Genomic DNA, 110,779 nt, shown 5'->3' on the forward strand with positions numbered 1-110,779 from the left:
GTCGCCGACGCGTGCGCCGGCGCTGGCCGTCAGCACGGCGTCGACGTTGTCGGCGTCGACGACCAGGAAGTCGGCGTCCTCCGGCGTGGCGACCTGCACGTAGCCCGGCTGTCGCGAGCCCGCCAGGCGCACGCAGCTGGCCAGCGTGCTGCGCTCGAAGGCGCTGAAGCCGAGCAGATGGAGGCGGTGCAGCATGGCGGCGGCAGGGGTCTGCGGCGATGCTGCGCGGCGGCGGTTCGCGCTGTCAACGCCGGTCGTGGGATGGGGGCTTACGATGCACGTTTCGTCACGATCGGAGCGCTCATGGCCGCGACCCTGTCCGATTTCGACGCCGTCACGATCGACGGCCGCCCCGCACCGTTGTCCGCCCACGCCGGCCAGGTGGTGCTCGTCGTCAACACCGCCAGCCGCTGCGGCTTCACGCCGCAGTTCGCCGGGCTCGAGGAGCTGTGGCAGCGCTACCGCGAGCGCGGTCTCGTGATCCTCGGCTTCCCGAGCAACGAGTTCGGCGGCCAGGACCCGGGCAGCAACGACGAGATCGCCTCGTTCTGCCAGCTCAACTACGGCGTCAGCTTCCCGATGATGGCCAAGGTGAAGGTCAACGGCGGCGATGCGCATCCGTTGTGGCAATGGCTCACCGTCGAGGCGCGCGGCGTGCTCGGCACCCAGGCGGTGAAGTGGAACTTCACCAAATTCCTCGTCGGCCGCGACGGACGCGTGCTCAAGCGTTACGCGCCGACCGACTCCCCGGCCTCGCTGGCCGCCGACATCGAGAAAGCGCTTTCGGCATGACCGTCTTCTCCCACCTCGAGCCCTACGCGGGCGACCCGATCCTGTCGCTGAACGAGGCCTTCGGCCGAGATCCGCGCCCGGCCAAGGTCAACCTGTCGATCGGCATCTACTTCGACGACGCCGGCCGCATCCCGGTGCTGGACTGCGTGCGCCAGGCCGAAGCGCAGCTGCTGGCCGAAGCCGGCCCCAAGCCCTACCTGCCGATGGAGGGTTCGGCTCCGATGCGCGCCGCAGTGCAGGCGCTGCTGTTCGGCGCCGGCAGCGCTGCGGTCGCCGAAGGCCGCGTCGCGACGCTGCAGACCATCGGCTCCAGCGGCGGCCTGAAGGTCGGCGCCGACTTCCTGCGGCGCTGGTTCCCGCAGTCCACCGTCTGGGTCAGCGACCCGACCTGGGACAACCACCGCTCGATCTTCGAGGGCGCCGGCATGGCCGTGAAGGCCTATCCGTACTACGACGCGGCGACCGGCGGCGTGGCCTTCGAGCGCCTGTGCGAGACGCTGCGCGGCCTGCCCGCTGGCGACGTCGTGCTGCTGCACGCCTGCTGCCACAACCCGACCGGCGTCGACCTGTCGCGCTTGCAGTGGGGCGAGATCGTCACCCTCGTGCGCGAGCGCGGGCTGATCCCGTTCCTGGACATCGCCTACCAGGGCTACGGCGACGGCATCGAAGAGGATGCGCACGCGATCCGCGCGCTGGCCGACGCCGGGCTGTCGTTCTTCGTCTCGAACTCGTTCAGCAAGAGCATGAGCCTGTACGGCGAACGCGCCGGGGCGCTGTCGGTGGTCTGCGCCGACCGCGCCGAAGCCGAACTCGTGCTCGGCCAGATGAAGGCCACGGTGCGCCGCAACTACTCCAGCCCGGGGCTGCACGCCGCCGGCGTCGTCGCGCGCGTGCTCGGCGATCCGGGTCTGCGTGCGTCCTGGGAGGCCGACGTCGCGGCGATGCGCGAGCGCATCCTGGCGATGCGCCGCGCGCTGCACGAGGTGCTCTGCGCGCGCAAGCCGGGGCGCGACTTCGGCTACTTCCTCAGCCAGCGCGGCATGTTCAGCTACACCGGGCTGCTGCCCGAGCAGGTCGACCGGCTGCGCGAGGAGTTCGGCGTCTACCTCGTGCGCTCGGGCCGCATCTGCGTGGCCGGGCTCAACAGCGGCAACGTCGAGCGCACCGCCGAGGCGATCGCCGCGGTCGTCTGAGGCTCACTCGGCCGGCACCTCCCGGCCGACCGCCTGCTGCACCAGCTGGCGCAGCCAGCGGTGTGCCGGGTCGGCGTCCTGGCGCACCGGCCAGACCATCTGCACGCCCACCGGCGGCAGCGTCACCGGCCCCGGCAGCGGCCGCGTGACCAGCCGGTGCGAGGTGCCGGTGGCGGCGACGAAGGACAGCGGCAGCACCGTGAGCAGGTCCGACTGCGTGACGACGCGGCCGGCGGTGAAGTACTGGTTGACGGTCAGCACGATGCGCCGCCGCCGGCCGAGCGCCGCCAGCGCCTCGTCGATCATGCCGTGCGGCCGGCCCGAGAAGCTGACCAGCAGGTGGTGCGCCTCGCAGAAGGCGTCCAGCGTCAGCGTGTCGGCCAGCGGGTGGCCGCGGCGCATCACGCAGACGTAGTGGCTGCGGTGCAGCTGGCGGTGCAGCAGGCCGGTCTGCGCGCCGCCGGCGACGAGCGCGGCGATCGCCTCCGGGAAGTGGCCGACGGCGAGATCGGCCTCGCCGTCGCGCAGCATCGCGCGCGGGTCGCGGCTGGTCAGCGGCACGATGCGCAGGTTGACCCGGGCCTGCCGCGACTCGATCGCGCGCACGAACATCGGCGTCAGCACGGCGGCCGGTGCATCCGGCATCGTGATGCGGAAGTTCGCCTCCTGGGTGCGCGGGTCGAACTCCTCCGGCGCCAGCGCCCGCTGCAGCTCGCCCAGCCCCTCGCGCACCACCGGCCACAGCGCCTGCGCGCGCGGAGTCGGCTTCATGCCGTGCGCACCACGCACGAACAGCGGCTCGCCGACGGCCTCGTGCAGGCGCTTGAGCGAATGGCTGGCGGCCGGCTGTGTCACCGAGAGCACCTGCGCCGCCCGCGTCAGGCTGCCTTCGGTCATCACCGCGTCGAAGACACGAAGCAGGTTCAGGTCCAGCGTGCGGAAGTTCATGAACCGATTCTGATATGAACGCTGCTTATGTGCCAGATGCAGAACATTCAGTAGATCGTGATCGGGTAAACCCTGAAAATGCCTTCATCGCAGCCCCACGAGGGCTGTGCCGACAGGAAACAAGATGGGCATGTACGTTGAAGTTCAATCGGTCGCACCGGCGCAGGACACCCCTCGCGGCGCCTTGATCGCGGCCGAGCTGTTCTCCCGCCTGATGAAGCGGCTGGCGCATCACCCGGAGACCCCGGCGCGTGTGCACGACATCGCGTCGGTCCGTGAGCTGGCGCACCAGGTCGAGAACACCGACCCCGGCTTCGCCGCCGACCTGTACGCCGCTGCCGCCCGCCACGAAGGCCTGGGCGACTGATCACCCCCCCCCCGGCGGCCCGCGCGGCCGCCACCCCCGGCCCCGCCGCCTCGTGCGCCGGGGCCGTTCTTTCGCCGGGCCGCCCGGACGCATCGGGCATCATTGCCCGCGATGTCCGTGTTCCTGCTGCGCCGCTTCGCGACCTTCGTGCTGACGCTCGTCGCGGCGTCGATGATCGTTTTCGTGGTGCTGGAATGGCTGCCCGGCAGTGCCGCCGAGGTGGTGCTCGGCGAGACCGCGACGCCCGAGGCCGTGGCCGCCCTCGAGGCCCGGCTGGGCCTGGACCGGCCGGCGCCGCAGCGTTATGCCGAGTGGGTCGGCGCCCTGCTGCAGGGCCGCACCGCCGACAGCATCGCCTATGACACGCCGACCGCCGAGCTGATCGCCGAGCGCCTGCGCGTGTCGCTGCCGCTGGCGGCGCTGGCGATGGTGCTGACCGCCGTGGTCGCGCTGGCCGCGGGCGTCTACGCCGCGGCGCGCCGCGGCCGCGCCGGTGACGTCGGCGTGATGATCGCCACCCAGCTCGGGCTGGCGGTGCCCGGCTTCTGGCTGGCGATGCTGCTGATCCTGCTGTTCGCGGTGCAGCTGCAGTGGGTCGGTGCCGGCGGTTTCCCGGGCTGGAGCGCAGACGAAGGCGGCGGCCTGCTCGAAGGACTGAAAGCGCTGGCGCTGCCGGCGCTGGCGCTGGCGGCGGTGCAGGCGGCGATCCTGGCGCGCGTCACGCGCTCGGCGGTGCTCGACACGATGGGCGAGGACTACGTGCGCACCGCGCGCGCCAAGGGCCTGTCGCGGCGCCAGACGCTGCACCGCCACGTGCTGCGCAACGCCGCGATCCCGGTGCTGACCGTCGCCGGCCTGCAGTTCGCCAACCTCGTCGCCGGCACCATCGTCGTCGAGAACGTGTTCGTGCTCCCCGGGCTGGGCCGGCTGGTGTTCCAGGCGGTGGCCAACCGCGACCTCGTCGTCGTGCGCGACGTCGTGCTGCTGCTGGCGGCGCTGGTCGTCGCCGTCAACTTCGTCGTCGACGTGCTGTACGCGCTCGTCGACCCGCGGCTGCGGCACGCATGAGCCCCGGGGCTCACTCCCGCCTGGCGGGGCCGGCCGGCGTCTCCTTCGCCGCGCGAGCGCGGCGCAGTCCGGGCTTCGTGCTCGGCGCGCTCCTGGTCGGCAGCGTGCTGCTGCTGGCGCTGGTCTCGCTGGTCTGGACGCCGTGGGCGCCGGACGAGCTGGACATCGGCGCGCGGCTGCAGCCGCCGTCCGCGGCGCACTGGCTGGGCACCGACAGCCTCGGGCGCGACATCGTCTCGCTGCTGATGGCCGGCGCGCAGACCAGCCTGCTCGTCGGCGTCGTCGCGGTGGCCATCGGGCTCGTCCTGGGCGTCACGCTCGGCTGCGTGGCCGCCGCGCGCCGCGGCTGGCTCGACGAACTGCTGATGCGTGCCGCGGACTTCACCTTCGCGTTTCCGGCGCTGCTGTCGGCGATCCTGCTCGCCGCGGTCTACGGTCCGGGCCTGGCGACCAGCGTCGTCGCCATCGGGCTGTACAACGTGCCGGTGTTCGCCCGCGTGACGCGCGGCGCCGCGCTCGGCATCTGGGTGCGCGAGTACGTGCTCGCCGCGCGCGCCGCCGGCAAGGGCGGCTGGCGCATCACGCTCGACCACGTGCTGCCCAACATCGCCGCGGCGCTGGTCGTGCAGGCGACGATCGCCTTCGCCACCGCGATCCTCGCCGAGGCCGCGCTCAGCTACCTGGGCCTGGGCACGCAGCCGCCGCGGCCGAGCTGGGGACGCATGCTCAACGAGGCGCAGACGCAGTGGTTCCAGGCACCGATGCAGGCCGTCTACCCGGGCCTGGCGATCATGACCACGGTGCTCGGCCTGAACCTGCTGGGCGACGCCTTGCGCGACCTGCTCGATCCGAGGCTGGCGCGTGGCGGCGCCGTGGCGCGATGATCGTGTCCGGGCAGGCAGCGCATGGCACGCAACATCGAGATCAAGGTCCGGGTCGGCTCGATCGACCCGCTGCGCGAGCGGGCACGGGCGCTGGCCGGCGGCGTGCTGACCCGCCTCGAGCAGGACGACGTGTTCTACGCCGTGCCCACCGGGCGGCTCAAGCTGCGCCGCCTCGGTGACGGCACGGCCGAGCTGATCCACTACGAACGCCCCGACACCGACGCGGCCCGCGCCTCGGACTACGAGCGTGTGGGCGTCGGCGGCACGGCCGACGCGCTGCACCGGGTGCTCGGCCGCGGCCTGGGCGTGCGCGCCCGCGTGCGCAAGCAGCGCTGGCTGGCGCTCGTGGCTGGCGCCCGGCTGCATCTCGACCGCGTCGAGGGTCTGGGCGACTTCGTCGAGGTCGAGGTCGTGCTCGCCGAAGACCAGTCCGATGCCGACGGGCAGCGCATCGCCGAGGCCCTGCTGGAGGCGCTCGGTTTGGCCGCGGCGCCCCGTGTGGCGCCGTCCTACGCCGATCTTCTGGCCTCGCAAGGCCCGCGCTGAGCGTGGAACCGGTCTTCGGCGTTGCGCTGCAGCAACGTCCTGGGCTGTTGCGTGAACGCAGCAGCCGCCGTCTGCAGCCGGTGTCGAACTGGCGCGCGGGTGCTTGCCCAGGCGCGCGCAAACTGTCATATGGGCCCGTTACGCGGGGGCGCGCGCCGCGCAAGCGCGAGTAAGCGCTTGTCATGACGAATTGGCGAAGGCAATCGGGGTTTATTATTTCTCCTGGCGTAGCGCACTATTGCAATAGAAGAGCTAGTTGAGCCTCCGGACGGTTCGTAGCCTCTCGTTCGCTGAGGTGCCGCCTCGCTGCGGCCTGTGTGTCTGAATCTCCATCCCCCAACGAGGAATCCATATGAAGAAGTCCCTCATCGCTCTGGCCGTCCTGGCCGCTGCCGCCGGCAGCGCGTCGGCCCAGTCGTCGGTCACCGTGTTCGGTGTCCTGGACGTCGCCTACCGTCATCTGGACAACGACACCGCCGGCACGCGTGACGTGCTCGGCAGCAGCGGCCTGAGCACCGGCCGCCTCGGCTTCCGCGGCGTCGAAGACCTGGGCGGCGGCCTGAAGGCCGGCTTCTGGCTCGAGTCCGAAGTCAAGCCGGACGAAGGTTCGCAGCCGAACGCCCGCTTCTGGCACCGCCGTGCGACGGTCAGCCTGATCTCCGACTCGCTGGGCGAAGTGCGCCTGGGCCGTGACTTCGCGCCGACCTACTCGGCGCTGGCCGACTTCGACGCCTTCGGCACGACCGGCATCGGCGACACCACCCGCATCTACAAGGTCTGGGGCAGCGTCGACTCCAAGGTCCGCAACGACAACCAGGTCACCTACTTCCTGCCGGCCAACCTCGGCGGCGTGTACGGCCAGCTGTCGGTCGCCGCTGGCGAAGGCACCGCGGGCAAGAAGTACTACGGTGGTCGCCTCGGCTACGCCGCCGGCCCGCTGAACGTCAACGTCGGCTACGGCCAGACCGAAGTCACCAACAGCGACGTCAAGCTGACGGTCATCGGCGGTTCGTACGACCTCGGCGTCGCCAAGCTGATGGCCGCCTACCAGCAAGGCAAGTACCAAGGCAACAAGGACAAGCATTACACCGTCGGCGCGACCGTGCCGGTCGGTGCCTTCGTGCTGCGCGCCGCGTACTCGAAGAGCAAGTCCAACGACGCCACCGATCGCGATGCCGACCGCATCGCCCTGGGCGCCGTCTACAACCTGAGCAAGCGCACCGCGCTGTACGGCACCTATGCGGTGATCGACAACGACGACGCCGCCAAGTTCACGGTGTCCAACGACTACTCGACGATCGACGCCGGCGACAAGTCGCAAGGCCTGGAAATCGGCATCCGCCACTCGTTCTGATCGAACGGTCGCCGGCGGCCACGGCCGCCGGTCGATCCGGAGTGGCGACACTCCCCGAAGCCCCCGCGCCCCGGCGCCGGGGCTTTTTTCATGCCGTCCCGACGACGGCGCTATCGTTGCCGCCCGTGTCCGCTCCCCTGCTTGCCGTCAACGACCTGCGTGTCCGGTTGCCCACGCCCGATGGCGCCCATGCCGCCGCGATCGACGGCATCTCGTTCACGCTCGGCCGAGGCGGCACGCTGGGCCTGATCGGCGAGTCCGGCTGCGGCAAGTCGCTGACCGCGCTGGCGCTGATGGGCCTGCTGCCCGTGGCCGCGCGCACGAGCGGCTCGATCGTCCTCGACGGCCGCGAGCTGACGACGCTCGCCGAACGCGACTGGTGCGCGCTTCGCGGCGACCGCCTGGCAATGGTGTTCCAGGAGCCGATGACGGCGCTGAACCCGCTGCACACCGTCGGCCGCCAGATCGCCGAGCCGCTGCGCCTGCACCGCGGGCTGTCGGCGGCGGCTGCGCGCGCCGAGGCGCTGCGGCTGCTCGAACGGGTGCACCTGCCCGACGCGGCGCGCCGGCTCGACGCCTACCCGCACCAGCTCTCCGGCGGCCAGCGCCAGCGTGTCGTCATCGCGATCGCGCTGGCCTGCGCGCCCGACCTGCTGATTGCCGACGAGCCGACGACCGCGCTCGACGCCACCGTGCGCCGCGAGGTGCTGGACCTGATCGCCGAACTGCGTGCCGCCACCGGCATGGCGCTGCTGCTGATCAGCCACGACCTCGGCGTGATGGCGCAGTCGGTCGAGCGCCTGCTCGTGATGTACGCCGGCGTCGTCGTCGAGAGCGGCCCGACGGCCGCCGTCTTCGAGCGCCTGGCGCATCCGTACACGCGCGCGCTGTTCGCCGCCCAGCCGCGCCTGGGCCTGCCGCGCGGCACCCGCCTGGCGACGATCCCCGGCCGCGTGCCGGCGCTGGGCCGTCGCCCCGCCGGCTGTCCCTTCGCCGAGCGCTGCCCGCAGGCCGTTGCCGACTGCCGTGCCGCGCTGCCGGCGCCAGTGGCCGTCGGCCCGGGCCACGAGGCGCGCTGCATCCGCGTGCACGCATGACGGCGCCGCTGCTGCAGGTCCACGGGCTCGGCAAGCGCTACCGCCTGCCGCGCGAACAGCTCTTCGCGCCGGCGACCGAACTGCAGGCGCTGGCCGACGTGGACTTCACGCTTGAAGCCGGGCGCACGCTGGGCATCGTCGGCGAATCGGGCTCGGGCAAGAGCACGCTGGCGCGCCTGGTGATGGCGCTCGAGGCGCCGAGCGCCGGCCGCGTGCGGCTCGACGGCGAGGACCTGCACACGCTGGCGCCCGAGGCGCTGCGGCGCGCACGCGCCAAGTTCCAGATGGTCTTCCAGGACCCGTACGGCTCGCTGGACCCGCGGCGCAGCGTGCTGCAGACCGTCACCGAGCCGCTGGCCGTGCTGCACGGCGCCGGGCGTGACGAGCAGCTCGCACGCGCCGTCGAGGTGCTGGAAGCCGTCGGCCTGGGCCCGGCCGATCTGCCGAAGTACCCGCACGAGTTCAGCGGCGGCCAGCGCCAGCGCATCGCGATCGCACGCGCCCTCGTCACGCGGCCGAAACTGATCGTCGCCGACGAGCCGGTCAGCGCGCTCGACGTCTCGGTGCAGGCGCAGGTGCTGAACCTGATGCAGGACCTGCAGCAGCGCTACGGCGTCGCCTATCTGTTCATCAGCCACGACCTGGCCGTCGTCGACCTCGTCAGCGACGAGGTGCTGGTGCTGTACCGGGGCCGGGTCGTCGAGCGCGGCACGCCGGAGCGCCTGTTCCGCGCCCCCGAGCACCCGTACACGCGCCGGCTGCTGGCCGCGGCCCTTGGCGCAGAATCGCGCGGCCATGAATCCCACCCGTAGAACCGTCAACACGCTGCTGGCCGGCCTGCCGCTGGCCGCGGCGCAGCCTCTTGCGCAGGCCCAGGCGGCGAAGAAGCGCCTGGTGCTCGGCATGGTGCTCGAGCCGCCCGGCCTGGACCCGACCGTCGCGCCGGCCGCGGCGATCGGCGAGATCGTGCACTACAACGTGCTCGAAGGGCTGACGAAGATCGGCATGGACGGCCGCGTGTCGCCGCTGCTGGCCGAGTCCTGGACCGTCTCGCCCGACGGCAAGAGCTACGTCTTCCGGCTGCGCCGCGGGGTCGCCTTCTCCGACGGCGCGGCCTTCGACGCCGAAGCCGTGCGCTGGAGCTTCGAGCGCGCGCGCGCCGAGGGCAGCACGAACAAGGCGAAGAAGGCGGTGTTCGACAACATCGCCCGCATCACCGTCGAGAACCCGCAGACCGTCATCCTGACGCTGACCCACGCCGATGCGGCGCTGCCGTTTCGCCTCGGCGAGAGCAGCGCCGTCATCCTGCACCCGGCCAGCGCCGCGAATGCCGCGACGCGGCCGGTCGGCACCGGGCCGTACCGCGTCGACGACTGGAAACGCGGCGTCAGCGTGACGCTGGCCAAGTGGGCCGGCCACCGCGACGCCGCGCGCGTGGCGCTGGAGCGTGTCGTCTTCCGCTTCATCAACGACCCGGCGGCCCAGGTCGCGGCGCTGCTGGCCGGCGACGTCGACGCGATGCCGCGTTTCGCCGCGCTGCAGGCGCTGCCGCAGTTGCGCGCCGACCGGCGTTTCGTCGTCGAGGTCGGCGCCACTGCCGGCAAGGGCATCCTGGCGGTCAACCACCGCCGCAAGCCGTTCGACGACGTGCGCGTGCGCCGCGCGCTGACGCACGCCATCGACCGCCGCGCCTTCATCGCCGGCGCCCAGGAAGGCCTGGGCACGCCGATCGGCAGCCATTTCGCGCCCACCGACAGCGGCTACGTCGACCTGTCGGGCCTCGTCGCCTACGACCCCGACAAGGCGCGTGCGCTGCTGAAGGACGCCGGCGTGACGACGCCGCTGCAGGTCACGCTGACGCTGCCGCCGCCGCCGTACGCGCGCAAGGGCGGCGAGATCGTCGCCGCGATGCTGGCCAAGGTCGGCGTCGTCGCGAAGATCGAGAACGTCGAGTGGGCGCAGTGGCTGTCGGGCGCGTTCAAGGGCCAGTTCGACCTCACGCTGATCAACCACGTCGAGCCGCTGGACTACGCCACCGCCTACGCCGACCCGAAGTACTACTTCGGCTACGACAGCGCCGACTTCCGCCGCCTCGTGACGACCCACGCCGCGAGCAACGACGCACGCGAGAAGGCGCGGCTGTGGCGCGAGATCCAGCGCAAGCTGGCCGACGACGCGGCCAGCGTCTTCCTCTGGAACCCGGCGCAGGTGGCGGTCTGGCGCAAGGGCCTGCGCGGGCTGTGGACACGCTCGCCGATCTTCGCCAACGACCTCGCCGCCGTCTCCTGGGGCGGCTGATGGCGGCGCTGCACACGCTCGACGCCGCGACGCTGGCCACGCTGTACCGGCGCGGCGAGCTGTCGCCGGTGGAGGCCACGCGGGCCGTCATCGAGCGTGTCGAACAGCTCGAACCCACGCTGCACGCGACCTGGGGCTTCGACCCCGACGGCGCGCTCGCCGCGGCGGCCGAGTCGGAACAACGCCACCGCCGCGGCCGGCCGCTGTCGGCGCTGGACGGCGTGCCGGCGATGCTCAAGGAGAACGTCGGCACACGCGGCTTGCCCAAGCCGCTGGGCTGCGCCGCCGTCGAGGCCGCACCCGAAGCCGAGGACTCGCCGCCCGCGGCGCGCCTGCGCGAGGCCGGCTGTGTCTTCGTCGCGCGCACGACGATGCCCGACTACGGCATGCTGTCCTCGGGGCTGTCGAGCCTGCACGCGGCGGCGCGCAACCCGTGGAACCCGGCGCTGACGCCCGGCGGCAGCAGCGCCGGCGCGGGCGCCGGGGCCGCCGCCGGCTACGGCCCGCTGCACGTCGGCACCGACATCGGCGGCTCGATCCGCCTGCCCGCCGGCTGGTGCGGCGTCGTCGGCTTCAAGCCCAGCCTGGGCCGCGTGCCGATCGTGCCGCCGTACGCCGGCCGCTGCGCCGGGCCGATCACACGCACCGTGGCCGACGCGGCGCTGCTGATGGCCGAGCTGTCGCGCGCCGATGCGCGCGACGCGACCAGCCTGCCGCCGCAGGCCATCGCCTGGGACCGGCTCGACGATCTGGACCTGCGCGGCCTGCGCCTGGGCCTGCTGCTCGACGCCGGCTGGGGGCTGGCGCCGCAGCCGTGCCACGTCGAGGTCGTCACCGCCGCGGCACGCGCCTTCGAGGCCGCCGGCTGCATCGTCGAGCCGCTGGCGCCGTTCACGACGCCCGAGATGGCCGAGGGCATCGACCTGTTCTGGCGCATGCGCTCGTGGCTGGACCTGCAGGCGCTGCCGCCCGAGCGGCGCGAGCGTGTGCTGCCGTTCATCCGCGACTGGGCCGGCCGCGGGGCCGGCTACAGCGCCGCCCAGGTCTTCCACGGCCACGCGCAGATGGCCGCGCTGCGCGACGCCGCGGTCGCCGCCTGCGCGCGGTTCGACTTCGTGCTCTCGCCGGTGGCGCCGGTGCCGGCCTTCCCGGCGCTGCACGCCAGCCCGACGAACGACCCGGCGCGGGCGATGGCGCACATCGGCTTCACGCTGCCGTTCAACATGAGCGAGCAGCCGGCCGTCGCGGTGCCGGCCGGCATGACCGCCGACGGCCTGCCGGTCGGGCTGCAGATCGCCGGCCGGCGCCACGACGACCTCGGCGTGCTGCAACTGGCGCGCGCCTGGGAACGGCTGCGGCCGCCGCTGCCGGCCGGGCCGCCGATCTGAGGCCGGACGCAGGACGCCGGAAGGCGTTCTGCGCCTGCCGAAGGCCCGAGCGCGATGGCACGCGCGAGGACTGAGCCCCGCCGGGGCGTGTTACAGGCTCGCGCTACAGTCCCGCCATGGCGTTTTTCGATCTGCGAGGCAACCCCGTCGGCTGCGGTGTCGCCGCGGCGCGTGATGCCGCGGAGTCGGCGCTGTGGCGGCTGATGTCGTTCTACGACTCGCCGCTGGCCGATCTCGACGCGGCGATCGCGGCCGATCCCGGCTGGGCGATGCCGCACCTGATGAAGGCTGGCTGGCTGCTCGCCGCCACCGACCCCGGCGAGCTCGGCGCGGTGGCCCGACACCTGGACGCGGCGCGCGAGCGTCTGGGCGGTGCCGGTGTGCGCGAGCGGGCCCACCTCGAGGCGCTGCAACTGGTGTTCGAAGGCCGCTGGCACAACGCCTGCCGCCGCTGGGACGACCTGCTGCTCGAGTACCCGCGCGACGCGCTGGCGCTGCAGTGGACGCACCAGTGGGACCTGCACCGCGGCGACAGCGCCGGCATGCGCATGCGCCCGGCGCGTTCGCTGCCCGACTGGGACGCCGACGACCCGCTGTACCCCTTCGTGCTCGGCCTCTACGCCTTCGGGCTGGAGGAGTGCAACCTGTACCCGCAGGCCGAGGAGGCCGCGCGCCAGGCGCTGCAGGCCGACCGCCGCGTCACCTGGGCGGTGCACGCCGTGGCCCACGTGCTGGAGATGCAGGGCCGGCACGACGAAGGCTCGGCCTGGCTGCGTCTGCACCAGCACGACTGGGCCGACGGCAACGCCTTCGCGTCGCATCTGTGGTGGCACAAGGCGCTGTTCCGCGTCGAGGCGATGGACTGCGCCGGTGTGCTGCGCCTGGTCGACGGCCACCTGACGGCCGAGACGCTGACGACGACGCCGCAGCGTGTCGACGCCGCGGCGATGCTGTGGCGGCTGCACCTCGTCGGCGAGGACGTCTCGGCGCGTGCGCTGGCGCTGGCCGACGCCTGGGCCGAGGCCGACGACGAGCCCGGCCACTATGCCTTCAACGACCTGCACCGTGTCATCGCGCTGCTCGCCGCCGGCCAGGTCGGCCGCGCCGAACGCTGGGTGGCGCGCTGCGCCGAACGTGCGCTCGCCCTCGACGACGCGCGCCGCGTCAACCACACGATGGCACGCGAGGTCGGCCTGCCGTTGATGCGCGCCTTGCTGGCCTTCGCGCGCGGCGACTTCGACACTGCCGCCGACAGCCTCTACCCGGCGCGCATGTCGGCGCCTGCGCTCGGCGGCAGCCATGCGCAGCGCGACCTGATCGACCAGACCCTGCTCGCCGCGGCGGTGCAGGGCCGGCGGCGCGACCTCGGCCGCGCGCTGCTCAACGAACGCCTGATGGCCAAGCCGGCGACGGCGCTGACGCGCCACTGGGCCTCGCGCCTGGGCCTGGCGCGCGAGGCGCGCGCCTGAGGACGCGGGCATGGCGACGCGGCGTGAAGACGAGCGCCTCGAGCGCCTGCGCACGCTGGACGAGCAGATCGCCGACGCGCTGCGCGAGAGCCAGGACAACGGCGAGCTGAAGTCCGCGCCCAGCTGGGGCCGGCCGCTGGCGCTGGACGACGGCTACGACCAGACGCCCGACGGCCTGAAGATGCCGTTCAAGATCCTGAAGGACGCCGGCCACGTGCCGGCCGAGGTCGAGCTGATGCGCGAGATCGCCGCGCTGCAGGCCGAGCTCGACGCCGCGCCGGCGGCCGAGGCCGACACGCCGGCCTGGCGCGCCAAGCGCCAGCGTGTCGCCGAGAAGCGCCAGCTGCTGGCGTTGCGTCTCGAACACCTGCGCCGCAGCGGCAGCCTCTGATCGCCGTCCGGGCGGCGTGTGCAGGCGCACAATGCCGTGGTCCAGTCGTCCGCGAGGGGCCATGTCCGAACACCACGCCCAGGTCGAATGGCGGCGCCAGCCCGCCGAGGCCTTCACCGACCAGCGCTACAGCCGCTTGCATGCGCTGCGTTTCGACGGCGGAGCCGAGATCGCCGCCTCGGCTTCGCCCGGTGTCGTGCCGTTGCCGTACTCCAACGCCAGCGCCGTCGACCCCGAGGAGCTGTTCGTCGCCTCGCTGGCCAGCTGCCACATGCTCTGGTTCCTGTCGCTGGCGGCCAGCGCCGGCTGGCGCGTCGACTCCTATGTCGACGATGCCGTCGGCACGATGGGGCGCGACGAGCAGGGCCGGCCCTTCCTGACCACCGTGACGCTGCGCCCGCGTGTGCGTCTGGCCGGCGACGCCGTGCCCGAAGCGGCCCGCCTGGCGGTGCTGCACCACCGTGCGCACGAGGCGTGTTTCATCGCCAACTCGGTGAAGACCGAGGTGCGCCTGGAGCCGCAGCCATGACGCGGCTGCGCACCGCGCGCCTCGTGCTGCGCAGTTTCGGCCCGGCCGACGTCGAGCCCTATGCCGAGATGTGCGCCGACGCCGAGGTCATGCGCCACATCGGCGCCGGCGGCCCGGTCGGGCGCGACGTCGCCTGGCGCCAGGTGGCGATGTTCGTCGGCCACTGGACGCTGCGCGGCCACGGCATGTGGGCCGTCGAGCGCCAGAGCGACGGCCGCATGCTCGGCCGCGTCGGCTTCATGCACCCCGAGGGCTGGCCCGGCTGCGAGCTCGGCTGGCTGCTCGCGCGCGACGCCTGGGGCCAGGGCTACGCCGAGGAGGCGGCGCGTGCCGCGCTCGCCTGGGGCCGCGACGTGCGCGGCATCGTCTCGCCGATCAGCCTGATCCGGCCTGCCAACGAGCGCTCGATCCGCCTCGCCGAACGCCTGGGTGCGGTGGCCGACACCGAGATCGACTTCCTCGGCGACCGTGCCGTCGTCTGGCGCCACGTCGCGCCGTAACGGGCCGGCCGCACGGCGCATTGCATTTCATCTGCCGGACGAACGCTGGCCCATAAGCGCCGATCACACGGCCTCGTCAATGGCCGGTGCGCCCGTCAATTCAGCGAAATTGCGGTCGCGATTCGAGCGTTTCATGGGGCCCGCTGACGAATTGCATTGGCGATGGCCGGCGCCACGGCATTCGGATCGCCGTCGTGGTAAGTTCCGCGCTGCGCGGGCCGCCGGCCCGCGCGAATCACCCGCCGTCGTCGGCAGGCGGGCGGGCCGGTCAACGTAACCGGCCCGTGGGGAGGACGTTGGCGGCTGCGTCCAGCACGGAATGAAAATGACGAAAACATACAGCCAGGTTCTCCAGCAGATCGAATCGCTGAAGGCCGAAGCCGAGAAGATCCGGCGTCGTGAACTCGACGCCGTCATCACCACCATCCGCGAGCAGATCGCCCAATACGGCCTCACCGCCGCCGATCTCGGCCTCGTGGCCGCCAAGCCGCGTGCGCGCAAACGCAAGCTGGTCGTCGCCAAATACCGCGACGAAGCCGGCAATACCTGGGTCGGCCGCGGCAAGCGCCCGCAATGGGTTCGCGACGCATTGGCCGCCGGCAAGACGCTGCGCGACCTAGAGTCCAAGGCCTGAGGCGGCGCGCCGCCGGCGCTCATTCGGCGACGGTCTGGCGCACGGCGCGTTCCCAGCGGGCCATCAGCTCGGCGGCGCGGTCGCGCGCCATCGTCGGCAGGAAGCGGCGCTCGGCCTGCCACAGCGCCGCCAGCTCCGCGCGGTCGCGCCAGATGCCGACGCCCAGCCCGGCGAGGTAGGCCGCGCCCAGCGCGGTCGTCTCCGTGACCTGCGGGCGCAGCACCGGGATGCCCAGCAGGTCGGCCTGGAACTGCATCAGCAGATCGTTGACGCAGGCGCCGCCGTCCACGCGCAGTTCGGTCAGCGGCCGGCCGCCCGGCTGCGCCGCGGCGTCGCGTGCCATCGCCTGCAGCAGTGCCGCGCTCTGGAAGGCGATGCTCTCCAGCGCCGCACGCGCGATGTGCGCCACCGTGCTGCCGCGTGTCAGGCCGACGATGGTGCCGCGCGCGTCGGCGTTCCAGTACGGCGCGCCCAGGCCGGTGAAAGCCGGCACGAACATCACGCCGCCGGCGTCGGGCACGCTCTCGGCCAGCGCCTGCACCTCGCCGCTGGCGCGGATCGCCTGCAGGCCGTCGCGCAGCCACTGCACGACGGCGCCGCCGATGAAGACGCTGCCTTCCATCGCGTACTCGCGTGCCGTGCCGGTGCGCGCCGCGGCGGTCGACACCAGGCCGTTGGCCGAACGCTCGAAACGCTCGCCGGTGTGCATCAGCATGAAGCAGCCGGTGCCGTAGGTGTTCTTCGCCAGGCCGGGCTCGAAGCACGCCTGGCCGAACAGCGCCGCCTGCTGGTCGCCGGCGACGCCGGCGATCGGGATCGGTGCGCCGAACAGCCCGGCGTCGGTCTCGCCGAAGGCATGGCTGGACGGCAGCACCTGCGGCAGCACGCTGTCGGGCACGTGCAGCGCGGCCAGCAACTCGTGGTCCCAGGTGTCGTGGCGGATGTCGTAGAGCATCGTGCGCGACGCGTTGCTGACGTCGGTGGCGTGCACGCGCCCGCCGGTCAGATTCCAGATCAGCCAGCTGTCGACGGTGCCGAAGGCCAGCTCGCCCTGGGCCGCGGCGAGGTGCGCGCCGTTCACGTGGTCCAGGATCCAGCGGATCTTGGTCGCCGAGAAATACGGGTCGATGACCAGGCCGGTGCTGCGCCGCACCGTCTCCTCGAGCCCGTCGGCGCGCAGCCGCGCGCACAGCGGCTCGCCGCGGCGGTCCTGCCAGACGATGGCGTTGCACACCGGCTGGCCGGTGCGGCGGTTCCAGACGACGGTGGTCTCGCGCTGGTTGGTGATGCCGATCGCGGCGATGTCGTGTGCCGTCAGGCCGGCGCGGGCGATGGCCTCGCGTGCGGTGGCGAGCTGGCTCTGCCAGATTTCCTCGGGGTCGTGCTCGACCCAGCCGGGCTGCGGGTAGTGCTGGCGGAACTCGCGCTGCGCCAGCGCGACGATGCGCCCGGTCTCGTCGAAGACGATGCTGCGCGAGCTGGACGTGCCCTGGTCGAGCGCGAGGACGTGGCGGGACATGCGGTGCTCCTGTTCGGTGCCGGCGAGCATAGGAGCGGCGCGCCGCCGGCGGAAGCCATCGCCCGCGGGCCGCGGTAGATTGCGGCACCCGCCATGACGATCACGCCCGCCGCGTCCATGCCCGGTGTCCCGCAGGCTTTCGAGGCCCGCGAGGATGCCGCCGAGTTCCGCCGCCCGGCGCACCGCCCGGGCGTGGAGCTGTACCGCGCGGCGATCGTGCGCCATGCCTTCGAGCCGCACGCGCACGACGGCTTCGGCGTCGGTGCGATCGAGGCCGGTGCCGAACGTTTCCGCTACCGCGGCAGCGAGCTGCTGGCGCCGGCCGATTCGCTGGTGCTGATGAACCCCGGCGAGCTGCACACCGGCCGCGCCGAGACCGAGGCCGGCTGGCGCTACCGCATGGCCTATGTCGACGAGGCGCTGGTCCAGGCGCTGACCGGCGAGCGCTGGTGTTTCGCCGACGCGGTGGCGGCCGACGCGCCGCGTGCGCGACGTGTCGGCCGGCTGCTGGCCGCGCTGTGGCAGGCCGCCGACGAGCCGCTGGCCTTCGACGGCCTGCTCGCCGAGCTGCTGGACGTGCTGCGCCCGCACGCCCGTGCCGACCGCGCCGCGGCACGCGAGGCGGCACCGCGTTTCGGCGTGGTGCTGGACTGCATGCAGGCGCGCCTGGCCGAACGCCTGACGCTGGAGGAGCTGGCCGCCGTGGCGGGGCTGAGCCCCTTCCACTTCCTGCGCCGCTTCCGCGAGGCGCAGGGTGCGACGCCGCAGCAGGTGCTGATGTCGCTGCGCCTGCAGGCCGCGCAGCGCCAGCTCGCCGCCGGCGTCGCGCCGGCCGAGGTCGCCGCAGCCACCGGGCTGGCCGACCAGGCGCACCTGACACGCGCCTTCGCGGCGCGTTACGGCGTCACGCCCGCGCGTTACCAGCGGCAGGTGCGCGCGCGCTAGGAGTCTGCGCGGCTTCTGCCGCGCAGACTCCTAGCTTGCGGCTGTCACGCACAGCTCCCCCGAGCCCCCTCCGGGAGGGTGCTCCAGCTCGTTCCACCACACCCTCCAGCCTCCCTCCGCGAGGGAGGCTCCAGTCAGCTTGACGAGCCGCTTTGCCGTGCCGCGTTGCAGGAGGCGGCGGGGCTCGCCCTCAGCGCCGCGCCTCGCGCCCTCGGGAGTCGATGGCGTCGCTTTCAGCGTCGCCGCGCCTCGCGCGCGATCCACTCGTCGACCAGCGTTTCCAGCGTCGACAGCGGCAGCTCGCCCTGGTCGATCAGCGCGTTGTGGAAGCGGCGCAGGTCGAACTTCGGCCCCAGCCGGGCCTGGGCGCGCGCGCGCAGCTCGTCGAGCTTCAGCCGGCCGACCATGTAGCCCAGCGCCTGGCCGGGGTCGGAGGTGTAGCGGTCGACCTCGGCCTCGACGAAGGGGCGGTCGACGCCGGTGCGCTCGACCATGAAGTCGATCGCCTGCTGGCGGCTCCAGCCCCGGGCGTGGAGGCCGGTGTCGACGACCAGGCGCGCGGCGCGGAAGGCCTGCCACTGCAGGTGGCCGAACAGGCTGTACGGGTCGTCGTAGGCGCCAAGCTCGCGCATCAGCGTCTCGGCGTACAGCGCCCAGCCTTCGACGTAGGCGGTGTAGCCGCCGCCTTCGCGGCGGAAGTCGGGCAGGTCGCTGAGCTCCAGCGCGCGTGCGCCCTGCAGGTGGTGGCCCGGCACGGCCTCGTGCGCCACCAGCGTGGCCATGCCCCAGGTCGTCTGCTGGCGCCAGCCGACGAGGTTGGCGTTGAACCAGCCCGGCCGGCTGCCGTCGGCGGCGCCGCCTTCGTAGAACTCGGCGGCATCGGGGCCCAGGTGCTCGGGCATGGCGCGCACGCCGTAGGTGCCGCGCGGCAGCTCGGCGAACAGCCGCGGCATCTCGGCGTCGAAACGCTTGGCGATCGCGCGGTAGCGCTGCAGCAGCTCGTCGGGGCCGGAGACGAAGAAACGCGGGTCGGTGTTGAGCCACTTCACGAAGGCCGCGAAGTCGCCGCTGAAGCCGGTCGAGCGTTTCACGTCCTCCATCTCGGCACGCAGCTGGGCCAGCTCGCGCAGGCCGAGCGCGTGGATGGCGTCGGCGCCGAGGGCGGTCGTCGTGCGCTGGCGCACCAGCATCTCGTAGACGCGTGCGCCGTCCGGGTAACGCGCCAGCGAGCCGTCGGCCGGCGCCTTCGCGCGGTACTCGCCGGCGACGAACTCGCGCAGCCGGCGCATCGCCGGCACGACGTCGCGCTCGATCGCCCCCCGGGCCTGGGCCTCCAGCGCCGCACGCTCGGCCGCGGGCAGTGTCGGCGGCAGGCGGCGCCAGGGCTCGAAGAACGGGCCGGCGGTCGGGTCGGCCGGGAGCTGGGCGTCGATCTGCGCCAGCGCGCGGTCGAGCACCGGCGCCGCCGGCACCCAGCCCAGCGCCAGGCCGCGGCGCATCAGCGCGATCTCCTGGTCGATGCGCCGCGGCAGCGCCGCCATGCGGGCCAGCACCTTGGCGGCGTCGGCGCGGCCGGTCATCGGCATCATGCGCAGCAGGCTGGAGAACTCGGACTGCACGCCGCCCATCGCGGCGATGCGCAGGCTGCGCCAGCCTTCGAAGGGCTGCTCGGCGAGGTGGCGTTCGCGCTGCTCGATGAACAGGTCCAGCGAGACGCGGTCGGCCGGCGACAGCCGCGCGCGCGGGATCGCCCGCGCCTCGGCCAGCCAGCGGCGTTCCTGGGCCAGGGCCGCCTGTTCGGCCTCGGGCGACACCTCGCCGAGCCGGTCGTCGTAGCGGTGGTCGCCGCGCCAGGTGGCCCACTCGGGGTAACGGCGCGCGCTGTCCTCCCACTGGCGCGCGAACAGCGCGTGCAGCGTGCGGGTCGCGCCGGCGTCGGCCTTGGTGGTGGCCTTGGCGGTGGTGGCCGCCGGGGCGGCGAGGGCGGTCGGGGTGGTGGCGGCGCTGCCCAGCGTCAGGGCGGCGGCGACGGCCAGCAGGCGAAGCGGCATCGGGAGGTCTCGTGGACGGCGAAGCCGTCAATTCTGGCGGCGGCCGGGCCGGCGCGCCGCCGGTGCGACGAAGCGCGGCGGGCGCCGACGAAGCTGGCGCAATCCGGTACAAGACCGCCGCCGGCCGCTGCGGCACGATCGCCCCATGTCCCACCGTGCCGCGCTCGTCTCCGGAACCCTGTTCGCCCTCGCCGCCGGGCTGATGTGGGGGCTGATCTTCGTCGCCCCGCTGCTGCTCGCGGCCTACCCGCCGGCGATGCTGTCGGTCGGGCGCTACCTGGCCTTCGGCCTGATCGCGCTGCCGCTGGCCTGGCTGGACCGCGCGCGCATCCGCGAGCTGACCCGCGCCGACTGGGCCGATGCGCTGCGCCTGGCCCTGGTCGGCAACCTGCTCTATTACCTGCTGCTGTCCTCGGCGATCCAGCGCGCCGGCGGGCCGCTGCCGACGATGATCATCGGCACGCTGCCGCTGGTCATCGCGGTGGCCTCCAACCGCCGCAACCGGCACCGCGACGGGCTGCTGTCGTGGCGCCAGCTGGCGCCCTCGCTGCTGCTGATCGGCGCCGGGCTGGCGCTGGTCAACCGCGCCGAGCTGGCGCAGCTCGCGCCCGATGCCGACCGCGGCCGTTATGCCCTGGGCGCGCTGCTGGCCGTCGGCGCGATGGCCTGCTGGACCTGGTACCCGATCCGCAACGCCGACTGGCTGCGCGCCCACCCCGACCGATCGCCGTCGACCTGGGCCACCGCGCAGGGGCTGGCGACGCTGCCGCTGGCGCTGGCCGGGGCGCTGATGCTGGCCGTGGCGTCGGCGGCGGGCTGGATCGAGCTCGGCGGGCCGCTGGGGCCGACGCCGTGGCGTTTCGTCGGCCTGATGCTGGTCGTCGCGCTGCTGTGCTCCTGGCTGGGCACGCTGTGCTGGAACGAAGCCAGCCAGCGCCTGCCGACGACGCTGGCCGGCCAGCTGATCGTCTTCGAGTCGCTGGCCGGCCTGGCCTACGCCTTCATGCTGCGCGGCCAGTGGCCGCCGGCCGACACGCTGGCCGGCATCGTGCTGCTGATCGCCGGCGTCGCCTGGGCGCTGCGTGCGAAGCCGCAGCCGGTGCCGGCCGCCGCCTGAATCACGCGATCAGCTCGTCCAGCAGCTCGATCCAGTGCCGCACCGGCGTTTTCGTGCCGCCCTGCAGGTGCTGGATGCAGCCGAAGTTGGCCGAGACGATGACGCCGGCTTCCAGCGGCTCCAGCTGCGCCAGCTTGCGCCGGCGCAGCGCCTGCGACAGCTCGGGCTGCAGCACGCTGTAGGTGCCGGCCGAGCCGCAGCACAGGTGGCTCTCGCTGCCCGCCAGGCGCACGTCGAAACCCAGCTCGCGCAGCCCGTCCTCGACGCCGCCACGCAGCTTCTGGCCGTGCTGCAGCGAGCACGGCGGGTGGTAGGCGACCCGCGTGCCGGGCGCGATCTTCAGCCGCGGTTTGAGCGCCGCGACGATGTCGGGCAGCAGCTCGCCGACGTCGCGCGCCATCTCGGCGACGCGGCGCGCCTTGTCGGCATAGGCCGGGTCGTGGGCCAGCGCCCGGCCGTACTCCTTGACCGTCGTGCCGCAGGCCGAGGCGTTGAGCACCAGCGCCTCGACACGCCCCTGCGAGGTCAGGCCCTCGATCAGCGGCCACCAGGCGTCGATGTTGCGGCGCATGTCGGCCAGCGCGCCTTCGGTGTCGCCGAGGTGGCCGCGGATCGCGCCGCAGCAGCCGGCTTCGTCGGCGACCAGGGTCTGGATGCCGGCGGCGTCGAGCACACGCGCGGTCGCCGAGTTGATGTTCGGCGCCAGCGAGGGCTGCACGCAGCCCAGCAGCATCAGCACCTTGCGCTTGTGCTCGCGCTGCGGCCAGAGCCTGGCGCGTGCGCCGGGCGCGGCGGTGACCTTGTCCTTGATCCGCGCCGGCAGCAGCGGCCGCAGCGCGCGCCCGGCGGCGACCGCCGCGCCGAAGGCCGGCGAGGTCATGCCTTCCTTGAGCAGCCAGCGCGCGGTGCGTTCGCCGCGCGGGCGCTCGACCCGCTGCTCGACGAGGTGGCGGCCGATGTCGACCAGGCGGCCGTACTGCACGCCGCTGGGGCAGGTGCTCTCGCAGTTGCGGCAGGTCAGGCAGCGGTCCAGGTGCAGCTGCGTGCTGCGCGTGACCGGCGCGCCTTCGAGCAGCTGCTTGATCAGGTAGATGCGGCCGCGCGGGCCGTCGAGCTCGTCGCCGAGCAGCTGGTAGGTCGGGCAGGTGGCGGTGCAGAAGCCGCAGTGCACGCACTGGCGCAGGATGGCCTCGGCCTCCTCGCCTTCGGGCGTGCCGCGGAACTCCGCCGACAGATGGGTCTGCATCAGGCGAGGGTGTAGGTCAGGACCCAGAAGTGCTCGCGCGCGGTCCAGCGGACGTCGCGGGCGCGCGGGCCGGCGGCGGCGACGGCCTCTTCGCGGGTCGGGTAGTTCTTGAGGATCTCGTGCTCCGAGCCGTCGTCCAGGCGGCGGCGCTGCCAGGTGTCGCCCTGGGCGTCGGTGCGGGCGATCGGCGTGCTGCGCCCGGGCACGAACACGTTGTCCAGCAGCACGACGCGGGCACCGGGCACGAGGCGTGTGTGCAGCGCCTGCAGCCAGGGCGCCCAGCGTGCGCGTTCCAGGTGGCTCCACCAGCAGCCGGCGAAAGCGCCGTCGAAGCGCTCGTCGCCGAGGTGGGCGAGGTCGCTCGCGTCGCCGAGGCGCCACTCGACGCTGGGCGGCACCGGCTTGGCGCGGGCGACGGCCAGCGGGCCGGGGTTCAGGTCGGTGGCCAGCCAGCGCCGCGCATCGCGTGCGCCGTGCGGTGTCCACCAGCCGGTGCCGCAGGCCAGCTCGAGCACCGAACGCCCGGCGAAGGCGGTGGCGAGTTCGGCTTCCAGCACGCGCAGCTCGTCCTGGCGCTCGGGGCGGCGGTAGATGCGTTCGTACTCGGCAGCGCGGCGTTCGTAGTAGTCGAGCATGCTCAGAGGTCCGGGAACAGCCGGCCGGGGTTGAACACCCGCGCCGGGTCGAAGGCGTCCTTCAGCTGGCGGTGCAGCCGGTCCAGCGGCGGCTTGGGCGGCGTGAACACCGGGCCCTCGCCGGCGCCGCGCCAGCGCGTTGCGTGGCCGCCGGCGGCCGCGGCGGCGGCACGCACCGCGGCGCCCGGCAGCGGCGTGCACAGCCAGCGCTGGCCGCCGCCCCATTCGATCAGCTGCTCGCCGGCCAGGCCCAGCGGCGGCGCGGTCGGCGGCAGCGACAGCCGCCACAGCGCGGCGCCCCGGTCGACCGCGGCCCGCGCGCCGGCGAAGAATTCGTCCTGCTGGTCGCGCAGCCCGGTCCAGAAGGCGTCGGCCAGTGTCGGCTCGATCGGCTCGCCGCCCAGCTTCTCGTAGGCCGACTGCACCGCGGCGGCGGCGCCGGCCAGGCGCAGCACCAGCGTGCCGTCCCACCAGGCGCTGGCCGAGATCGGCAGCGGCTGCGCCGACCACGCGGCCAGGCGCTGCAGCGCCTCGGCTTCGCCGAACTCGTAGCGCAGCGTGGCCACCGCCGGCGGCCGCGGCAGCACCTTCAGCGAGACCTCGCAGATCAGGCCCAGCACGCCCAGCGAGCCGGCGAGCAGCCGCGGCACGTCGTAGCCGGCGACGTTCTTCATCACCTGGCCGCCGAAGGTCAGCACCTCGGCGCGGCCGCTCAACATCGTCGCGCCGAGCACGAAGTCGCGCACGCTGCCCGAGGCCGCGCGGCCGGGGCCGGCCAGGCCCGAGGCGACCATGCCGCCGACGGTGCCACCGGCGGCGAAGCGCGGCGGCTCGAAAGCCAGCCACTGGCCCCGTTCGGCCAGCGCCGCCTCCAGCTCGGCCAGCGGCGTGCCGGCGCGAGCGGTGACGACGAGCTCGCTCGGTTCGTAAGAGCTGATGCCGGCCAGCTCCGCCGTCTCCAGCGGCTCGCCGGCGGGCGTCTCGCCGTGCCAGCGCTTGGTGCCGCCGCCGACGATCTCGAGCTTCGTGCCGTCGGCCGCCGCGGCCCGCACGCGTTCGACCAGGCGGCCCAGCGCCGCGTCCTCGTGTGCCGTCATCGTCAGAAACGCTCCAGTTCGGCGAAGGCCAGCAAGCCGCGCCGCACGTGCTGCTTGCCGCCTTCGACGCAGCGCACCAGCGTCGGGATCACCTTGCCGGGGTTCAGCAGCCCGGCCGGGTCGAAGGCGGTCTTCAGCGCCGCCATCTGGGCGCGTTCCTCGGGGCTGAACTGCACGCACATGCTGGCCAGCTTCTCGACGCCGACGCCGTGCTCGCCGGTGATCGTGCCGCCCAGGCGCACGCTGGTCTCCAGAATGTCGGCGCCGAAGGCCTCGCAGCGGCGCAGCTGGTCGGGGTCGTTGGCGTCGTAGAGGATCAGCGGGTGCAGGTTGCCGTCGCCGGCGTGGAAGACGTTGGCGCAGCGCAGGCCGTAGGTCTGCTCCATCTGCTGGATGGCGAGCAGGATGTCGGCGAGCCGCTTGCGCGGGATCGTCGAGTCCATGCAGAGGTAGTCCGGGCTGATGCGGCCCGAGGCCGGGAAGGCGTTCTTGCGCCCGCTCCAGAAGCGCAGCCGCTGGGCCTCGTCGCGGCTGACCTCCAGCCGCGTCGCGCCGCAGCCGGTCAGCACGTCCAGCATGCGCTGGATCTCCTCGGCCACCTCCTCGGGCGTGCCGTCGCTCTCGCACAGCAGGATGGCCTCGGCCGTCAGGTCGTAGCCGGCGTGCACGAAGTCCTCGACCGCGGCGGTCATCGGCTTGTCCATCATCTCCAGCCCGGCGGGGATGATGCCGGCGGCGATGATCGCCGCCACCGCGTCGCCGGCGCGGCGCACGTCGTCGAAGCTGGCCATGATGCAGCGCGCCAGCTGCGGCTTGGGCACCAGGCGCACCGTGACCTCGGTGGCGACGGCCAGCATGCCCTCGCTGCCGATGACCGCCGCCAGCAGGTCCAGCCCCGGCGCGTCCAGCGCCAGGCCGCCGAACTCGACCGGCTCGCCCTCGGCGGTGAAGCCGCGCACGCGCAGCACGTTGTGGATCGTCAGCCCGTACTTCAGGCAGTGCACGCCGCCGGAGTTCTCGGCGACGTTGCCGCCGATCGTGCAGGCGATCTGGCTCGACGGGTCGGGCGCGTAGTACAGGCCGTGCGGCGCCGCGGCCTCGCTGATCGCGAGGTTGCGCACGCCGCACTGCACGGTGGCTGTGCGTGCCAGCGGGTCGACGGCGAGGATGCGGTTGAACTTGGCCAGCGACAGCGTGACGCCCAGCGCGTGCGGCATCGCGCCGCCCGACAGCCCCGTGCCGGCGCCGCGTGCGACCACCGGCACGCCCAGTGCGTGGCAGGCGCGGAGCACGCCCGAGACCTGGGCCTCGGTCTCGGGCAGCGCCACGGCCAGCGGCAGTTGCCGGTAGGCGGTGAGGCCGTCGCACTCGTAGGGCGTGGTGTCCTCGCGCTGCCAGAGCAGCGCGTGCGCCGGCAGCACCTTGCCGAGCGCGGCGACGACCTCGGCCTGGCGGCGGGCGCGCGTGGCGGCGTCGGGCGGGGCCTCGGCGGCGGGCATCGCGGCGTCGGCGGGCAGGGGAGCGTTCATGCGCGGCGGGGGCTGGCGGCGGGCTGCGGGGGACTGTAGCAAGCGCGGCACGCCCCGCGCCGCCCCGGGGTCAGGGCTTGCAGGGGCGGCGTGCGGCGCTCAGGCCGGCTCCTGCGACGGGGCGGGCGGGTTGTCGGCCGGTGGCGGCGCCGTCTCGGTCGCCGCGGGCGGCGGGGCGACGATGGCGGGTGCGGTGGCGGCCGGGGCCGGCGGCAGCGGCCGAGCGGCCTCGTGCATCTCCTTCCACCACACCCCCAGCCCCAGCGCCGCGGCGAGCGCGAAGGCCGCAAACATCCAGCCGGCGACGCCGTCGCGTGGTGGCGGCTCCAGCGAAGGCGCGGCCCGCTCGTGCATCGCCGCCGGCTCGCGCCGGGGCGTCGCCGGCGGGAGGGTGTCGATGACCCGCTGGATCAGGTCGACGGTGGCCGCGTCGGGTGCCCGCGCGGGCGGGACGTCGGCGGCGGAGAAGGAGAACGGCGCCAGCGTCGGCGCCGAGCGCGCTGCCGGCCGCCGCGGCGGCCCGTGGGCCAGCCAGGCGGCGAAGTCGACGATGCTCTGCGGCCGCGCGCCGATGTCGGGAGACACCGCAGCGTCCAGCGTCGCCAGCAGCGCGGCGCCGTAGCGTGCCGACGGGTGGTCGAAGAACAGGCGCTCGACGACGCCGGCCAGCGGCTCGGGCGTGCGGCCGGCCGGCGGCGGCAGCAGGCCGGTGATCGCGAAGCGCGCGAGCTGGGCCAGCGCGTAGACGTCGGTCCAGGCGCCGACGCGGGTCGCGTCGCTGTCGAGTTCGGGCGCGCTGAACCCGGGTTCCAGCGCCGTCAGCCCGCCGCGTGCGATGGCGCGCTCGGCGTACCCGGGCCCGAGCAGCAGCGGCCGGTCGTCGTCGAGCAGCAGCACGCCGGCCGGGTGCAGGCCGCCGTGCACGCCGTTGACGCGGTGCCACTCGTGCAGCGCGGCCAGCAGCGCGTCGAGCAGCGCACGCAGCGCCGGCTCGTCGGGCGGGCCGCTCATCTCGCGGCGCAGCTCGGCCAGCGGCCGGCCGGCATACCAGGGCATCACCAGGCAGGCGCTGCCGTGCGCCGGCAGCAGGTGCAGCACGCGCGCGATCGACGGGTGGTCGCAGCGCGCCAGCCGCCGCCCCTCGTCGATGAAGGCGCGCAGCCCGCGCTCGAAGGCCTCGGCCTGCGCCGGCTCGGCCGGCCCGATGTCGCCATCGGGCCCGCGCCGCGCGATCGCCGCCGGCAGGTACTCCTTCAGCGCCACCGGCACCTCCAGGCCGTGGTCCCAGCCGCGGTAGACGATGGCCGTGGCGCGCAGCGCGACGACGCCGCGGAACTCGAAGCCGTCGATGCGGTGGCCCGGCGGCCAGGCGCTGACGCCGGGGGGCTGGGGCTGGGCGGCCTGGGCGAGGCGTTCGGGGGTGGTCGGCTGGTCGTTCATCGCGCGCGTTCCGGCCCGTGAAGGTAGCCGTGCCGGCGCGGCGACGCTGTAAGCCCTTGTTCCGGCGCCCGGGCCGCCGCCGCGCCGGGCGGCTGAGCTCCGCCTTCAGGCGCGGCCGGTGAAGACCGTCAGCACCCCGGTGTAGCCGTAGACGTGGCGGTGGGCGATCTCGCCGCCGGCGAAGAAGCCGACGAGCGGCACGTCGCCGAGCGCGTGGCGCACGATCTGCAGCTCGGCCGAGGGGCCGCCGAAGTGCGGCCCGCCGCGGCCGGCGCAGCTGACGTAGATCGCGCCTTCGATGCGCCGCGCCGGGGCGGCTTCGGCGCCGTCGGCCGCCGGGTGCAGCTCCTCGCGGATCTCGCTGCACACGCGCACCAGGTCGCGCCGCGCGGCGTCGACGTCGCGGGTGCAGAACGCGAGCCGCATGCCGGGCTCGACGATGTCGGCGACCGCCACCGCGCGCCGGCCCGGGTCCAGGCCGACGAGGTGGCGCACCCGCACGTCGGCCCCGAACTGGCCGCCGCGGCCGACGGCCTGCTGGTCGCCGTCGGTCAGGCCGGCGAGCGTGGCCCGCAGCCGCGGCAGCGCCTGGCGCGGGTCGTGGTCCGCGTCCAGGCCCAGGTCGTGCAGCAGGCAGGGCAGGGCGGGCGCGCCGTCGAGCTCGGCGACGATGTTGCGCTCGGCGCGCGTGATCGTGCGCACCGGGCCCACCGGCTGGCAGCCCTGCGTGACGCGCGACAGCAGCGCCACGTCCTCGCTGAAGGCGACGCCCGACAGCCCGCCCTGCCAGACGCCGTCGGCCAGCTGCACGGCGTTGCCGCGCGAGGCCGCCAGGCCGCCGAACAGGTAGCCGCTGTCGACGCGGTCGCTCAGCTCGGCGATCAGCTCGGCCAGGTCGGGTGTCGCGGCGTCGGCGTGCACCAGCGCGCTGTAGGCGGCGATGCGGTGCAGCGGGCGCACGCCGGAGAAGACCTCGAAGCAGCCCGCCGGCAGGTCGCACAGCATCAGCGCCAGCGCCGGCTCGTCGAAGTACTCGACGCCGCTGGCGGCGACGCCGACACCGACGCTGCCGACCCAGGCGACGCCGGGCCAGCGCTGGCGCAGGTCTTCCAGCAGCGCCTCGGCCTGCGCCGCGTAGGCGTCGGTGAAGTAGGCGAAGCCCAGCGTCGGCGGCCCGCTGGGGCCGGCCTCGAGCGCGGCTCGCTGCGCGTCGATCTGGGCCGCGGCCAGCGCCAGCGCCATGCGCCAGTCGGGGTGGGTGGCGTGTCCGGTGACGAAGCTCGGCATCGGGGCGCGGCTCAGGTCGAGCGTTGGCGTCGTGGCGCGGCCGCGCGTGGGGCGGCCGGGCGCGCCGCCGCCTTCCTGGCGGCCTTCTTCGCCGGAGCGGGCGCGGGTGCCGGGGCCGGTGTCGCGGCGCTGCGCACGTCCTGCATCGCGGCGCTGGCGATCTCGCCGAACTGCTGGGTGAGCGCGCCCCACCACTGCATCGGGTCGATGCCCGGCGGCGGCGGGGGCGGCGTTTTGGCGGAGGGTTCCGGCGCCGCCGCCGCCGGGCGCGGCTTCAGCGCCTCGCGCAGGTCGGGCATCGGCACGTTCATCGAGCGCAGCGTCGACAGCGTCATGCGCTGCACCTCCAGCGCCTGGATCGTCGTGCCCAGCAGGCGCGCGTTCTGCTCGAGCCAGAACTGCACCGTGCGCAGCTCGCCGATGCGTTTTTCCAGCTCGTCGGGGTTCAGCGTCGGCGCGATCCACTGGCCGATGTTCGGCATCCCGGCCCCGGCGTTCTGCAGCAGGCCCTGCAGGAAGTCGTAACCCGGCAGCATCTTCGCGAAGTCGGTCGGTCCCGTCATCCCTGTCTCCTGGCGGCGTGGTCGGGCGATTGTGCGCTGCGGCCGTTCAGTGTGCCGGCACCGGCCGCACGGCGAAGCCGCGTTCGGCGAGCAGCCGCGGCAGCCCCTGCTCGCCGACCATGTGCAGCGCGCCTACGGCGGCGAACACGCGCGCGCCGCGTGCATGCAGCGCGGCGATGCCGTCGGCCAGGCCGGGGTTGCGCGCGTCGACCATCTCGCGCATCGCGGCGCGGTCGCTGTCGTCGGCGATGCAGTCGCACCAGCGTTCGTAGTTGGCCAGCGTGGCCACGTCGGCCTCTTCCCAGGCCCGGGCCAGGCGCGCCAGCGAGGCCGTGCCGCGGCCCGACTCCAGCGGCGCCAGCGTGCGTTCGACCAGCCCGGCGATCGCTGCGGCGTCACGCGGCAGCAGCACCGCGAGCTGCTGCTCGACGCGCTCCAGCGCCACCAGCGGCCGGCCGCGGTCGCGCGCGCTGCGCGCCAGCGCGCCTTCCTGGCCCCAGGCCGGGTCCAGCCCGGCGCGGCGCGCCTCGGCCAGCGTCAGCACGATGGCCTGCATCGCCGGGTGCAGCGGCGCCAGCGCCCGCGTGTCGAGGCAGGCGGCACGCAGCGCGTCGGTCAGCCGCCGGGCCAGCGCCGGCGGCAGCGGCGGCGTCGGGCGCAGCGCCTCGGCCATCAGCTGGCGCTGCACGCCGGGGTCTTCGGGGTCGAGCTCGAGCGCGACGAGGTCGCTGGCCTCCAGCGCCGCGGCCACGCGCGGCCCCGGCGTCGTCCACCCGGCCTTGCCGACGTGCAGCGTGCCGTACAGCCAGGAGCGGCGGCCGTCGCGTTCGATCTCCCACAGCGGCCCGCGGTCGGCCAGCGCCGCGGGCTGCGGGTCCGGCGGTGGCGGGCAGTCCTGGGCCAGCGCCGGCGGCAGCAGCCACAGCGCGGCCAGCGTGGCGGCGATGCGGCGGCGCCAGCGCGCCAGCGGGCTCATTCGTCGCGCTCCGAGACACGCTGCTCGAGCGCGCCGAAGACGCTGGCGCCGTCGGCGCCGAAGGCCTCGACGCGCACCGTGTCGCCGAAGGCCAGCCAGGGCGTGGCCGGCTCGCCGCCCGCCGCGGCCTCGACGGCGCGGCGCTCGGCGATGCAGCCGGCGCCGTCGGCGGCGTCGCGGGCCCCGACCGGGCCGGTGCCGACGATGGCCCCGGCGCCCAGCGTGCGTGTCGTCGCCGCACGCGCGATCAGGCGGCCGAAGTGCCAGCGCATGCCGGCGGCGGCGTCCAGGCGCGAGAAGCGCCGGCCGTTCAGTCGGGTCTCGATGGCCAGCTGCAGCTTGCCGCCGCGCCAGGCCTCGCCCAGTTCCTCGGGCGTCACGGCCACCGGCGCGAACGCCGCCGGCGGCGCGGCCGCGGCCTCCTCGCCGCTGCGCCAGGCGTTGGCCAGCAGCACCAGCCGCACGCCGTCGAGCGCGCGGTCGGCCGGTGTGCCGGCCTCGACGTCGCCGGTGACGACGGCCAGCTGCGGCCCGAAGTCCGGCGCCGGCGCGGTGGCGGCGAAGCGGGCCTCGTCGTGGGCGCCGAGCAGGCCGTCGCCGGCCGCGGCGCGCACCGCGGGCGTCTCGCGCAGCGCCGCCGGCGGCTCGACGCCCAGCGCGCGCAGCATGCGTTCGGCGGCGTCGGGGTAGGCGTCGACCTGCACCCAGTGGAAGGCGCGCGGCAGCGGCGCCATGCACTGGCGCGCGTCGAAGGCGAAAGCGTGGCGCGCCTTGCCGTGGTTCAGCGTCGTGTACAGGTCCTCGAGCTGCGGGCTGACGAAGTTCCAGTCGTCCAGCACCTGCTGCATGCGGGTGGCGATGCCGGTGGCGAAATGGGCTTGCGCCAGATCGCGCGAGACGACGGCGAGCTGGCCGTCGCGCGACCCGTCCTTCAGGGTGACAAGTTTCATGGGCGAGGGGGATCGGCGGGCGTTCCGCGGGTGGGCAGCATTGTCCGATGGCTTCGTGTCCCGGTCGTGCGCCGCGCCGCGCCCGGCCTGCCGTGCTGCCGGCGGGCGCCGCGGTGCTGGCGCTGCACCTGCTGCTGCTCGACGCGCTGCAGCCGCCGCCGCCGTCACCGCCGTCACCGCCTCTGCGGCCCGACGCGGCGCGTGCCGCGATGCACGTGCGCCGGGTGCCGGCCGAGGTGCCGGCCGAGGCGCCGGCCGTGCGGCCGGCCGCACGGCGACCGTTGCGCCCTGCCGCCGCGGGGGCCTTGCCGTCGGCCGCCGCCGGCCCGGCGCCGCCGCTGTACGCCGCCCGCCTGCCGCCGGCGCTGCAGCTGCGCTGGCAGCGCCGTGGCGGCCGGGCCGACGGCGAGCTGCGGCTGGACTGGCAGCCCGGCGCCGACGGCTACCACCTCGTGCTGGCCGACGACGGCGGCGACGGCTGGAGCAGCCGCGGCCGCATCGGCCCGCACGGGCTCGAACCCGAGCGCCTGGTCGAGCGCCGCCGCACGCGCGAGGTGCGGGCGGCCAACTTCCGCCGTGACGTCGGCGTCGTCAGCGCCTCCGGCGGCGGCGCCGAGCATGCACTGCTGCCGGGCGCGCAGGACCGCGCCGGCTGGCTGCTGCAGCTGGCGGCCGTGGTCGCCGCGGCACCCGAGCGTTTTGCCCCCGGCGCGGTGGTCGAGCTCTTCGTCGTCGGCACCCGTGGCGACGCCGCGTGGCGGCGTTTCGAGGTCGAGGCCGTCGAGCCGCTGGACCTGCCGGCCGGCCCGGCCACGGCGCTGCGGCTGGCCAGCGCCGCGCCGGGGCCTTACCAGCCGCGCTGGGAGGTCTGGCTGGACCCGGCGCGCGGCTGGCTGCCGGTGCGCTGGACGAGCCGCGTCGCCGAGACCGGCGCCGAGGCCGACCACCGCCTCGTCGCGGCCGGCTCTTGAAATGGCCGTTGCCGGGGCCAACTGCGGCCCATGCAGATGCTGTACCAGTCCGACACCTTCGTCGTCGTCCAGGTCGAGTTGCCGGCCGAAGCCGGCGCGCCGGCACGCGGCGGCTACGAGATCGTCGACAAGCTCGCGCGCACCGACATCTGGATCGAAGGGGCGGTGGCCGAGAGCTTTCGCCGCGGCGTCGAGGCGCTGGTCGAGCGCGACCCGGGCCCGGAGGCCTTCGACGACTTCATCGCCGGCTACGCCCGGCTCGCCCAGCAGCCGCTGACCCTGCACTGAACGGGCGGGCACAATGGCGCGATGAACGCCCGCACGCCCGCCTACACCCGCGGCCAGGCCCTGGCCGACCTGCTGCCCCGGCGCATCGTCGTCATCGACGGTGCGATGGGCACGATGATCCAGCGCTGGAAGCTCGGCGAAGCCGACTTCCGCAACGACGCGCTGCGCGAGCACCCGAAAGACCTGAAGGGCAACAACGACCTGCTGTCGATCACGCGCCCCGACGTGATCCGCGAGATCCACGCCCAGTACCTGGCGGCCGGCGCCGACATCATCGAGACCAACACCTTCGGCGCGACGACCGTCGCCCAGGAGGACTACGACCTGGCGCCCATGGCGCGCGAGATGAACCTCGCGTCGGCGCGTGTCGCGCGCGAAGCCGCCGACGCCGCGGCCACGCCGGACAAGCCGCGTTTCGTCGCCGGCGCGCTGGGCCCGACGCCGCGCACCGCCAGCATCAGCCCCGACGTCAACGACCCCGGCGCGCGCAACATCACGTTCGACCAGCTGCGCGAGGCCTACCGCGAGCAGGCCGAGGCGCTGCTCGACGGCGGCGTCGACCTGTTCCTCGTCGAGACGATCTTCGACACGCTGAACGCCAAGGCCGCGATCTTCGCGCTCGACGAGCTGATGGAAGCGCGCGGCGAGCGCCTGCCGGTCATCGTCTCGGGCACCGTCACCGACGCCTCGGGCCGCATCCTGTCGGGGCAGACGGTGGGCGCGTTCTGGCACTCGGTGCGCCATGCGCGGCCGCTGGCCATCGGCCTGAACTGTGCGCTCGGCGCGGCGCTGATGCGGCCGTACATCGAGGAGCTGTCGCGCATCGCCGACGACACCTACGTCAGCTGCTATCCGAACGCCGGCCTGCCCAACCCGATGAGCGAGACCGGCTTCGACGAGACGCCGCCGGTCACCGGCGCGCTGATGGCCGACTTCGCCAAGGCCGGTTTCCTGAACATCGTCGGCGGCTGCTGCGGCACGACGCCGGACCACATCGCCGAGATCGCGCGCCGCGTCTCGGCCTACCGGCCGCGCTCGCGCCGCGACCCGCTGTTCACCGGGCTGGTCGCGGCGGCCTGATCGCCGCCGTGTCCGCATCCCAGAGGGCGCCTTTGGCGCCCTCTGGCGAGAGGCGCCGGCATACGGGCCGGATCCGATCCGGGTCTCCCGGTCGGATCCGGAGCCCCCTCGGGGGCGGCCGGGGGCTCAAGGTGCAGCGCACTCGCAGTGCGCCATCGCCGCCGGGCGGCGGCCGTCGCTGGCCTGGATCAGCCAGGCTGCCTGCTGCCGCAGTTCGGCCAGCGGCGCCGGCAGCGGCGGCGGCAGCGCCGCCTGCAGGGCCGGCTGCAGCGCCGTGACGCCGAGGTCGCCGAACCAGGCCATCAGGCGTTCGGCGCGGCCGGGCATCTCCTCCATGTACTGCACGCGGTAGCCCGGCGCCAGCTTGGCGCGCGCCGCGGCCACGGCCAGCGCGTCGCGCAGGCCACCGGTGCGGTCGACCAGGCCGCGCACGCGGGCCTGCGCGCCGCTCCAGACGCGGCCCTGGCCGATCTCGTCGATGCGCTCCGGCGTCGTCTTGCGCGCCGTGGCGACACGTTCGAGGAACTGGCCGTAGACGTGGCCGATGCTCGACTGCAGCACCTGCTCGGTGCGTGCGTCCAGCGGCGCGCGCGGGTCGTAGGCGTCGACCGCCCAGCTCGTGCGGTAGCCCTCGGTGTGCAGGCCCAGGCGTTCGAGCGCACGTTCGGCGGTCGGCAGCACGGCGATGACGCCGATCGAGCCGGTGATCGTCGCCGGGTCGGCGACGATCTCGTCGGCCGAGGTCGAGATCCAGAAGCCGCCCGAGGCCGCGACGTCGCCCATCGACACCACCACCGGCTTGCCGGCGGCGCGGGCCAGCTCCAGCTCGCGGCGGATCAGCTCCGAGCCGAAGGCGCTGCCGCCGGGCGAGTTGACGCGCAGCACGATGGCGCGCACCGCGTCGTCGTCGCGGGCGCGCCGCACCAGCGCCGCGGTCGACAGTCCGCCCACCGTGCCCGGGGCGGCCTCGCCGTCGACGATCATGCCCTCGGCGACGACCACCGCCACCGCGGGGCCGGCGGCCGGCGGCGTGAAACGCGCCGCGTAGGCGGCGAAGCCGATCTGGCGGAAGCTCTCGCCGTCGCGTTCGCCGCGGGCGATCAGCGCCGCGCGCATCTGGTCGCGGGTCTTCATCGCGTCGATCAGGCCTTCACGCGCGGCCAGCTTGGCGGCGTCGCCGCCGGCGGCGGCCAGGCGCTCGGGCAGCTCGGCGATGGCCCGCGACAGGCTGCCGGCGGGCAGGCGGCGCGCATGCTCGATGGTCGCCGCGTAGTCGGCCCACAGGCCGTCGTAGAGCTCGCGGTCGGCCTGCTCGGTCTCGGGCGACGGCCCGCTGGCGGCCAGCGTCTCGGCGGCGTTCTTGAAGCGCCCGGCGCGCACCACGTGCGCGGTGACGCCGAGCTGGTCCAGCGCGTCCTTGAAGTAGGTGCGCCGGCCGCCGTAGCCGCTGATCTCGATGCCGCCCATCGGGTGCAGCCAGACCTCGTCGGCGTGGGCCGCCAGGTAGTACTGGCGCTGGTCGTAGCTGGAGCCCCAGGCGACGACCTTCTTGCCGCCGGCGCGGAAGCGGTCGACGGCGGCGGCCACCTCGCGCAGCGTCGGCAGGCCGGCGCCGGCGAAGTCGTCGAGCACCAGCAGCGCGCTGGTGATGCGGGCGTCGGTGGCACCGGCGTCCAGCGCGGTCAGCAGGTCGCGCAGCCGGGTCTGTTCAAGGTCCGAGCCGCGCACCTTCTGCAGCGCGTTGTCGCGCAGGCTGCCGCTGAACTGCTCCCGGATCGGCCCCTGCGGGTTGAGCACCAGCACCGTCTTGTCGGCCAGCGGCGGCGGGCCGCGGTGCAGCAGTGCCCAGGCCACGGCGGCGAGCACCGCCAGCAGCAGCAGGTTCAGGATCGCCCGCCGTCCGGTGTCCACGAGCCACCACAGGCCGTGCAGCACGCGCATCGTCCGGGAACGGGGTTTCGTCTCGTCGGCCATCGAATCCTCCTCTGACGGGTGCGAGGCTAGCAGGACGTCGTGCGACTGTTCGCGTCAACGGTGGTGCGGGGACATCGGCGGCTCAGACCCGGCGTGTCATGGCGACACGCTGATCGCGACGGCATAGGGCTTGTCGAAGCGCTCGATCAGACGGTCGAGGACCCGCAGGTTGGCCTGGTTCCCGGGATGCGTCGCGGCTGCAACGGCCACGCGGTCGCGGTGGCGCAGCAGCGCGGGCATGTCGCGCTCCAGGAATCCGATCGTTCCCAGCACATAGTCGTTCCAGCGGAAGCTGGCGTGCTCCTGTTTCAGCAGCGCCAGCCTGGCCTTGTCGACCGCTGCGTCGTAGCGCCCCGCTTTCGCCAGCATCTGCGCCGCATGCCACTGCAGTATCTCGGTGTGCCCGTCGTGCTGGGCGGCATACGCCTCGATCAGCGCCGCTGCCTCGACGAAGCACCCGGCGCGAGCCAGGAACCGGAAGCCGGCGTCTTCCGCCTGGTCGAACTGCTCATAGGTCTGGCTGACGGCGAGCCGCTGCGACTGCTCGAGCATCGTGGCGCAGTCCGGCGCTGCGGCCGGTGTCTGCGCGAACGCCGCACTGCTCATCGCGGCGAATGGCAGCGCCAGCGCTGCGAGCGTCAACCGGGCCTGGATCTGCATCGATCGATTGCGGGTTCGAGTTGGAGCGGTCGGCAGGGCGTTCATTCGTCGGCGACGTCGAGCAGTCGTTGTTCGTAGGCGCCGTCTTCCGCCGGATAGCGCAGGCCTGACACGCCGGCCTGTCGGGCCAAGGCCCAGACGGTGCTTTCGCCGGCCGGCAGGCTGCGGGTCGCGGTGCTGTAGAGCGGGTCGCGATAGGCCACTGCGGGCGGCACGATCGTCCAGCCTTTGCTGCGGAACATGCGGACGACGTCGCCGATGAACTCGGCGTTGAGGCGGTTGGTGTGCAGCAGCATCACATGGGCAGGGCTGCGGCCCAGCACCCGGCGGGCCAGCTCGTCGTAATAGAGCGCGCGCTGTTCGAGGTGGTGCAGGTACAGGCGCCGGAAGCGCTCGACCGACTCGGCCGACCTCGGCCCGCGGGCGGCATAACGTTGGTCGTAGTACCAGTCGCTGGTGTCGATGCTGACCGCTGCCGGCCGATAGCCGTGGTCCACCATCCAGGCCCGCAGTGCGTCGCGTTTTTCCGCGGTCTCGCCTTCCTTCAGGTACGGGAAGCGCAGCCGCCGTTGCCATCGCGGCGTGCGGGACAGCAGTTCGTCGGCGCGCATCAGGTCTTCGGTGAAGGCCTCGACCGTCATGCGCGGCGAGCCGAAGCTGCGATGCGAGTAGGTGTGGTTGCCGACGTCGTGGCCGGCGCGGCTCCAGGCGTCCACCTGCTGCAGTCCTAGCGGCGAGTCGACGATCCGGCCCGCGGGGAAGAACATCGCCTGCACCTTCGCGGCCTTCAGTCCGTCCAGAAGGGCTTGCGTCCAGGCCATCGCCATCGGCTGCGATCGTGGGTCCAGGCCGTCGTCGAAGCTGAAGCTGAGGACTTGCGCGCAGGCCGTGTGCACGAACCCGAACAGGGCGACGGATAACAGGCTGCGACGGATTCTGGGCGGCACGTTCGTCGCGCTCGCCGCAAGCGTGCACAGGGTGTCGGTCGTGATGGCCTCGCAGCAGTCCGTTGTGTGGCCCGCGAGCATGGGCCCTGCACGACACTCCGGCGCACGGTTCCGAGCGGCTCCATCGGCTTTCGAGTCGATTGCGATACTCGCAGCGATGTTGTCGATTCTCGCCGTGACGGCGCCCTTCTTCGCGCTGGTGGCGGCGGGTTACGCGGCCGGGCGGCTGCGCCTGCTGCCCGAGAGCGCGATTCCCGGGCTCAACGTCTTCGTCCAGTGCTTCGCGCTGCCGGCGATGCTGCTGCGCCTGGCGATGGCGACGCCGATCTCGCAGTTGCTCGACCCGGCGGTGCTGCTGTGCTGGCTGGGCGCGGCGGCCCTCGTCGTCGGCGCGGTGCTCGCGGCCACCTGGCGGCGCGCCGGGCTCAAGGACGCGGCCTTCGGCGCGCTCGTCGCCACCTTCCCGAACTCGGGCTTCATGGGCGTGCCGTTGCTCGTCGCGCTGCTCGGGCCGCAAGCCGCCGGGCCGACGATCGCGGTGCTGCTGATCGACGTCTTCGTGACCAGCTCGCTGTGCATCGCGCTGGCCCAGGCCGGCGACGCCGCCGGCCACGGCACGCGGCGCGCGCTGGCGCTGGCGCTGCGCGGCGCCGTCGGCAACCCGCTGCCCTGGGCGACGGCGCTGGGCGCCGTGTTCTCGGTGGCCGGCGTCGGCCTGCCGGGCCCGGTGGACACCGTCGTGCGCCTGCTGGCCGACGCGGCGACGCCGGTGGCGCTGTTCACCGTCGGCGCCGTGCTCTGGCGCGCCGGCCAGCGCGCCGGCCACGGTGAGCGCTGGGGCGACGTGGCGGCGATCACCGCCGTCAAGCTGTTCGTGCACCCGGCGCTGGTGGCCGGGCTGGGCCTGGTGCTGGTCGCCGCCGGCGTGCCGCTGACGCCGGCGCAGCTGACGGTGCTGACGCTGGCCGCGGCGCTGCCGAGCGCCAGCAACGTGCCGCTGCTGGCCGAGCGCTACCGCGCCGACGCCGGGCGCATCGCGCGCATCGTGATGCTGTCGACGGCGCTGGCCTTCGGCAGCTTCAGCGCGCTGGTCGGCTGGCTGGGACCGGGCTGAGCGGCAGCGTCGTGCACCGGGCCGGTGTGTGTCAGCGCCGGCCGGCGCGCCACTCGGGCAGGCGGATGCCGCGCCACAGCGTCCAGCCGCGCAGGCCGCACGCGAGCGCGGCCCCGGCGAACAGGCCCGGGCCCGGCGGCCAGCCGAGGTGCTCGCCGAGCACGACGAGCCAGCCGCCGGCGAAGGCGCAGACGGCGTAGGGCTGGTGGTCGTTGAAAGCGGCCGGCACCTCGGCGCAGGCGATGTCGCGCAGCACGCCGCCGCAGGCCGCGGTCATCGTGCCCATCAGCACCGCGATCAGCGCCGGCATGCCGGCGGCGAGCGCGATCTGCGTGCCGCTGGCGGCGAACAGGCCCAGGCCCAGCGCGTCGGGCCACTGGATCGCGCGCTGCGTCGTCGCGACGTGGCGCCGGTCGAGGTAGCGCATCGCCAGCAGCGTCAGCAGCAGCAGGCCCCAGAGCCAGTCGGCGTTGTGCACCCAGAAGAAGGGCCGGCGGTCGAGCAGCAGGTCGCGCATCGTGCCGCCGCCGAAGGCCGACAGGCAGGCCACCGAGAACGAGCCGACGGCGTCCAGCCGCTTGCGCGCTGCGGTCAGCAGCCCGGCGATGAAGAAGGCCAGCGTTCCGGCGACCTCGATGGTCAGGTGCAGCAGATCCAGAGGCATCGTCAGATCGCCAGCGGGTCGACGTCGACGGCCCAGCGGATCAGGCCCTTGTGATGCGGCCGAAGCGCGTGCAGCTGCGGCAGCCAGCCGGAGAGGAAACGCTGCAGCGCCGGCCGCGACGTCGACTCGACGAGCATCTGCACGCGTTCGACATCGGCCACGCGGGACACCGCCGGCGGCACCGCCGGGTACAGGCCGATGCTGTCGATGCCCTCGGCCAGCGTCGCGGCTTCGTCGAGGAAGGCGGTGGCGACCTCGGCGCTCCTGGCTTCCGCCCGCAGCAGCGCCAGGTGGCTGAATGGCGGCAGCCCGGCGCTGCGGCGCTCGTCGAGCTGGCTGGCGGCAAACGCCGCGTAGTCGTGGCGCTTGAGCGCGTCGAACAGCGCGTGCTGCGGGTTCCAGGTCTGGATCCACATCTCGCTGCGTGCCGCCTGCTCGGCGTCGCGCCCGGCGCGGCCGGCGGCCTGCATCAGCAGCGCGAACAGGCGTTCGGGGGCGCGGAAGTCGCTGGCGAACAGCGCCGAGTCGGGGTTCACCGCGACGACCAGCGTGATGCGGCGGAAGTCGTGGCCCTTGGCCACCATCTGCGTGCCGACCAGCACATCGACCTCGCCGGCGTGCACGGCGCCGAGCTGCTGCTCCAGCGCGCCGGCGCCGCGTGTGCTGTCGGCGTCGATGCGCGCGACACGCGCTTCGGGCAGCAGCTCGGCGAGCTGCTCGGCGAGCTTCTCGGTGCCACGCCCGATCGGCGCGATGTCCTGGTTGCCGCAGTCCGGGCAGGCGCGTGGCACACGCTCGGTGAAGCCGCAGTGGTGGCAGCGCAGCGTGCGGTCGGCCTTGTGGAACACGCGCCAGGCGCTGCAGTGCGGGCAGCCGCTCTTCCAGCCGCATTCGCCGCAGTGCAGCACCGGCGCGTAGCCGCGGCGGTTGAGCAGCAGCAGGCTTTGCTCGCCGCGCTCCAGCCGCTGGCGCAGCGCGTCCAGCACCGGCGGCGCCAGCGGCGGCCCGTCGACACCGCGCTGGCGCGGCAGCCGGCTCATGTCGAAGACACGCACCCGCGGCATCGCGCCGCCGCCGATGCGCGCGTCCAGCGCCAGGCGGCGGTAGCGGCCTTCTTGCACACGCTGCCAGGTCTCCAGCGACGGTGTCGCCGAGCCCAGCAGCACCGGCACGCCGGCGTCGTGGGCGCGCCAGACGGCGAGGTCGCGCGCCGAGTAGCGTGCGCCTTCCTGCTGCTTGAACGAGGGGTCGTGCTCCTCGTCGACGACGACCAGCCCCAGCCGCGGCAGCGACGCGAACACCGCCAGCCGCGTGCCGAGCACCAGGTCGGCGGTGCCCAGATGGGCCTGCAGCCAGTTCTTCAGCCGCTGCGCCGGCGTCAGCGCGCTGTGCAGGCTGACCAGACGCCGGCCGGGGAACCGCGCGGCGAACCGCGCTTCGAGCTGCGGCGTCAGGTTGATCTCGGGCACCAGCACCAGCACCTGGCGGCCGGCGTCCAGCGCCTGCTCGGCGGCACGCAGATAGACCTCGGTCTTGCCGCTGCCGGTGACGCCGTGCAGCAGCGCCGGCGCCGTGCCCTCGGCCAAGGCGGCGAGCGCCGCCTGCTGCTCGGCGCTGGGTTCGGGCCGCGGCGGCGGCTCGGCGGCCGGCGGCGGCGCGAGTTTGGCCAGCTTGGCGACGCGGCGTGCGAGCTGCACGTCGTCGAGCTTGCGCAGCTCGGGCGGCAGCACCGACAGCGCCAGCTCGCCGACACCCCGCTGGTAATAGCCGGCGGCGAACTCGACGAGGCGGCGCCAGGCTTCGCCCAGCGGCGGCAGCGCCTCGAGCGCCGCGCCAGCCGGGCGCAGCGCGTCGTCGGCGAGCTCGGTGTCGCCTTCGCGGTGCCAGACGATGCCCGGCACCTCGCGCCGCCCCAGCGGCACACGCAGCAGCGTGCCGGGCGGCCAGGCCTGGTCGGCGAGGTAGTCGAGCACGCCGACCCCCGTGTGCTGGGGTGTCTCGACGGCGACGGCGATGCGCTGGGTCATCGGCTCGTCACTTGCGTGCGAAAGCTCGGTGGCTTCTCAAGGATCGTCCCCAAGTCCTTGTGTTGGAAGGCTTTTCGGACCTGCCCACAGCTTCTGTGGATAACTTTGTGCAGAAGCTGCGTCCAGCGCCTCCAAGTTGTTGATTCTCCAAGCCCCGAGGTTCTTTGCGCGATTTCGTGGCAGCGGAGTGATCGTATATGAATCAACAACTTAGCGAAGACAAACGGCCCCAGTGGGGCCGTTGCGGGGAAGCTGCTGCGGGCCGGTGCCGCAGCACGTTTACTGGGGATAAGTCAAGCCTTCAGGCAGGGCAAACGCTGCCCTGAGCACTCACTTACCGGCCGAGCGAAGCAAACGGCCGTGGTTGTGCACCGCTTCGACAAGCGCGGTGACGTTGTCCGGCGGCGTGTGCTGGCTGATGCCGTGGCCGAGGTTGAAGACGTGGCCGCCCCAGCCGCCGTCGGCACGCTGCGGCGCGCCGAAGCTGTCGAGCACCTTGACCGCTTCCTTGGCGATGACCTCGGGGTTGGAGAACAGCACCGCCGGGTCCAGGTTGCCCTGCAGCGCGACGCGGTCGCCGGTGCGGCGGCGGGCGTCGCCCAGGTTGGCCGTCCAGTCCAGGCCGACGACGTCGGCGCCGATCGCGGCGATCTGTTCCAGCCAGATGCCGCCGCCCTTGGTGAAGACGATGACCGGGATCTGCTGGCCGTCGTGCTGGCGCTTCAGGCCGGCGACGACGCGGCGCGTGTATTCGAGGCTGAATTCCTGGAACACGCCGTCGGCGAGCACGCCGCCCCAGCTGTCGAAGATCATCGCGGCCTGCGCGCCGCACTCGATCTGCTGGTTCAGGTAGGCGGTGACGGCCTGCGCGTTGACGTCGAGGATGCGGTGCAGCAGGTCGGGGCGCGCGTACAGCATCTGCTTGACGACGCGGTAGTCGTCCGAGCCGGCGCCTTCGACCATGTAGCTGGCCAGCGTCCAGGGGCTGCCGGAGAAGCCGATCAGCGGCACGCGGCCGTTGAGCGCCTTGCGCAGCATCGTCACGGTGTCGAAGACGTAGCGCAGCTTGTCCAGGTCGGGCACCTGCAGCGCGGCGACCGAGGCTTCGTCACGCAGCGGGTGGGCGAAACGCGGGCCTTCGCCGGCGCCGAAGGACAGGCCCAGGCCCATCGCGTCGGGCACGACCAGGATGTCGGAGAACAGGATCGCCGCGTCCAGCGCGTAACGGTCCAGCGGCTGCAGCGTCACCTCGGTGGCGTACTGCGGGTTGGTGGCCAGACCCATGAAGCTGTTGCCCGCCTTCTCGCGCGTCGCGCGGTACTCCGGCAGGTAACGACCGGCCTGGCGCATCAGCCAGAGCGGCGTGTGGGTCGTGGGCTGGCGCAGGCACGCGCGCAGGAACTGGTCGTTTTGGAGGGGGGCGAACATCGGAGGATTATCGCCGGCCGGCCTGCGGCCGATTTGATCTCGGCTTGGTTCTCGTCAGCCTCGTCGGCCGCGGGCGCGCCACCGCGTGGCCACCGGCCGGCGTAGCATCGGGCGCCAACCAAGGAGGACACGATGGGTTTGACGAGGTGGATCGCCGCGATCGGTGTCGTGCTGGCCCTGTCGGGCTGCGGCTACAACGACTTCCAGCGCCTGGACGAGCAGGCCAAGTCGCGCTGGGCCGAGGTGCTCAACCAGTACCAGCGCCGCGCCGACCTGGTGCCCAACCTGGTGGCCACCGTCAAGGGCGAAGCGAACTTCGAGCAGGAGACGCTGACCCGTGTCGTCGAGGCGCGCGCGCGTGCGACCTCGATCCAGGCCACGCCCGAGCTGGTCGACAACCCCGAGGCCTTCCGCAAGTTCCAGGCGGCGCAGGGCGAGCTGTCGGGCGCGCTGTCGCGGCTGCTGATGGTCAGCGAGAACTACCCCAGCCTGCGCGCCAACCAGGGCTTCCAGGACCTGCGGGTGCAGCTCGAAGGCACCGAGAACCGCATCACCGTCGCGCGCAACCAGTACATCCAGGCGGTGCAGGAATACAACGTGCTGGCGCGCAGCTTCCCGAGCAACCTGACGGCGATGGTCTTCGGCTACGAGGTCAAGCCCAGCCTGCAGGTGCAGGACGAGGCGGCGATCAGCCGGCCGCCGGCGGTGAACTTCGAGAGCCCGGCCTCCCGGTGAGCGCCTGAGCATGCCGCGCCTGCTGCGCGCGCTGGCCCTGCTGCTGGCGCTGTTCGTGCCGGTGGTCTTCGCCCAGGGCGGGTTGAAGCCCGTGCCGGCGCTGACGGCGCGTGTCATCGACCAGACCGCGACGCTGGCGCCGGCGGCGCGTGACGCGCTGGAGGCCAGGCTCGCCGCCTTCGAGGCCGAGGCCGGGCCGCAGATCGTCGTGCTGATCGTGCCCGACACCGCGCCCGAGGACATCGCGGCCTACGCCTGGCGCGTGGCCGACCAGTGGAAGATCGGCCGGCGCGAGGTCGGCGACGGCGTGCTGGTGCTGGTGTCGATGGGCGACCGGCGCGTGCGCATCGAGGTCGCGCGCGCGCTCGAAGGCGCGATCCCCGACCTGGCAGCGCGCCAGATCATCGACCGCGCGATCCGGCCCGCGTTCCGCGAAGGCGACTACGCCGGCGGGCTGGAGGCTGGCGTCGACCAGCTGATCGCGCGCATCCGCGGCGAGAACCTGCCGCTGCCGGCCGCCGCCGGCCGCGGCGAGGACGGCACGCAGTTCGAGGACTGGGTGGTGCTGCTGTTCTTCGGCGTGCCGGTGATGGCCTCGGTGCTGTCCGGGGCGCTGGGGCGCAAGCTCGGCGTGCCGCTGACCGCGGCCATCGCCGGCGGCATCGCCTGGTGGGTGACGGCCAGCGTGCTGGTCGCGCTCGGTGTCGGCGTCGCGGCGCTGGTTTTCGCGCTGGTCTTCAGCGTCGCGTCGGCGCTGCGCCAGATCGGCGGCGGCTCCGGCCGTGGCGGCGGTGGCTGGGGCGGAGGCGGCGGCTTCGGCGGTGGCGGGTTCCGTGGCGGTGGCGGCGGCGGCGGTGGTTTCCGCTCCGGCGGCGGCGGCAGTTTCGGCGGCGGCGGCGCCTCGGGGGGCTGGTGATGGGTCTGGGACGTGCGTTGCGCCATCTGTTCGCCGACCACGGCGACGTGCGCCGGGTGCTCGACGATGCCGCGATGGCGCGCCTGGCCGAGCGCGTGCGGGCCAGCGAGGCGCGCCATTCGGGCGAGATCCGGCTGTGCGTCGAGGCCGGCCTGCCCTGGGGCTGGCTGCAGCGCCCGGTGCGCGAACGTGCGCTGGAGGTCTTCGCCGAACTGGGGGTCTGGGACACCGAGGCCAACAACGGCGTGCTGATCTACCTGCTGCTGGCCGACCATGCGATCGAGCTCGTCGCCGACCGTGGCGTGATGCGCCACGCGCCGGCCGGTCACTGGGACGGCGTCGTCGCGACGATGCGCGAAGCGTTCCGCGCCGGGCGTTTCGAGGACGGGCTGGCGCAGGCCGTCGACGCCGTCGACGCGCTGCTGGTGCGGCACTACCCGCTGGCCGAAGGCGAGGCCAACCCGAACGAGCTGCCCGACGCGCCGCACGTGCGCTGACGGCGGCGCGCCGGCCCGGCGCTAGAAGAAGTAGCGCGCGGTCAGCGTCGCGGTCCGGGGCGAGCCGAAGACGTTGCCGCCGGTCGCCCAGCCGAGGGTCTCGTAGTAGCGCCGGTCGAAGACGTTGTCGACGTTGAGCTGCAGGTCCAGCGCCGCGCTCGCCTGGTAGCCCGCGCTCAGGCCCCAGACCGCCCAGCCGCCCTGGCGGATGCGGCTGTCGTCGCTCGACACCACGCTGTTCTGCGCGTAGACCTTGGCGCCGACGCGCCAGCGCGAGAGTTCACCCGGCAGCCGGTAGCGCGTCGAGAGCTTGAACTGGTGGCGCGGCAGATCGCTGTCGTAGAGCCGGCCGATGTTGGCGGCGCTGCTGTCCTGCGTGTACTTGGCGGCAGCGTAGGTGTAGCCGGCGGTCAGTTGCCAGGCCGGGGTCAGCGCGCCGCTGAGCTCCATCTCGACGCCCTTGCTCTCGACCTCCCCCGACGCGCGCTTGCAGTAGCCCAAGCTGCTGCCGGGGCAGGGGTTGGGACCGTCGAGGTCGTCGGTGGCGCGGTTGCGCTGCTCGATCAGGAAGACGGCGAGGCTGGCGTTGAGCCGGCCGTCGAGGTACTCGCCCTTCACCCCGAGCTCGTAGTTGCGGCCGGTGATCGGGTCGAGCAGCTGGCCGTCGCGGTCGCGGCTGGACTGGGGTTCGAAGATCTCGGTCCAGCTGGCGTAGGCCGAGTGGCGTGCATCGATCTCGTAGACCAGCCCGGCGTACGGGGTGAACTCGTCGTCGACCTCGTAGCCCGTGCCCGCGCCGTGGTTGCGGAACTCGTAGGCGCTCAGCCGCGCGCCGAGCACCAGCTTCAGCGGGTCGGCGAGCTGCAGCCGCGTCGCCGCGTAGAGCGCCTTCTGGCGCGTCGTGTACGAGTAGCGCCACAGCGACATGTCGATGTCGGGCTCGGCGACCGCCGAGGCGTCCCAGTCGTAGGGGTCGACCACGGGACCGTCGGCGCTCCAGGCGTAGTCGGCCCAGCCGCCCCAGTTGCGGTTGTCGTAGCGGCGGTAGCTGGCGCCGAGCACGAACTCGTGGCGCCGGCCCCAGAGCTCGAACGGCCCCTGCAGCGAGGCGTCGTAGCTGTCCTGCCGGTTGTCGAGGCGGTAGTGCTGGGTGTCCTGGTGCAGCACGCCGTCGATGCGGCTCAGGTTGGAGAACACCATGTCCTGTTCGGGGCGCTTCCAGGTGGCGGCCAGTCGCACCTGCCAGCCACCGGCGAAGCGGTGCTCGAGTTCGGCGAAGGCGGTGTTGTCGGTCTGGTGCCAGTAGTCGAAGTCGTTGGCGTAGTTGCTCGAACGGGACAGGCCCGGCAGGAAGCTGCCGTCGGCCGCGGTCGGCAGGCCGGGGATGAAGCCGTCGTTGTCCACCTTGCGGTGGTACAGCCCGAGGGTCGCCGTCGTGGCCGGCGTCAGGTCGGCATCGACGATGGCGTAGAAGAGGTGGTTGCGGTCGTGCGCGGTGTCGTAGAAACGATCCCTGTCCTGCGCGCTGACGACGGCGCGGCCGCGCAGCGAGCCGGCCTCGTTCAGCGGCCCGCTGACGTCCACCACGCCGCGCTTGTCGTTCCAGCGGCCCAGGCTCAGGCCGACGCTGCCCTGGAACTCGTCGGTCGGGCGCTTGCGCACGAGGTTGATCGCGGCCGACGGCGTGCCGGCGCCGGTGGTCAGGCCGGTGGCGCCGCGCACGACCTCGACGCGGTCATAGATGTCCAGCGCGTCGTTGTCGGCGTTGAAGGTGCCATTGGCCCCGGTGCTGGTCGGCAGGCCGTCGATCAGCAGGTTGGAGACGGCGAAGCCGCGCGCGCTGAAGCTGCCCGACTCGCCGGCGTAGTAGCCCTTCTGCATCGTCAGGCCGGTGACGCTGCGCACCGCGTCGTCCAGCGTCGTCAGGTTCTGGTCCTCGATCTGGCTGCGGGTCAGCACGCTGACCGACTGCGGCGTTTCGCGCACCGACATCGGCAGCTTCGTCGCGGTGTTCATGCGGCGCGTGGTGTAGGAGCCGCTGCCTTCGGTGGCGCCGTTGTCGGCGCTGGCGCGTGCCGTCAGCGCCGGCAGGCTTTGCCCGGCAGCGGCTTCGCTGCCGCCCGCCGGGGGTGCCTCGCGCAGCACGTAGCCCGCCGGGCCGAGAGACAGGGCCTGAAGTCCGGTGCCGTCGAGCAGCAGGCGCAGGCCGTCGGCCGCGCTGTGCTGCCCCTGCAGGCCGCGCGTGCGGCGTGCACCCAGCAGCGCCGGGTCGGCGCTGACGCTCACCCGGGCCGCTGCGGCGAACGCGGGCAGCGCGGCGCCCAGCGGGCCGGCGGGCACCTGGAAGTCGTGGATGGCCGCGTCGGCGGTCGCCTGCGTCCTTGCCTGGGCGTGGGCGGCGGGGATCGCCGAGGGCATCGCGCCCAGCGCGAGCGCGGTGGCGCAAGCGCCTGCGGCGCGGCTCAGGGGCATGGCGCCGGGCCGGCGGCGCGTCTGCGCGCGGCGGCTGCGGGGTCCTGGGGTCATGGAGTTTCCTTCGCTGTAGTCGCTGTCCGGCAATGAGCTGCCATCGAACAGGACACGCGAACGGGCCGAAAGGGGCCAGGCGGGCGGTTTCAGCGTGGGCCGCGAGGGGCCACGGTGATCCAGTAGCGCGTGCGTTCGAGGACACGCACCGGCAGCAGCCGGGCGAGGTTGTCCAGCACGGCGTCGGTGTCGTTCAGCATGAAGGCGCCGCTCAGGCGCAGCCCGGCCACGGCGGGCTCGCAGCGGATCCAGCCTGGCCGGTAGCGCGACAGTTCGGCGAGGAACTCGTCCAGCCGCAGGTCTTCGACGGCCAGCACGCCGCGCGCCCAGAGTGCCCCGTCGGCGGGGGGCGGCACGCGGGGTGCGCACCGCGTGACGGTCGAAGTCGGCCTGTTCGCCGGCCTGCAGGCGGCCGGGCGCGCCGCCGTCACGCGGCGCGATCTCCACCGCGCCGGCCAGCACGGCGACGCGGCACCGATCGTCGAGCATCCGGACCGTGAAACGCGTTCCGACCGCCCGCACGCGCCCGGCGTCGACGTCGACGACGAAGGGCCGTGGCGGCTGCTGCGGGTCGCGTGCGGTCTCGACGAGCAGCGCGCCGGCGTGCAACTGCAGCCGGCGCAGCTCGGGGCCGAAGTGCGCGTCGGCGGCGCTGGCGGTGTCCAGCACCATGCGGCTGCCGTCGGCCAGCGTCCATTCGCGCCATTCGCCGGTCGCCGTGGTGTAAGCGGCCGAAGTGCGCGACGCGGCGGGCAGCATCTGCCAGCCCAGCCAGCCGGCGCCCGGGGCTGCGATGAGCAGCGCCAGCGTGCGCAGCTGGCGCCGGCGCTGCGGCCGCGCGAGCGTCGGCCGCGCCAGCGCTGCGGGCACGGCGGCCGCCTGGCGGCTGACCAGCAGGGCGCGCTGCCATGCGAGTTCGTGTGCCGGGGCCTGGGCACGCCAGGCCTCGAGTGCGTCGTGCTCGGACGGACTCGCCTTGCCGTCGTTCAGGCGCACGTACCACTCGGCCGCCTGCATCGCCACGTCGCGTGTCAGCACGCGGTCCGGCGGGGGGCTCACCGGGGCACCCCAAGGCCTGCGGCCGATCCCGCCACGCGGGAAGGAGCCCCTGACAAGCCCTGAGGGTGTCTCATGCCGCCAGCAGGATGCATTCGGCCATCGCCTGGGCCATGTAGCGCTTCACCGAACGCAGGCCGACGCCCAGTTCCTCGGCGATCTCGGCGTAGCTCAGGCCCTCGACCTGGGCCAGCACGAAGACCGTGCGCACCTTGGGCGGCAGGCCGTCGAGCATCGTGTCGACCTCCTGCAACGCTTCCAGCATGAGCAGCCGCTGCTCCGGCGAGGGCTGATGGTCCGCCGGCAGCGCCGCGAGGGCCTGCAGGTAGGCCGCTTCCAGCGACTGGCGGCGCAAGTGGTTGAGCAGCAGTCGCCGGGCGACGGTGGCCAGGTAGGCCCGCGGTTCGCGCAGCGCACCGACCTCGGCCGCCGACGGCGTGCACAGCAGGCGCGCGAAAGTGTCCTGGGCCAGATCCGCGGCCTCGAAGGCATTGCCCAGCTTGCGCCAGAGCCAGCCGTGCAGCCAGCCATGGTGCTCGCGGTACAGGCCGGCGAGCTCTTGGTGTGGGGGGCTCAGGACCTGGGACATGCGGGGTGAGCTGAGGTCAATGGTCGGGAATGCGAAGCGTTCGCATCTGATTCTAAGGGCCCCCAGCCCCCGCGGCGGGTTCAGCCGACGGCGCTGCGGGCGCGGCCGCCCTGCCAGTCGGCCAGCGGCCCGTCCAGCGCCGCGCCGCGGCGTACGGCCGTCATCTCCGCGACGATCGCCAGCGCGATCTCCGGCGGCGTGCGGCCGCCGAGGTTCAGGCCGACCGGGCCGTGCAGGCGCGCGATCTGCGCCTCGTCGAGCTCGAAATCGAGCAGTCGCCTGCGGCGCGCGTCGTTGTTGCGCCGCGAGCCGAGCGCGCCGACGTAGAAGGCCGGCGTCTTCAGCGCTTCCATCAGCGCCAGGTCGTCGAGCTTGGGGTCGTGGGTCAGCGCGACGACGGCGGTGTGCGCGTCGGGGCGCATCTCGACGACGAGGTCGTCGGGCATCGTGCGCGACAGCAGGACGCCGGGCAGCGCGTCCCAGCCTTCGCGGTATTCCTCGCGCGGGTCGCAGACGGTGACGGCGTAGTCCAGCAGCAGCGCCATCTGCGCCAGGTAGCGCGAGAGCTGGCCGGCGCCGATGACGATCAGCCGCAGGCGTGGGCCGTGCACCGTCGCCAGCGTCGTGCCGTCGAAACGCAGCGTGTCGCCTTCGCGTGCCGGCTCCAGCGTGACTCGCCCGCTGCCCAGGTCCAGCCGGCGCCTGACCAGCGCATGCTGTTCGACGGCCGCCAGCAACTCGGGCAGCGCCGAAGCCTCGGACAGCGGCTCGAGCACGATCTCGACGCTGCCGCCGCAGGGCAGGCCGAAGCGCTGCGCCTCGTCGGCGCTGACGCCGTAGCGTGTGACGGCCGGCATGCCCGACGCCAGTTCGCCGGCACGCATGCGCGAGATCAGATCGTCCTCGATGCAGCCGCCCGACACCGAGCCGGCGACCTGGCCGTCGTCGCGCAGCGCCATCAGCGAGCCCGGTGGACGCGGCGAGCTGCCCCAGGTGCGCACGACGGTGGCGAGCACGACCTGCCGCCCGGCGCGCTGCCATGCGAGCGCGCTGCGAAGCACCTCGACGTCCACGCCCTGCGTCACGCGTGTTCCGCGGTTGGAGCCGCCAGCGTGCGGGCGGCGCCGGGGTCGCTTGTCGCGGCCGTCCCGCGTCGGGAGCGCATCGGGCTCAGATCGGCTTCAGCGGGCCGTCGAAACGTTCGAGCAGCGGCGGGTGGCCCAGCGGCGGGAACTCGATCTTCGCCTCGGGCACCTTGCGGTCGGGGATGCGGTCGAGCAGGTCGCGGATCAGGCGCAGCCGGCCGATGCGCTGGTCGTTGAAGTCGACCAGCGTCCACGGTGCGTGCGCGGTGTGCGTGGCCTTCAGCATCAGGTCGCGCGCGTGGCCGTACTCGGCGTAACGCGTGCGCGCCTGCAGGTCCACCGGCGAGAGCTTCCAGCGCTTCAGCGGGTCGGCCAGGCGGTCGGCGAAACGCAGTTCCTGGCGCTCCTGGTCGACGGTGAGCCAGTACTTCAGCAGCAGGATGCCGTCGTCGACGAGCAGCTTCTCGAACACCGGCGCCTGCTTCAGGAAGGCCTTGGCCTGGGCTTCGCTGCAGTAGCCCATCACGCGTTCGACGCCGGCGCGGTTGTACCAGCTGCGGTCGAAGAGCACGATCTCGCCGGCCGCCGGCAGGTGCGCGACATAACGCTGGAAGTACCACTGCGTCGCCTCGCGCTCGGTCGGCTTGGGCAGCGCGACGGTGCGGCACTGGCGCGGGTTCAGCGTCGAGGCGATGGCCGAGATCACCCCGCCCTTGCCGGCGGTGTCGCGGCCCTCGATCAGCACCAGCAGGCGCTTGCCGGTGTGCTGCAGCCAGCGCGCCAGGTCGTTGAGCTGCAGTTCCAGCGGTTCGAGCTGCGCCAGGTAGTCGGCCTTCGAGATCTTGCCGTTGGTGCCGTCGCCGTGCTTGGTCTTCTTGCTCATGGGCCGATGATGCGCCCGGCATGCGGCCAATGAAAAGGCCGCCGGCGCTGTCGCGCGGGCGGCCCGTCGTGCGGACGTCGCAGCTTACTTGCGGCGCAGCTTCTGGATCGCGGCGATCTGCGCGGCCATGGCCGCGAACTCGCTCTGCGCCTTCGCCAGGTCGATGTCGCTCTTGGCGTTGCGCATCGCTTCCTCGGCCAGGCGCTTGGCCTCGGTGGCCTTGGCCTCGTCGAGGTCGTGGCCGCGGATGGCCGTGTCGGCGAGCACCGTCACGACGTTGGGCTGCACTTCCAGGATGCCGCCGGCGACGAAGACGAACTCCTCCTCGCCGTTGTCGGCGCGCTCGATGCGCACCGCGCCCGGCTTGATGCGGGTGATCAGCGGCGTGTGGCGCGGCAGGATGCCGAGCTCGCCGTTCTCGCCCGGCAGCGCGACGAACTTGGCCTCGCCCGAGAAGATGCTCTCCTCGGCAGAGACGACGTCGACGTGAATGGTCTTGGCCATGGGGGTCCTCGGATGGAAGAAAAGTCAGGAAGCGGCGGGGCGCCCGGCGCCCCGGAGCCCGCTTACTGCAGCTTCTTCGCCTTCTCGAACGCCTCGTCGATCGTGCCGACCATGTAGAAGGCCTGCTCCGGCAGGTGGTCGCACTCGCCGTTGACGATCATCTTGAAGCCGCGGATCGTTTCCTTCAGCGGCACGTACTTGCCCGGCGTGCCGGTGAACACTTCGGCGACGTGGAAGGGCTGCGACAGGAAACGCTGGATCTTGCGGGCGCGGGCGACGGCCAGCTTGTCTTCCGGCGACAGCTCGTCCATGCCCAGGATCGCGATGATGTCGCGCAGTTCCTTGTAGCGCTGCAGCGTGGCCTGCACCGCACGCGTCGTGCTGTAGTGCTCCTCGCCGACGACGTTCGGGTCGATCTGGCGCGAGGTCGAGTCCAGCGGGTCGACGGCGGGGTAGATGCCCAGCGCGGCGATGTCACGCGACAGCACGACGGTGGCGTCCAGGTGGGCGAAGGTCGTGGCCGGCGACGGGTCGGTCAGGTCGTCCGCAGGGACGTACACGGCCTGGATCGAGGTGATCGAGCCGACCTTGGTCGACGTGATGCGCTCCTGCAGGCGGCCCATTTCCTCGGCCAGCGTCGGCTGGTAGCCCACCGCCGACGGCATGCGGCCCAGCAGCGCGGACACTTCGGTGCCGGCCAGCGTGTAGCGGTAGATGTTGTCGACGAAGAACAGCACGTCACGGCCTTCGTCACGGAACGCCTCGGCCATCGTCAGGCCGGTCAGCGCCACGCGCAGACGGTTGCCCGGCGGCTCGTTCATCTGGCCGTAGACCATCGCCACCTTCGACTCGGACAGGTTCTCCTGCACGACGACGTTGGAGTCCGACATCTCGTGATAGAAGTCGTTGCCCTCGCGGGTGCGCTCACCGACGCCGGCGAACACGGACAGACCCGAGTGCGCCTTGGCGATGTTGTTGATGAGCTCCATCATGTTGACGGTCTTGCCGACGCCGGCGCCGCCGAACAGGCCGACCTTGCCGCCCTTGGCGAACGGGCAGATCAGGTCGATGACCTTGATGCCGGTTTCCAGCAGCTCCTGCGACGGCGACAGCTCGTCGTAGGCCGGGGCCTTGCGGTGGATCGTCGCGGTGTGGGTCTGGTCGACCGGGCCGCGCTCGTCGATCGGGTTGCCGAGCACGTCCATGATGCGGCCCAGCGTCGCCTTGCCGACCGGCACGGTGATGCCGGCGCCGGTGTCGGTGACCATCAGGCCGCGGCGCAGGCCGTCCGACGAGCCGAGCGCGATGGTGCGCACGACGCCGTCGCCGAGTTGTTGCTGAACTTCCAGCGTCAGCGGCGAGCCTTCGAGCTTCAGTGCGTCGAAGATCTTGGGCATCTGGTCGCGCGGGAACTCCACGTCCACGACGGCGCCGATGCACTGAACGATCTTGCCTTGTGCCATTTTGAGCTTCCTTCGATTCGTATCTTTAGACGGCGGCGGCGCCACCCACGATTTCCGACAGTTCCTTCGTGATCGCGGCCTGGCGGGTCTTGTTGTAGACGAGCTTGAGCTCGGCGATCAGGTTGCCGGCGTTGTCCGTGGCGGCCTTCATCGCGACCATGCGCGCGCTCTGCTCGCTGGCCATGTTCTCGGCCACGGCCTGGTAGACCAGCGCCTCGATGTAGCGCGTGAGCAGCTCGTCGATGACCACCGACGCCTCGGGCTCGTAGATGTAGTCCCAGGCGTAGGCCTTCTTCTCGGTGGCGGTCTGCTCCAGGCGCGACGGCGCCAGCGGCAGCAGCGGCTCGACCATCGGCTCCTGCTTCATCGTGTTGATGAACTTCGTGTAGCAGAGATGCACTTCGTCGATCTCGCCGGCCACGAAGGCGTCGAGCATGACCTTGACCGGGCCGATCAGCTTCTCGAGCTGCGGCGCGTCGCCGAGCTGGATCGCGTGGCCGATGACCTGCGCGCCGATCCGGTTCAGGAAGCCGAAGCCCTTGTTGCCGATCGCCACCGTCGCGATCGAGCCGCCGGCCGCCTGCACGTCCTTCATCTTCTGCGTGACGGCACGCAGGATGTTGGTGTTCAGGCCGCCGCACAGACCCTTGTCGGTGGTCACGACGATGAAGCCGACCTTCTTCGTCGTGCCGCCGGCGCGCAGGTAGGGCGACTTGTATTCAGGATTGGCTTCCGACAGGTGCGCAGCGATGTTGCGCACCTTGTCGGCGTACGGGCGCGCAGCGCGCATGCGCTCCTGCGCCTTGCGCATCTTGGACGCGGCGACCATTTCCATGGCCTTGGTGATCTTCTTGGTGTTCTCCACCGATTTGATCTTGCCGCGAATCTCTTTTCCGACTGCCATGTGGCACTCCAGTCAAGCGGACGCCGCAGAACCGGCCGAAGCCGGTCCGGCGGCGACGCCCCGAAGCCCCGCAACGGCCCGTTGCGGGCCGAAGGGACAGACGCCGAAGGCGCTCCGGGGGCGGGCCATGTTCAGGCGAAGGACTTCTTGAACGCGGCGATCGCGCCGGCCAGCTCTTCCTCGGCGGCCTTGTCCATCGCCTTGTCGTTCTCGAGCTTGGCCAGCAGCGCGGCGTGGCTCGACTTCAGGTGCTGGTGCAGGCCGTGTTCGAAGGCCAGAACCTTCTTAACGTCGATGTCGTCCAGGTAGCCCTTGTTCGCGGCGTACAGCGTCGCGGCCATCAGGCTGATCGGCAGCGGCGAGTACTGGGCCTGCTTCAGCAGTTCGGTCACGCGCGCGCCGCGGTCGAGCTGCTTGCGGGTGGCAGCGTCGAGGTCGGAGGCGAACTGCGCGAACGCGGCCAGTTCACGGTACTGCGCCAGGTCGGTACGGATGCCGCCCGACAGGCTCTTGATCAGCTTGGTCTGCGCGGCGCCACCGACGCGCGACACCGAGATGCCGGCGTTGATCGCGGGACGGATGCCGGCGTTGAACAGGCTGGTTTCCAGGAAGATCTGGCCGTCGGTGATCGAGATCACGTTCGTCGGCACGAAGGCGGACACGTCGCCGGCCTGCGTCTCGATGATCGGCAGCGCGGTCAGCGAACCGGTCTTGCCCTTGACCTCGCCCTTCGTGAAGGCCTCGACGTAGTCGGCGTTCACGCGAGCGGCGCGCTCGAGCAGGCGGCTGTGGAGATAGAACACGTCGCCGGGGAAGGCTTCGCGGCCCGGCGGGCGGCGCAGCAGCAGCGAGACCTGGCGGTAGGCGACGGCCTGCTTGGACAGATCGTCGTAGATGATCAGGGCGTCCTGGCCGCGGTCGCGGAAGTACTCGCCCATCGTGCAGCCGGAGTAGGCCGACACGTATTGCATCGCCGCCGATTCCGACGCCGAGGCCGCGACGACGATGGTGTAGTCCATCGCGCCGGCTTGTTCCAGGGAGCGCACCACGTTCTTGATCGACGAAGCCTTCTGGCCGATCGCGACGTAGATGCAGGTCATGTTCTGACCCTTCTGGTTGATGATCGTGTCGATCGCCACCGCGGTCTTGCCGGTCTGGCGGTCGCCGATGATCAGCTCGCGCTGGCCACGGCCGATCGGCACCATCGAGTCGATCGACTTCAGGCCGGTCTGCACCGGCTGGTCGACGGACTTGCGGGCGATGACGCCCGGCGCGACCTTCTCGATGACGTCGGTCATCTTGGCGTTGATCGGGCCCTTGCCGTCGATCGGCTGGCCGAGCGCGTTGACGACGCGGCCGATCAGCTCGGGGCCGACCGGCACCGACAGGATCTGGCCCGTGCACTTGACGGTGTCGCCTTCGGAGATGTGCTCGTACTCGCCCAGAATCACCGCGCCGACGGAGTCGCGCTCGAGGTTCAGAGCCAGGCCGTAGGTCGGCTGGCCGCTCGCGGTGGGCGGGAACTCCAGCATTTCGCCGGCCATCACCTCGGACAGGCCGTGAACGCGGCAGATGCCGTCGGTCACCGAGACGACCGTACCCTGGTTGCGGATGTCGGTCGAGACGCCAAGGCCTTCGATGCGGCTCTTGATCAGCTCGGAAATTTCAGCGGGATTCAGGTTCATAGGTTCTCCTCGAAGGGCGCACGCTCGACGGCTGTCAGGCGGTCAGGGCGGCCTTCATCTGTTCGAGACGGGCGCGGACCGAGGTGTCGAGCACCTCGTCGCCGACGACGACACGCACGCCGCCGATCAGCTCCGGGTCGACTTCGACGTGCGCGTTCAGCTTGCGGCCGAAGCGCTTCTCGAGCGAGGCCGTGACCTCGGCGAGCTGCGCGCCGTCGAGCGGGAACGCGCTGTAGACCGTCGCGTCGGAGACGCCGCCGGAAGCGTTGACCAGGGTGCGGAACTGCGCCGCGACCTCGGCCAGCGCCACGAGGCGGCCGTTTTCGATGACGGTGCGCAGCAGGTTGGCCGCGCGCGGGTCGAGCGCCTGGCCGACGACGCCGGCGATGACGTCGTAGACCTGCGAGGCCGGCACCTTCGGGTGGTCGGCGAACTGGCGCAGTTCGGCGTTGCCCGCCACGGCGGCCAGCGCGTCGATCTGCGGCGCCAGCGCCGCGGCATCGCTGCCGGCGGCCTGGAACAGCGCTTCGGCGTACGGCCGGGCGATCGTCGCGAGCTCTGCCATGTCAGAGCTCCGCCTTCAGGCGCGACAGCAGCTCGGCGTGAACGCCGGGATTCACTTCGCGACGCAGGATCTGCTCGGCGCCCTTGACGGCCAGCCCGGCGACCTGCTCGCGCAGCGCCTCACGGGCCTTCACGGCTTCCTGCTCGGCTTCGGCTCGCGCCGCAGCGATGATCTTGGCCCCTTCCTCGGTGGCACGCCCCTTGGCTTCCTCGATCATCTGCTGCGCGAGACGCTCGGCGTCGGCGAGACGCTTCTGGGCATCGTTGCGCGCAGCCGAGAGTTGCTGCTCGACGCGCTGGTTCGCAGCCGCCAGATCGGACTTGGCCTTGTCGGCCGCCGACAGACCGTCGGCGATCTTGGCGGCGCGCTCGTCGAGCGCCTTGACGATCGGCGGCCAGACGAATTTCATCGTGAACCCGACCAGGATCAGGAACACGATCATCTGGATGATCAGTGTCGCGTTGATGCTCACTTTGTGTCCTCGAAACGCTTGTGGCGAAAAACGGCTGCCTCGCGCTGAGCCGTCCGATTCGCGGCGATCAGGCCGCGTGCCGGATTACTTCGCCAGGGCGGCGATCTGGCCGAGGAACGGGTTGGCGGTGGTGAACCACAGCGCGATACCCGTGCCGATGATGAACGAGGCGTCGATCAGGCCGACCAGCAGGAACATCTTGGTTTGCAGTTCACCCATCAGCTCGGGCTGACGCGCGGCCGATTCCAGGTACTTGCTGCCCATGACGCCGATACCGATACAGGCGCCGGCGGCGCCGAGACCGATGATCAGGCCGGCGGCGAGAGCGACGAGACCGATGAGTTCCATGATGACTCCTTGCTAAATGCGAAAGTGGAGAAAGGGGAAGAAGGGGCAGGAACTGCCCCGGGGCAAACCGTCAGTGCGAGTCGTGCGCCTGACCGACGTACACCAGCGTCAGCATCATGAACACGAACGCTTGCAGCGTGATGATCAGGATGTGGAAGATGGCCCACACCGTCCCGGCCACGATGTGCAGCAGGGACAGCGCCAGACCGCTGGCGGAAAGGGTGAACGCACCGCCGAGCAGCGCGATCAGCAGGAAGATCAGCTCGCCGGCGTACATGTTGCCGAACAGCCGCATGCCGTGCGAAACCGTCTTCGCGACGAACTCGACGAGCTGCATCGCGAGGTTGACGATGCCCAGCAGCACGGCGAACAGCGGGTTCTTGCTCGTGCCGAACGGAGCGGTGACGAGCTCGTGCGCCCAGCCGCCCAGGCCCTTGATCTTCAGGTTGTAGTACAGGCACAGCAGCAGCACGGTGCCCGACAGCGCCATCGTGATCGACAGGTCGGCGGTCGGCACGACACGCAGGTAGGCCTCGGGGTTGCCGCTGGCGGTCTGCCACAGCCAGGGCAGCAGGTCGACCGGCAGCAGGTCCATCGCGTTGAGCATGAACACCCAGACGAAGACCGTCAGCGCCAGCGGCGCGACGAACTTGCGGCTCTGGGCGTTGTGGACGATGTCCTTGGCCTGGTTGTCGACCATCTCGACGAGCATCTCGACGGCGGCCTGGAAGCGGCCCGGAACGCCCGAGGTGGCCTTGCGCGCCGCCATCCACAGCAGGCCGCAGGTCAGGATGCCCAGCGTGACGGCGAAGAACACCGAGTCGAGGTTGATGACCGAGAAGTCGACGACCCCGGTCTGGTGACCGGTCTGCGCGTGGTGCAGGTGGTGGACGATGTACTCGCCCGCGGTCGGCGCGTGTCCTGCGGTTCCTTCGGCTGCCATGTTCTGGTCGTCCCGTGTCGTCGTGTCAGCGGCCGCGCCACAGGAGCGCGACCCAGTATGTCTTGATGCACAGCACCAGGCTCGCCAGCAATGCCGGCCAGTTCAGGTCCTGCACGAGCTTCGGCGCCAGCATCAGCATGGCGACCGAGACCGCGATCTTCACCGACTCCCACAACATGAAGCTGACGACACCGGCGCCGGGCGACATGCTGCTGAATCGGCTGGTCGCACCGCGCGCCATCAGGGCGCTCGGCAGGACCACGGTGGCGGCGCCGTAAAGCGCCGACCATCCGGCTGCCAGGCGGCCCGTGATCGTCGCTGCGAGCAGCGCGACCACCACGCCGACCACCACCTGCGCAAGGATCACCCGCCACGGAGACAGCAGCGGGTTCTTCTGGCGCAGGGCACGAGCTTGCTCGCGGGTCAGCGGCTTGAAGGCAGCCAGGGCTGCCGCGTCATCGTCCTCCCAAGGGTCGGCCTGCAATTTACGGTCGATCGCCATGGTGAGTCGGGGGATGCGGACAGCAAAGCCGGCGCATTATACGGATAAACCCCGGTCAAGTCGGAACACCCGGAAACGCTGTAAGGCGGCCCTTCGGCAGGCCGGGTCGGCGCCCTCGGGCGCGCGGGCGCTGGCGGACAATCGGGGCCCTTCGGCGCCTGCTGCGCCCCACTCGACGGCCCGGCCGTCGGCCCGTCATCCGATGCTGCTCCTGCGCCCGCTGCTGACCCTCGCCGCCTTTGTCCTCGCGCTGGCCGCGCCGCCCGTCTCGGCGGCCCCCGGCGCGGTCGTGACGACCCCCCAGGTGCGGGCCGAACTCGTCGTCCACGCGCCCGAGGGCCTGGGGGCCGGCCGGCCGATGGCGCTGGGCCTGCTGCTGCGCCACCAGCCCGGCTGGCACAGCTACTGGAAGAACCCGGGTGACTCGGGCCTGCCGACGACCTTCGCCTGGACGCTGCCCGAAGGCGCTGCCGCCGGCGACATCCGCTGGCCGACGCCGCAGCGCCTGCCGGTGGGGCCGCTGATGAACTTCGGCTACGACGGCACGCTGCTGCTGCCGGTGCCGCTCGCGATCGCCGACGGCTTCAAGGCCGAGCGTCTCGACGTCACGCTGCACGCCGAGTGGCTGGTCTGCAAGGAGGTCTGCATCCCCGAGTCGGGCGACTTCGTGCTGTCGCTGCCGCGCGAGCAGGCGATCGCGGCGCATGCCGCCGAGTTCGCCGCCGCCGAGGCCGCGCGGCCGGTGCCGGCCGCCGGCGCGACGGCCAGCGCCCGCATCGACGGCCAGGCCGTCGTCGTCGAGATCCAGGGCCTGCCGGCCGACTGGCAGGGCGCCGCGCTCGACGTGCTGCCGGCCACCGCCGGCGCGCTGCGCAACGCCGCCGTGCCGCAGGCCTCGTGGTCGGGCTCGACCTGGACCGCGCGGCTGGAGATCGACGCGCAGCGCACCGAGGCGCCGCCGGCGCTGGAGCTGGTGCTGGTGCGCGACGGCGTGCCGGCCGGGCTGGAGCTCACGGCCGCCGTCGCCGGCGCCTGGCCGCCGGTGGCCGAGGCCGGGGCGGGCGCCGAAGCCGTGGCCCCGCCGGCCGCGCCGCCGGCCGACACCTCCCTGGCGCTGGCGCTCGCGCTGGCCTTCGGCGGCGGCCTGATGCTGAACCTGATGCCCTGCGTCTTCCCGGTGCTGTCGCTGAAGGTGCTGGGCTTCGCCGCCCACGCGCACGACCGCGCCAAGCTGCTCGCCGGCGGCCTGGCCTATACGGCGGGCGTCGTCGCCTCCTTCGTCGCGCTGGCCGGCCTGCTGCTGGCGCTGCGCGCCGGCGGCGAGCAGCTCGGCTGGGGCTTCCAGCTGCAGCAGCCGGGTGTCGTCGCGGCGCTGGCCCTGCTGTTCACGCTGATCGGCCTGAACCTGGCCGGCGTCTTCGAGTTCGGCTCGGTGCTGCCGTCGTCCTGGGCGGCGGCGCGCGCGCGCCATCCGCTGGTCGACTCGCTGCTGACCGGCGTGCTCGCCGTCGCCGTCGCCTCGCCGTGCACGGCGCCGTTCATGGGCGCCTCGCTCGGCGTCGCGGTGACGCTGCCGCCGGCGCAGGCGCTGACGGTCTTCGCCGCGCTGGGTCTGGGCATGGCCGCGCCCTATCTGCTGGCCAGCGCCTGGCCGCGGCTGGCCGGCGCGCTGCCGCGCCCGGGCGTCTGGATGGCGCACTTCAAGGTCGTGATGGCCTTCCCGATGTTCGCCACCGTGGTCTGGCTGGTCTGGGTGCTGGGCCAGCAGACGGGCATCGACGGTGCCGCGGCGCTGCTGGCGCTGCTCGTGGCGCTGGCCTTCGCCGCCTGGGCCTTCGGCTCGCGTTCGCTCGGCGTGCGGGCACGCACCGGCTTCGGCCTGCTGGCGCTGGCGCTGTTCGGCGCGACGCTGGCCTGGGCGCTGCCGGCCTGGCGCGAGGCGCCGCCGGCGGCCACCGCTGCCGTCGAAGCCGACTGGCAGCCCTGGAGCGCCGAGCGTGCCGCGCAGGCGCTGGCCGAGGGCAAACCGGTGTTCGTCGACTTCACCGCCGCCTGGTGCGTGACCTGCCAGGTCAACAAGCGCACGACGCTGGCGCGCGACGAGGTGCTGGCCGAGTTCCGCGCCCGCGGCGTCGTGCTGCTGCGCGCCGACTGGACGCGCCGCGACGCCGCGATCACCGCCGAACTGGCGCGCCTGGGCCGCAGCGGCGTGCCGGTCTACGCGCTGTACACGCCGGGGGGCGGCGCGCCGCGGGTGCTGAGCGAGATCCTCAGCCCGGCCGAGGTGCGCGAGATGCTGGCCGAGCTGCCGGGCGTGTCGCCGGTGGTTTCGGGCGCGCCGGCCTGATCAGGGCAGCCGCGTGTAGCGCGCGGCCAGCGCCTCGAACGGCGCCGGATCGAGTTCACGCTCCAGCTCGTCGCCGAGGATCGTGGCCACCACGCCGGCCAGGCGGCCGGCCTCGGCGGCGTCCAGGAACAGCAGGCGCGAGCGCCGCGCCAGCACGTCCTCGACCGTGCGCGCCGCCTCGTGGCGGGCGGCGAAACGCACCATCGCCTCGCTGAGGCCGCCGTCGCCGTCGCGCCAGAGCCAGTGCTCCGCACCCGGCAGCCCACGCAGCGCCGCCGCTTCGCTGCCGTAGAGGTGTTCACCCGGCGGCGCCGTCAGCGAGCGCCCGGGTGCCGCGCCGACGAGCTGCAGCCGTGCCGTCGCGCCGGCCGGCCGGCGCGGCAGCAGGCCTTGCGCCATGCAGCGGTCGAGCACGTCCTCGGCCATCGCGCGGTAGGTCGTCCACTTGCCGCCGGTGACGGTGACCAGGCCGCTGGGCGACACCAGCACCGTGTGCTCGCGCGACAGCGCCTTGGTGTCGCCGGCTTCGCCGTCGTGCCGCACCAGCGGGCGCAGGCCGACCCAGACCGAACGCACGTCCTCGCGCCGCGGCGCCTGCTGCAGATAGCGCGCGCTCTCGCGCAGGATGAAGTCGACCTCGGCCGGGAAGGGCTGCGGCTCGCGCGCCAGGTCCTCGCGCGGCGTGTCGGTCGTGCCGAGGATCAGCTTGCCCAGCCAGGGCACGGCGAAGAGCACGCGCCCGTCGGCGGTCTTGGGCACCAGCAGCGCGTGCGTGCCGGGCAGGAATCGCCTGTCGACGACCAGGTGCACACCCTGGCTCGGCGCGACCAGCGGCTTGCGCGGCGCGGCGCCGGCCTCGCGGTCCAGCTCGCGCAGCGTGTCGACCCAGACGCCGGCGGCGTTGACGACGCAGCGCGCCGACAGCGTCGCCTCGGCGCCGGTCTCGGCGTCGCGCACGACGACGCCGTGCACGCGGCCGTCGCGGCGCTGCAGCGCGACGGCGGCGCAGTGGTTCAGCACGACCGCGCCGCGTGCGGCCGCGGTGCGCGCCAGCAGCACGGCGTAGCGGGCGTCGTCGAACTGGCCGTCCCAGTATTTGACGCCGCCCCAGAGCCCGCGGGGCTGCACGCCGGGCAGCAGCGTGCGCACCTGCCCGCTGCCCAGCCACTCGGTGGCGCCCAGGCCGCGTGCGCCGGCCAGCGCGTCGTAGAGCTTGAGCCCGGTGCCGTAGAAGCCGCGCTCCCACCAGTGGTAGCCGGGCATCACGAAGGGCAGCGGCTGGGCGACGTGCGGCGCGTTGGACAGCATCGCCGCGCGTTCGTGCAGCGCCTCGCGCACCAGGTTCACGTTGCCCTGCGCGAGGTAGCGCACGCCGCCGTGCACGAGCTTGGTGGCGCGCGACGAAGTGCCCTGGGCGAAGTCGTGCGACTCGACGAGCGCGACCGAGAAGCCGCGCGCCGCGGCGTCCAGCGCCACGCCCAGGCCGGTGGCGCCGCCGCCGACGACGACCAGGTCCCAGTCGCGTGTTTCGCTCAGGCGCGCCCAGCGGCGCGCGCGATCCTCGTTGGCGGGCTTCACGCGTGCACGAAGTTCACCGGCAAACCGGGCACGTCCACGCGCAGCGCCAGCACGCGGCCGTCCAGCGGGCCGGCGTCGCCCTTGGGCATGGCGCTGGTGACGTACAGCGTGCGCAGGTCGGCACCGCCGAAACACGGCATCGTCGGGCAGCGCACCGGCAGCGCCAGGTCGGCCAGCACGCGGCCGTCGGGCGCGAGACGCAGCAGCCGCGCGCCCTCGTACATCGCCACCCAGTAGCCGCCCTCGACGTCGACCGCGGCGCCGTCGGGCCGGCCGCCGTAGCCGGCCAGCGAGCCGTCGGCGGGCTTCGGCGGGAACTGGTGGAAGACCCGGCGCCGCGACAGCGAGCCGTCGCTGGCGTCGAAGTCGAAGGCCTCGATGCGGTGGGCCTGCGTGTCGCACCAGTACATCGTCGCTCCGTCGGGGCTCCAGGCCAGGCCGTTGCTGGTGCTGGCGGCGTCGAGCTGCGGGTCCAGCGCGCCGTCGGCCCAGCGGTACAGCGCGGCGCGCGGCGGCAGCCGCGGCTCGCAGATCGTGCCGACCCAGAAGCGGCCCTGCGGGTCGGCCTTGCCGTCGTTGAAACGCTGCGAGGTGCGGTCGTAGGGCGGCGGCGCCAGGCGCTGCGTCGCGCCGGTGGCCAGGTCCAGGCGGAACAGGCCGTCGCGGCGCGCCAGCATCAGGCCGCCGTCCAGGTGCGGCGCGATGCAGCCGACGTCTTCGGGCTGGTCCCAGCTGTCATGCACGCCGTCGCGCGCGCGCCAGCGGTGCACGCGCCGGCCCGGGATGTCGCACCAGTACAGCGCGCCCTGCTCGGGCCACCAGAACGGCGACTCGCCGGTGCCGCAGGGCGCGACGGGCAGCGCGTCGACCTGCATGGCCTCAGACGGGGGCGATGTCCAGCCGCATCCAGGCTTCGGTGCCGGCGCCGGGCGCGACGTCGACCAGGCCGTGGGCCAGCGGGTCGGCCATGTGCACGGCGTTGCTGACGTGGCTCACCGGCTCGACGCAGAAGTAGGGCTTGGTCGGCGGCGTGTAGACCACCAGGCGCGACATCGACGACGTCAGGCGCAGCGACAGCTTCTCGTCGCGGATGCGCGCCGGCCCGCGCCAGCCGTCGAAGCAGTGGTCGAAGCTCAGGTGGGCGACGTCGGCGTCGATGCCCGGCTGCGGCACGGCGCGTGTCGGCAGGCCGCTGGGGTCGCTGTCCCAGCGCTGGGCGACCTCGGCATGCAGCCGGCTGCGCGCGCGCTTGGGGAAATACGGGTGCCAGCCCAGGCCGACCGGCTGCGGCTCGGCGCCGGTGTTGCGCAGTTCCAGCGAGACCTTCAGCGCGTCGGGCTCGAGCACGAAACGCTGCCGCACCTCGAAGGCGAACGGCCAGTGCGAGTCGCCCGGGTGCACCAGGCCCAGCGTGGCGCTGGCGGCGTCGGCCTCCAGCACCTCCCAGCCGCGCTGCCAGGCGATGCCGTGCAGCGAGTGCGGGCTGCCGGCCTCGTTCGGCGCGGTCGTGTGGTCGTGGCCGTGCCAGCGCAGGCGGCGGTAGCCCAGGCGGTTGGAGTAGGGCACCAGCGGGTAGCAGGCGGCGAGGCGCGAACTCGCCAGCTCGGCCGGCTCGGTGCTGCGCAGCACCGGCAGCTCGCCGAGCCAGAGGCCGGCGATAGCGCCGCCGAGGTCGGGGCGAAGGGCCAGGCGCAGCTCGCCGGCGCGCAGTTCGAGGGCGGAAGGGGTCATCGGGTCACCAGCGTGTCAGACCGTCGGCCAGGTCGGCGCGCAGGTAGTGCGCCCCCGGAATCGGGTTGTAGTAGTAGGGCGGGATCTCCTCGAAGCCGAGCGACTCGTAGAGGCCGCGCGCGGCCTCCATGTCGTCCAGCGTGTCGAGCAGCATGTTGGAGTAGCCGGCCTGCACCGCACGTTCGAGCAGCGCCTGCGCGACGATGCGGCCGATGCCGAAGCCGCGGAAGGCGCGCCGCACGTACAGGCGCTTCATCTCGCAGGCGTTGGTGTAGTCGACGTCGGCCAGCGCGCGGAACGCGCCGCAGCCGGCGACCTGGCCGTCGACCAACGCCAGCAGCAGCGCGCCGTCCGGCGCGGCGTAGTCGCCGGGCAGCTGCGCCAGTTCCTCGTCGAAGGACTGGAAACACAGGTCGATGTCCAGGCCCTCGGCGTATTCGCGCAGGATCTCGCGTGCCGCGTCCAGCAGGGTCTCGTCGCTGGCGGCGGGTTCGACGAGCTGGATGTCGGGCGTGTCCACGGCGTCAGTTCAGCGCGCCGAGCGAGACCACCCAGCTGACCAGCGCCCAGGCCGCGGCGCCGAGCACCAGCGCCAGCAGGCGCTGCGACCAGCCGTCGGCGCTGGCCGGCGTGCCGGCGGGCAGCGGCTTGTCGCCGGTGAGCATCGGCAGCACCAGGTTGTGGCCGCGCAGGCGGTGGAACACGATCGAGGCGATGTGCAGGGACACGAGGGCGATGATGATCCACTGTCCCGGCCCCTTGTGCCAGGACGTGGCGTCGAGCGCGGTCTCGCTTTCGACGAAACGCCACAGCGGCCCGGTGTTGGCGATCTCGTCGTCGGCGACGAGGCCGGTGGCGACCTGGATCGACACGATGCCCAGCAGCGCGAAGACCGAGAAGCTGCCCAGCGGGTTGTGGCCGACCTCGATCATCTCCTCGGGCCGCGAGCGGCCCTTCAGGTAGCGCAGGACCGTGCCGGGCGCGTAGATGAAGTTGACGAAGCGCGACCAGCGGCCGCCGACCAGGCCCCAGGCGAGGCGGAAGGCGATCAGCCCGAAGGCGACGTAACCGGCCTTGAAGTGCCACTCCATCGCGTTGCCGCCGATCTTGCCGCTGACGAAGCAGACGACGATCGAGGCGGCCAGCGCCCAGTGGAACAGGCGCGTGGGCAGGTCCCAGATGCGGGTCGGGCGGGGCGAGAGGTCGGGCGCGGCCATGGGGTGCGGGGGCTCCTTCTTCGAGGTGGGAGGTGCAACCATAACCCCATCCCGGGGCGTCGCGGCCGAATGCCGGCGATCCGCGCCGAGTTTGTCGAAACCCGGGGTGGTATCGATCGTGGGGGCTTTAGACTCGCGCCGCCGGGTCTCGTGCCCGAGCGTTCACGCATAACCCCAACGGAGTGCCTGCATGAAAAAGATGTCCCTCGCCGCCGCTGCCGTGGCCGGCCTGGTCACCGCCCTGCCCGCCGCCGCGCAGTTCCAGAAGCCCGGTGACGCGATCGAGTACCGCCAGAGCGCGTTCACGCTGATCGCCAGCCACTTCGGCCGCGTTGCTGCGATGGCCCAGGGCAAGGCGCCGTTCGATGCCAAGGTCGCCGCCGAGAACATCGCGATCGTCTCGACGCTGGCCAAGCTGCCGCTGACGGCCTTCGGCCCGGGCACCGACAAGGGCCATGGCACCGAAGCCAAGGCCGCTGTCTGGAGCGACGCCGCCGGCTTCAAGGCCGCCGCCGACAAGTACGTCGCCGCCGTCGAGAAGCTCGACGCGGCCGGCAAGACCGGTGACTTCGCCCAGATCAAGGCCGCGGTCGGCGAGACCGGCGGCTCGTGCAAGGGCTGCCACGACAAGTTCAAGGAAAAGTGATCGCCGCGGCGCTGCGGCGCCGCTGATCCCACGCCCGTCGGCGAAGCGAGGTTCCGGCCCGCTTCGCCGATTTCGTTTCAGGTGTCCGCGAAGCCGAGCACGACGCGCCGCGTCTTGGCTGATTTCTTCTCGATCTTGGTCACGACGACGGCGCCGATCTCGGCCGTGTTGCCGACGTGCGTGCCGCCGCAGGGCTGCAGGTCCAGGCCCTCGATCTCGACCAGGCGCACGCGGCCCTGGCCGCGCGGCGGCTGCACGCTCATGCTGCGCACGAGTTGCGGGTTGGCGTCGAGCTCGTCCTCCGAGATCCAGCGGGTGTGCACCGGCCGCGCCTCGGCGACCAGGCGCGCCAGGCCGGCGCTGAGCAGGTCCTTGTCCAGCGGCTCGGTCATGTGGAAGTCGAGCCGCGCGTAGCCGGCGGTGATCGAGCAGCCGTCCACCGGCTGCGGCACCAGCGCACACAGCAGATGCGTCGCGCTGTGGAACCGCCGGTGCGCCTGGCGGCGCGCGACGTGGATCGCCGCGCGCACGGCGGTGCCCGGCGCCAGCCACGACAGCTCGGCGCCTTCGGCCGCGCGGTGCACGACGACGCCCGGGTGCTCGGGGTGTTTGCGTGTGTCGGCGATGGCGACGCGGCGGCCGTCGGCGGCGAGCAGCTCGCCGGCATCGCCGGCCTGGCCGCCGCCTTGCGGGTAGAACACCGTGCGGTCGAGCACGATGCCGCCGTCGGCCTCGACGGCCAGCACCGTCGCGTCGCATTCGGCCAGCGTCGCGTCGTCGCGGAACAGTTCTTCGGTGGGTTGCATGCGGTCCCTTCAGAGCGTGACGCGGCCTTCGATGCAGGGCGTGACCTCGCCGCCGATCCAGACCGTGTCGCCGTCGGATTCGACGTGCACCCGCCCGGCGCGCCCCAGCGCCGTGCCCTGCGCGGCGACATAACGCCCGGGCAGCACGCCGCTGCCGATCAGCCACAGCGCCAGCCCGGCGTTCAGGCTGCCGGTCACCGGGTCTTCGGCGACACCGATGCCGGGCACGAAGGCGCGCACCTCGGCGGCGGTCTCGCCGTCGTCGTCGACGGCGACGACGCCGAGCTTCAGCCGCCCCATCGCCGCCATGTCGGGTTTCAGCGCCAGCACCTGGGCGCGTGTGCGCAGCCGGATCGCCAGCCACTCCGGGCCGTTGACCACCCACTGGTGGCCGACGACGTCCTCCGGCGCCACGCCCAGCGCGTGCACGGCCTGCGACAGCGTCGGCGCGTCGGCCGGGCCGCTGCGCAGCAGCGGTGGTGCCGCGAAGGCCAGCCGGCCGCCGGCCTGGCGCAGCCGCACGAGGCCGATGCCGCACTGCTGGACGACGAACCCGGCTTCGCGCGGCGTGCCGCCGGCGGCCAGCCAGGCCCAGGCGCTGCCCAGCGTCGGATGGCCGGCGAACGGCAGCTCGCCGCCGGGCGTGAAGATGCGCACCCGGTAGTCGGCGCCGGGCTCGGTGGGCGGCAGCAGGAAGGTCGTTTCGGACAGGTTGGTCCAGCGCGCGAACGCGGCCATCTGCGTGTCGTCCAGCCCGTCGGCGTCGTGCACGACGGCCAGCGGGTTGCCCTGGGTCGCCTCGGCGGCGAAGACGTCGACCTGGTGGAAGCGGCGTGTGGTCATTTCGCCGCCTCCTTCAGCACCTCGCCGAGCAGCGCGATGCCGCGTTCGATCTGCTCCGGCGGCACGGTGACGAAGCTCAGCCGCAGCGTGTTGGTGTGGCCGCCGTCGGCGAAGAACGGCGCGCCCGGCACGTAGGCGACGCCGGCGGCCACCGCGGCCGGCAGCAGCGCCGTCGCGTCCAGGCCGGCCGGCAGCTCGACCCAGAAGAACATGCCGCCGTTGGGCACCTGCCAGCGGCAGCCGGCGGGCAGGTGTGTTTCCAGCGCGGCGCGCATCGCGTCGCGGTGCGCGGCGTAACGCGCGCGGATCGTCGGCACGTGCTGCTCGAGGAATCCGTCCTTCACGACCTCGTGCACGATGCGCTGGTTGAAACCCGGCGTGTGCAGGTCGGCGGCCTGCTTGGCCTGCAGCAGCTTGGGGAAGAGCGCGCGCGGCGCCAGCATCCAGCCCAGCCGCAGGCCCGGCGCCAGCACCTTGGAGAACGAACCCAGGTAGAGCGCGTTGTCGCCGGCGTGTGCCGACACCGGCGCCGGCGGCGCTTCGTCGTACCAGAGGTCGCCGTAGGGGTTGTCCTCGACGATCGGCAGGCCGGCAGCCGCCGCCGCGGCGGCCAGCGCACGCCGGCGCTCGTCGCTCAGGCAGCGGCCGCTCGGGTTCTGGAAGTTGGGCAGCAGATAGATGAAACGTGCGCCGGCAACGGCCGCCAGACCTTCCGGGCGCGGGCCCTGGTCGTCACCGTCGACGGCGACGAACTCGGGCTCGTAGGCGTTGAAGGCCTGCAGCGCGCCGAGGTAGGTGGGCGACTCGACGGCGACGCGGCTGCCCGGGTCGATCATCACCTTGCCGACCAGGTCCAGCCCCTGCTGCGAGCCGGTGGTGACGAGGATGCGCGCCGGATCGGCGTCCAGGCCCTGCGCCGCCAGGCGCGTGGCGATCCATTCGCGCAGCGGACCGTAGCCTTCGCTGGCGGCGTATTGCAGCGCCTCGCGGCCGCTGTCGCGCAAGACGCGGGCGGTGGCCTCGGCCATCGCCTCGACCGGGAAACCGTCGGCCGCCGGCAGGCCGCCCGCCAGCGAGACGATGCCCGGCTTCTCGGTCAGCTTCAGGATCTCGCGGATCGTCGAAGGATTCAGCCGCTCGGCGCGGCGGGCCATCTGCCAGCTCATCGGATCATTGCTCCAGGTTCGGGATCGGGTTCGGCCGGCGGCCAGGCCGGTGACGGCGCGCGGGGGGCGGCCGCGGGGGCCGCCGAAACGCGGCGCCCCAGCGCCACCAGGCCCACCGCCGCGGCGGCGAAGCCGACGGTGGTCGCATCCAGGGTCTCGCCCAGCAGCGGCACGGCGGCCAGCAGGGCGACGAACGGCTGCAGCAGCTGCACCTGGCTGACACGCAGCACGCCGCCCAGGGCCAGGCCACGGTACCACGCGAAAAAGCCCAGCCACATCGAGAACAGCGCGACGTAGCCCAGCGCCGCCCAGGCGCCGGCGCGCACCGGCGCGGCCGGCCACTGCAGCAGCGCGGCCGGCAGTGTCAGCGGCAGCATGAACAGCAGCGCCCAGCAGACGGTCTGCGCCGGCGGGATCTCCAGCGAGACCCGTGCGCCGGCGACGTAGCTCGCCGCAGCGCTGAACAAAGCCAGCAGCAGCAGCCCGTCGGCCGCCTGCACGCGGCCGTGGCCGCTCCAGGCGGCAAAGCCCAGCACCAGCGCGCAGCCGGCCACGGCACAGGCCCAGAAGCCGGCCGATGCCCGCTGGCGCAGCCAGATCGCGGCGACGACGGCGGTGGCCAGCGGCAGCACGCCGCTGATGACGGCGGCGTGCATCGCGTCGACCTGGCGCAGCGCCAGCGCGCTGAACAGCGGGAACCCGACCACCGAGCCGGCGGCGCAGACCGCCAGCGCCGGCCACAGCGAGCGCCGCGGCGGCCGGGCGCGCACCGCTAGCAGATAGGCCGCGCTGCACAGCCCGGCGATCGCCGCGCGTGCGGCGGTGACGAAACCTGGCGGCAGCTGCGGGTCGGACGCGTCGCCGACCGCCAGCCGCGTCACCGGCAGCGTCATGCCGAAGACGACGACGGCGAGCAGACCCAGCCACAGGCCGCGGCGGGCGTCTCGGGCAGGGGGCGGCATCGTCATGGCCGCAGTCTAGGGTCGACAAGCAGCACAGTGTCAGTACACTTTCCCGGTACACAACCACGATCTGTATCGATGTCGCCACCGATACAGCCACCGACGGCGATGGACGAGACCCCCGTGCTGGCGCGCGCCGCCGGCGAGACGCTGGCCGAACAACTGGCCGCCCGTTTCACCGAGCGCATCACCCAGCGCCTGCTGGCGCCGGGCGCACGCCTGCCGTCGGTGCGCGACTGCGCGCGCCGGCACCGTGTCAGCGCCAGCACCGTCGTCGGCGCCTACGAGCGGTTGCAGGCGCGCGGCCTGGTCGAGGCCCGGCCGCAGCGTGGTTTTTTCGTGCGCGAGACGCAGCCGGCGCGCGCGCTGCCCGCGTCGCGCGCCGCGGCGCCGATGCCGCTGCCGGTGGACGCCACGGCGCTGATCCGCAGCATGTTCCAGGCGCAGTCGGGCCGGCCGGCGCCCGGCATGGGCACGCTGCCGCAGGAGTGGCTGGACGGCGAGCTGCTGCAGCGTGCGCTGCGCCGCCTGGGCGGCGGCGACACCGGCGCTTGGCTGCGCTACGGCGAGCCGGCCGGCGACGCCGCGCTGCGCGAGGCGCTGGCGCAGCGCCTGGCCGACCTGGGCATCGCCGCGTCGCCGGCGCAGATCATGACCTCGATCGGCGCGACGCACGGGCTGGACATCGTCTCGCGCACGCTGCTGCGCCCGGGCGACGCGGTGCTGGTCGACGAGCCCGGCTGGTCGGTCGAGTTCGCGCGCCTGACGGCCGCCGGCATGCGCCTGCTGCCGGTGCCGCGTGCTGCCGACGGCCCCGACCTGGCGGCGATGGAGGCGCTGGCGCGCGAGCACCGGCCGCGGCTGTACGTCACCGTCTCGGTGCTGCACAACCCGACCGGCACCTCGCTCACCGCGGCCGCCGCGCACCAGGTGCTGCGCCTGGCCGAGGCCCACGACTTCGTCGTCGTCGAGGACGACACCTACGCCTGGCTGGCACCGGCCCACGCGCTGCGCCTGGCGCAGCTCGACGGTCTGCGGCGCACGGTCTACGTCTCTGGTTTCTCGAAGATCCTGACGCCGCAGTGGCGCGTCGGTTTCGTCGCCGCGGCGCCGGCGCTGGTCGAACGGTTCATCGACACCAAGCTGCTCGGCTCGCTGGGCACGCCGGGGCCGCTGGAACACGCGCTGGCCTGGTGCCTGTCGCAGGGCCTGCTGCGCCGCCATGCCGAGCGCATCACCACGCGGCTGGAGGTCGCGCGCAACCGGGTCGTGGCGCTGGCCGAGGCGGCGGGCTGCCGTTTCGTCACGCCGCCGCAGGGCTTGTTCGGCTGGATCGACGTCGGCGCCGACACCGAGCGAGTGGCTCAGAACTTGCTCGACGAAGGCTGGCTGACGGCGCCGGGCGTGCTCTTCCATCCGACGCGGCGGCCGACGACGCTGATGCGGGTGAACTTCGCCACCTCGTCGGAACCGGGCTTCTGGCAGCGCCTGCAGCAGCTGTCGCGTGCCGGCTGATGGGCGTTCCACTTGTCACCGGGCGTCCGTACCATCGGTCCCACGGCTTCCGAGTGAGGCGGGCATGAGCGGCATGTTCGAGTCCACGCTGCCGGCAGGCGTCCCCGACCTGCTGAGCGTCAGCGCGTTCCGGCGTTACCTCGACGAGATCTCCCGGCGCCCCGACGTCGACGCCGGGGCCAGCCGGCTGTCCGGGCTGAACCCGTCGCTGCTGCAGGACCTGCTGCGTTTCGATGCCCACGACGCCGACGGGCTGGAGGTGCTCGAGGTGCTGGCCGCCTGCGTGCGCCACGGCCGCGCGCTGCTGCTGCACCTGCAGGACGGGCAGCGTGTCGTGCCGCTGACGGTGTTCCCGGCGCAGCGCCTGGTGCACACCCCGGTGGCGCCGGCCGAGCTGCTGGCCGGCGACCCGACCGCGCTGCGTGTGCTGCACGTCGAGCCGGCGCTGCTGCGCCCGCCTGGCGACCCCGACCGGGCGCGTGTCGGCGAGGCCGAATGCCACGCGCCGCTGGGTCCGCTGCTGTGGGAACTGGCCTTGCACGGCGCGCGCGAGGAGCTGCTGCCCGAGATCGCCGGCCCCGCGGCCTACCGTCTGGCGCCGGGCGCCGACTTGTCGGCGCTGAAGATGGCCGGCACCCAGGCCGCAGCGGTGCACCGGCTGCGGCGATCGGCGAGCTTGCTGCGCGAGATCGCCGAATGGCCGGGTTTCGACCGCGGCCGCGCGATGCGCCTGCTCAACGGGCTGTACCTGCAAGCCGGGCTGATCGTCTCGCGCACCCATCCGGCCGCCGGCGGCGACGGCTGGTTCTGAGTCTGCTGCTCAGCCCTCGCGCGTGCAATCGCGCTCGGGCCCTCGGCAGGCGCATGACGCCTTCCGGCGTCCTGCGTCCAGCCTCAGCCACCGAACGAGGCCAGCGTCTCCCAGCGCTCCAGCGCCGCCATCAGCTCGGTCTCGATCTCGTCGTGACGGGTCTGCAGCCCGGCGACGGCCTGCGGCTCCTTGACGTAGAGCTCGCTGCTGGCCAGGCGCTCGGCGATCTGCTTCTGCTCGGCCTCCAGCGCCTCGATGCGTGCGGGCAGCGCGTCCAGCTCACGCTGTTCCTTGTAGCTGAGCTTGGTGCGCACGCTGGCCGGCCGCAGCGCGGGCGCCGCAGGGGCCGCCGGCGGCGGCGGTGCGGCGGCTTCGGCCGCGGCACGCGAGCGTGCGCGCTGGATCTTCCAGTCCTCGTAGCCGCCTTCGTACTCGCGCCACAGCCCCGGGCGCCCGCCCCAGGCCGGGTCGCCTTCCCAGGCGATCGTGCTGGTGACGACGTCGTCGAGGAAGCGCCGGTCGTGGCTGACGAGGAAGACGGTGCCGGCGTAGCCCTGCAGCAGTTCCTCCAGCAGGTCCAGCGTGTCGATGTCCAGGTCGTTGGTCGGCTCGTCGAGCACCAGCACGTTGGCCGGCAGCGCGAACAGCCGCGCCAGCAGCAGGCGGTTGCGCTCGCCGCCGGACAGCGTGCGCACCGGCGAGTTGGCACGTTCCGGCGAGAACAGGAAGTCGCCGAGGTAGCTCTTGACGTGCTTGCGCGTGCCCCCGAACTCGACCCACTCGCTGCCCGGGCTGATCGTGTCGGCCAGCGTCGCGTCCAGGTCCAGCCCGGCGCGCATCTGGTCGAAGTAGGCGACCTGCAGGTTGGTGCCGCGGCGCACGCTGCCCGAGGTCGGCTCCAGCTGGCCGAGGATCAGCTTCAGCAGCGTCGTCTTGCCGACGCCGTTGGGGCCGATCAGGCCGACCTTGTCGCCGCGCAGGATGGTGGCGGTGAAACGTTCGATCAGCGTGCGCTCGCCGTAGCGCATCGTCACGTCCTGCAGCTCGGCGACGATCTTGCCCGGCGGCAGGCCGGCGTCGAGCTCCAGCCGCACCTGGCCCAGCACCTCGCGGCGCGCGCGGCGCTGCTCGCGCAGCTTCACCAGGCGCGCGACGCGGCCGACGCTGCGTGTGCGTCGCGCCTCGACGCCCTTGCGGATCCAGACCTCCTCCTGCGCCAGCAGCTTGTCGGCGCGGGCGTTGGCCAGCGCCTCGGCTTCGAGTTCACGCTGCTTGGCGGCCTCGAAGGCGGCGAAGTCGCCCGGGTAGCTGCGCAGCTGGCCGCGGTCGAGCTCGACGATGCGCGTGGCCACCACGTCGATGAAGGCGCGGTCGTGCGAGACGAAGACGATCGCGCCGCGCGCCCCGGCGGCCGAGCCGCGCCAGCCGGTCAGCAGGTCCTGCAGCCACTCGATGGCGTCGACGTCGAGGTGGTTGGTCGGCTCGTCGAGCAGCAGCACGTCGGGCGCGGCGACCAGCGCGCGCGCCAGCGCGACGCGTTTCTTCATGCCGCCGGACAGCGCGTCGACGCGGGCCTCGGGCGCCAGCTGCAGGCGCTGCAGCGCCTCGTCGACCCGCTGCTCCCAGGTCCAGCCGTCCAGCGCCTCGATGCGCGACTGCAGCGCGTCCAGGTCATCCCCTGCCGCATGGGCCTCGAAGCGCGCACGCAACTCGCGCGCTTCGGCCACGCCTTCGGCGACGGCGTCGAAGACCGTGCTGCCGGCCTCGAACACCGGCTCCTGGGCGACGTAGACGCGGCGCACGCCGGTCTGCAGCTGCAGCGTGCCGTCGTCGGCCTTCTCCAGGCCGGCGAGGATCTTCAGCAGCGAGGACTTGCCGGCGCCGTTGCGCCCGATCAGCGCCAGGCGTTCGCCGGCTTCGAGGGCAAGGGCCGCGCCGTCGAGCAGCGGCACGTGGCCGTACGCGAGGTGGGCGTCGGCGAGGGTGATCAGGGCCATGGCGGGATTGTCGCCGCTCGAGTCCGGGGTCAGGTCTCGAGAGACCTGACCCCGTCGGCCGCTCGGAAGTCCGGGGTCAGGTCTCGCAGAAGTCTGGGGTCAGGTCTAGAAGTCCGGGGTCAGGTCTTGCGAGACCTGACCCCGCCGGCCGCTCAGCTAGACCCCGCCGGCCGCTAGACCCCGCCGGCCAGACTCACCCCGCCAGCGCCGCCTCCAGCGCGTCGACGAACATCGCCGCGACGTCGAAGCCGGTCTGCTGCTGGATCTCCTGGAAGCAGGTCGGGCTGGTGACGTTGATCTCGGTGATGCGCTCGCCGATGACGTCCAGGCCGACGAGCAGCAGCCCGCGTGCCGCCAGCACCGGGCCCAGGGCCTCGGCGATCTCGCGGTCGCGCGGCGCCAGCGGCTGGGCCACGCCCTTGCCGCCGGCGGCCAGGTTGCCGCGGATCTCGCTGCCCTGCGGGATGCGCGCCAGCACGTGCGGCACCGGCTTGCCACCGATGATCAGCACGCGTTTGTCGCCCTGCACGATCTCGGGCAGGTAGCGCTGGACCATCAGCGTCTGCGTGCCGCCGGCGTTCAGCGTCTCGATGATGCTGCCCAGGTTCAGGCCGTCGGCGCCGACGCGGAAGATGCCCATGCCGCCCATGCCATCCAGCGGCTTCAGGATGATGTCGCGGTGCTCGGCATGGAAGGCGCGCACCGCCGCGGCGTCGCGGGTCACCAGCGTCGGCGGCGTGAACTGCGGGAACTCCATGATCGCCAGCTTCTCGGGGTGGTCGCGCAGCGCCGCCGGCTTGTTGAAGACACGCGCACCTTCGCGTTCGGCTTGGCCGAGCAGGTGCGTGGCGTAGAAGTACTCGCTGTCGAACGGCGGGTCCTGGCGCATCAGCACGGCGCCGGTGTCGGCGATGCGCGTCTCGACGGTCTCGACGACGCGGAACCAGTCGTGCGCGTCGCCGGTGAGCTCGATGCGGCGCGTGTCGGCGACGACGCTGCCGCCGCTGTGCCAGCGCAGCGCACGCGCTTCGCAGTGCAGCAGGCCGTGGCCGCGGCGCGCGGCCTCGCGCATCATCGCGAAGGTGCTGTCCTTGGTGGTCTTGAAGCCTTCCAGCGGGTCGGCGACGAAGAGCAGGTCCATGCAGGGTCCTAACGGGTGGGGCGCCAGTGTTGCACGGCCAGCGCCAGCGCGCCGGCGACCACGCCCCAGAAGGCGGCGCCCACGCCCCACAGGCTCAGGCCGCTGGCGGTGACGAGGAAGGTGATCAGCGCCGCCTCGCGGCTCTTCTCGTCCTTCGTCGCGATCGCCAGACCGCTGCCGATCGTGCCCAGCAGCGCGAAGCCGGCCAGTGCCAGCACCAGCTCCTTCGGGAAGGCGGCGATCAGGCCGACGACGGCGCCGCCGAGCAGGCCGACGACGATGTAGAACAGGCCGGCCATCGTCGAGGCCCAGTAGCGCCGCGCCGGGTCCTCGTGGGCTTCGCGGCCCATGCAGATCGCGGCCGTGATCGCGGCGAGGTTCAGCGCGTAGCCGCCGAACGGCGCCAGCAGCAGCGAGGCGATGCCGGTCGTCGCGACCACCGGCGACACCGGCGTGTCGTAGCCGGCGGCGCGCTGCGCGGCGACACCCGGCAGGTTCTGCGAGGCCATCGTGACGATGAACAGCGGCAGCGCCAGACTGATCGTCGCCGCCAGGCTGAACTCGGGCATCGTGAACACCGGCTCGGCCCAGTGCCAGGCGATGCCGCCCAGGTGCAGCTGGCCGCGCGCCGCGGCGATCACCGCGCCGACGGCGAGCACGCCGGGCACCGCGTAACGCGGCCACCAGCGCCGGCCGGCCAGGTAGGCCAGCAGCATCGCGAAGACCAGCGTGAACTCGTGCTGCATCGCGCCGAAGGCGTCGAAGGCGAACCGCGCCAGCACGCCGGCCAGCAGTGCCGCGGCCAGCGACTGCGGCAGCCGGTTCATCACGCGCGCGAACAACCCGCTGGCGCCGGCGGCCGTGATCAGCAGCGCGCAGAGCACGAAGGCGCCGACCGCCTCGCCCATCGAGAAACCGTGGCCGGCGGTGGCCAGCAGCGCCGCGCCGGGCGTCGACCAGGCGGTCAGCACCGGCTGGCGGTACCAGAGGCTCAGGCCCGCGCTGGTCAGCCCCATGCCCAGGCCCAGCGCCCACATCCACGACACCGTCTGCGCCGGCGTCGCGCCGAAGGCCGCGGCGGCCTGGAAGACGATGACCACCGAACTCGTGAAGCCCACGAGCACGGCGACGAACCCGGCGACGACGGCGGGCAGGGACAGGTCGCGCAGCGACGGGCGGGGGCGTGTTTCGGGACGGGGCAGGTGCACGGAAGAGGGCGGCGCTGTCGGCCGTACAGGTTCGTCTTGCCCCCTCTCCCGCTTGCGGGAGAGGGCTGGGGTGAGGGTGCGGCCGCGGCCCCTCACCCCAACCCTCTCGCCCTGCGGGGGCGAGGGAGCCAAGCCGTCATATCTCGACTTTCGCGCCGAGCTCGACGATGCGGTTGGCCGGCAGGTTCAGGAAGTCGCCGGCCGCGGCCGCGTTGCGGTGCATGCTGGCGAAGAGCTTCTCGCGCCACATCGCCATGCCGCTGCCCAGGCTGGGGATGATGGCGTCGCGGGACAGGAAGTAGCTGGTCTCCATCTCGTCGAGCGGCACGCCGCGGCCCTGAAGCAGCTTCAGCGCCTCGGGCACGTCGGGGTCGTTCATGAAGCCGAAGTGCAGCCGCACCTGCCAGCAGCGGTGGCCCAGCGGCTCGACCTCCAGCCGCTTGTCGAAGCCGATCCACGGCACCTCGTGGTGCTGCACGGTGACGAAGACGTTGAAGTCGTGCAGCACCTTGTTGTGCTTCAGGTTGTGCATCAGCGCGTTGGGCGTCAGCCCGGCCTCGCCGGACAGGAAGATCGCGGTGCCCGGCACGCGTGTCGGCGGGCTGACGAACACTGCCTCGAGAAAACTCTTCAGGTCGATCGCTTCGTCGCGCAGGCGCTCGGCGACGAGCCGGCGGCCGTCGACCCAGGTGCGCATCAGCGTGAACATCGCGATGCCGATGACCAGCGGGAACCAGCCGCCGGCCAGCAGCTTCAGCACGTTGGAGGCGAAGAAGGTGATGTCGATCGCGAAGAAGAAGCCGGTCGCGCCGAGCGCCAGCCACAACGGGTACTTCCAGCCGTGGCGGATGACGAAGAAGGTCATGATCGTCGTGATCGTCATGTCCAGCGTCACCGTGATGCCGTAGGCCGCGGCCAGCTTGGACGAGCTGCCGAACAGCCCGACGGCGAGCACGATGCAGGCGTACAGCCCCCAGTTCACGAACGGCACGTAGATCTGGCCGGTGTCGCGCACCGAGGTGTGCACCACACGCAGCCGCGGCAGCAGGCCGAGCTGGATCGCCTGCTTGGTCACCGAAAACGCCGCGGTGATCAGCGCCTGCGAGGCGATGACGGTGGCCGCCGTCGCCAGCAGCACCAGCGGCAGCCGCGCCCAGCCGGGGGCGAGCAGGAAGAACGGGTTCTCGACGGCCGTCGGGTCCTCGAGCAGCAGCGCGCCCTGGCCGAAGTAGTTGATCACCAGCGCCGGCGCCACCAGCCCGTACCAGGCGATGCGGATCGGCAGCTTGCCGAAGTGGCCCAGGTCGGCGTAGAGCGCCTCGCCGCCGGTGACGACCAGCACCACCGAGCCCAGCGCGATGAAGGCGATCAGCGGCTGGTCGACGATGAAGTGCAGCGCGTAGGTCGGCAGCATCGCGATCAGCACCCCCGGGTGCTCGGCGATCTGCGGCGCGCCCAGCGCGATCAGTGTCGCGAACCAGACCAGGGTCACCGGCCCGAAGGCGCGGCCGATGCCGCCGGTGCCGAAACGCTGCACCGTGAACAGCCCGGTCAGCACGATCAGCGTGATCGGCACGACCCAGTGCTCGAGCTGCGGTGCGGCCACTTCCAGGCCCTCGACGGCCGACAGCACCGAGACTGCCGGCGTGATGACGCCGTCGCCGTAGAAGATCGCGGTGCCGAACATGCCCAGTGCCAGCAGGCCGCGGCGCAGCCGGGGCTTCTCGGCGACGGCCGTCGTCGCCAGCGCCAGCATCGCGATCAGGCCGCCCTCGCCGCGGTTGTCGGCGCGCAGGATCAGCAGCACGTATTTCAGCGAGACGATGATCGTCATCGTCCAGAAGATCAGCGACAGCACGCCGAGGATGTTCTCGCGCGACATCGGCACGTGGCCGGCGTGGAACACCTCCTTCAGCGCGTACAGCGGGCTGGTGCCGATGTCGCCGTAGACGACGCCCAGCGCGCCGAGCGTGAGCGCGGCGAGGGCGGCAGGCGTGCGGGGGGTGGGCGGGTGCGGGGTCACGAGACGACGGCCGTCGCGGCCGCGCAGTGCGGCGCGATCGTAGCGAAAGCCGGGCCGACGTGCGCGCGCACGCCGGCGGGCCGCGCTCGGTTACTCGTAGATCTCGGCGTCCGGGTCGGTGGCTTCGAGCTCGTAGGCCGCGGCCAGCATCGCCAGGCGGCCGATGACGCCGTACATGTAGAAGCGGTTCGGCGCGCTGGCGCCCGGCTTGGCGCCCGGACGCGGCAGCTGCGTCGACTCGGCGAAGGCCAGCGGCACGACGTCCGAGCCCGGCGCGTTGAGGTTCTCGTCGATGCCGCGTTCGCCGTGCACGCGGTAGAAGCCGCCGACGACGTAGCGGTCGATCATGCAGACCACCGGCTCGGCGGCGGCATCGGCCACGCGCTCGTGCGTCGGCACGCCTTCCTGGATGATGACCTCGCCGATGGGCTGGCCGTCCTTGGCGACGCTCATGCGCTCGCGGGTGAGCCGGCTCAGCTCGTCGAGCTCCTTGGCGTCGCGCACCGTCATCACGCCCATGCCGGCGGTGCCGTTGTCGGCCTTGACGACGACGAAGGGCTTCTCGGCGATGCCGTATTCCTTGTACTTGCGGCGCACCTTGGCCAGCAGCTGGTCGGCGGCGGACTGCACGCATTCCAGGCCGGTGGCCTCGCCGAAGTCGACCTGGCCGCACTGCCCGAACATCGGGTTGATCAGCCAGGGGTCCATGCCCAGCAGCTTGGCGAACTTCTTGGCCACTTCCTCGTAGCTGCGGAAGTGGCGGCTCTTGCGGCGCACCGCCCAGCCGGCGTGCAGCGGCGGCAGCAGGTACTGCTGGTGCAGGTCCTCGAGGATCGCCGGCGTGCCCGCCGACAGGTCGTTGTTCAGCAGGATCGTGCAGGGGTCGAAGTCCTTGAGCCCCAGGCGGCCGCGGGCGCGCACCAGCGGCTCGAGCAGCAGCGTGCCGCCATCGGGCAGCGCCAGCGGCACCGGCGCCTTCAGCTCGTCGTCCAGCGCGCCCAGGCGCACGTTCAGGCCGGCCTGGTTGAAGACCTGGATCAGGCACTGCAGGTTGGCCAGGTACTCGGGGCTGCGCGTCTGGCGCTCGGGGATCAGCAGCAGGTTCTTGGCTTCGGGGCAGATCTTCTCGATCGCCGCCATCGCCGCCTGCACCGCCAGCGGCAGCATCTGCGGCGTCAGGTGGTTGAAGCTGCCGGGGAACAGGTTGGTGTCGACCGGCGCGAGCTTGAAGCCGGCGTTGCGCAGGTCCACCGAGGTGTAGAACGGCGGCGTGTGCTCCATCCACTCGAGCCGGAACCAGCGTTCGATCGCCGGCATCGACTCCAGGACGCGCGCCTCGAGCTCGTTGATCGGGCCGGTGAGAGCGGTGACGAGATTGGGGACCATGGCCAGGCGGGAAGGGTGGGGCGGAAATTCTGGCACGTGGGGACGGCGGGGCGAAGCACAAGCGGCGTGCCCGGCCGCGCCCGCATCCGTTCGCACCATGAAAAAGGGCCGCCCGAAGGCGGCCCTGGTGTCGCGGAGCAGGCGGCTTACTTGTTGTAGGCCGTCTCGCCGTGCGAGGTGATGTCCAGACCTTCGCGTTCCTCTTCCTCCGGGACGCGCAGGCCGATCGTCAGGTCGGCGATCTTGTAGGCCACGAGGGCCACCGCGCCGGACCACACGATCGTGAACAGCACGCTCTTGGTTTGCACCCAGACCTGGTGCGCCATCGAGAAGTCGGCCGCCTGCGTGCCGCCCAGGGCCGGCGCCGCGAAGACGCCGGTCAGGATGGCGCCGACGATGCCGCCGACACCGTGCACACCGAACACGTCGAACGCGTCGTCGACACGCAGCATGCGCTTCAGGCCGGTCACGCCCCACAGGCAGATCACGCCGGCGATCAGGCCCAGGACGATCGAGCCCATCGGGCCGACGAAGCCGGCGGCCGGCGTCACCGCCACCAGGCCGGCGACGGCCCCGGACGCGGCGCCCAGCATCGAGGCCTTGCCCTTGATCATCGCCTCGGCGGCGATCCACGACAGCGTCGCGGCGGCGGTGGCCAGCACGGTGTTGACGAAGGCCAGGCCGGCCTGCGCGTTGGCGGCACCGGCGGAACCGGCATTGAAGCCGAACCAGCCGACCCACAGCAGCGAGGCACCGACCATCGTCAGCGTCAGGCTGTGCGGCGCCATCGCTTCCTTGCCGAAGCCGATGCGCTTGCCGACGAGGTAGGCGCCCACCAGGCCGGCGACACCGGCGTTGATGTGCACCACGGTGCCGCCGGCGAAGTCCAGCGCGCCGTCCTGGGCCAGCAGGCCGCCGCCCCAGACGATGTGCGCCATCGGCACGTAGCTGAAGGTGAACCACAGCAAGGTGAACAGCAGCACGGCGCCGAACTTGATGCGCTCGGCGAACGAGCCGACGATCAGTGCGCAGGTGATGGCCGCGAACGTGCCCTGGAAGGCGATGAAGACGTATTCGGGAATCGTCGCCAGCGCGCCGAAGGTCTCTTGCGTGACGCCCTTCAGCAGCAGCTTGTCGAAGCCGCCGACGAAGCTGCCTTCACCCGCGAAGGCCAGCGTGTAGCCGTAGACGGCCCACAGGATGCTGACCAGCGAGAACACGACGAAGACGTGCATCAGCACCGACAGCATGTTCTTCGAGCGCCCCAGGCCGCCGTAGAACAGCGCCAGGCCGGGGATCGTCATCAGGATGACGAGCATCGTGGAGGTCAGCATCCAGGCGGTGTCGCCGGAGTCGACCTTGGGCTCGGCTGCCGGAGCAGCTGCGGCTTCGGCTTCGGCAGGAGCGGCTTCGGCGGGAGCGGCCACCGGCGTGTCGGCCGGCGCGGTGGCCGCTTCGGTCGTCGCGGCGGCGGCGGACGCGGCGTCCTGCGCGAGGGCGAGGTCCACCGACCCCAGGAGCGCGACTCCCAGTGCCAGGATCGAGAGCAGTTTCTTCATGATGTGAGGGTGGTTTCTCGGGTTGGTCTCGGGTCGCGCCTTCAGAGGGCGTCGGAGCCGGTCTCGCCGGTCCGGATGCGAACCACCTGCTCGAGCGAGCTGACGAAGATCTTGCCGTCACCGATCTTGCCGGTGCGGGCAGCGCCTTCGATCGCCTCGATGACGCGGTCGACGATGGCCTCGTCGACGGCGGCCTCGATCTTCACCTTGGGCAGGAAGTCGACGACGTACTCGGCGCCGCGGTAGAGCTCGGTGTGGCCCTTCTGGCGCCCGAAGCCTTTCACCTCGGTCACGGTGATGCCCTGAACGCCGATGCCGCTGAGGGCCTCGCGCACTTCATCGAGCTTGAATGGTTTGACGATCGCGGTCACCATCTTCATGGTCGGTCCTCTGGTTCCTCTAGGGTTGCGTGTGCCCGCCCGCCGACGGCGCGCCGGAGCGCGACGTGCGGACGTGGCCGGCCTTGGCGACGGGGATGTGCTTCGGCACCGGATGCGCGCGGCCCGTTGCCTGCACCGCGGGAGTCGCTGCGGTGTCGGGGCCGGCCGGGATCAGTCTCTTCATGAGGGGCTGCAGTGCGGAGGTGACGAGTGCCGCAGCCGCTACTGCAGCTTCCATGCCAGTCGCTACAAAAGGTGACTGCACCGTCGAGGCAGGGCCGCCACCGCCGGCAGCGTGTGCACGCGCCCGTGCATCCCTCTTTTGGTGCACTCCTTTGGTGCGGTCCCGGCCCCCCGTGCGCGCCCGGCACGGGCCGGACAATCGCCGCCGGGAGGTGGACGATGAGCCTGGCGGTCGTGATGAGCCGCGCGCTCGACGGGCTGGACGCGCCGGCGGTGCACGTCGAGGTGCAGCTCGCCAACGGCCTGCCGAGCTTCACGCTGGTGGGCCTGGCCGACACCGAGGTCAAGGAGTCGCGCGAGCGAGTGCGTGCCGCGCTGCAGTCCAGCGGTTTTTCGTTCCCGCACAACCGCCGCATCACCGTCAACCTGGCGCCGGCCGACCTGCCCAAGGAGTCCGGACGCTTCGACCTGCCGATCGCGCTGGGCATCCTGGCCGCCGACGGCCAGCTCGACGCGCCGCGGCTGGCGGCCTGCGAGTTCGCCGGCGAGCTGTCGCTGGCCGGCGAGCTGCGCCCGGTGCGCGGCGCGCTGGCCCTGGCGCTGGCCGCCCGGCGCGACGGCGGCGGCCGCACGCTGGTGCTGCCGGCGGCCAGCGCCGGCAGCGCGGCGCGTGTCGCCGGGCTCGACGTGCGCGGCGCGGCGACGCTGCTCGAGGTCGTGCAGGCGCTGCTGCCCGGCGAGGCCGCCGAGCCGTTGCCGCCGGCGCTGCCGCCGCCGGCCGAGCCCGGCGAGGCGCCGCCCGACCTGCGCGACGTGCGTGGCCAGGCCGCGGCCAAGCGCGCGCTGGAGATCGCCGCGGCCGGCCAGCACTCGCTGCTGCTCGTCGGCCCGCCGGGGGCCGGCAAGTCGATGCTGGCCGCGCGCCTGCCGGGCTTGCTGCCGCCGATGGACGACGACGAGGCGCTGGTCGCCGCCGCGCTGCAGGGGCTGGCGCCGCAGGCGCTCGACGGCGCGGGTTTCGGCCGCCGCCCGGTGCGCTCGCCGCACCACAGCGCCAGCGCGGTGGCCCTGGTCGGCGGCGGCTCGCCGCCGCGGCCCGGCGAGATCTCGCTGGCCCACGGCGGCGTGCTGTTCCTCGACGAGACGCCCGAGTTCCCGCGTGCGGCACTGGAGGCGCTGCGCGAGCCGCTGGAGACCGGGCGCATCACGATCTCGCGCGCGGCGCGCCAGGCGCAGTTTCCGGCGCGTTTCCAGCTCGTCGCGGCGCTGAACCCCTGCCCCTGCGGCTGGCTCGGCGCTTTCGCCGCCACCGGCCGCGCCTGCCGCTGCAGTGCCGACGCGGTGGCGCGTTACCAGGGCCGGCTGTCGGGGCCGCTGCTGGACCGCATCGACCTGCAGATCGAGGTGCCCGCGGTGCGGCCTGCCGAGCTGATGGCCGCGCCCGACGGCGAGGCCACGGCGGTGGTCGCCGCCCGTGTGGCCGCGGCGCGCCAGCGCCAGTTGGACCGCCAGGGCGAGCCCAACGGCCTGCTCGACGCCGCGCGCACCGACGCCTGCTGCGCCGCCGAGCCGGCCGCACGGCGTTTCCTGCAGGCCGCGGCCGAGAAGCTGGGCTGGTCGGGCCGGCGGCTGCACCGCACGCTGCGCGTCGCGCGCACGATCGCCGACCTGGACGGCGCCGCGTCGATCGGCGTCACCGCGACGGCCGAGGCGCTGCAGCTGCAGCGCGGGCTCGGCCGCGTGGCTTGAGCGGATGCCGCGGCCTGCGCGGCCGCGGCGACCTCAGCGCCGCTGCGTCGCCAGCCGGCGTTCGGCGTCCTCCGGGCTGATGCCTTCGCGCGCGGCGAAGTCGGCCACCTGGTCGTCGCCGACCGGGCCGACGTTGAAGTAGCCCGCTTCCGGGTGCGCGAGATAGAAGCCGCTGACGCTGGCTGCCGGCGTCATCGCCAGGTTCTCGGTCAGGCCCATGCCGATCTCCGAGGCCTTCAGCAGCTCGAACATCGCACGCTTCGGGCCGTGGTCGGGGCAGGCCGGGTAGCCCGGCGCCGGGCGGATGCCGCGGTAGCGTTCGCCGATCAGCTCGTCGACGGCCAGCGCCTCGTCGGGCGCGTAGCCCCAGAGCTCGGTGCGCACCCGCTGGTGCAGGCGTTCGGCGAAGGCTTCGGCCAGGCGGTCGGCCAGGGCCTTGACCATGATCGCCGAGTAGTCGTCGTGGGCCTCGGCAAAACGCTGGGCGCGCTCCTCGCAGCCGATGCCGGCGGTGACGGCGAACATCCCGATCCAGTCGGGCTTGACGCCGCGCGGCGCGACGAAGTCGGCCAGGCTGCGGTTGGGCCGCGGCACGCCGTCGATCACCGGGCGTTCGCCCTGCTGGCGCAGCGGCGTCCAGCGCATCGCGACCTGGCTGCGGCTGTCGTCGGTGTAGATCTCGACCGTGTCCTCGTCGACCGTGTTGGCCGGCAGCAGCGTGACGACGCCGTTGGCCTGCAGCCAGCGGCCTTCGATGAGGCGCTCCAGCATGCGCTGGCCGTCGGCGAAGACGCGCCGTGCGGCCTCGCCGACGATCTCGTCGTCGAGGATCGCCGGGTAGGGGCCGGCCAGGTCCCAGGTCTGGAAGAACGGGCCCCAGTCGATGACGCGCGCCAGATCGGCCAGGTCGTAGTGGCGGAACAGGCGCCGGCCCGGCGCACGCGGCGCCGGCGGCTCGTAGGCCGCCCAGTCGGGGCGGGCGCGGTTGGCACGCGCGGCGGCCAGCGTCACCAGCGGCGTCGCCTTCTTGCTGGCGTGCAGCCGGCGCACGTGTTCGTAGTCGGCGCGCACCTCGGCGACGTAGGCCGTCTGGCGCTCCTCGGACAGCAGGTCCGAGCAGACGCCGACGCTGCGCGACGCGTCGGGCACGTAGATCACCGGGCCGTCGTAGTGCGGCGCGATCTTCACCGCGGTGTGCACGCGGCTGCAGGTGGCGCCGCCGATCAGCAGCGGCGTGCCGCGCTCGCGGAACCAGGCGTCGCGCTGCATCTCGGCGGCGACGTGCTGCATCTCTTCCAGGCTGGGCGTGATCAGCCCCGACAGGCCGACGATGTCGGCGCCTTCGACACGCGCCTTCTCGAGGATGTCCTGGCACGGGACCATCACGCCCATGTTGACGACCTCGAAGTTGTTGCACTGCAGGACGACGGTGACGATGTTCTTGCCGATGTCGTGCACGTCGCCCTTGACGGTGGCGATGACGACCTTGCCCTTGGGCTTGACGTCGCCGCCGGCGTCCTGCAGCGCCTGCTTCTCGGCCTCGATGTAAGGCAGCAGGTGGGCCACCGCCTGCTTCATCACGCGCGCGCTCTTGACGACCTGCGGCAGGAACATCTTGCCCTGGCCGAAGAGGTCGCCGACGGTGTTCATGCCGGCCATCAGCGGGCCTTCGATGACATGCAGCGGCCGCCCGCCGCGGGCCTCGATGGCGCGCCAGGCTTCCTCGGTGTCGGTGCTGATGAACTCGGTGATGCCGTGCACCAGCGCGTGCGCCAGGCGCTCCTCGACCGTGCCGGCGCGCCAGGCCAGGCGCGCCGAGTCGTCTCGGGCCGCGCCCTTGGCGCGCTCGGCGATCTCGATCAGGCGCTCGGCGGCGTCGGGCCGGCGGTTCAGCACCACGTCCTCGACACGTTCGCGCAGCTCGGCGTCCAGGTCGTCGTAGACGCCGACCATGCCGGCGTTGACGATGCCCATGTCCAGGCCGGCCTTGATCGCGTGGTACAGGAAGACGGTGTGGATCGCCTCGCGCACCGGGTCGTTGCCGCGGAAGCTGAACGAGACGTTGCTGATGCCGCCCGAGACCTTGGCGCCGGGCAGGTTCTGCTTGATCCAGCGTGTCGCCTCGATGAAGTCGACGGCGTAGTTGGCGTGCTCCTCGATGCCGGTGGCGATCGCGAAGACGTTGGGGTCGAAGACGATGTCCTCGGGCGGGAAGCCGACCTCGTCGACGAGGATGCGGTAGGCGCGCGCGCAGATCTCGGTCTTGCGCTGGTAGGTGTCGGCCTGGCCCTGCTCGTCGAAGGCCATGACGACGGCGGCGGCGCCGTAGCGGCGCACCAGCTTCGCCTGGCGCTTGAACTCGGCCTCGCCTTCCTTCAGCGAGATCGAGTTGACGATGCCCTTGCCCTGCAGGCACTTGAGCCCGGTCTCGATGACGCTCCACTTGGAGCTGTCGACCATCACCGGCACACGCGCGATCTCGGGCTCGGTGGCCAGCAGCTTCAGGAAGCGGTCCATCGCCGCGGCCGAGTCGAGCATGGCCTCGTCCATGTTGACGTCGATGACCTGGGCGCCGTTCTCGACCTGCTGGCGTGCGACCGACAGCGCGTCCTCGAAGCGGCCTTCGAGGATCATGCGGGCGAAGGCGCGCGAGCCGGTGACGTTGGTGCGTTCGCCGATGTTGACGAACAGCGTCCCGTCGCCGATCGAGACGGGTTCGAGGCCCGACAGGCGCATCGCGGGCAGGGCAGCGGTCATCGTGTCACTCCGGAGGAATGGGACGAGCGCCGTTGCCTGGGGCCGCGGCGGGCGCCGCGGCTCGCCCCGAGCCTGGTGGCCGACGCCATCGCAACGCTCCTCGGGGCGGAGCCCGCGATTTTATCGGCTGTGCGCGGTCAGATGGGCCAGCGGGCCGGCGGTGCTGATGCCGGGGCCGGCGCGGCGCGCGCCCGGCGGCGGCGCCTCCAGCGGCGCCTCGTCGAAGCCGGCGATCTCCTCGCGCGGCAGCTCGGCGACACGCTCGGCGCCGCGGCGCATCGCCACGCCGACGGCCAGGATGTCGATGACCAGCAGGTGCAGGATGCGGCTGATCATCGGCACGTGCGTCGACGGGTCCTCGAGGTGGTCGACGATGATCGCGACGTCGGCCTTCTTCGCCAGCGGCGACTGGCTGGCGGTGATCGCCAGCACCGGCGTGCCGCGTTCGTGGGCCTTGTCGGCCACCGCCAGCAGGTCCTCGACCTGGCCGCTGCTGCTGATGATCACGGCGACGTCTGTCGGCCGCATCACGTTGGCCGTCAGCACCTGCAGGCGGTGTTCGGTGACGGCCATCGACGGCACGCCGAAGCGCAGGAACTTCAGCTGCGCGTCGTCGGCGACGACGCCGTAGTGGCCGACGGCGAAGAACTCGACACGCTCGGCCGCGGTCAGCAGGTCGATCGCGCGGTCGATGGCGTCGCGGTTGAGCTGGTCGCGCACCTGCAGGATCGCCGGCGCGGTGTTGCCCAGCACCTTGACGCCGAGTTCCAGCATCGTGTCCTCGCCGGTCACCTGGGTGTGCGTGACCGGGATCGTGCCGGTCAGGCTGGAGGCGAGGCGCAGCTTGAAGTCGGACAGGCCCTCGCAGCCCAGCGAGCGGCAGAAGCGGATCACGGTCGGCTGGCTGACCGACGCGGCGCGTGCGATCTCGGCGATCGGGTCCGACAGCGTCGGCCGCGGGTGCGCGAGCACGTGGTCGGCGACGCGGCGCTCGGCCGGCGACAGCTTGTTGCGCACGCGCCGGATCAGGCCGAGCACGGCGGTGTCCTGCTGCGCGTCCATGCGCCGCAGCTGCTCGGCGAGGATCGCCGAGGCGCCGGCGAAGGTCGCGTTGTCGGCGGTGACGACGAAGGTCGGGATCGTGCGCACGTAGTCGCTGAAACGGCCCTTGTCCTCGAAGCGGGCACGGAACGGCGAGCGTTCGAAGTACTCGCCCAGCCGCGGCACGATGGCGCCGCCGATGTAGATGCCGCCGAAGGCGCCCAGCGTCACCGCCAGGTTGCCGGCGGCGGTGCCGAGGATCGAGCAGAAGGCTTCCACCGCCTGCAGGCACAGCGCGTCGCCGCCGTCGATCGCGCGGCGTGTGATCTCGGTGGCCGCCAGCGGCTCGCCGCCGCGGCCTTCGGAGACGGCGCGGTAGATCAGCTCCAGCCCCGGGCCCGACAGCAGGCGCTCGAAGGACACGTGCTCGTGCTGGCGCGCGGCGTAGCGCAGGATCGCGATCTCGCGTTCGTCGCGCGGCGCGAAGCTGGCGTGGCCGCCTTCGGTGCCCAGCGCGATGTAGCCGTCGGCCGTCGGGATCAGGCCCGAGACGCCCAGCCCGGTGCCGGCGCCGATGACGCCGATGACGCTGCGCTCGCGCGCCTCGCCGGGGCCGACCTGGCGGCGCTGGGCGTTGGACAACCGCGGCAGCGCCATCGCCAGCGCGGTGAAGTCGTTGATGACGACCAGCGTCTGCAGCCCCAGCCGCTCGCGCATCTGCTCGATCGAGAACTGCCAGTGGTAGTTCGTCATGCGCACCAGGTCGCCCTCGACCGGGTTGGCGATGGCGACGGCGGCGTGTTCGATGCTCTCGGCCAGCGCGGCCGGCAGCGAGCCCAGATAGGCGCGCACCGCGGAATGGAAGTCCGGGTGCGCCGCGCAGGGAATCGAGGCGACGTGGCCGAAGACCGCGGGGGCGGCCTCGACGGCGAAGCGGGCGTAGTTGCCGCCGATGTCGGCGATCAGGCGGGGGTGTTCGAAAGGCGTCATGGCCGTTGGCGAGCTCCGGGCCGTCTGACGGTGCGGCCGGGGTAACGATGTAGCCGGACTACCGATCCCGTCAGATCCGCGTCCAAGGGTGCCTGCACCAGAAGGTGGCCAGGACAGCCCTGCTTCAAGGAAGCCCAAGCAGGCCGCGTGCCCGGCGAGCCTGGGGTCAGGGGGAAGCCCTCAGTTGCCCTCATGCAACATTGGCTTGTCGCGCACTTGTAGTTTTGCTACCTTTTCTCCGCTTTGCAAGCATCTTGCCGTGCATCGCAGCGGCGCCGATCCGGCGCGCCTGGTTCGAGTCGAGGAGGGCTTGCGTGAACCATCACCCGATCGTCGCCGTGTGCGCCGGCCGGCCCTCGTCGAGCGCGGCGGGGGAGGGATTGTCGTGAACCTCGACGCCGCGGCCGGGCAGACGTGGCTGGTGGCCGACATCGGCGGCACCAACGCCCGTTTTGCGCTCGTCGACGGCCCCGGGGGCGCGCCGCGCGACATCCACCGCGTGCGCTGTGCCGACCATCCCGGCCCGGTCGAGGCCGCGGGCGCCTACCTGGCCGAGCGGCAGGCCGCGGCCGGGGCTGCCTGGCGCCCGCCGTCGTGGGCCGCGTTCGCGGTCGCCACGCCGGTCGGGCAGGACCGCATCGAGCTGACCAACAGCGCCTGGTCGTTCTCGCGCGCCGCGAGTGAGGCCGCGCTCGGGTTGGACGGCCTGCTGATGCTCAACGACTTCGAGGCGCTCGCGCTGTCGCTGCCCGGGCTGGCGCCGCGGCAGCTGCGCGCCCACGGCGCGCTGCCCAGCGCGCGCGGAACGCTGGCCGTGCTGGGGCCCGGCACCGGCCTGGGTGTCGGCGGCCTGCTCGAGACCGCGCACGGCTGGCGCGCGATCGCCGGCGAAGGCGGGCACGCGACGCTGGCGGCGGCCGACGACTTCGAGGCCGAGGTCCTGCGCACCGTGCGCGGCGAGTTCGCCCACGTCTCGGCCGAGCGGCTGCTGTCGGGCATCGGCCTGCCGACGCTGTACCGCGCCGTCGCCCGGGTGCGCGGCGAGACGGCCGCCGAGCTGACGGCCGAGGACATCGGCACGCGCGGCGCCAGCGGCCAGGACACGTTGTGCGCGGCCACGCTGGACACCTTCTGCGCGATGCTGGGCGGCTTTGCCGGCAATGTCGCGCTGACTTTCGGGGCGCGCGGCGGCGTCTTCATCGGCGGCGGCATCGTGCCGCACTTCGCCGACTTCTTCTTCGCGTCGCGCTTTCGCGAGCGTTTCGAGTCCAAGGGGCGTTTCCGCGCCTACCTCGAGGCGATCCCGACGGCGCTGATCGTCGAGCCGTACGCGGCGCTGTATGGCGCCGCCGCGGCCATCGAGGCGCGGCGCCGCCGCGCCGGCTCAACCGGCCACGCCGCATGAACGCGCCGTGGCATCCAGGCGCCCGTCGGGCCGGGGGACCGCGAGACCCCGCGCGCGACGGCACAGCCGCGACCGCCTGGACGACGGTCGCGATTCGGGTCGGGGCTTGCACGACGGGCGCCCGCCGAATTCCCTTCCCGTCCCCATCACCAATAGACCACGAATGAGGAGTTCATGATGTCTCGCCTTCACACCCGACTTCTTCCGCTCGCCGCCGCTGCCGCGCTGTGCAGCGGCAGCGCGTTCGCGCTGGACTTCAACGGCTACCTCCGCTCGGGCGGCGGCAGCAACTCCGAGGACGGCGGCCAGGTCTGCTTCGCGCTGCCGGGCACGCCCGGGCTGACCGGCACCAAGTACCGCCTCGGCAACGAATGCGACACCTACGCCGAGCTCGGCTTCACGCAGGAGCTCTTCGAGTCCAAGAAGGACGGCGTGAAGTTCATCTACCACGGCATGCTGTCGTACTCGATCAACAACAACGACAACAGCGACAGCTACGCGAGCCTGGTCGACGATGGTGACATCGCGGCGCGCCAGAACTACATCGAGGTGAAGAACCTGCCGATGATGAACGGTGCGGCGGTCTGGGTGGGCAAGCGCTACTACCAGCGCCAGGACATCCACATCAACGACTTCTACTACTGGGATACCTCGGGCACCGGCTTCGGTGTCGAGGGCTACAAGATCGGCGACAGCGGCCTGAACCTCAGCTATGCGCTGTTCCGCAACACGATGGGCCAGGACACGGCGGCCACGCGGCACGACTTCCGCGTCGGCGGCATCGGCCTGGGCGCCTATGGCGACCTGACGCTGGGCCTGCAGTACAACACCGCCGACACCAGCGTCGACGCCAACGACAACAACGGCTGGGGCTTCACGGTCCAGCACTTCAAGGGCGGCGTGCTCGGCGGCTTCAACAAGGCGGCGCTGCAGTACTCGAAGGGCACCGTCGCGCAGTTCGACTACGGCTATCCGGCGACCGACGAGATGGCCAACTCCGACGGTGCCAAGAAGTGGCGCTTCGTCGAAATCCTGAACTGGCAGACGACGCCGAAGTTCGGCGGCATGGCGACCTTCATCTACCAGAAGTCCGACACGCCGAAGAGCGACTGGATCGGCTTCAACGGCACCTGGATGTCCGCCGGCGTGCGTCCGGTCTACGCGATCAACGACTACTTCCGCATCGTCGCCGAACTCGGCCACGACCGGATCAAGCCGAACGACGACGCCAGCTACCAGAAGACGATCAACCTGACGAAGTTCACCATCGCGCCGACGCTGGCGGTGGGCCCGAGCTTCTGGGCGCGTCCTGAGCTGCGCCTGTTCTACACCTACGCCAAGTGGAACGAGGCGGCGCGCGACATCTACGCCGGCGCGATCGCCGGTGGCAAGTTCGGCACGGCCACGCACGGCAGCACGATCGGCTTCCAGGTCGAGGCCTGGTGGTGACGAGCTGAGCGACGGCCGCCTCGGGCGGCCGTCCGGCCAGCAAAAAGGCGCTCCGACGGAGCGCCTTTTTTCATGGGGCCGTGTCGCCGGCCCCCGCGGGCCGCGTCACTTGCGTGCCTTCAGCGCCTCTTCCAGCGTCAGGTAGGCCGTGCAGTCGCCCTGGTTGATGAAGATCTGGCGGCCCTGCGGCAGGAACCAGGCCGAGTCCTTCACGCAGTCCTTGCTGTCACCGCGGTGGATGATGTAGTTGATCTTGCCGTTGCGGAATTCGTTGGCCGGCACCTGCCAGTACACGCCGAAGCCGTCCTTGCCGGTGGGCTGCATCGGGTTGCCCCAGGTGATGCCCATGATCGGCGCGTCGGACTTGGTCTTGGCGCCGACGACCTGGCCGTCCTGCACCTTCTCGAACGATTCCCAGAAGTGCACGCCCCAGCCGGCGTAGTTGCCGTCCGGGCGGTAGTAGTGCAGCGAGACCGAGTCGGCCGGCACCTCGGCGGCCTTGACGGCGTCCTGCGCGGCGGCCGGGCCGGACGAGAGCAGGGCGGCGGTTCCGAGTGCGGCGATCCAGGCGAGTCGTTTCATCTTTGCTCCTTCGGTGGGGTTCGAACGGGCCGCCCACCCGCGGCCTCCTTGGTTCACTTCAGCGCTTCGAGCAGCACCACGCCGCGCGGGTCGGCGTCGAGCGTGACCTTGCCGGCCGCCACCGTCGCGCGGCCGCCGCCGTAGGCGTCCTGCACGCGCGTGCCGTCGGCGAAGACCTCGGCGACGTCGATCGTCACCGTGCCGCGGGCGCCGATGGCCGCGACGATGCGGTCCTCGGGCAGCACGCGGGCGAAGGTGTAGGGCTGGGCCGCGATCTGGCGGTGCTGGCCGCGTGCGATGGCGACGTGGCGGGCGCGGAACTGGCCCAGCTTGCGCCAGTGCGCCAGCGCCGCCGTGTCCAGGCTGGCCCAGTTCATGTCCGAGCGTGTCGACTGCTGCGGGTCGCCGTAGGCCGCCGGGCCGTCGGGGCGCGCGCTCTCGTCGCCGTAGTAGATCTGCACGCCGCCGGGCGCCAGCATCAGCGCCGTGGCGCCGTCGAGGATCGCCTTGCGGTCGAAGAGCTGGGTGTCGTGCGAGGAGAGGTAGGACAGCACGTTGTGCGTCGCCGGCGCGGCCAGCGTGCGGGCGTACTCGGCGTAGACCGGCTCGAGTTCGGCTCCCTTGGCCTCGGCGCGGCGCTGGAAGTCGAAGTTGATCATGTTGTCGAAGCCGATGTCGTAGTGCCGCGTGCGCGCGATGCCCTGGCCCCAGTGTTCGCCGGTCATCCAGAACGGCGCGTCGTCGATCGCGGCCTTCGGGTTGGCGGCCTTCCACTCGGCCAGCGCCTTCGTGGACGCGTCCTTCAGCGCCGTCCACGAGGCATATTCGACGTGCTTGACGGTGTCGGCGCGGAAGCCGTCAATGCCGTAGTCGCGCACCCAGCGCGAGAGCCAGTTGACGAGGTAGCCGCGCACCGTCGTGTCGGGCAACTCCACCGCCTCGGTGTCGGCCTTCTTCTTCAGGAACGGCGGCAGGCCGACCGGCTTGTCCGACTCGGTCTTGAAGTCGGGCAGGTAGGCGAGCTGCTTCGTCAGGTCGTCGCTGCCGCCTTCGGTGTAGCCGCGCAGCCCGGAGCGGATCCAGTCCGGCCCCCACCACTGCAGCCAGGCCGGGTCGTTGTAGTCGATCCACGAGTGGTAGTCGCGCAGCGTCGCGGCCTCGTAGCCCTTCCAGAGCATGCCGCGCTTCCTGTCGGTCTCGGGCTCGGTGACGTACTCGGACAGGCTCTGGATGTCGCCGTAGCCCGGGTGGTTCATCACGACGTCGAACAGGATGCGGATGCCCTGGCCGTGCGCGGTGGCCACCAGCTCGCGCAGCTCGGCCGGCGTGCCCATGTTCGCGTCGAGCTTCGTGAAGTCGAGCGCGAAGTAGCCGTGGTAGCCGTAGTGCTTGAACTCCTTGCTGCCGCCGACCACCCAGCCGTGGATCTGCTCGTAGGGCGCGGTGATCCAGATCGCGTTGACGCCCAGCTCGCGGAACCAGCCTTCGCGCAGCTTCTGCGTGATGCCGGCGAGGTCGCCGCCGTGGAAGCTGCCGATGTCGTCCTGCGGCCGGGCTTCGCGCGTGCGGCCGTAGCTGCCGTCGTTGGCCGGGTTGCCGTTGGCGAAGCGGTCGGTGACGACGAAGTAGACGATCGGGTTGTCGGCGAAGCGCCCGGGGCGCGCGGCGGGCTCGTCGGCGGCCCAGACGGACGAGACGGCAAGGGCGGCCGCGAGCGCGGCGAAGGTGCGGCGGAACATCATGCGGCGCAGTCCGGTGAGGTGCGTCAGCCCTTCACGCCACCCGCCGTGAGGCCGGAGACGATCCACTTCTGGGCGAACAGGAAGACGAGCGTGATCGGCAGGCCCGACAGCACCGCCGCGGCGGCGAAGTCGCCCCACAGGTAGCGTTGCTCGTAGAGGAAGTACTTGGAGCCGACGGCCAGCGTCAGGTTGTGCTCCTGGCGCAGCAGGATCGACGCCACCGGGTACTCGATGACCGCGCCGATGAAGGCGAGCACGAAGACGACCATCAGGATCGGCACCGCCATCGGCAGCAGCACGTAGCGGAAGGCCTGCCAGTGCGTCGCGCCGTCGACCTTGGCGCATTCCTCGATCTCGACGGGGATGGTGTCGAAGTAGCCGCGGATGGTCCAGATGTGCATCGCGACGCCGCCGAGGTAGGCGACGATCAGCCCGGCGTGGGTCTCGATGCCCAGCCAGGGCACGTAGCTGCCGATGGCCTCGAAGATCGCGTAGATGGCCACCAGCGCCAGCACCGCCGGGAACATCTGCAAGAGCAGCATCGAGTTCAGGATCTGCGTCTTGAAGCGGAACTTCAGCCGCGCGAAGGCGTAGGCCGCGGTCGTCGAGATCGCGACGATCAGGAAGGCCGAGATGCCGGCGATCTTCACCGAGTTCCACAGCCAGCGCAGCACCGGGAAGGGCGGCTGCACGAGGCTGCCATCGGCGGCCTGGTACGGGATGCCGAGCGCCAGCTTCCAGTGCTCGAAGCTGATCGTCTCGGGGATCAGCGAGCCGGTGGCGAAGTTGCCCGGGCGCAGCGAGATCGAGACGATGGCCAGCAGCGGGAACACCGTCACCGCGATCAGCGTGATCAGGAACAGGTGCGCGCCGATCAGGCGCCAGCGTTGCGACTTGCCGGTGACGATGGCCATGCGCTACTTCCGTTCGTCGTTGACCTTGGCCAGCTTCAGGTTGGCCATCGACAGCATCGCCACGAGGAAGAAGATGATCGTCGAGATCGCCGCGGCGAGCCCGAAGTTCTGCCCCGAGTCCTGGAACGCGATGCGGTAGGTGTAGGACACCAGGATGTCGGTCGTGCCGGCCGGCACCTTGGTGTTGAGGAAGTCGGGCCGCCCGTTGGTGAGCAGCGCGATCAGCACGAAGTTGTTGAAGTTGAACGCGAACGACGCGATCAGGAGCGGCGTCAGCGGCTTGACGATCAAGGGCGCCGTGATCTTCCAGAAGTTGGTCAGCGGCTTGGCGCCGGAGATCGCCGAGGCCTCGTACAGGTCCGACGGGATCGCCTTGATGAGCCCGGTACAGAGCACCATGATGTACGGGTAGCCCAGCCAGGTGTTGACCAGCAGGATCATCACCTTGGCCAGGAACGGGTCGGCGAACCACGACGGCTTGATGCCGAACAGCGCGTTCAGGATCAGGTTGATCTCGCCGAAGTTCTGGTTGAACAGGCCCTTGAAGACCAGGATCGAGATGAAGCCCGGCACCGCGTACGGCAGGAACAGCAGCGTGCGGTAGACGGTGCGGAAACGCAGCGCCTCCCAGTTCAGCAGCACCGCCAGCGTCGTGCCGACGGCCAGCGTCAGCAGCACCGTCAGCCCGGCGAAGACGACGGTCCAGACGAAGATGCGGATGAACGGGCCGCGGAAGTCCGGGTCCTCGACCATGCGCAGGTAGTTGCCCAGGCCGATGCCGACCTTGAAGCCCGGCTGCAGGCGCTCGCCGGCCTCGTTCTCGTAGAAGCCGGTGTCGTGGTTGGCGCGGAAGAGCTCGCCGGTGGCGGTCTGCCGCAGCACGCCGTCGGCTTCACGCGTGAAGGTCGGCACCAGCGGCGCGAACTCGCGCACGCCGGCATAGGACAGCGCGCTGCCGTCGGGCAGCACGAGCTTCAGCGCTGCCAGCGCCTGGCGGTTCTTCAGCACCGCGCCCAGCGGCAGCGGTTCGCCGGGCGTGTAGCCCGACGCGGCCAGCGGCTCGAGCCTGAGCTCCTGCGCGCCGCCCAGCGTCAGCGCCGGCGTGACGACGCTGCGCGCCGCGCGGGTCTCGGGTTCCTCGTCGTCGTCGGCCTGGCCCGGCGCCAGCACGAGCCGCAAACGCTCGCCGTCGGGATGCAGCGTGAAGCCCCAGCCGTGGCCTTCGCCGGGTGTCGTCTGCTCCAGCAGGTAGGCGCTGGCGCGCTCGTAGCTCAGCAGGTTGGACGAGGAGTAGTTCGTGAACCCGATCTGCACCGTGTACAGCAGCGGGAAGGCGACGAACACCAGCATCCCGGCCAGGCCGGGGAACAGGTAGCGGTAGGCGAAGGCGACGTTGGACAGGTAGACGAAGAAGCCCAGCCCGAACAGCCCGAGCAGCGCCACCGCCCACAGCGGCTGGCCGCTGGCGTAGATGCGGAACACCAGCCACAGGCAGGCCAGCGCCGTGACCGTCGTGAACGGCCACTTCAGCAGTCGGCCCCAGTCGGTTCGTCCCATCGTCGTCCCGTGGCGCCTCCCTCGCGGGCGCCGTCGCTCGAACCGGGGCGGCGCCAGGCCGCCCCGTGCGTGTGCCACCGGGCGGGGCCGCGCGGGCGCCCGCCGGTGGCCGGCCGTGCCGGCTTACTTGCCGAGCATGCGCGCGGCGGCCGCGTCGAGCGCTTCCTTCGGGGGCTGGCGGCCGTTGGTGATGTTCTCCAGCGCCGAGGCCATCGACGACCAGAAGCGGCCCATCTCGGGGATGTTGGGCATCGGCTCGCCGCGGCGGGCGTTCTCCATCGTCGCCTTGATGTTGGGGTCGTTGGAGAGCTCCTTGAAGAACGCCTTGTTCGCCGGCGTGCCCAGCGGCACGTCGGCGTTGATCGTCTTCAGCGAGTCGACCTTCAGCAGCGTGTTCTCGATGAACTCCTTGGCCACGTCCTTGCTCTTGCTGGGCGCGGAGATCATGCAGCCGAGCACGCCGACGAACGGGCGCGAGGGCTTGCCGGCGACGTCGGGGATCGGCGCGACGCCGAAGTCGATCTTGCTCTTGCGCAGGTTGTCCCAGGCCCAGGGGCCGGTGATCATCATCGCCACGTCGCCCTTGTTGAACGCGGCTTCCATCTCGGCGTAGCCCGAACCCTTGGGCATGTTGCCGTTCTTGATCATCGAGGCCAGCAGCTCGGCACCCTTGACGGCACCGGCCGAGTTGACGCCGACCTTGGCCGGGTCGTAGTCGCCCTTGGCGTCACGGCCGAAGACGCTGCCGCCACCGGCGGCCAGGATCGGCCAGGTGAAGTAGGTGTTGTTGTAGTCCCAGAGGATGGCGTGCTTGCCCTTGGCCGACAGCTCCTTGTCGAGCTTGATCACGTCGTCGAAGCTCTTCGGCGGCGTCTTCACCAGCGCCTTGTTGTAGACTAGGCCGATGGCCTCGACCGAGATCGGGTAGCCCCAGGTCTTGCCCTGGTAGCCGAAGGCCTTCCAGGCGGTGTCCTCGATCTCGTCGCGCACCTTCTTCGACGGGTTGACCGGCACGATCAGGCCCGACTTGGCCCACTCGCCCATGCGGTCGTGCGGCCAGCAGAAGACGTCCGGGCCCTTGCCGGCGGCGGCGGCCTGCTGGAACTTGCCCGGGGCGTCTTCCGGGTGCTCGACGGTGACCGGCACGCCGGTGGCCTTGGTGAAGGCGTCGCCGACCTTCTGCAGCCCGTTGTAGCCCTTGTCGCCGTTGATCCAGACCAGCAGCTTGCCGGCTTCCTGCGCGCTGGCGGCGCCGGCGAAGGCGAAGGACGCGACGATGGCTGCTGCGGCGGCGATCGGCTTGATGGTTGTCGTCATGGTGGCTCCTCAGTCGTTGTCTTGACGGTGTGGGAACGAAAGCGTCGCGGGGCGGGGTGCCGTCAGGCGGCCTCGCGCTGCGGCAGGCGGTACAGGCGCCGGAAGGCGCGGCCCTCGGCGTCGAACAGGTGGCAGTGCGACGGCGGGATGCCCAGCTTCAGCCGGTCGCCGGCGATTGCGGTCGAGCCGCCGCCGAGTTCGCAGGTCATCGCCTCGTCGACGCCGGCGCAGTTGACGTAGCCGTGCGTCTGGCTGCCCAGCGACTCGACGAAGGTCAGCTCGACCTCGATCGTGTTGTGCGCCGCGCCGAGCTCGAAGTGCTCGGGGCGCACGCCCAGCGTCACCTTGTCGCCCGGCCGCGCGGCGGCGGCGTCGACCTCGGCGCGCAGCACGGCGCCGGACGGCAGGCGCACGCTGGCGCCGCTGGCGTCGGCCGAGACGATCTCGCCGCTGATGAAGTTCATCTTCGGCGAGCCGATGAAGCCGGCGACGAAGAGGTTCACCGGGTACTCGTAGAGCTCCAGCGGCGCGCCGACCTGCTCGACCTTGCCGGTGGACAGCACGACGATGCGGTTGGCCAGCGTCATCGCCTCGACCTGGTCGTGCGTGACGTAGACCATCGTCGTCTTCAGGCTCTCGTGCAGCTTGGCGAACTCGTAGCGCATGCGCACGCGCAGCGCGGCGTCCAGGTTGGACAGCGGCTCGTCGAAGAGGAAGACCTCGGGCTTGCGCACGATCGCGCGGCCGATCGCCACACGCTGGCGCTGGCCGCCGGACAGCGCCTTGGGCTTGCGGTCCAGCAGGTGCTCGATGTTGAGGATCTTCGCCGCGCCGTGCACCGCGCGGTCGATCTCGTCCTTCGGCATCTTGGCCAGCTTCAGGCCGAAGGCCATGTTGTCGTACAGCGTCATGTGCGGGTACAGCGCGTACGACTGGAAGACCATCGCGATGCCGCGCTCGGCCGGCGGCACGTCGTTGACGACGCGTCCGCCGATGCGCAACTCGCCCGACGTGATGTCTTCCAGCCCGGCGATCACGCGCAGCAGCGTGGACTTGCCGCAGCCCGAGGGCCCGACGAAGACCATGAACTCGCCGTCGTGGATCTCCAGATTGATGTCGTGAAGCACTTTCGTCTCGCCGAAAGCCTTGTTCACGTTCGTCAACCGGACGTCTGCCACCTCTCGCACCTCCGCCATCGCGCCCCGGATCGGGCTCGACCACCACGACCCTTGCGCTCCTGGCGCATGCCGATGTAGAGAATATACATCGGTGTACCTCGATGAAACCGGGTTTACTCTATTGGTTGGCTTTGTCAATCGTTGCGAATCAAGGACTTAGCGTGATACCCCGCGGGCTGATGTAGGATTGTTACGGCGGCTCGCCCTCGGCCGTGTCGCGGCGGCGCCATGCCGCCCGGGGCCGCGGGGTGCGACACTGGCCGTCTCCAGACATGAGGAGCTTGTCGATGCGTGCGTTCCCGTCCGGCGCCTGGCGCCCGGTGTCCTGCGCGGCCGTGCTGGCCTGCGCCGCCTCGATCGCGTTCGCCCAGGCGCCCGGTGGGCGCAGCGAGCGTTTTCTGCGCGACAGCAGCGCCGACCGCGTGGTGTCGACGGTGCTGGCGGCGACCCACGACTACGTGCGCATCGAGCGCGCCGAACCCGGTGCGGCGCCGTCGCTGCACCCGGCCGTCGTGCCCTCGGAGCAGCTGCGGGCCCTGCTCGTGCCGCTGCGCAACGCCGTCAAGGATGACGAGCTGTTCACCGCCGACGAGCTCGACGTGCTCGCGCCGGCGCTGGCCAAGGCGCTGGCCCAGGCCGAGCCCGGGCAGGACGTCGCGTTCGCGGTCACCGGGCGTCACGGCGGTTTCGGGCCGCTGGTGCCGCGCACCGTGACCACCGGGCGCGTGTTCCGCAGCGCCGACGGCCTGCAGCTGATCGCCGGCATGGTCTGGGCGCCGTTCGAGAGCCAGTACCTGGCGACCGGCGTGCGCGTCGCGTTCGAGCCTGGCCGCCGCGCGGCGCCGGTCGACGCCGGCGTGCGCATCGCTGCGCCCAACGGCCGCAGCGTGCGTGCCGACTGGGTGTCGCTGCTGGTGGCGCCTGCCGCGGCGCCGGCCCCCCGGGCTGCGACGACGGCTCCCGCTGCGGCCGCGCCGGTGGCGCCCGCGGCGGCGGGCGCCGCCGTCCCGCCGGCGGCCGCCCCGGCCCCGGCGCCGCAGCGTCCGCGTGACGCGGGCTTCTACGAGGATCAGGAGCAGCGGCTGCGCACCCTCAAGCGTCTGCACGACAACGGCCTCATCACCGACGAGGAGTACCGGCAGAAGCGCTACGAGGTGCTGCAGCAGCTCTGAGGCCGGACGCAGGGCGCCGGGAGGCGTCCTGCGCCTGCCGAAGGGCCGAGCGCGATTTCACGCCCGAGGGCTGAGTCTGGACGCCGGACGGCGTCCAGCGCCCGCGCCGGTTCAGCGCACGTCGAACACACGCACCGAGCGCGCGGCCATCGTGATCGAGGCCTCGCCGCCGGCGCTGGCCGTGGTGTCGCCGCCGCCGCTCGGGTACAGGCTGCCCAGCGTCGCGCTGGCCGGCAGGCCGGTGACCGTGGCGGTGGCGCTGCTCGTGCCGTAGTTCAGCACCACCAGCGTGCGCTCGCCGCCTTGCGTGCGCTGGAAGCTCAGCAGCGTGCCGCTGGCCTGCGGCTGCAGGTAGTCGCCGGCCGAGATCGACGGCCGCTCGCCGCGCAGCGCCAGCATCGCCTTGTAGAACGCGAGCAGCGAGTCCGGGTCGGCGGCCTGGGCCTGCACGTTTTGCGTCGCGGCGTTGGCCGAGCGTGCCCGGTACGGCGTGCCGGTCGTGAAGCCGCCGGCGGCCGTCCAGCTCATCGGCGTGCGCAGCTTGGCGTCGCCGTCCAGCGTCGAGGCGCCGGCCATGCCGATCTCCTCGCCGTAGTAGACGAAGGGCACGCCCGGCTGCAGCAGGTAGGTGGCCGCGGCGAGCTTGTACTGCGCGACGTTGCCGCCGAACTGGTCCCAGGGGCGCTGGCCGGCGAAGCTGTCGTGGTTGGACAGGAAGGTCGCCGCCCCGGCCGGCGCCGTGACCGGGTAGGCGGCGACGGCGGCGACGGCCGCCGTGTCGCCCTTGGCCGCGGCGATCAGCTGGCCCTGGTAGCCGAAGGCGAAGGCGCTGCCGCAGCTGGCGGCGTAACCGGCCGGGTCGCTCGGGCCTTCGCAGACCATGTAGCGGCGGGTGTAGCCGCCGACGAGGTCGCGCACCCCGGCCATCAGCACGTGGTTCTGCGGCTGGTTCTCCCAGGCTGCCGGGCCGTTCTCGACCAGGTTGCCGACGGCGTCGAAGCGGAAGCCGTCGACCCCCAGGTTCAGCCAGAAGCGCAGGTTGTCGTGGTGCCAGGCCACGACCGCCGTGTTCTGCAGGTTGAAGTCGGGCATCTGGTCCCAGAACGGCGCGAAATACCAGCTGCCGTTGGCCGAGCGCCAGGGGTCGCCGCCGTAGATGTTCCAGCCGGCCGGACGCGAGCTCTGCCAGACGTACCAGTCGCGGAAGGTGTTGGTGCTGCCGGCACGCGAGTTCACGAAGGCCGGGTGCTGGGCGGCGCTGTGGTTCATCACGTAGTCGACGATGACGCCCAGGCCGCGCGCGTGCGCGGCGGCGACCAGCGCCTCGAGGTCGGCGACGCTGCCGTAGTCGCGCTCGATCGCGCGGTAGTCCTTGACCGCGTAGCCGTGGTCGCCGTCCTGGCTGGCGGTGACCGGCATCAGCCAGATGCCGCCGACGCCGAGCGCCTGCAGGTAGTCCAGGCGCGAGATCAGGCCCTGCAGGTCGCCCTTGCCGTCGCCGTCGCTGTCCTGGTAGCTGCGCACGAAGACCTGGGCGATGCCGCGGCGCTGCCAGCCTTCGGCCAGCGGGCTGCCGGGGTCGGCGGCGGTGACGCTGCTGGTGTCGACGTCGGGCAGCGGGGCGTCGCCGCCTCCGCCGCCGCCGCCACAGGCGACGAGCAGGGCGGCCGCGGCGGCGACGGCGGGCAGGCGGAAGGCGCGGAGGGGCGTGGACATGATTCGGACGAACAATGGTGGTGTGTCGGACTGTAGTCCTGCTACACCGTCGCTTCACCAACTTCGTCGGCGAACCCGTGCGACCCAGGTGGGTTGGCGCTCTTGCGGCCCTGGTGTTTTCCCCGACGTCGGCGGCGGCGTGTATTTAAGCAACATGCTGTGGTCGCCGGCGGCAGCGGCGCCGTGCCGCGGGCCCGGCACGGCCGGCGGCCAAGGCCTATGATGCGCGCCCCTTTCGCCCGCCCCCGACACCGCCCCCGATGGCCGAAGCTCCCGCCACGCTCAACCCCGCCCAGCTCGCCGCCGTCCACCACCTGGAAGGCCCGTGTCTGGTGCTGGCCGGCGCCGGCTCGGGCAAGACGCGTGTCATCGTGCACAAGATCGCGCGGCTGCTGCAGGCCGGGCTGGAGCCGCGCCAGATCGCGGCCATCACCTTCACGAACAAGGCCGCCGCCGAAATGCGCGAGCGTGCCAAGCAGATCGTCGGCGGCCGCGCCGCCAAGGAGCTGGCGATCAGCACCTTCCACTCGCTGGGCGTGCGTCTGCTGAAGACCGACGGCTCTCGCCTCGGCCTGAAGGAGCAGTTCTCGATCTTCGACAGCGACGACGTGCTGGGCGTGCTGCGCGAGGCCGGTGGCTGCAACGACAACGCGGTGGCGCGCAGCTGGCAGTGGACGATCAGCCTCTGGAAGAACCAGGGCCTGGACGCCGACGCCGCGGCGCGCGCCGCCGCCGACGAGGACCAGCGGGTCGCCGCCGTCGTCATGAAGCGCTACGAGGAACGGCTGGCGGCCTTCCAGGCGGTGGACTTCGACGACCTGATCTCGCTGCCGCTGAAGCTGCTGGCGCGCGACGCCGAGGCGCGCGAGAAGTGGCAGGGCATGTTCCGCCACATCCTCGTCGACGAATACCAGGACACCAACGCCGTGCAGTACGAGCTGCTGAAGGCGCTGGTCGGCGAGCACACGCCGTTCACCGCGGTGGGCGACGACGACCAGAGCATCTACGGCTGGCGTGGCGCGACGATCGAGAACCTGAAGCGCCTGCCGCAGGACTTCCCGCGGCTGAAGGTCATTCCGCTGGAGCAGAACTACCGCTCCACCGGCAACATCCTGCGCGCTGCCAACAACGTCATCGCGCAGAACCCGAAGATCTACGAGAAGAAGCTCTGGAGCGAGTTCGGCGACGGCGAGCCGGTGCGGCTGCTGGAGTGCGACAGCGAGGAGCACGAGGCCGAACGCGCCGTCGCGCGCATCCAGGCGCTGCGTGGCGCCGACGCGCGCATCGCCTGGGCCGACTTCGCGATCCTCTACCGCGCCAACCACCAGGCCCGCATCCTCGAGCAGAAGCTGCGTCAGGCGCAGATCCCGTACAAGGTCTCGGGCGGCCAGAGCTGGTTCGACCGCGCCGAGATCAAGGACCTCTGCGCCTGGCTGCGCCTGCTGGTGAATCCCGACGACGACCCGGCCTTCCTGCGTGCCGTGACGACGCCCAAACGCGGAATCGGCCACCAGACGCTGGCCTCGCTGGGCGAGTTCGCCGGCAAGTGGAAGGTGAGCCTGTTCGAGGCGCTGTTCTCGCCGACGCTGAAGACCGCGCTGAAGGGCAAGGCGATCGACTCGCTGCACGAGTTCGGCCGTTACGTGAACGCGCTGGAGGAGCGCGCGCGCCACACGCGCGGCGGCGAGGAGGCGCGCAAGCTGATGCTGGAGTTCCTCACCGACATCGGCTACGAGCGCCACCTGCACGACGGCGAGGAGAGCGAGAAGATCGCCGCCTCGCGCTGGAGCAACGTCGTCGATTTCGTCGACTGGATCGCGCGCCGCGCCGGCGGCGACGAGGACCGGCCCGAGCAGACGGTGCTGGAGGTGGCGCAGACGATCGCCGTCATCATCAGCCTGGCCGAACGCAGCGAGGACCAGGACGTCGTCACGCTGTCGACGCTGCACGCCTCCAAGGGCCTGGAGTGGCCGCACGTCGTGCTGGCCGGCGTCAACGAAGGCCTGCTGCCGTTCCGCGCCGGCGAGGAGGAGATGACGCCCGAGCGCCTGGAAGAGGAGCGGCGGCTGATGTACGTCGGCATCACGCGCGCGCGGCGCACGCTGGTCGTCAGCACGCTGCGCCGGCGCAAGAAGGGGCGCGAACTCGTCGCCGCAGTGCCCAGCCGCTTCATCGCCGAGATGAAGCTCAACGAGTCCACCGGCCGCGAGGATCCGCGCGAACGCCTGGCCAAGCTGCGCGCCGCGCTCGCGGCCAAGGCCTCGGCGCCGGCGCCGAGCGCTGACTCCTAGACGCCCAGCTCCTTCAGCAGCGGCCTGACCCAGGTGTCGAGGTCGGCGGCGCGCAGCGCGCCGATGCGGCGCAAGCGCACGCGACCGGCGGCGTCGACGACGAAGGTCGCCGGCACGCCCGGCAGCCGCCAGGGCGCGGCCAGCGCGCCGTCGGCGTCTTCGAGCACGGTCTGGTACGGGTTGCCCTGGCGCGCCAGCCAGCCGCGTGCGGCGTCGCGGCGGTCCTGGTGGGTGACGCCGACCATCGCCAGCCGGCGCTCGGCCGCCAGTGTCACGAGCAGCGGATGCTCGTCGCGGCACGGTGCGCACCACGAGGCCCAGAAGTTCAGCAGCCAGGGCCGGCCGGCGAGCGCGGCCGAGGACCACGCGGCCGCCGGATCGTCCAGCCGCGGCCCGGCCAGCGGTGGCGCCGGTTCGTCGACGAGCGGTGACGCCCCGGCGGGGCCGAAGCGGCGCATCAGCTCGCCGGCGCCGACGGCCAGCACCGCCACGCCGGCGGCTCCGAGCACCACCCGGCGCCGCGTCACGCTCACATGCCCTTGAACAGGCCGTTGTAGCTGCGGCTGACTTCCAGCTTCTGCGGGTGGCCGCGCACGCTGACGATCTGGCGGCCGCGGAAGTCGCGCGTGACGCCCGAGATCGCGTTGACGTTGACCAGCGCGCTGCGGTGGATCTGCCAGAAGCGCTGCGGGTCGAGCTCGTCGACCAGCTCCTTGATCGGCTTCCTGATCAGCGCCTCGACCTGCGCCGTCTGCACGCGCGTGTACTTCTCGTCGCTGACGAAGAACAGCACGTCCTGCACCGGGATCATCTGGATCGCGTTGCCGACGCCGGCCTGGATCCACTCGAGGTAACGCGGTGCGGCCGCCGGGTTCAGCTGGGCGGCCAGCCGGTGCAGCAGCTGCTGCATGTTCGGCCCGGTCGGGGCCTCGTCGCCGTCGCCGCGGCGCGCCGCCAGGCGCTTGCGCAGCCGCTCGACGGTGAGCTGCAGGCGCTCGCGCTCGGCGGGCTTGAGCACGTAGTCGGCGACACCCTGCTCGAAGGCCTCGACCGCGTACTGGTCGTAGGCGGTGATGAAGACGATCTCCGGCAGCGGCTCGTCGTCGTCGCCGCCGTCGCGCGGCGGCAGCTGGGCGATCTGGCGCGCCGCGTCGACGCCGGTCAGCCCCGGCATGCGAATGTCGAGGAAGACGATGTCCGGGCGGTGCTGGCCGACGAGCTCGACGGCTTCGAGGCCGTTGCGCGCCTCGGCGACGATCTCGAGTTCGGGCCAGACCTCGGCCAGGCGGGCGCGGAGCTGGTCGCGCATCAGGCGCTCGTCGTCGGCGAGCACGGCGCGCACGGGGGCGTTGTCGTTCATCGTGGGTTCCTGACGGGGTTCAGGCCGTGGCGGCGGCGGCCGTCGCCGCGCCTTCGACCGGGCGGTACGGTACCGTGATCGTGACCACCGTGCCGCCGGGCTGGTTCTCGGTGATCGCCAGCGTGGCCTTGCCGCCGTAGAGCATCTGCAGGCGTTCGCGCACGTTGGCCAGGCCGACGCCGGTGCCGGCGGTCGCGGCCTTGCCGAAGCCCAGGCCGGTGTCGGCCACCGTCACCTGCAGCTTGCCGTGCACGACCTGGGCGCGCACCGTCAGCGAGCCGCCTTCGGGCTTGGGCTCCAGGCCGTGCTTGATCGCGTTCTCGACCAGGGTCTGGATCATCATCGGCGGGAACTCGGCCGACAGCAGGCCGTCGGGCACGTCGACCACCGTGGCCAGGCGTTCCTCCATGCGCACCTTCAGGATCTCCAGGTAGGGGCGGATGACGGCGATCTCGCGGCCGAGCTCGCGCACGCCGCCGTCGCTGGTCTCGCGCATCGTCGGCATGCTGGCGCGCAGCAGCGCGATCAGGTTCTTCTGCATCTGGCTGGCGCGCTGCGGGTCGGTCTCGATCAGGTGGTCGATCGAGGCCAGCGTGTTGAACAGGAAGTGCGGCTCGACCTGGGCCTGCATCGCCGCCATGCGCGCCTCGACGACCTGGCGGCGCAGCGCCTCGGCCTCGGCGGTCTCGGTGGCCTGTGCGGCCTTGGCCTCGGCCTGGATGCGGCCCTTGTAGGTCGCCTTGATCAGCGCCGAGCCCATGATCCACAGCAGTGCCAGGTCGCTGAGAAAGTCGCCCCAGTGGATGCGGCGCACGCGGCGGCCGCCGCTGTCGATGACGACGTCCTCCTCGGCCGCCGCCTCGCGCGCGGCGGCGGCAGCTTCGCGTGCGGCTTCGGCGGCGTCGCGGGCGGCCTGCTTCTGGTCCTCGATGGCCTCGCGGATCGCGTCGCGCGCTTCCTGGATCGCCTCGCGGATGGCTTCGCGGTCGACGTTGGCCGGCACGTTGATCGTGATGCCGTCGTCGGCCGTCGACGCGGCGTTCTGCGCGATCTCGGCCGCCGAGGCCGCGGCCGACGCCGCCTGGGCGGCCGGCTCGGCGTCCTTGGGCGTGATACGGATGCCGTGTTCGTCGATGCGGATGTCCAGCGACCCGCCGGTGCCTGCGGAGGCGCCGGAGGCCGGCTGCGGCGGCGCTGCGACCACCGGCGGCGCGGGCGGCGCCGGCGGCTCGACCGGCTTGCGCGCCGGGCGGGCCGGCCGGTCGTTCTCGATCGTCTCGGTGACCGTCCAGCGGAACGGCGGCATCTCCTCGAGGATGGAGGCGGCCACCAGCAGCAGGATGGACAGCACGACGAAACGCTTCCAGCTGATGCCGACCAGCCAGTTCGCGTAGACGTGGAAGGCGCGAACGGTCTGGTCGCGCAGCCGCGCCCAGTCGATGTCGTCTTGATAGCGGTAGGCGGAACTCATGGTGATCGGGGCGCGCCGTGGGCGATGGGAGCACTGTACGCAGGCACCGTCGTGGTGCCACCGTCGGGCGACGCGCTGCAGCCGAGGGCGACAGGATGCGGCGATGTCCGACAAGACGAAGGGGAACTTTTACCCCGCGCCGGCCTTCTGTAGCGCAGATGCTCGCTCCAGCCACCCGATGCCGCCGATGTCCTGCGTATTCCTCCGCCACCGAGACGCTTCCCGCAAGCGGTGTCTCGGTGTCGGCGGCTCGGGTGTGAGCATGCACTCACCTGCGCCTTGGGGGCTGTCGGCCGATTGTGCGGAACCAACCGCGCCGGGGGCGGTCTTCCGTGGGACGGCCAGACGCCGCCCGAGGGCGCCGCAGGCCGTCCGGGGTGCGTGCCGTGCCCCGGTACCCGAGCAGGTGCTCGAAGAAGATCCTTCGAGAAAAGCGAAGCTTGCTGATTCAAATATCGCATTTACACGAAGTGAATGCGGCCCTAGATTCTCCGTCGGACCCAAGAAAGGAAACCTGCCATGCGCATGAGCACCCGCACCCGATTCGCGGTCAACGCCCTCGTCGACCTCGGCCTGCGCCAGCAGGCCGGCCCCGTGGCCCTGGCGGCCATCTGCGGCCGGCTGCAGGTGTCGCTGTCGTACATGGAGCAGGTGTTCGCCCGCCTGCGTCGCCAGGGGCTCGTCGAGAGCACGCGCGGCCCGGGCGGCGGCTACACGCTCGGCCGCCGCGCCGACGCGATCACGATCGCCGACGTCGTCTCCGCGGTCGAGGACCGTCCGGCGCCGGCCGCCGAGGTCACGCCCGGCCAGGCGCTGTGGTCCGAACTCGACGCGGTGATGATGCAGCACATGTCCGGCATCACGCTGGAGTCGCTGCTCGAGGAGCAGCGTGCCAAGGGTGTCGACATCGACGTCACGCCGCGCCGCCGCGCGCTGGCGATGCCGCGTCCGGCGCCGCGTGCGGTGACGACGCGCGCGCCGAACTCGGTGTTCGCCTTCGCGCGTTCGCTGGCCGACTGACCGTTCGACAGGCGGCGGGGTTCGCCCCGCCGCCCGGCCTCAGCGGTACAGCAACTGTGGCAGCCACAGCCCGATCGCCGGGAAGGCGTAGAGCAGCGCGATGGCGATGATCTGGATCCCCATGAACGGCAGCATGCCGGCGAAGATCTGGTTCAGCGTCACGTGCGGCGGGCTGACCCCCTTCAGGTAGAACGCGGCCATCGCCACCGGCGGCGACAGGAAGGCGGTCTGCAGGTTCAGCGCGACCAGCAGCCCGAAGAACAGCGGGTCCACCCCGAAGTGGTCCAGCAGCGGCACGAAGATGGGCATGAAGATCACGATGATCTCGGTCCACTCCAGCGGCCAGCCGAGGATGAAGATCAGCACCTGCGACAGCAGCAGGAACTCGGTCTTCGTCAGGTTCATCGACAGCACCCACTGCTCGACCAGCTCCTGCCCGCCCAGCAGCGCGAAGGCTGACGAGAAGATCGCCGAGCCGACGAACAGCCAGCACACCATCGCGCTGGTCTTGGCCGTCAGGAACACGCTCTCCTTGACGACGTTGAAGGTCAGCTGACGGTAGGCCGCGGCGAGCACGAAGCCGCCGAGCGCGCCGACGGCCGCGGCCTCGGTCGGCGTCGCCAGGCCGAAGACGATCGAGCCCAGCACCGCCATGATCAGCGCCATCAGCGGGAAGAACGAGCTCAGCAGCATCTTGAAGATCTCGAGCCGCTGGAAGCTGAGCAGCGCGTAGAAGGCCAGCAGCGCCACCGCGCCGGTGCCGACGCCGATCCAGTAGCCGCGTGGGGCGCTGCGGGCCTGCGCTTCGGCAGGTGGCGCCGCGGCCTCCGCGCCCGGCGGCTCGCCCAGCGCCTCGGCACCGGGCGGCTCGGACAGATCGGCGCTGCCGGGCGGCTCCTCCAGGCCGCCGGCCGGCGGCTCGGCGAGACCGCCGGCGTCGCCCGCCGCGCCGAGTTCGGTCAGGCCCTCGATCGCCGGCGCCGGGCCTGCTGCCGGCGCGGTCACGACCCGGTGCGCGCCGACGGCGACGAGCGCGAACACCAGCGCCGGCAGCAGCACGACCGCGAGCTGGCGCAGCAGATGGCCGGTCGGCACGTCGGCGTTGCGCCGGCCCTTGAGTGCCTGCAGCAGCGCCGGCAGCGCACGCTGCGCGCCTTCGGCGAAACGCGCGGTGGCCAGCGGCAGCCGCACCGTGCGCAGCTCGGGCGCCAGCGGCGGCGCCCAGCCCGGCTTGATGAGCGCGACGCCGATGACGAACAGCACGTACAGCCCGGCCAGCATCAGCCCCGGGAAGAAGGCGCCGGCGTAGAGCTGCACCACCGACACGCCGGCGGTCGCGCCGTAGACGATCAGCATCACCGACGGCGGGATCAGGATGCCCAGGCAGCCGCCGGCGGTGATCGCGCCGGCCGACAGCCGGATGTCGTAGCCGCTCTTGAGCATCTGCGGCAGCGCCAGCAGCCCCATCAGCGTGACGACGGCGCCGACGATGCCGGTGGCGGTGGCGAAGATCGCGCAGGTGAACAGCGTCGCCACCGCCAGCGAGCCCGGTACCCGCGCCATCGCCAGGTGCAGGCTCTTGAACAGCTTCTCGATCAGGTTGGCGCGTTCGACCAGATAGCCCATGAAGACGAACAACGGGATCGAGATCAGCACGTCGTTGCTCATCACCTTGAACGCCGACTGCACCATCAGGTCCAGCGTCTTGCCGGTGTCGCGCTCGTAGGCCAGCCAGGTGAAGATCATCCCCATGCCCATCAGCGTGAACGCCGTGGGGAAGCCGAGCATGATCGCGATGACGATCAGCGCCAGCATCAGCAGCCCGAGGTGGCCGTTGGTGATGGTCTCGGCACGCCCGAGCACGACGGCGATGCCGGCCAGGATCAGCGCCATCAGCGTGAAGCCGAACCAAAGTTCCTTGCGCAGCTTCACTCAGCGCTCCTTCGCTTGCACGTAGCGGTCCAGCTCGGCGATGTCCTCGTCCTTCACGTGCACCATCGCCTTCAGCTTGTCGACGTCGACCTCCTCGACGTCTTCGCCGCGCGAGGGCCAGCGGCCGTCGCGCAGGCACAGCACGCAGCGCACGATCTCCACCGCGCCCTGCAGCAGCAGCAGCGCGCCGGCCAGCGGGATGACGAACTTGAACGGATACAGCGGCAGCGGCGTCGCCGAGAAGGTCTTCTCGCGGATCGCCCAGGACTCCATCGCGTAGGTCCAGCCGGCCCAGGTCAGCGCGACGATGCCGGGCAGGAAGAACAGCAGGTACAGCACGAGGTCGACGGCGGCCTGCGTGCGCGGGCGGAAGAAGCCGTAGAGCACGTCGCCGCGCACGTGGTTGTTCTTGGCCAGCGTGTAGGCGCCGGCCATCATGAACAGCGCGCCGTAGAGCATGATCTGGCCGTTGAGCGCCCAGTCGTGCGGTTCGTTGAGCACGTAGCGCGAGAACACCTCGGCGCTGATGCCGAAGGTCAGCAGCACGATGGTCCAGGCGAACAGCTGGCCCATCCAGGTGGACAGGCGGTCCACCGCGAGCAGCAAGGATTGCATCGACTCCCTCGGGAGGGGCGGTCGCGAGGACCGAGAGACCGAAGAAAAGGCCACCGGGGCCGCCGGTGGCCTGGCTGGGGGAAGGCCGGCCGCGTCAGCCGCGCGCGAAGTAGTGGTTCCAGGCCATCTTCATGTCGACGCCGTAGTCCTTCTGCCAGGCGCCGGCGCGCTGCGCGAAGGTGCGCTGGCTCTCGATGACACGCTTGAAGAACGGGTTCTCGGCCGACTTCTTCTCGACCACCTTGTCGTAGGCGGCGAGCTGGGCGCGCAGGATCGCGTCGGGCGTCTTGTAGAACTTGACGCCGTCCTTGGTCTTCAGCTCGATGTAGTCCTTGGAGTTGCGGTCGATCGCCTTCCAGCTCATGTCCGAGCTGGAGGCCTCGACGGCGTGCTCGATGATCTTCTTCATGTCCGCCGGCAGGCCGTTGTACTTGGCGCCGTTGAACAGGATCTCGAACTGCTCGCTGCTCTGGTGGAAGCTCTGCAGCATGCAGACCTTGCTGACGTCGGGGAAGCCGAGCACGCGGTCGGAGCTGGCGTTGTTGAACTCGGCTCCGTCGATCAGGCCGCGGTCCAGCGCCGGCACGATCTCGCCGCCGGGCAGCGGGTTGACCGCCGCGCCCATCTCGGTGAAGACGTCGACGGCGATGCCGACGGTGCGGAACTTGACGCCCTTCAGGTCCTCGACGCGTGCGATCGGCTTCTTGAACCAGCCCAGCGGCTGCGTCGGCATCGGCCCGTACAGGAACGAGCGCACGTCCATGTTCAGGCTCTTGTAGATGTCGGCCAGCAGCGCGTCGCCGCCGCCGTACTTGTGCCAGGCCAGCAGCATGTTGGCGTCCATGCCGAAGGACGGGCCCGAGCCCCAGAGAGCGAGCGCGGTGTTCTTGCCGTAGTGGTAGGCCATGACGCCGTGGCCGCCGTCCAGCGTGCCCTTGGCGACGGCTTCGAGCAGCTGGAAGGCCGGCACGACGGCGCCCGCCGGCAGCACCTCGATCTTCAGCCGGCCGCCGGCCATGTCGTTGACCTTCTTCGCGAAGTCCTGGGCGTACTCGTGGAAGATGTCCTTGGCCGGCCAGGTGCTCTGGAAGCGCAGCGTGACGGTCTGCGCGGTGGCGACCATCGGTGCGGCCAGCGCGCCGGCACCGGCGGCGCCGGCGGCGGCGTTCTTCAGGAATCGGCGGCGGCGGGGGGCCGGCGGGGAGGCGTCGTGCATGAAGGGTCTCCTGGACATCGCCCGTCTGCTGCGGGCGGCTGGACGACTATTCAGGCCGGCTTGATCGCGGGCAACCCGGTGTAACCCCCTGTTCCCCGCGCCCGCGCGTGTCGCGAAACGGAACAGGGCCGCACGCGGCGGCCCTGTGTCGGCGGGACGCGGCGAGC

100 protein-coding genes, 1 pseudogene and 1 riboswitch (1 of these 102 cut by a window edge) are annotated in these 110,779 nt (G+C 72.2%); of the genes and pseudogenes, 35 read left to right on the forward strand and 66 right to left on the reverse strand.

Annotated elements, in window-relative coordinates; all coding sequences use genetic code 11:
* A protein-coding gene (locus tag LOC65_RS08750; RefSeq protein WP_230247225.1) for a two-component system response regulator crosses the window boundary here: on the reverse strand, window positions 1-195 show its 5' portion. It extends 537 nt beyond the left edge of the window; the window shows 195 of its 732 coding nt (coding positions 1-195); it begins with the start codon at window positions 193-195; the stop codon falls past the left edge of the window.
* 108 nt (window positions 196-303) lie between these two features.
* Between LOC65_RS08750 and LOC65_RS08755 the strand changes: the two genes are divergently transcribed.
* The gene (locus LOC65_RS08755; RefSeq protein WP_230247226.1) at window positions 304-792 is read left to right on the forward strand and encodes a glutathione peroxidase; all 489 of its coding nucleotides are present in this window, start codon (window positions 304-306) and stop codon (window positions 790-792) included.
* On the forward strand, window positions 789-1,985 hold the full coding sequence (locus LOC65_RS08760) for an amino acid aminotransferase (RefSeq protein WP_009858985.1): 1,197 nt from the start codon (window positions 789-791) through the stop codon (window positions 1,983-1,985). Before LOC65_RS08755 ends, LOC65_RS08760 begins: the two co-directional genes overlap by 4 nt.
* 3 nt (window positions 1,986-1,988) lie before the next feature.
* Here LOC65_RS08760 and LOC65_RS08765 read toward each other — a convergent pair whose 3' ends face one another.
* Entirely contained in the window at window positions 1,989-2,933 is a 945-nt protein-coding gene (locus LOC65_RS08765; RefSeq protein ID WP_230247227.1) for a LysR family transcriptional regulator, read from the reverse strand.
* Window positions 2,934-3,063: 130 nt separating this feature from the next.
* Between LOC65_RS08765 and LOC65_RS08770 the strand changes: the two genes are divergently transcribed.
* The 14 genes from LOC65_RS08770 to LOC65_RS08835 all read left to right on the forward strand — a co-directional run bounded on the left by LOC65_RS08770 (window position 3,064) and on the right by LOC65_RS08835 (window position 15,458).
* The gene (locus tag LOC65_RS08770; RefSeq protein ID WP_230247228.1) at window positions 3,064-3,300 is read left to right on the forward strand and encodes a hypothetical protein; all 237 of its coding nucleotides are present in this window, start codon (window positions 3,064-3,066) and stop codon (window positions 3,298-3,300) included.
* A 111-nt stretch (window positions 3,301-3,411) separates the two neighbouring features.
* Window positions 3,412-4,368 carry an ABC transporter permease gene (locus tag LOC65_RS08775; RefSeq protein ID WP_164962472.1) on the forward strand — a complete coding sequence of 319 codons (957 nt, stop codon included), beginning with the start codon at window positions 3,412-3,414 and terminating at the stop codon, window positions 4,366-4,368.
* Window positions 4,365-5,252, forward strand: coding sequence for an ABC transporter permease (locus tag LOC65_RS08780; protein ID WP_230247229.1), 888 nt, complete (start codon window positions 4,365-4,367; stop codon window positions 5,250-5,252). Before LOC65_RS08775 ends, LOC65_RS08780 begins: the two co-directional genes overlap by 4 nt.
* A 21-nt stretch (window positions 5,253-5,273) precedes the next feature.
* A complete protein-coding gene (locus tag LOC65_RS08785) occupies window positions 5,274-5,798 on the forward strand; it encodes a class IV adenylate cyclase (protein WP_009858990.1) in 525 nt (174 codons plus the stop codon).
* 352 nt (window positions 5,799-6,150) lie between these two features.
* The gene (locus LOC65_RS08790) at window positions 6,151-7,152 is read left to right on the forward strand and encodes a porin (protein ID WP_009858991.1); all 1,002 of its coding nucleotides are present in this window, start codon (window positions 6,151-6,153) and stop codon (window positions 7,150-7,152) included.
* A gap of 125 nt (window positions 7,153-7,277) precedes the next feature.
* Window positions 7,278-8,249, forward strand: a complete 972-nt coding sequence (locus LOC65_RS08795) for an ABC transporter ATP-binding protein (RefSeq protein ID WP_230247230.1) — start codon at window positions 7,278-7,280, stop codon at window positions 8,247-8,249.
* The gene (locus LOC65_RS08800; protein ID WP_230247231.1) at window positions 8,246-9,061 is read left to right on the forward strand and encodes an ATP-binding cassette domain-containing protein; all 816 of its coding nucleotides are present in this window, start codon (window positions 8,246-8,248) and stop codon (window positions 9,059-9,061) included. The genes LOC65_RS08795 and LOC65_RS08800 overlap by 4 nt, the downstream gene beginning before the upstream one ends.
* Window positions 9,045-10,547: an ABC transporter substrate-binding protein gene (locus LOC65_RS08805; RefSeq protein ID WP_230247232.1), complete on the forward strand. Its 1,503-nt coding sequence runs from the start codon at window positions 9,045-9,047 to the stop codon at window positions 10,545-10,547. The genes LOC65_RS08800 and LOC65_RS08805 overlap by 17 nt, the downstream gene beginning before the upstream one ends.
* Window positions 10,547-11,935 carry an amidase gene (locus LOC65_RS08810; protein WP_230247233.1) on the forward strand — a complete coding sequence of 463 codons (1,389 nt, stop codon included), beginning with the start codon at window positions 10,547-10,549 and terminating at the stop codon, window positions 11,933-11,935. The genes LOC65_RS08805 and LOC65_RS08810 overlap by 1 nt, the downstream gene beginning before the upstream one ends.
* Window positions 11,936-12,051: 116 nt before the next feature.
* Window positions 12,052-13,404: a tetratricopeptide repeat protein gene (locus tag LOC65_RS08815; protein ID WP_230247234.1), complete on the forward strand. Its 1,353-nt coding sequence runs from the start codon at window positions 12,052-12,054 to the stop codon at window positions 13,402-13,404.
* A gap of 10 nt (window positions 13,405-13,414) precedes the next feature.
* Window positions 13,415-13,795, forward strand: coding sequence for a DUF1992 domain-containing protein (locus tag LOC65_RS08820; RefSeq protein WP_009858997.1), 381 nt, complete (start codon window positions 13,415-13,417; stop codon window positions 13,793-13,795).
* A 61-nt stretch (window positions 13,796-13,856) separates the two neighbouring features.
* Window positions 13,857-14,324, forward strand: a complete 468-nt coding sequence (locus LOC65_RS08825) for an OsmC family protein (RefSeq protein ID WP_009858998.1) — start codon at window positions 13,857-13,859, stop codon at window positions 14,322-14,324.
* The gene (locus tag LOC65_RS08830; protein WP_230247235.1) at window positions 14,321-14,824 is read left to right on the forward strand and encodes a GNAT family N-acetyltransferase; all 504 of its coding nucleotides are present in this window, start codon (window positions 14,321-14,323) and stop codon (window positions 14,822-14,824) included. Before LOC65_RS08825 ends, LOC65_RS08830 begins: the two co-directional genes overlap by 4 nt.
* Window positions 14,825-15,149: 325 nt before the next feature.
* Window positions 15,150-15,458 carry an H-NS family nucleoid-associated regulatory protein gene (locus tag LOC65_RS08835; protein WP_009859000.1) on the forward strand — a complete coding sequence of 103 codons (309 nt, stop codon included), beginning with the start codon at window positions 15,150-15,152 and terminating at the stop codon, window positions 15,456-15,458.
* Between the two features lie 19 nt (window positions 15,459-15,477).
* Here LOC65_RS08835 and glpK read toward each other — a convergent pair whose 3' ends face one another.
* The gene (gene glpK, locus LOC65_RS08840; RefSeq protein ID WP_230247236.1) at window positions 15,478-16,977 is read right to left on the reverse strand and encodes a glycerol kinase GlpK; all 1,500 of its coding nucleotides are present in this window, start codon (window positions 16,975-16,977) and stop codon (window positions 15,478-15,480) included.
* A gap of 93 nt (window positions 16,978-17,070) precedes the next feature.
* Between glpK and LOC65_RS08845 the strand changes: the two genes are divergently transcribed.
* Window positions 17,071-17,922, forward strand: a complete 852-nt coding sequence (locus LOC65_RS08845) for an AraC family transcriptional regulator (protein WP_164962479.1) — start codon at window positions 17,071-17,073, stop codon at window positions 17,920-17,922.
* 233 nt (window positions 17,923-18,155) lie between these two features.
* On the opposite strand, the gene LOC65_RS08850 is transcribed toward LOC65_RS08845, so the two are convergent.
* Window positions 18,156-19,973 carry a DUF885 family protein gene (locus tag LOC65_RS08850; RefSeq protein WP_230247237.1) on the reverse strand — a complete coding sequence of 606 codons (1,818 nt, stop codon included), beginning with the start codon at window positions 19,971-19,973 and terminating at the stop codon, window positions 18,156-18,158.
* 145 nt (window positions 19,974-20,118) lie between these two features.
* Here LOC65_RS08850 and LOC65_RS08855 point away from each other — a divergent pair, with 145 nt between their 5' ends.
* Window positions 20,119-21,090, forward strand: a complete 972-nt coding sequence (locus LOC65_RS08855; protein WP_230247238.1) for a DMT family transporter — start codon at window positions 20,119-20,121, stop codon at window positions 21,088-21,090.
* A 1-nt stretch (window position 21,091) separates the two neighbouring features.
* Here the strand turns inward: LOC65_RS08855 and glcF are convergent, their stop codons facing one another.
* From glcF to LOC65_RS08900, 9 genes are all read right to left on the reverse strand, one after another.
* Window positions 21,092-22,336: a glycolate oxidase subunit GlcF gene (gene glcF, locus LOC65_RS08860; protein ID WP_230247239.1), complete on the reverse strand. Its 1,245-nt coding sequence runs from the start codon at window positions 22,334-22,336 to the stop codon at window positions 21,092-21,094.
* The gene (locus tag LOC65_RS08865) at window positions 22,336-22,971 is read right to left on the reverse strand and encodes a class I SAM-dependent methyltransferase (protein WP_230247240.1); all 636 of its coding nucleotides are present in this window, start codon (window positions 22,969-22,971) and stop codon (window positions 22,336-22,338) included. The genes glcF and LOC65_RS08865 overlap by 1 nt, the downstream gene beginning before the upstream one ends.
* A gap of 2 nt (window positions 22,972-22,973) precedes the next feature.
* Window positions 22,974-24,068, reverse strand: a complete 1,095-nt coding sequence (gene glcE / locus LOC65_RS08870) for a glycolate oxidase subunit GlcE (protein WP_230247241.1) — start codon at window positions 24,066-24,068, stop codon at window positions 22,974-22,976.
* A 2-nt stretch (window positions 24,069-24,070) separates the two neighbouring features.
* A complete protein-coding gene (locus tag LOC65_RS08875; RefSeq protein WP_230247242.1) occupies window positions 24,071-25,597 on the reverse strand; it encodes an FAD-linked oxidase C-terminal domain-containing protein in 1,527 nt (508 codons plus the stop codon).
* 99 nt (window positions 25,598-25,696) lie between these two features.
* A complete protein-coding gene (locus LOC65_RS08880) occupies window positions 25,697-27,037 on the reverse strand; it encodes a hypothetical protein (RefSeq protein ID WP_230247243.1) in 1,341 nt (446 codons plus the stop codon).
* A 105-nt stretch (window positions 27,038-27,142) separates the two neighbouring features.
* On the reverse strand, window positions 27,143-28,324 hold the full coding sequence (locus LOC65_RS08885; protein ID WP_230247244.1) for an FIST N-terminal domain-containing protein: 1,182 nt from the start codon (window positions 28,322-28,324) through the stop codon (window positions 27,143-27,145).
* Window positions 28,325-28,335: 11 nt separating this feature from the next.
* Window positions 28,336-28,887: a PhaM family polyhydroxyalkanoate granule multifunctional regulatory protein gene (locus LOC65_RS08890; RefSeq protein ID WP_230247245.1), complete on the reverse strand. Its 552-nt coding sequence runs from the start codon at window positions 28,885-28,887 to the stop codon at window positions 28,336-28,338.
* 46 nt (window positions 28,888-28,933) lie between these two features.
* On the reverse strand, window positions 28,934-29,863 hold the full coding sequence (locus LOC65_RS08895; RefSeq protein ID WP_230247246.1) for a TraB/GumN family protein: 930 nt from the start codon (window positions 29,861-29,863) through the stop codon (window positions 28,934-28,936).
* Entirely contained in the window at window positions 29,860-30,813 is a 954-nt protein-coding gene (locus LOC65_RS08900; protein WP_029718446.1) for a fumarylacetoacetate hydrolase family protein, read from the reverse strand. The genes LOC65_RS08895 and LOC65_RS08900 overlap by 4 nt, the downstream gene beginning before the upstream one ends.
* 47 nt (window positions 30,814-30,860) lie before the next feature.
* On the opposite strand from LOC65_RS08900, the gene LOC65_RS08905 reads away from it, so the two are divergent.
* From LOC65_RS08905 to LOC65_RS08915, 3 genes are read left to right on the forward strand one after another with little or no spacing between them, the layout of a single operon-like run.
* Window positions 30,861-31,784, forward strand: coding sequence for a hypothetical protein (locus tag LOC65_RS08905; RefSeq protein WP_230247247.1), 924 nt, complete (start codon window positions 30,861-30,863; stop codon window positions 31,782-31,784).
* 30 nt (window positions 31,785-31,814) lie between these two features.
* Window positions 31,815-32,072, forward strand: coding sequence for a DUF3567 domain-containing protein (locus LOC65_RS08910; RefSeq protein WP_230247248.1), 258 nt, complete (start codon window positions 31,815-31,817; stop codon window positions 32,070-32,072).
* Window positions 32,073-32,093: 21 nt separating this feature from the next.
* Window positions 32,094-33,152: a homocysteine S-methyltransferase family protein gene (locus LOC65_RS08915; protein ID WP_164962492.1), complete on the forward strand. Its 1,059-nt coding sequence runs from the start codon at window positions 32,094-32,096 to the stop codon at window positions 33,150-33,152.
* Between the two features lie 126 nt (window positions 33,153-33,278).
* Here the strand turns inward: LOC65_RS08915 and sppA are convergent, their stop codons facing one another.
* The 3 genes from sppA to LOC65_RS08930 all read right to left on the reverse strand — a co-directional run bounded on the left by sppA (window position 33,279) and on the right by LOC65_RS08930 (window position 36,814).
* On the reverse strand, window positions 33,279-35,126 hold the full coding sequence (gene sppA, locus LOC65_RS08920; RefSeq protein WP_230247249.1) for a signal peptide peptidase SppA: 1,848 nt from the start codon (window positions 35,124-35,126) through the stop codon (window positions 33,279-33,281).
* Window positions 35,127-35,222: 96 nt separating this feature from the next.
* The gene (locus tag LOC65_RS08925; RefSeq protein ID WP_230247250.1) at window positions 35,223-35,786 is read right to left on the reverse strand and encodes a hypothetical protein; all 564 of its coding nucleotides are present in this window, start codon (window positions 35,784-35,786) and stop codon (window positions 35,223-35,225) included.
* Window positions 35,787-35,827: 41 nt separating this feature from the next.
* Window positions 35,828-36,814, reverse strand: coding sequence for a polysaccharide deacetylase family protein (locus LOC65_RS08930; protein ID WP_230247251.1), 987 nt, complete (start codon window positions 36,812-36,814; stop codon window positions 35,828-35,830).
* 76 nt (window positions 36,815-36,890) lie between these two features.
* On the opposite strand from LOC65_RS08930, the gene LOC65_RS08935 reads away from it, so the two are divergent.
* A complete protein-coding gene (locus LOC65_RS08935; protein WP_230247252.1) occupies window positions 36,891-37,847 on the forward strand; it encodes an AEC family transporter in 957 nt (318 codons plus the stop codon).
* A 31-nt stretch (window positions 37,848-37,878) separates the two neighbouring features.
* Here LOC65_RS08935 and LOC65_RS08940 read toward each other — a convergent pair whose 3' ends face one another.
* The 3 genes from LOC65_RS08940 to hemE form a co-directional block, all read right to left on the reverse strand.
* The gene (locus LOC65_RS08940) at window positions 37,879-38,511 is read right to left on the reverse strand and encodes a trimeric intracellular cation channel family protein (RefSeq protein ID WP_009858595.1); all 633 of its coding nucleotides are present in this window, start codon (window positions 38,509-38,511) and stop codon (window positions 37,879-37,881) included.
* Window positions 38,512-38,513: 2 nt separating this feature from the next.
* The gene (locus LOC65_RS08945; protein WP_230247253.1) at window positions 38,514-40,538 is read right to left on the reverse strand and encodes a primosomal protein N'; all 2,025 of its coding nucleotides are present in this window, start codon (window positions 40,536-40,538) and stop codon (window positions 38,514-38,516) included.
* A 330-nt stretch (window positions 40,539-40,868) separates the two neighbouring features.
* Window positions 40,869-41,966, reverse strand: a complete 1,098-nt coding sequence (hemE, locus tag LOC65_RS08950) for a uroporphyrinogen decarboxylase (protein ID WP_230247254.1) — start codon at window positions 41,964-41,966, stop codon at window positions 40,869-40,871.
* 132 nt (window positions 41,967-42,098) lie between these two features.
* Between hemE and LOC65_RS08955 the strand changes: the two genes are divergently transcribed.
* The 3 genes from LOC65_RS08955 to LOC65_RS08965 are packed head-to-tail and all read left to right on the forward strand — an operon-like array spanning window position 42,099 to window position 44,114.
* Window positions 42,099-42,701, forward strand: coding sequence for a LemA family protein (locus LOC65_RS08955; protein ID WP_206023481.1), 603 nt, complete (start codon window positions 42,099-42,101; stop codon window positions 42,699-42,701).
* Between the two features lie 10 nt (window positions 42,702-42,711).
* A complete protein-coding gene (locus LOC65_RS08960) occupies window positions 42,712-43,617 on the forward strand; it encodes a YgcG family protein (RefSeq protein WP_230247255.1) in 906 nt (301 codons plus the stop codon).
* Entirely contained in the window at window positions 43,617-44,114 is a 498-nt protein-coding gene (locus LOC65_RS08965; RefSeq protein ID WP_164962496.1) for a TPM domain-containing protein, read from the forward strand. Before LOC65_RS08960 ends, LOC65_RS08965 begins: the two co-directional genes overlap by 1 nt.
* A gap of 21 nt (window positions 44,115-44,135) precedes the next feature.
* On the opposite strand, the gene LOC65_RS08970 is transcribed toward LOC65_RS08965, so the two are convergent.
* The 15 genes and pseudogenes from LOC65_RS08970 to LOC65_RS09040 form a co-directional block, all read right to left on the reverse strand.
* Complete coding sequence (locus LOC65_RS08970; protein ID WP_230247313.1) at window positions 44,136-46,640, reverse strand: TonB-dependent siderophore receptor; 2,505 nt, start codon at window positions 46,638-46,640, stop codon at window positions 44,136-44,138.
* Between the two features lie 89 nt (window positions 46,641-46,729).
* Window positions 46,730-46,996: a hypothetical protein gene (locus tag LOC65_RS08975; protein WP_230247316.1), complete on the reverse strand. Its 267-nt coding sequence runs from the start codon at window positions 46,994-46,996 to the stop codon at window positions 46,730-46,732.
* 145 nt (window positions 46,997-47,141) lie between these two features.
* A pseudogene (locus tag LOC65_RS19455) lies at window positions 47,142-47,657 on the reverse strand (DUF4880 domain-containing protein); the annotation flags it as partial.
* A 112-nt stretch (window positions 47,658-47,769) separates the two neighbouring features.
* Complete coding sequence (locus tag LOC65_RS08985; RefSeq protein WP_164962497.1) at window positions 47,770-48,285, reverse strand: sigma-70 family RNA polymerase sigma factor; 516 nt, start codon at window positions 48,283-48,285, stop codon at window positions 47,770-47,772.
* An 80-nt stretch (window positions 48,286-48,365) separates the two neighbouring features.
* Window positions 48,366-49,370: an XdhC family protein gene (locus LOC65_RS08990; protein ID WP_230247256.1), complete on the reverse strand. Its 1,005-nt coding sequence runs from the start codon at window positions 49,368-49,370 to the stop codon at window positions 48,366-48,368.
* A gap of 85 nt (window positions 49,371-49,455) precedes the next feature.
* The gene (gene ppk2, locus LOC65_RS08995; RefSeq protein WP_230247257.1) at window positions 49,456-50,253 is read right to left on the reverse strand and encodes a polyphosphate kinase 2; all 798 of its coding nucleotides are present in this window, start codon (window positions 50,251-50,253) and stop codon (window positions 49,456-49,458) included.
* An 84-nt stretch (window positions 50,254-50,337) separates the two neighbouring features.
* On the reverse strand, window positions 50,338-50,757 hold the full coding sequence (locus LOC65_RS09000) for a F0F1 ATP synthase subunit epsilon (RefSeq protein ID WP_009858588.1): 420 nt from the start codon (window positions 50,755-50,757) through the stop codon (window positions 50,338-50,340).
* Window positions 50,758-50,819: 62 nt separating this feature from the next.
* The gene (gene atpD, locus LOC65_RS09005; protein ID WP_009858587.1) at window positions 50,820-52,220 is read right to left on the reverse strand and encodes a F0F1 ATP synthase subunit beta; all 1,401 of its coding nucleotides are present in this window, start codon (window positions 52,218-52,220) and stop codon (window positions 50,820-50,822) included.
* 25 nt (window positions 52,221-52,245) lie between these two features.
* On the reverse strand, window positions 52,246-53,124 hold the full coding sequence (gene atpG / locus LOC65_RS09010) for a F0F1 ATP synthase subunit gamma (protein WP_009858586.1): 879 nt from the start codon (window positions 53,122-53,124) through the stop codon (window positions 52,246-52,248).
* A gap of 131 nt (window positions 53,125-53,255) precedes the next feature.
* Complete coding sequence (atpA, locus tag LOC65_RS09015; protein ID WP_009858585.1) at window positions 53,256-54,809, reverse strand: F0F1 ATP synthase subunit alpha; 1,554 nt, start codon at window positions 54,807-54,809, stop codon at window positions 53,256-53,258.
* A gap of 34 nt (window positions 54,810-54,843) precedes the next feature.
* Complete coding sequence (locus LOC65_RS09020) at window positions 54,844-55,374, reverse strand: F0F1 ATP synthase subunit delta (protein WP_009858584.1); 531 nt, start codon at window positions 55,372-55,374, stop codon at window positions 54,844-54,846.
* A gap of 1 nt (window position 55,375) precedes the next feature.
* Window positions 55,376-55,846 (reverse strand): F0F1 ATP synthase subunit B, encoded by a 471-nt coding sequence (locus LOC65_RS09025; protein WP_009858583.1) that lies wholly within the window; start codon window positions 55,844-55,846, stop codon window positions 55,376-55,378.
* Between the two features lie 84 nt (window positions 55,847-55,930).
* The gene (atpE, locus tag LOC65_RS09030) at window positions 55,931-56,194 is read right to left on the reverse strand and encodes a F0F1 ATP synthase subunit C (protein ID WP_009858582.1); all 264 of its coding nucleotides are present in this window, start codon (window positions 56,192-56,194) and stop codon (window positions 55,931-55,933) included.
* A gap of 70 nt (window positions 56,195-56,264) precedes the next feature.
* Window positions 56,265-57,137, reverse strand: coding sequence for a F0F1 ATP synthase subunit A (gene atpB, locus LOC65_RS09035; protein ID WP_009858581.1), 873 nt, complete (start codon window positions 57,135-57,137; stop codon window positions 56,265-56,267).
* Between the two features lie 25 nt (window positions 57,138-57,162).
* Window positions 57,163-57,639 (reverse strand): ATP synthase subunit I, encoded by a 477-nt coding sequence (locus LOC65_RS09040; protein ID WP_029718431.1) that lies wholly within the window; start codon window positions 57,637-57,639, stop codon window positions 57,163-57,165.
* A 202-nt stretch (window positions 57,640-57,841) separates the two neighbouring features.
* On the opposite strand from LOC65_RS09040, the gene LOC65_RS09045 reads away from it, so the two are divergent.
* Complete coding sequence (locus LOC65_RS09045) at window positions 57,842-59,986, forward strand: protein-disulfide reductase DsbD (protein WP_230247258.1); 2,145 nt, start codon at window positions 57,842-57,844, stop codon at window positions 59,984-59,986.
* Here LOC65_RS09045 and LOC65_RS09050 read toward each other — a convergent pair whose 3' ends face one another.
* From LOC65_RS09050 to LOC65_RS09070, 5 genes are read right to left on the reverse strand one after another with little or no spacing between them, the layout of a single operon-like run.
* Complete coding sequence (locus tag LOC65_RS09050; protein WP_230247259.1) at window positions 59,987-61,564, reverse strand: glycerol-3-phosphate dehydrogenase/oxidase; 1,578 nt, start codon at window positions 61,562-61,564, stop codon at window positions 59,987-59,989. It lies immediately after the preceding gene.
* Window positions 61,561-62,439 (reverse strand): SMP-30/gluconolactonase/LRE family protein, encoded by an 879-nt coding sequence (locus LOC65_RS09055; RefSeq protein WP_230247260.1) that lies wholly within the window; start codon window positions 62,437-62,439, stop codon window positions 61,561-61,563. The genes LOC65_RS09050 and LOC65_RS09055 overlap by 4 nt, the downstream gene beginning before the upstream one ends.
* Window positions 62,440-62,443: 4 nt before the next feature.
* On the reverse strand, window positions 62,444-63,295 hold the full coding sequence (locus LOC65_RS09060) for an aldose 1-epimerase (RefSeq protein ID WP_164962502.1): 852 nt from the start codon (window positions 63,293-63,295) through the stop codon (window positions 62,444-62,446).
* A 4-nt stretch (window positions 63,296-63,299) separates the two neighbouring features.
* The gene (locus LOC65_RS09065; RefSeq protein ID WP_230247261.1) at window positions 63,300-63,815 is read right to left on the reverse strand and encodes a GNAT family N-acetyltransferase; all 516 of its coding nucleotides are present in this window, start codon (window positions 63,813-63,815) and stop codon (window positions 63,300-63,302) included.
* A 4-nt stretch (window positions 63,816-63,819) separates the two neighbouring features.
* Window positions 63,820-64,512 carry a cytochrome b/b6 domain-containing protein gene (locus LOC65_RS09070; protein ID WP_009857421.1) on the reverse strand — a complete coding sequence of 231 codons (693 nt, stop codon included), beginning with the start codon at window positions 64,510-64,512 and terminating at the stop codon, window positions 63,820-63,822.
* 190 nt (window positions 64,513-64,702) lie between these two features.
* Here LOC65_RS09070 and LOC65_RS09075 point away from each other — a divergent pair, with 190 nt between their 5' ends.
* Complete coding sequence (locus LOC65_RS09075; RefSeq protein WP_029718433.1) at window positions 64,703-65,158, forward strand: cytochrome c; 456 nt, start codon at window positions 64,703-64,705, stop codon at window positions 65,156-65,158.
* Window positions 65,159-65,235: 77 nt separating this feature from the next.
* Here the strand turns inward: LOC65_RS09075 and LOC65_RS09080 are convergent, their stop codons facing one another.
* The 4 genes from LOC65_RS09080 to LOC65_RS09095 are packed head-to-tail and all read right to left on the reverse strand — an operon-like array spanning window position 65,236 to window position 68,941.
* A complete protein-coding gene (locus LOC65_RS09080; protein ID WP_230247262.1) occupies window positions 65,236-65,964 on the reverse strand; it encodes an alanyl-tRNA editing protein in 729 nt (242 codons plus the stop codon).
* Between the two features lie 9 nt (window positions 65,965-65,973).
* Window positions 65,974-66,807: a PhzF family phenazine biosynthesis protein gene (locus LOC65_RS09085; protein ID WP_230247263.1), complete on the reverse strand. Its 834-nt coding sequence runs from the start codon at window positions 66,805-66,807 to the stop codon at window positions 65,974-65,976.
* Window positions 66,804-67,973, reverse strand: a complete 1,170-nt coding sequence (locus LOC65_RS09090) for a PLP-dependent aminotransferase family protein (protein WP_230247264.1) — start codon at window positions 67,971-67,973, stop codon at window positions 66,804-66,806. Before LOC65_RS09090 ends, LOC65_RS09085 begins: the two co-directional genes overlap by 4 nt.
* Window positions 67,970-68,941: a DMT family transporter gene (locus tag LOC65_RS09095; protein ID WP_230247265.1), complete on the reverse strand. Its 972-nt coding sequence runs from the start codon at window positions 68,939-68,941 to the stop codon at window positions 67,970-67,972. Before LOC65_RS09095 ends, LOC65_RS09090 begins: the two co-directional genes overlap by 4 nt.
* 102 nt (window positions 68,942-69,043) lie before the next feature.
* Here LOC65_RS09095 and LOC65_RS09100 point away from each other — a divergent pair, with 102 nt between their 5' ends.
* The gene (locus tag LOC65_RS09100) at window positions 69,044-70,450 is read left to right on the forward strand and encodes a PLP-dependent aminotransferase family protein (RefSeq protein WP_230247266.1); all 1,407 of its coding nucleotides are present in this window, start codon (window positions 69,044-69,046) and stop codon (window positions 70,448-70,450) included.
* A 64-nt stretch (window positions 70,451-70,514) separates the two neighbouring features.
* Entirely contained in the window at window positions 70,515-71,261 is a 747-nt protein-coding gene (locus LOC65_RS09105; RefSeq protein WP_230247267.1) for a hypothetical protein, read from the forward strand.
* An 83-nt stretch (window positions 71,262-71,344) separates the two neighbouring features.
* Here LOC65_RS09105 and LOC65_RS09110 read toward each other — a convergent pair whose 3' ends face one another.
* From LOC65_RS09110 to LOC65_RS09145, 8 genes are all read right to left on the reverse strand, one after another.
* Window positions 71,345-73,258 (reverse strand): ATP-binding cassette domain-containing protein, encoded by a 1,914-nt coding sequence (locus LOC65_RS09110; protein WP_230247268.1) that lies wholly within the window; start codon window positions 73,256-73,258, stop codon window positions 71,345-71,347.
* A gap of 193 nt (window positions 73,259-73,451) precedes the next feature.
* The gene (gene gshB, locus LOC65_RS09115; protein WP_230247269.1) at window positions 73,452-74,399 is read right to left on the reverse strand and encodes a glutathione synthase; all 948 of its coding nucleotides are present in this window, start codon (window positions 74,397-74,399) and stop codon (window positions 73,452-73,454) included.
* Between the two features lie 8 nt (window positions 74,400-74,407).
* Window positions 74,408-75,607 (reverse strand): benzoate/H(+) symporter BenE family transporter, encoded by a 1,200-nt coding sequence (locus LOC65_RS09120; protein WP_310736919.1) that lies wholly within the window; start codon window positions 75,605-75,607, stop codon window positions 74,408-74,410.
* Between the two features lie 136 nt (window positions 75,608-75,743).
* Window positions 75,744-77,630, reverse strand: coding sequence for a potassium transporter Kup (locus LOC65_RS09125; protein ID WP_009857449.1), 1,887 nt, complete (start codon window positions 77,628-77,630; stop codon window positions 75,744-75,746).
* 90 nt (window positions 77,631-77,720) lie between these two features.
* Window positions 77,721-79,016 carry a glutamate--cysteine ligase gene (gene gshA / locus LOC65_RS09130; RefSeq protein WP_230247270.1) on the reverse strand — a complete coding sequence of 432 codons (1,296 nt, stop codon included), beginning with the start codon at window positions 79,014-79,016 and terminating at the stop codon, window positions 77,721-77,723.
* A gap of 146 nt (window positions 79,017-79,162) precedes the next feature.
* Window positions 79,163-80,575 (reverse strand): ammonium transporter, encoded by a 1,413-nt coding sequence (locus LOC65_RS09135; protein ID WP_230247271.1) that lies wholly within the window; start codon window positions 80,573-80,575, stop codon window positions 79,163-79,165.
* Window positions 80,576-80,616: 41 nt separating this feature from the next.
* Window positions 80,617-80,955, reverse strand: a complete 339-nt coding sequence (locus tag LOC65_RS09140; protein ID WP_009857452.1) for a P-II family nitrogen regulator — start codon at window positions 80,953-80,955, stop codon at window positions 80,617-80,619.
* A 19-nt stretch (window positions 80,956-80,974) separates the two neighbouring features.
* Window positions 80,975-81,139: a hypothetical protein gene (locus tag LOC65_RS09145; RefSeq protein WP_165713979.1), complete on the reverse strand. Its 165-nt coding sequence runs from the start codon at window positions 81,137-81,139 to the stop codon at window positions 80,975-80,977.
* A gap of 218 nt (window positions 81,140-81,357) precedes the next feature.
* On the opposite strand from LOC65_RS09145, the gene LOC65_RS09150 reads away from it, so the two are divergent.
* Complete coding sequence (locus tag LOC65_RS09150; RefSeq protein ID WP_029718435.1) at window positions 81,358-82,887, forward strand: YifB family Mg chelatase-like AAA ATPase; 1,530 nt, start codon at window positions 81,358-81,360, stop codon at window positions 82,885-82,887.
* 33 nt (window positions 82,888-82,920) lie between these two features.
* Here LOC65_RS09150 and metH read toward each other — a convergent pair whose 3' ends face one another.
* Both metH and LOC65_RS09160 read right to left on the reverse strand, forming a co-directional pair.
* Window positions 82,921-85,644: a methionine synthase gene (metH, locus tag LOC65_RS09155; RefSeq protein ID WP_081666887.1), complete on the reverse strand. Its 2,724-nt coding sequence runs from the start codon at window positions 85,642-85,644 to the stop codon at window positions 82,921-82,923.
* Window positions 85,645-85,661: 17 nt separating this feature from the next.
* A riboswitch (S-adenosyl-L-homocysteine riboswitch) is annotated at window positions 85,662-85,752 on the reverse strand.
* Window positions 85,753-85,764: 12 nt separating this feature from the next.
* Window positions 85,765-87,675 (reverse strand): glucokinase, encoded by a 1,911-nt coding sequence (locus LOC65_RS09160; protein WP_230247272.1) that lies wholly within the window; start codon window positions 87,673-87,675, stop codon window positions 85,765-85,767.
* 385 nt (window positions 87,676-88,060) lie between these two features.
* On the opposite strand from LOC65_RS09160, the gene glk reads away from it, so the two are divergent.
* Window positions 88,061-89,080, forward strand: a complete 1,020-nt coding sequence (glk, locus tag LOC65_RS09165; protein ID WP_164962509.1) for a glucokinase — start codon at window positions 88,061-88,063, stop codon at window positions 89,078-89,080.
* A 174-nt stretch (window positions 89,081-89,254) separates the two neighbouring features.
* Window positions 89,255-90,529: a carbohydrate porin gene (locus LOC65_RS09170; protein WP_230247273.1), complete on the forward strand. Its 1,275-nt coding sequence runs from the start codon at window positions 89,255-89,257 to the stop codon at window positions 90,527-90,529.
* A 105-nt stretch (window positions 90,530-90,634) separates the two neighbouring features.
* Here the strand turns inward: LOC65_RS09170 and LOC65_RS09175 are convergent, their stop codons facing one another.
* From LOC65_RS09175 to LOC65_RS09200, 6 genes are all read right to left on the reverse strand, one after another.
* On the reverse strand, window positions 90,635-91,111 hold the full coding sequence (locus LOC65_RS09175; protein WP_009856693.1) for a pullulanase-associated domain-containing protein: 477 nt from the start codon (window positions 91,109-91,111) through the stop codon (window positions 90,635-90,637).
* 53 nt (window positions 91,112-91,164) lie between these two features.
* A complete protein-coding gene (locus LOC65_RS09180; RefSeq protein WP_009856692.1) occupies window positions 91,165-92,853 on the reverse strand; it encodes an alpha-amylase family glycosyl hydrolase in 1,689 nt (562 codons plus the stop codon).
* A 23-nt stretch (window positions 92,854-92,876) separates the two neighbouring features.
* Window positions 92,877-93,767 (reverse strand): maltose ABC transporter permease MalG, encoded by an 891-nt coding sequence (malG, locus tag LOC65_RS09185; protein ID WP_009856691.1) that lies wholly within the window; start codon window positions 93,765-93,767, stop codon window positions 92,877-92,879.
* 3 nt (window positions 93,768-93,770) lie between these two features.
* Complete coding sequence (gene malF, locus LOC65_RS09190) at window positions 93,771-95,324, reverse strand: maltose ABC transporter permease MalF (RefSeq protein ID WP_164962510.1); 1,554 nt, start codon at window positions 95,322-95,324, stop codon at window positions 93,771-93,773.
* 123 nt (window positions 95,325-95,447) lie between these two features.
* A complete protein-coding gene (gene malE, locus LOC65_RS09195; RefSeq protein ID WP_009856689.1) occupies window positions 95,448-96,641 on the reverse strand; it encodes a maltose/maltodextrin ABC transporter substrate-binding protein MalE in 1,194 nt (397 codons plus the stop codon).
* Window positions 96,642-96,703: 62 nt separating this feature from the next.
* Entirely contained in the window at window positions 96,704-97,819 is a 1,116-nt protein-coding gene (locus LOC65_RS09200; RefSeq protein ID WP_230247274.1) for an ABC transporter ATP-binding protein, read from the reverse strand.
* A 287-nt stretch (window positions 97,820-98,106) separates the two neighbouring features.
* Between LOC65_RS09200 and LOC65_RS09205 the strand changes: the two genes are divergently transcribed.
* Window positions 98,107-98,991 carry an SHOCT domain-containing protein gene (locus LOC65_RS09205; protein WP_230247275.1) on the forward strand — a complete coding sequence of 295 codons (885 nt, stop codon included), beginning with the start codon at window positions 98,107-98,109 and terminating at the stop codon, window positions 98,989-98,991.
* A gap of 111 nt (window positions 98,992-99,102) precedes the next feature.
* On the opposite strand, the gene LOC65_RS09210 is transcribed toward LOC65_RS09205, so the two are convergent.
* Window positions 99,103-100,707, reverse strand: coding sequence for an alpha-amylase family glycosyl hydrolase (locus LOC65_RS09210; RefSeq protein WP_230247276.1), 1,605 nt, complete (start codon window positions 100,705-100,707; stop codon window positions 99,103-99,105).
* Between the two features lie 260 nt (window positions 100,708-100,967).
* Here LOC65_RS09210 and LOC65_RS09215 point away from each other — a divergent pair, with 260 nt between their 5' ends.
* On the forward strand, window positions 100,968-102,998 hold the full coding sequence (locus LOC65_RS09215; RefSeq protein ID WP_230247277.1) for an ATP-dependent helicase: 2,031 nt from the start codon (window positions 100,968-100,970) through the stop codon (window positions 102,996-102,998).
* On the opposite strand, the gene LOC65_RS09220 is transcribed toward LOC65_RS09215, so the two are convergent.
* The 3 genes from LOC65_RS09220 to LOC65_RS09230 are packed head-to-tail and all read right to left on the reverse strand — an operon-like array spanning window position 102,995 to window position 105,829.
* Complete coding sequence (locus tag LOC65_RS09220) at window positions 102,995-103,525, reverse strand: redoxin family protein (protein WP_230247278.1); 531 nt, start codon at window positions 103,523-103,525, stop codon at window positions 102,995-102,997. The genes LOC65_RS09215 and LOC65_RS09220 overlap by 4 nt on opposite strands.
* Window positions 103,526-103,527: 2 nt before the next feature.
* The gene (locus LOC65_RS09225) at window positions 103,528-104,358 is read right to left on the reverse strand and encodes a LytTR family DNA-binding domain-containing protein (protein ID WP_009855471.1); all 831 of its coding nucleotides are present in this window, start codon (window positions 104,356-104,358) and stop codon (window positions 103,528-103,530) included.
* Between the two features lie 19 nt (window positions 104,359-104,377).
* Window positions 104,378-105,829, reverse strand: a complete 1,452-nt coding sequence (locus LOC65_RS09230; RefSeq protein WP_009855470.1) for a sensor histidine kinase — start codon at window positions 105,827-105,829, stop codon at window positions 104,378-104,380.
* A gap of 519 nt (window positions 105,830-106,348) precedes the next feature.
* Between LOC65_RS09230 and LOC65_RS09235 the strand changes: the two genes are divergently transcribed.
* The gene (locus LOC65_RS09235) at window positions 106,349-106,849 is read left to right on the forward strand and encodes an Rrf2 family transcriptional regulator (protein WP_009855469.1); all 501 of its coding nucleotides are present in this window, start codon (window positions 106,349-106,351) and stop codon (window positions 106,847-106,849) included.
* A 39-nt stretch (window positions 106,850-106,888) separates the two neighbouring features.
* Here the strand turns inward: LOC65_RS09235 and LOC65_RS09240 are convergent, their stop codons facing one another.
* The 3 genes from LOC65_RS09240 to LOC65_RS09250 form a co-directional block, all read right to left on the reverse strand.
* Window positions 106,889-108,781, reverse strand: coding sequence for a TRAP transporter large permease subunit (locus LOC65_RS09240; RefSeq protein ID WP_230247279.1), 1,893 nt, complete (start codon window positions 108,779-108,781; stop codon window positions 106,889-106,891).
* Entirely contained in the window at window positions 108,782-109,396 is a 615-nt protein-coding gene (locus LOC65_RS09245; RefSeq protein WP_029718441.1) for a TRAP transporter small permease subunit, read from the reverse strand. It abuts the gene before it with no gap.
* Between the two features lie 94 nt (window positions 109,397-109,490).
* Window positions 109,491-110,612, reverse strand: coding sequence for a TRAP transporter substrate-binding protein (locus tag LOC65_RS09250; protein ID WP_230247280.1), 1,122 nt, complete (start codon window positions 110,610-110,612; stop codon window positions 109,491-109,493).
* Window positions 110,613-110,779: the final 167 nt, after the last annotated feature.

It is taken from the genome of Rubrivivax sp. JA1055 (genome assembly GCF_020966565.1).
GTDB classification, from domain to species: Bacteria; Pseudomonadota; Gammaproteobacteria; order Burkholderiales; family Burkholderiaceae_C; genus Rubrivivax; species Rubrivivax benzoatilyticus.

Coding starts and splice junctions, on each gene's coding strand:
- LOC65_RS08755 (WP_230247226.1), top strand. CDS start 304: ATGGCCGCGACCCTGTCCGATTTCGACGCCGTCACGATCGACGGCCGC.
- LOC65_RS08760 (WP_009858985.1), top strand. CDS start 789: ATGACCGTCTTCTCCCACCTCGAGCCCTACGCGGGCGACCCGATCCTG.
- LOC65_RS08765 (WP_230247227.1), bottom strand. CDS start 2,933: ATGAACTTCCGCACGCTGGACCTGAACCTGCTTCGTGTCTTCGACGCG.
- LOC65_RS08770 (WP_230247228.1), top strand. CDS start 3,064: ATGTACGTTGAAGTTCAATCGGTCGCACCGGCGCAGGACACCCCTCGC.
- LOC65_RS08775 (WP_164962472.1), top strand. CDS start 3,412: ATGTCCGTGTTCCTGCTGCGCCGCTTCGCGACCTTCGTGCTGACGCTC.
- LOC65_RS08780 (WP_230247229.1), top strand. CDS start 4,365: ATGAGCCCCGGGGCTCACTCCCGCCTGGCGGGGCCGGCCGGCGTCTCC.
- LOC65_RS08785 (WP_009858990.1), top strand. CDS start 5,274: ATGGCACGCAACATCGAGATCAAGGTCCGGGTCGGCTCGATCGACCCG.
- LOC65_RS08790 (WP_009858991.1), top strand. CDS start 6,151: ATGAAGAAGTCCCTCATCGCTCTGGCCGTCCTGGCCGCTGCCGCCGGC.
- LOC65_RS08800 (WP_230247231.1), top strand. CDS start 8,246: ATGACGGCGCCGCTGCTGCAGGTCCACGGGCTCGGCAAGCGCTACCGC.
- LOC65_RS08805 (WP_230247232.1), top strand. CDS start 9,045: ATGAATCCCACCCGTAGAACCGTCAACACGCTGCTGGCCGGCCTGCCG.
- LOC65_RS08810 (WP_230247233.1), top strand. CDS start 10,547: ATGGCGGCGCTGCACACGCTCGACGCCGCGACGCTGGCCACGCTGTAC.
- LOC65_RS08815 (WP_230247234.1), top strand. CDS start 12,052: ATGGCGTTTTTCGATCTGCGAGGCAACCCCGTCGGCTGCGGTGTCGCC.
- LOC65_RS08820 (WP_009858997.1), top strand. CDS start 13,415: ATGGCGACGCGGCGTGAAGACGAGCGCCTCGAGCGCCTGCGCACGCTG.
- LOC65_RS08825 (WP_009858998.1), top strand. CDS start 13,857: ATGTCCGAACACCACGCCCAGGTCGAATGGCGGCGCCAGCCCGCCGAG.
- LOC65_RS08830 (WP_230247235.1), top strand. CDS start 14,321: ATGACGCGGCTGCGCACCGCGCGCCTCGTGCTGCGCAGTTTCGGCCCG.
- LOC65_RS08835 (WP_009859000.1), top strand. CDS start 15,150: ATGACGAAAACATACAGCCAGGTTCTCCAGCAGATCGAATCGCTGAAG.
- glpK (WP_230247236.1), bottom strand. CDS start 16,977: ATGTCCCGCCACGTCCTCGCGCTCGACCAGGGCACGTCCAGCTCGCGC.
- LOC65_RS08845 (WP_164962479.1), top strand. CDS start 17,071: ATGACGATCACGCCCGCCGCGTCCATGCCCGGTGTCCCGCAGGCTTTC.
- LOC65_RS08850 (WP_230247237.1), bottom strand. CDS start 19,973: ATGCCGCTTCGCCTGCTGGCCGTCGCCGCCGCCCTGACGCTGGGCAGC.
- LOC65_RS08855 (WP_230247238.1), top strand. CDS start 20,119: ATGTCCCACCGTGCCGCGCTCGTCTCCGGAACCCTGTTCGCCCTCGCC.
- glcF (WP_230247239.1), bottom strand. CDS start 22,336: ATGCAGACCCATCTGTCGGCGGAGTTCCGCGGCACGCCCGAAGGCGAG.
- LOC65_RS08865 (WP_230247240.1), bottom strand. CDS start 22,971: ATGCTCGACTACTACGAACGCCGCGCTGCCGAGTACGAACGCATCTAC.
- glcE (WP_230247241.1), bottom strand. CDS start 24,068: ATGACGGCACACGAGGACGCGGCGCTGGGCCGCCTGGTCGAACGCGTG.
- LOC65_RS08875 (WP_230247242.1), bottom strand. CDS start 25,597: ATGAACGCTCCCCTGCCCGCCGACGCCGCGATGCCCGCCGCCGAGGCC.
- LOC65_RS08880 (WP_230247243.1), bottom strand. CDS start 27,037: ATGAACGACCAGCCGACCACCCCCGAACGCCTCGCCCAGGCCGCCCAG.
- LOC65_RS08885 (WP_230247244.1), bottom strand. CDS start 28,324: ATGCCGAGCTTCGTCACCGGACACGCCACCCACCCCGACTGGCGCATG.
- LOC65_RS08890 (WP_230247245.1), bottom strand. CDS start 28,887: ATGACGGGACCGACCGACTTCGCGAAGATGCTGCCGGGTTACGACTTC.
- LOC65_RS08895 (WP_230247246.1), bottom strand. CDS start 29,863: ATGAGCCCGCTGGCGCGCTGGCGCCGCCGCATCGCCGCCACGCTGGCC.
- LOC65_RS08900 (WP_029718446.1), bottom strand. CDS start 30,813: ATGAAACTTGTCACCCTGAAGGACGGGTCGCGCGACGGCCAGCTCGCC.
- LOC65_RS08905 (WP_230247247.1), top strand. CDS start 30,861: ATGGCTTCGTGTCCCGGTCGTGCGCCGCGCCGCGCCCGGCCTGCCGTG.
- LOC65_RS08910 (WP_230247248.1), top strand. CDS start 31,815: ATGCAGATGCTGTACCAGTCCGACACCTTCGTCGTCGTCCAGGTCGAG.
- LOC65_RS08915 (WP_164962492.1), top strand. CDS start 32,094: ATGAACGCCCGCACGCCCGCCTACACCCGCGGCCAGGCCCTGGCCGAC.
- sppA (WP_230247249.1), bottom strand. CDS start 35,126: ATGGCCGACGAGACGAAACCCCGTTCCCGGACGATGCGCGTGCTGCAC.
- LOC65_RS08925 (WP_230247250.1), bottom strand. CDS start 35,786: ATGCAGATCCAGGCCCGGTTGACGCTCGCAGCGCTGGCGCTGCCATTC.
- LOC65_RS08930 (WP_230247251.1), bottom strand. CDS start 36,814: ATGCTCGCGGGCCACACAACGGACTGCTGCGAGGCCATCACGACCGAC.
- LOC65_RS08935 (WP_230247252.1), top strand. CDS start 36,891: ATGTTGTCGATTCTCGCCGTGACGGCGCCCTTCTTCGCGCTGGTGGCG.
- LOC65_RS08940 (WP_009858595.1), bottom strand. CDS start 38,511: ATGCCTCTGGATCTGCTGCACCTGACCATCGAGGTCGCCGGAACGCTG.
- LOC65_RS08945 (WP_230247253.1), bottom strand. CDS start 40,538: ATGACCCAGCGCATCGCCGTCGCCGTCGAGACACCCCAGCACACGGGG.
- hemE (WP_230247254.1), bottom strand. CDS start 41,966: ATGTTCGCCCCCCTCCAAAACGACCAGTTCCTGCGCGCGTGCCTGCGC.
- LOC65_RS08955 (WP_206023481.1), top strand. CDS start 42,099: ATGGGTTTGACGAGGTGGATCGCCGCGATCGGTGTCGTGCTGGCCCTG.
- LOC65_RS08960 (WP_230247255.1), top strand. CDS start 42,712: ATGCCGCGCCTGCTGCGCGCGCTGGCCCTGCTGCTGGCGCTGTTCGTG.
- LOC65_RS08965 (WP_164962496.1), top strand. CDS start 43,617: ATGGGTCTGGGACGTGCGTTGCGCCATCTGTTCGCCGACCACGGCGAC.
- LOC65_RS08970 (WP_230247313.1), bottom strand. CDS start 46,640: ATGACCCCAGGACCCCGCAGCCGCCGCGCGCAGACGCGCCGCCGGCCC.
- LOC65_RS08985 (WP_164962497.1), bottom strand. CDS start 48,285: ATGTCCCAGGTCCTGAGCCCCCCACACCAAGAGCTCGCCGGCCTGTAC.
- ppk2 (WP_230247257.1), bottom strand. CDS start 50,253: ATGAGCAAGAAGACCAAGCACGGCGACGGCACCAACGGCAAGATCTCG.
- LOC65_RS09000 (WP_009858588.1), bottom strand. CDS start 50,757: ATGGCCAAGACCATTCACGTCGACGTCGTCTCTGCCGAGGAGAGCATC.
- atpD (WP_009858587.1), bottom strand. CDS start 52,220: ATGGCACAAGGCAAGATCGTTCAGTGCATCGGCGCCGTCGTGGACGTG.
- atpG (WP_009858586.1), bottom strand. CDS start 53,124: ATGGCAGTCGGAAAAGAGATTCGCGGCAAGATCAAATCGGTGGAGAAC.
- atpA (WP_009858585.1), bottom strand. CDS start 54,809: ATGAACCTGAATCCCGCTGAAATTTCCGAGCTGATCAAGAGCCGCATC.
- LOC65_RS09020 (WP_009858584.1), bottom strand. CDS start 55,374: ATGGCAGAGCTCGCGACGATCGCCCGGCCGTACGCCGAAGCGCTGTTC.
- atpE (WP_009858582.1), bottom strand. CDS start 56,194: ATGGAACTCATCGGTCTCGTCGCTCTCGCCGCCGGCCTGATCATCGGT.
- atpB (WP_009858581.1), bottom strand. CDS start 57,137: ATGGCAGCCGAAGGAACCGCAGGACACGCGCCGACCGCGGGCGAGTAC.
- LOC65_RS09040 (WP_029718431.1), bottom strand. CDS start 57,639: ATGGCGATCGACCGTAAATTGCAGGCCGACCCTTGGGAGGACGATGAC.
- LOC65_RS09045 (WP_230247258.1), top strand. CDS start 57,842: ATGCTGCTCCTGCGCCCGCTGCTGACCCTCGCCGCCTTTGTCCTCGCG.
- LOC65_RS09055 (WP_230247260.1), bottom strand. CDS start 62,439: ATGCAGGTCGACGCGCTGCCCGTCGCGCCCTGCGGCACCGGCGAGTCG.
- LOC65_RS09060 (WP_164962502.1), bottom strand. CDS start 63,295: ATGACCCCTTCCGCCCTCGAACTGCGCGCCGGCGAGCTGCGCCTGGCC.
- LOC65_RS09070 (WP_009857421.1), bottom strand. CDS start 64,512: ATGGCCGCGCCCGACCTCTCGCCCCGCCCGACCCGCATCTGGGACCTG.
- LOC65_RS09075 (WP_029718433.1), top strand. CDS start 64,703: ATGAAAAAGATGTCCCTCGCCGCCGCTGCCGTGGCCGGCCTGGTCACC.
- LOC65_RS09080 (WP_230247262.1), bottom strand. CDS start 65,964: ATGCAACCCACCGAAGAACTGTTCCGCGACGACGCGACGCTGGCCGAA.
- LOC65_RS09085 (WP_230247263.1), bottom strand. CDS start 66,807: ATGACCACACGCCGCTTCCACCAGGTCGACGTCTTCGCCGCCGAGGCG.
- LOC65_RS09090 (WP_230247264.1), bottom strand. CDS start 67,973: ATGAGCTGGCAGATGGCCCGCCGCGCCGAGCGGCTGAATCCTTCGACG.
- LOC65_RS09095 (WP_230247265.1), bottom strand. CDS start 68,941: ATGACGATGCCGCCCCCTGCCCGAGACGCCCGCCGCGGCCTGTGGCTG.
- LOC65_RS09100 (WP_230247266.1), top strand. CDS start 69,044: ATGGACGAGACCCCCGTGCTGGCGCGCGCCGCCGGCGAGACGCTGGCC.
- LOC65_RS09105 (WP_230247267.1), top strand. CDS start 70,515: ATGAGCGGCATGTTCGAGTCCACGCTGCCGGCAGGCGTCCCCGACCTG.
- LOC65_RS09110 (WP_230247268.1), bottom strand. CDS start 73,258: ATGGCCCTGATCACCCTCGCCGACGCCCACCTCGCGTACGGCCACGTG.
- gshB (WP_230247269.1), bottom strand. CDS start 74,399: ATGGACCTGCTCTTCGTCGCCGACCCGCTGGAAGGCTTCAAGACCACC.
- gshA (WP_230247270.1), bottom strand. CDS start 79,016: ATGGTCCCCAATCTCGTCACCGCTCTCACCGGCCCGATCAACGAGCTC.
- LOC65_RS09135 (WP_230247271.1), bottom strand. CDS start 80,575: ATGAAGAAACTGCTCTCGATCCTGGCACTGGGAGTCGCGCTCCTGGGG.
- LOC65_RS09140 (WP_009857452.1), bottom strand. CDS start 80,955: ATGAAGATGGTGACCGCGATCGTCAAACCATTCAAGCTCGATGAAGTG.
- LOC65_RS09145 (WP_165713979.1), bottom strand. CDS start 81,139: ATGAAGAGACTGATCCCGGCCGGCCCCGACACCGCAGCGACTCCCGCG.
- LOC65_RS09150 (WP_029718435.1), top strand. CDS start 81,358: ATGAGCCTGGCGGTCGTGATGAGCCGCGCGCTCGACGGGCTGGACGCG.
- metH (WP_081666887.1), bottom strand. CDS start 85,644: ATGACCGCTGCCCTGCCCGCGATGCGCCTGTCGGGCCTCGAACCCGTC.
- LOC65_RS09160 (WP_230247272.1), bottom strand. CDS start 87,675: ATGACGCCTTTCGAACACCCCCGCCTGATCGCCGACATCGGCGGCAAC.
- LOC65_RS09170 (WP_230247273.1), top strand. CDS start 89,255: ATGATGTCTCGCCTTCACACCCGACTTCTTCCGCTCGCCGCCGCTGCC.
- LOC65_RS09175 (WP_009856693.1), bottom strand. CDS start 91,111: ATGAAACGACTCGCCTGGATCGCCGCACTCGGAACCGCCGCCCTGCTC.
- LOC65_RS09180 (WP_009856692.1), bottom strand. CDS start 92,853: ATGATGTTCCGCCGCACCTTCGCCGCGCTCGCGGCCGCCCTTGCCGTC.
- malG (WP_009856691.1), bottom strand. CDS start 93,767: ATGGCCATCGTCACCGGCAAGTCGCAACGCTGGCGCCTGATCGGCGCG.
- malF (WP_164962510.1), bottom strand. CDS start 95,324: ATGGGACGAACCGACTGGGGCCGACTGCTGAAGTGGCCGTTCACGACG.
- malE (WP_009856689.1), bottom strand. CDS start 96,641: ATGACGACAACCATCAAGCCGATCGCCGCCGCAGCAGCCATCGTCGCG.
- LOC65_RS09205 (WP_230247275.1), top strand. CDS start 98,107: ATGCGTGCGTTCCCGTCCGGCGCCTGGCGCCCGGTGTCCTGCGCGGCC.
- LOC65_RS09210 (WP_230247276.1), bottom strand. CDS start 100,707: ATGTCCACGCCCCTCCGCGCCTTCCGCCTGCCCGCCGTCGCCGCCGCG.
- LOC65_RS09215 (WP_230247277.1), top strand. CDS start 100,968: ATGGCCGAAGCTCCCGCCACGCTCAACCCCGCCCAGCTCGCCGCCGTC.
- LOC65_RS09225 (WP_009855471.1), bottom strand. CDS start 104,358: ATGAACGACAACGCCCCCGTGCGCGCCGTGCTCGCCGACGACGAGCGC.
- LOC65_RS09230 (WP_009855470.1), bottom strand. CDS start 105,829: ATGAGTTCCGCCTACCGCTATCAAGACGACATCGACTGGGCGCGGCTG.
- LOC65_RS09235 (WP_009855469.1), top strand. CDS start 106,349: ATGCGCATGAGCACCCGCACCCGATTCGCGGTCAACGCCCTCGTCGAC.
- LOC65_RS09245 (WP_029718441.1), bottom strand. CDS start 109,396: ATGCAATCCTTGCTGCTCGCGGTGGACCGCCTGTCCACCTGGATGGGC.
- LOC65_RS09250 (WP_230247280.1), bottom strand. CDS start 110,612: ATGCACGACGCCTCCCCGCCGGCCCCCCGCCGCCGCCGATTCCTGAAG.